102 protein-coding genes and 8 tRNA genes (1 of these 110 cut by a window edge) are annotated in these 98962 nt (G+C 68.7%); 54 read left to right on the top strand and 56 right to left on the bottom strand.

Annotation, left to right across the window (positions count from 1 at the left end; genetic code table 11):
- Positions 1-197: 197 nt before the first annotated feature.
- Together DL991_RS03295 and DL991_RS03290 are read right to left on the bottom strand one after the other, a co-directional pair.
- The gene (locus DL991_RS03295; RefSeq protein WP_125780758.1) at positions 198-1415 is read right to left on the bottom strand and encodes an esterase family protein; all 1218 of its coding nucleotides are present in this window, start codon (positions 1413-1415) and stop codon (positions 198-200) included.
- Between the two features lie 123 nt (positions 1416-1538).
- Positions 1539-2486 (bottom strand): alpha/beta hydrolase, encoded by a 948-nt coding sequence (locus DL991_RS03290; protein ID WP_125780756.1) that lies wholly within the window; start codon positions 2484-2486, stop codon positions 1539-1541.
- Between the two features lie 142 nt (positions 2487-2628).
- Between DL991_RS03290 and DL991_RS03285 the strand changes: the two genes are divergently transcribed.
- From DL991_RS03285 to DL991_RS03265, 5 genes are all read left to right on the top strand, one after another.
- Positions 2629-3096: a MarR family winged helix-turn-helix transcriptional regulator gene (locus DL991_RS03285; protein ID WP_125780754.1), complete on the top strand. Its 468-nt coding sequence runs from the start codon at positions 2629-2631 to the stop codon at positions 3094-3096.
- Between the two features lie 27 nt (positions 3097-3123).
- Positions 3124-3972 carry an SAM-dependent methyltransferase gene (locus tag DL991_RS03280; protein ID WP_199746222.1) on the top strand — a complete coding sequence of 283 codons (849 nt, stop codon included), beginning with the start codon at positions 3124-3126 and terminating at the stop codon, positions 3970-3972.
- Positions 3973-4093: 121 nt separating this feature from the next.
- Positions 4094-4630 carry a PadR family transcriptional regulator gene (locus tag DL991_RS03275; RefSeq protein WP_125780752.1) on the top strand — a complete coding sequence of 179 codons (537 nt, stop codon included), beginning with the start codon at positions 4094-4096 and terminating at the stop codon, positions 4628-4630.
- Positions 4631-4639: 9 nt separating this feature from the next.
- Positions 4640-6658, top strand: a complete 2019-nt coding sequence (locus DL991_RS03270; protein ID WP_125780750.1) for an NADPH-dependent 2,4-dienoyl-CoA reductase — start codon at positions 4640-4642, stop codon at positions 6656-6658.
- Between the two features lie 15 nt (positions 6659-6673).
- Complete coding sequence (locus DL991_RS03265) at positions 6674-7660, top strand: prephenate dehydrogenase (RefSeq protein ID WP_255431309.1); 987 nt, start codon at positions 6674-6676, stop codon at positions 7658-7660.
- A gap of 69 nt (positions 7661-7729) precedes the next feature.
- Here DL991_RS03265 and DL991_RS03260 read toward each other — a convergent pair whose 3' ends face one another.
- The 3 genes from DL991_RS03260 to DL991_RS03250 form a co-directional block, all read right to left on the bottom strand.
- The gene (locus DL991_RS03260) at positions 7730-7966 is read right to left on the bottom strand and encodes an antitoxin (protein ID WP_125780748.1); all 237 of its coding nucleotides are present in this window, start codon (positions 7964-7966) and stop codon (positions 7730-7732) included.
- A 61-nt stretch (positions 7967-8027) separates the two neighbouring features.
- Positions 8028-8960 (bottom strand): TauD/TfdA family dioxygenase, encoded by a 933-nt coding sequence (locus tag DL991_RS03255; protein WP_125780746.1) that lies wholly within the window; start codon positions 8958-8960, stop codon positions 8028-8030.
- 202 nt (positions 8961-9162) lie between these two features.
- Positions 9163-9501 (bottom strand): hypothetical protein, encoded by a 339-nt coding sequence (locus DL991_RS03250; protein WP_125780744.1) that lies wholly within the window; start codon positions 9499-9501, stop codon positions 9163-9165.
- An 89-nt stretch (positions 9502-9590) separates the two neighbouring features.
- Between DL991_RS03250 and DL991_RS03245 the strand changes: the two genes are divergently transcribed.
- A complete protein-coding gene (locus DL991_RS03245; RefSeq protein ID WP_125780742.1) occupies positions 9591-10214 on the top strand; it encodes an AAA family ATPase in 624 nt (207 codons plus the stop codon).
- A gap of 3 nt (positions 10215-10217) precedes the next feature.
- Here DL991_RS03245 and DL991_RS03240 read toward each other — a convergent pair whose 3' ends face one another.
- Positions 10218-12182: an FUSC family protein gene (locus tag DL991_RS03240; RefSeq protein ID WP_125780740.1), complete on the bottom strand. Its 1965-nt coding sequence runs from the start codon at positions 12180-12182 to the stop codon at positions 10218-10220.
- A 49-nt stretch (positions 12183-12231) separates the two neighbouring features.
- Here DL991_RS03240 and DL991_RS03235 point away from each other — a divergent pair, with 49 nt between their 5' ends.
- Positions 12232-12672: an SRPBCC family protein gene (locus DL991_RS03235; RefSeq protein ID WP_125780738.1), complete on the top strand. Its 441-nt coding sequence runs from the start codon at positions 12232-12234 to the stop codon at positions 12670-12672.
- A 190-nt stretch (positions 12673-12862) separates the two neighbouring features.
- Here DL991_RS03235 and DL991_RS03230 read toward each other — a convergent pair whose 3' ends face one another.
- The 6 genes from DL991_RS03230 to DL991_RS03210 form a co-directional block, all read right to left on the bottom strand.
- Positions 12863-15466: a CHAT domain-containing protein gene (locus tag DL991_RS03230; protein ID WP_125780737.1), complete on the bottom strand. Its 2604-nt coding sequence runs from the start codon at positions 15464-15466 to the stop codon at positions 12863-12865.
- 42 nt (positions 15467-15508) lie between these two features.
- Positions 15509-15988, bottom strand: a complete 480-nt coding sequence (locus DL991_RS03225; protein WP_125780735.1) for a carboxypeptidase regulatory-like domain-containing protein — start codon at positions 15986-15988, stop codon at positions 15509-15511.
- Positions 15985-16590, bottom strand: coding sequence for an RNA polymerase sigma factor (locus tag DL991_RS03220; protein ID WP_101611873.1), 606 nt, complete (start codon positions 16588-16590; stop codon positions 15985-15987). The genes DL991_RS03225 and DL991_RS03220 overlap by 4 nt, the downstream gene beginning before the upstream one ends.
- 329 nt (positions 16591-16919) lie before the next feature.
- Positions 16920-17087: a hypothetical protein gene (locus tag DL991_RS42860; RefSeq protein WP_199746221.1), complete on the bottom strand. Its 168-nt coding sequence runs from the start codon at positions 17085-17087 to the stop codon at positions 16920-16922.
- Positions 17088-17212: 125 nt separating this feature from the next.
- Entirely contained in the window at positions 17213-17929 is a 717-nt protein-coding gene (locus DL991_RS03215; protein ID WP_125780733.1) for an SGNH/GDSL hydrolase family protein, read from the bottom strand.
- 84 nt (positions 17930-18013) lie between these two features.
- Positions 18014-18646 (bottom strand): NAD(P)-dependent oxidoreductase, encoded by a 633-nt coding sequence (locus tag DL991_RS03210; RefSeq protein WP_125780731.1) that lies wholly within the window; start codon positions 18644-18646, stop codon positions 18014-18016.
- Between the two features lie 96 nt (positions 18647-18742).
- Here DL991_RS03210 and DL991_RS03205 point away from each other — a divergent pair, with 96 nt between their 5' ends.
- Entirely contained in the window at positions 18743-19342 is a 600-nt protein-coding gene (locus DL991_RS03205; RefSeq protein WP_125780729.1) for a TetR/AcrR family transcriptional regulator, read from the top strand.
- 203 nt (positions 19343-19545) lie between these two features.
- On the opposite strand, the gene DL991_RS03200 is transcribed toward DL991_RS03205, so the two are convergent.
- Entirely contained in the window at positions 19546-20046 is a 501-nt protein-coding gene (locus tag DL991_RS03200) for a GbsR/MarR family transcriptional regulator (protein WP_125780727.1), read from the bottom strand.
- 94 nt (positions 20047-20140) lie between these two features.
- Here DL991_RS03200 and DL991_RS03195 point away from each other — a divergent pair, with 94 nt between their 5' ends.
- Both DL991_RS03195 and DL991_RS03190 read left to right on the top strand, forming a co-directional pair.
- Complete coding sequence (locus tag DL991_RS03195) at positions 20141-21037, top strand: ABC transporter ATP-binding protein (protein WP_125780725.1); 897 nt, start codon at positions 20141-20143, stop codon at positions 21035-21037.
- On the top strand, positions 21034-22668 hold the full coding sequence (locus DL991_RS03190; RefSeq protein WP_125780723.1) for an ABC transporter permease: 1635 nt from the start codon (positions 21034-21036) through the stop codon (positions 22666-22668). Before DL991_RS03195 ends, DL991_RS03190 begins: the two co-directional genes overlap by 4 nt.
- Before the next feature lie 42 nt (positions 22669-22710).
- Here the strand turns inward: DL991_RS03190 and DL991_RS03185 are convergent, their stop codons facing one another.
- Entirely contained in the window at positions 22711-23103 is a 393-nt protein-coding gene (locus DL991_RS03185; RefSeq protein WP_125780721.1) for a hypothetical protein, read from the bottom strand.
- 32 nt (positions 23104-23135) lie between these two features.
- Here DL991_RS03185 and DL991_RS42545 point away from each other — a divergent pair, with 32 nt between their 5' ends.
- A complete protein-coding gene (locus tag DL991_RS42545; protein ID WP_158632583.1) occupies positions 23136-23468 on the top strand; it encodes a hypothetical protein in 333 nt (110 codons plus the stop codon).
- Between the two features lie 61 nt (positions 23469-23529).
- Here the strand turns inward: DL991_RS42545 and DL991_RS03175 are convergent, their stop codons facing one another.
- From DL991_RS03175 to DL991_RS03160, 4 genes are all read right to left on the bottom strand, one after another.
- On the bottom strand, positions 23530-24105 hold the full coding sequence (locus DL991_RS03175; RefSeq protein ID WP_125780799.1) for a TetR/AcrR family transcriptional regulator: 576 nt from the start codon (positions 24103-24105) through the stop codon (positions 23530-23532).
- Between the two features lie 174 nt (positions 24106-24279).
- Positions 24280-25065, bottom strand: a complete 786-nt coding sequence (locus tag DL991_RS03170; protein ID WP_125780797.1) for a metal-dependent hydrolase — start codon at positions 25063-25065, stop codon at positions 24280-24282.
- Between the two features lie 54 nt (positions 25066-25119).
- The gene (locus DL991_RS03165; protein ID WP_125780717.1) at positions 25120-25473 is read right to left on the bottom strand and encodes an STAS domain-containing protein; all 354 of its coding nucleotides are present in this window, start codon (positions 25471-25473) and stop codon (positions 25120-25122) included.
- 214 nt (positions 25474-25687) lie between these two features.
- Complete coding sequence (locus DL991_RS03160; RefSeq protein WP_125780715.1) at positions 25688-25996, bottom strand: WhiB family transcriptional regulator; 309 nt, start codon at positions 25994-25996, stop codon at positions 25688-25690.
- A gap of 143 nt (positions 25997-26139) precedes the next feature.
- On the opposite strand from DL991_RS03160, the gene DL991_RS03155 reads away from it, so the two are divergent.
- The 3 genes from DL991_RS03155 (at position 26140) to DL991_RS03145 (ending at position 27829) form a co-directional block, all read left to right on the top strand.
- Positions 26140-26556, top strand: a complete 417-nt coding sequence (locus DL991_RS03155) for an anti-sigma factor (RefSeq protein ID WP_125780713.1) — start codon at positions 26140-26142, stop codon at positions 26554-26556.
- A complete protein-coding gene (locus DL991_RS03150; protein WP_125780711.1) occupies positions 26553-27326 on the top strand; it encodes a SigB/SigF/SigG family RNA polymerase sigma factor in 774 nt (257 codons plus the stop codon). Before DL991_RS03155 ends, DL991_RS03150 begins: the two co-directional genes overlap by 4 nt.
- A 77-nt stretch (positions 27327-27403) precedes the next feature.
- Positions 27404-27829 (top strand): ATP-binding protein, encoded by a 426-nt coding sequence (locus tag DL991_RS03145; RefSeq protein ID WP_125780709.1) that lies wholly within the window; start codon positions 27404-27406, stop codon positions 27827-27829.
- Here the strand turns inward: DL991_RS03145 and DL991_RS03140 are convergent.
- Positions 27798-28274, bottom strand: coding sequence for a MarR family transcriptional regulator (locus DL991_RS03140; protein ID WP_125780795.1), 477 nt, complete (start codon positions 28272-28274; stop codon positions 27798-27800). The two genes, DL991_RS03145 and DL991_RS03140, sit on opposite strands and share 32 nt — an antisense overlap.
- 55 nt (positions 28275-28329) lie before the next feature.
- Between DL991_RS03140 and DL991_RS03135 the strand changes: the two genes are divergently transcribed.
- A complete protein-coding gene (locus DL991_RS03135; RefSeq protein ID WP_125780707.1) occupies positions 28330-28965 on the top strand; it encodes a nitroreductase family protein in 636 nt (211 codons plus the stop codon).
- On the opposite strand, the gene DL991_RS03130 is transcribed toward DL991_RS03135, so the two are convergent.
- Positions 28943-29599 (bottom strand): alpha/beta fold hydrolase, encoded by a 657-nt coding sequence (locus tag DL991_RS03130; RefSeq protein WP_125780705.1) that lies wholly within the window; start codon positions 29597-29599, stop codon positions 28943-28945. The two genes, DL991_RS03135 and DL991_RS03130, sit on opposite strands and share 23 nt — an antisense overlap.
- 28 nt (positions 29600-29627) lie before the next feature.
- Positions 29628-30296 (bottom strand): HNH endonuclease family protein, encoded by a 669-nt coding sequence (locus DL991_RS03125; protein WP_125780703.1) that lies wholly within the window; start codon positions 30294-30296, stop codon positions 29628-29630.
- Between the two features lie 156 nt (positions 30297-30452).
- On the opposite strand from DL991_RS03125, the gene DL991_RS03120 reads away from it, so the two are divergent.
- Positions 30453-31445, top strand: coding sequence for a tetratricopeptide repeat protein (locus DL991_RS03120; RefSeq protein WP_125780701.1), 993 nt, complete (start codon positions 30453-30455; stop codon positions 31443-31445).
- Here DL991_RS03120 and DL991_RS03115 read toward each other — a convergent pair.
- Complete coding sequence (locus DL991_RS03115; RefSeq protein ID WP_125780700.1) at positions 31442-32335, bottom strand: SWIM zinc finger domain-containing protein; 894 nt, start codon at positions 32333-32335, stop codon at positions 31442-31444. The two genes, DL991_RS03120 and DL991_RS03115, sit on opposite strands and share 4 nt — an antisense overlap.
- Before the next feature lie 4 nt (positions 32336-32339).
- A complete protein-coding gene (locus DL991_RS03110) occupies positions 32340-33008 on the bottom strand; it encodes an SDR family oxidoreductase (protein ID WP_125780698.1) in 669 nt (222 codons plus the stop codon).
- A gap of 47 nt (positions 33009-33055) precedes the next feature.
- On the opposite strand from DL991_RS03110, the gene DL991_RS03105 reads away from it, so the two are divergent.
- From DL991_RS03105 to DL991_RS03085, 5 genes are all read left to right on the top strand, one after another.
- The gene (locus DL991_RS03105; protein WP_125780697.1) at positions 33056-33616 is read left to right on the top strand and encodes a TetR/AcrR family transcriptional regulator; all 561 of its coding nucleotides are present in this window, start codon (positions 33056-33058) and stop codon (positions 33614-33616) included.
- An 84-nt stretch (positions 33617-33700) separates the two neighbouring features.
- Positions 33701-34144 (top strand): very short patch repair endonuclease, encoded by a 444-nt coding sequence (locus DL991_RS03100; RefSeq protein ID WP_370305422.1) that lies wholly within the window; start codon positions 33701-33703, stop codon positions 34142-34144.
- A gap of 89 nt (positions 34145-34233) precedes the next feature.
- Positions 34234-36330 (top strand): helix-turn-helix domain-containing protein, encoded by a 2097-nt coding sequence (locus DL991_RS03095; RefSeq protein WP_125780693.1) that lies wholly within the window; start codon positions 34234-34236, stop codon positions 36328-36330.
- Positions 36327-37289, top strand: a complete 963-nt coding sequence (locus DL991_RS03090; protein WP_125780691.1) for a hypothetical protein — start codon at positions 36327-36329, stop codon at positions 37287-37289. Before DL991_RS03095 ends, DL991_RS03090 begins: the two co-directional genes overlap by 4 nt.
- Positions 37286-38191: a DUF6339 family protein gene (locus DL991_RS03085; protein ID WP_125780689.1), complete on the top strand. Its 906-nt coding sequence runs from the start codon at positions 37286-37288 to the stop codon at positions 38189-38191. Before DL991_RS03090 ends, DL991_RS03085 begins: the two co-directional genes overlap by 4 nt.
- Here the strand turns inward: DL991_RS03085 and DL991_RS03080 are convergent.
- Positions 38178-39374, bottom strand: coding sequence for a DNA cytosine methyltransferase (locus DL991_RS03080; protein WP_125780687.1), 1197 nt, complete (start codon positions 39372-39374; stop codon positions 38178-38180). The two genes, DL991_RS03085 and DL991_RS03080, sit on opposite strands and share 14 nt — an antisense overlap.
- A gap of 38 nt (positions 39375-39412) precedes the next feature.
- A complete protein-coding gene (locus DL991_RS03075; RefSeq protein WP_125780685.1) occupies positions 39413-40423 on the bottom strand; it encodes a DNA cytosine methyltransferase in 1011 nt (336 codons plus the stop codon).
- 618 nt (positions 40424-41041) lie between these two features.
- On the opposite strand from DL991_RS03075, the gene DL991_RS03070 reads away from it, so the two are divergent.
- From DL991_RS03070 to DL991_RS42535, 5 genes are all read left to right on the top strand, one after another.
- Positions 41042-41115 (top strand) — tRNA-Arg (locus DL991_RS03070).
- 35 nt (positions 41116-41150) lie between these two features.
- Positions 41151-41226: transfer RNA gene (locus tag DL991_RS42540), tRNA-Pro, on the top strand.
- A gap of 13 nt (positions 41227-41239) precedes the next feature.
- Positions 41240-41328, top strand: a tRNA-Ser gene (locus DL991_RS03065).
- Between the two features lie 3 nt (positions 41329-41331).
- Positions 41332-41403: transfer RNA gene (locus DL991_RS03060), tRNA-Arg, on the top strand.
- Positions 41404-41418: 15 nt separating this feature from the next.
- Positions 41419-41490 (top strand) — tRNA-Cys (locus tag DL991_RS42535).
- Positions 41491-41563: 73 nt separating this feature from the next.
- Here DL991_RS42535 and DL991_RS03055 read toward each other — a convergent pair.
- The 8 genes from DL991_RS03055 to DL991_RS03020 form a co-directional block, all read right to left on the bottom strand.
- Positions 41564-41637 (bottom strand) — tRNA-Arg (locus DL991_RS03055).
- Positions 41638-41679: 42 nt separating this feature from the next.
- A tRNA-Ser gene (locus DL991_RS03050) sits at positions 41680-41769 on the bottom strand.
- A 65-nt stretch (positions 41770-41834) separates the two neighbouring features.
- A complete protein-coding gene (locus tag DL991_RS03045; protein ID WP_125780793.1) occupies positions 41835-43484 on the bottom strand; it encodes a phosphatidylglycerol lysyltransferase domain-containing protein in 1650 nt (549 codons plus the stop codon).
- A gap of 30 nt (positions 43485-43514) precedes the next feature.
- Positions 43515-45491, bottom strand: a complete 1977-nt coding sequence (locus DL991_RS03040) for an acetoacetate--CoA ligase (RefSeq protein ID WP_125780683.1) — start codon at positions 45489-45491, stop codon at positions 43515-43517.
- Positions 45492-45510: 19 nt separating this feature from the next.
- Positions 45511-46272 (bottom strand): ESX secretion-associated protein EspG, encoded by a 762-nt coding sequence (locus DL991_RS03035; RefSeq protein ID WP_125780681.1) that lies wholly within the window; start codon positions 46270-46272, stop codon positions 45511-45513.
- On the bottom strand, positions 46272-47420 hold the full coding sequence (locus DL991_RS03030; RefSeq protein ID WP_125780679.1) for a PPE domain-containing protein: 1149 nt from the start codon (positions 47418-47420) through the stop codon (positions 46272-46274). The genes DL991_RS03035 and DL991_RS03030 overlap by 1 nt, the downstream gene beginning before the upstream one ends.
- On the bottom strand, positions 47420-47899 hold the full coding sequence (locus DL991_RS03025; protein ID WP_233598650.1) for a hypothetical protein: 480 nt from the start codon (positions 47897-47899) through the stop codon (positions 47420-47422). The genes DL991_RS03030 and DL991_RS03025 overlap by 1 nt, the downstream gene beginning before the upstream one ends.
- Before the next feature lie 47 nt (positions 47900-47946).
- Positions 47947-48570 (bottom strand): dienelactone hydrolase family protein, encoded by a 624-nt coding sequence (locus tag DL991_RS03020; RefSeq protein ID WP_125780677.1) that lies wholly within the window; start codon positions 48568-48570, stop codon positions 47947-47949.
- A gap of 97 nt (positions 48571-48667) precedes the next feature.
- On the opposite strand from DL991_RS03020, the gene hisC reads away from it, so the two are divergent.
- On the top strand, positions 48668-49723 hold the full coding sequence (hisC, locus tag DL991_RS03015; RefSeq protein ID WP_125780675.1) for a histidinol-phosphate transaminase: 1056 nt from the start codon (positions 48668-48670) through the stop codon (positions 49721-49723).
- A 450-nt stretch (positions 49724-50173) separates the two neighbouring features.
- Here the strand turns inward: hisC and DL991_RS03010 are convergent, their stop codons facing one another.
- Together DL991_RS03010 and DL991_RS03000 are read right to left on the bottom strand one after the other, a co-directional pair.
- The gene (locus tag DL991_RS03010) at positions 50174-50935 is read right to left on the bottom strand and encodes a sulfite exporter TauE/SafE family protein (RefSeq protein WP_125780673.1); all 762 of its coding nucleotides are present in this window, start codon (positions 50933-50935) and stop codon (positions 50174-50176) included.
- A 230-nt stretch (positions 50936-51165) separates the two neighbouring features.
- A complete protein-coding gene (locus tag DL991_RS03000) occupies positions 51166-51831 on the bottom strand; it encodes a GNAT family N-acetyltransferase (protein WP_125780789.1) in 666 nt (221 codons plus the stop codon).
- Positions 51832-51905: 74 nt separating this feature from the next.
- On the opposite strand from DL991_RS03000, the gene DL991_RS02995 reads away from it, so the two are divergent.
- Both DL991_RS02995 and DL991_RS02990 read left to right on the top strand, forming a co-directional pair.
- On the top strand, positions 51906-52598 hold the full coding sequence (locus DL991_RS02995; protein WP_125780671.1) for a FadR/GntR family transcriptional regulator: 693 nt from the start codon (positions 51906-51908) through the stop codon (positions 52596-52598).
- A gap of 77 nt (positions 52599-52675) precedes the next feature.
- Positions 52676-53491: a class I SAM-dependent methyltransferase gene (locus tag DL991_RS02990; protein WP_125780669.1), complete on the top strand. Its 816-nt coding sequence runs from the start codon at positions 52676-52678 to the stop codon at positions 53489-53491.
- Positions 53492-53963: 472 nt separating this feature from the next.
- Here the strand turns inward: DL991_RS02990 and DL991_RS02985 are convergent, their stop codons facing one another.
- Complete coding sequence (locus DL991_RS02985) at positions 53964-54464, bottom strand: FBP domain-containing protein (protein WP_125780667.1); 501 nt, start codon at positions 54462-54464, stop codon at positions 53964-53966.
- An 84-nt stretch (positions 54465-54548) separates the two neighbouring features.
- On the opposite strand from DL991_RS02985, the gene DL991_RS02980 reads away from it, so the two are divergent.
- The gene (locus DL991_RS02980) at positions 54549-56033 is read left to right on the top strand and encodes an adenylate/guanylate cyclase domain-containing protein (RefSeq protein ID WP_125780787.1); all 1485 of its coding nucleotides are present in this window, start codon (positions 54549-54551) and stop codon (positions 56031-56033) included.
- Here DL991_RS02980 and DL991_RS02975 read toward each other — a convergent pair.
- Positions 56020-57018, bottom strand: a complete 999-nt coding sequence (locus DL991_RS02975; protein ID WP_125780665.1) for a beta-ketoacyl-ACP synthase III — start codon at positions 57016-57018, stop codon at positions 56020-56022. The genes DL991_RS02980 and DL991_RS02975 overlap by 14 nt on opposite strands.
- A gap of 358 nt (positions 57019-57376) precedes the next feature.
- Here DL991_RS02975 and DL991_RS02970 point away from each other — a divergent pair, with 358 nt between their 5' ends.
- Both DL991_RS02970 and DL991_RS02965 read left to right on the top strand, forming a co-directional pair.
- A complete protein-coding gene (locus tag DL991_RS02970; RefSeq protein WP_125780663.1) occupies positions 57377-57850 on the top strand; it encodes an Lrp/AsnC family transcriptional regulator in 474 nt (157 codons plus the stop codon).
- A gap of 211 nt (positions 57851-58061) precedes the next feature.
- Positions 58062-58466, top strand: coding sequence for an SsgA family sporulation/cell division regulator (locus DL991_RS02965; RefSeq protein WP_125780661.1), 405 nt, complete (start codon positions 58062-58064; stop codon positions 58464-58466).
- A gap of 102 nt (positions 58467-58568) precedes the next feature.
- On the opposite strand, the gene DL991_RS02960 is transcribed toward DL991_RS02965, so the two are convergent.
- The gene (locus DL991_RS02960; RefSeq protein ID WP_125780659.1) at positions 58569-59672 is read right to left on the bottom strand and encodes a S1 family peptidase; all 1104 of its coding nucleotides are present in this window, start codon (positions 59670-59672) and stop codon (positions 58569-58571) included.
- Positions 59673-60144: 472 nt separating this feature from the next.
- Here DL991_RS02960 and DL991_RS02955 point away from each other — a divergent pair, with 472 nt between their 5' ends.
- The 6 genes from DL991_RS02955 to DL991_RS02930 all read left to right on the top strand — a co-directional run bounded on the left by DL991_RS02955 (position 60145) and on the right by DL991_RS02930 (position 67423).
- Positions 60145-63108 (top strand): LuxR family transcriptional regulator, encoded by a 2964-nt coding sequence (locus DL991_RS02955; protein WP_125780785.1) that lies wholly within the window; start codon positions 60145-60147, stop codon positions 63106-63108.
- A 171-nt stretch (positions 63109-63279) separates the two neighbouring features.
- A complete protein-coding gene (locus tag DL991_RS02950; RefSeq protein WP_125780657.1) occupies positions 63280-64131 on the top strand; it encodes an ESX secretion-associated protein EspG in 852 nt (283 codons plus the stop codon).
- A gap of 30 nt (positions 64132-64161) precedes the next feature.
- Positions 64162-64569, top strand: coding sequence for a hypothetical protein (locus DL991_RS02945; RefSeq protein WP_125780655.1), 408 nt, complete (start codon positions 64162-64164; stop codon positions 64567-64569).
- Positions 64570-64581: 12 nt separating this feature from the next.
- Complete coding sequence (locus tag DL991_RS02940; RefSeq protein ID WP_125780652.1) at positions 64582-66576, top strand: hypothetical protein; 1995 nt, start codon at positions 64582-64584, stop codon at positions 66574-66576.
- The gene (locus tag DL991_RS02935; RefSeq protein ID WP_125780650.1) at positions 66573-66902 is read left to right on the top strand and encodes a type VII secretion target; all 330 of its coding nucleotides are present in this window, start codon (positions 66573-66575) and stop codon (positions 66900-66902) included. Before DL991_RS02940 ends, DL991_RS02935 begins: the two co-directional genes overlap by 4 nt.
- On the top strand, positions 66899-67423 hold the full coding sequence (locus DL991_RS02930; protein WP_125780648.1) for a YbaB/EbfC family nucleoid-associated protein: 525 nt from the start codon (positions 66899-66901) through the stop codon (positions 67421-67423). The genes DL991_RS02935 and DL991_RS02930 overlap by 4 nt, the downstream gene beginning before the upstream one ends.
- A gap of 113 nt (positions 67424-67536) precedes the next feature.
- Here the strand turns inward: DL991_RS02930 and DL991_RS02925 are convergent, their stop codons facing one another.
- The 3 genes from DL991_RS02925 to DL991_RS02915 all read right to left on the bottom strand — a co-directional run bounded on the left by DL991_RS02925 (position 67537) and on the right by DL991_RS02915 (position 71018).
- On the bottom strand, positions 67537-68712 hold the full coding sequence (locus tag DL991_RS02925; RefSeq protein ID WP_125780647.1) for a diguanylate cyclase: 1176 nt from the start codon (positions 68710-68712) through the stop codon (positions 67537-67539).
- A gap of 254 nt (positions 68713-68966) precedes the next feature.
- The gene (locus DL991_RS02920; RefSeq protein WP_125780645.1) at positions 68967-70229 is read right to left on the bottom strand and encodes an MFS transporter; all 1263 of its coding nucleotides are present in this window, start codon (positions 70227-70229) and stop codon (positions 68967-68969) included.
- Positions 70230-70301: 72 nt separating this feature from the next.
- Positions 70302-71018, bottom strand: coding sequence for a hypothetical protein (locus tag DL991_RS02915; RefSeq protein WP_125780643.1), 717 nt, complete (start codon positions 71016-71018; stop codon positions 70302-70304).
- A 70-nt stretch (positions 71019-71088) separates the two neighbouring features.
- Between DL991_RS02915 and DL991_RS02910 the strand changes: the two genes are divergently transcribed.
- Complete coding sequence (locus DL991_RS02910) at positions 71089-71943, top strand: LysR family transcriptional regulator (protein ID WP_125780641.1); 855 nt, start codon at positions 71089-71091, stop codon at positions 71941-71943.
- Here DL991_RS02910 and DL991_RS02905 read toward each other — a convergent pair.
- Both DL991_RS02905 and DL991_RS02900 read right to left on the bottom strand, forming a co-directional pair.
- A complete protein-coding gene (locus DL991_RS02905; RefSeq protein ID WP_370305411.1) occupies positions 71931-72587 on the bottom strand; it encodes a hypothetical protein in 657 nt (218 codons plus the stop codon). The genes DL991_RS02910 and DL991_RS02905 overlap by 13 nt on opposite strands.
- Positions 72588-72701: 114 nt before the next feature.
- Positions 72702-73526 carry an SDR family oxidoreductase gene (locus DL991_RS02900; RefSeq protein WP_125780637.1) on the bottom strand — a complete coding sequence of 275 codons (825 nt, stop codon included), beginning with the start codon at positions 73524-73526 and terminating at the stop codon, positions 72702-72704.
- Positions 73527-73672: 146 nt separating this feature from the next.
- Here DL991_RS02900 and DL991_RS02895 point away from each other — a divergent pair, with 146 nt between their 5' ends.
- Together DL991_RS02895 and DL991_RS02890 are read left to right on the top strand one after the other, a co-directional pair.
- Positions 73673-74431, top strand: coding sequence for a serine protease (locus DL991_RS02895; protein ID WP_125780635.1), 759 nt, complete (start codon positions 73673-73675; stop codon positions 74429-74431).
- A 7-nt stretch (positions 74432-74438) separates the two neighbouring features.
- The gene (locus tag DL991_RS02890; RefSeq protein ID WP_061980312.1) at positions 74439-74657 is read left to right on the top strand and encodes an RNA-binding S4 domain-containing protein; all 219 of its coding nucleotides are present in this window, start codon (positions 74439-74441) and stop codon (positions 74655-74657) included.
- Positions 74658-74984: 327 nt separating this feature from the next.
- Here the strand turns inward: DL991_RS02890 and DL991_RS02885 are convergent, their stop codons facing one another.
- Entirely contained in the window at positions 74985-75929 is a 945-nt protein-coding gene (locus tag DL991_RS02885) for an Ldh family oxidoreductase (protein WP_233598649.1), read from the bottom strand.
- 113 nt (positions 75930-76042) lie between these two features.
- On the opposite strand from DL991_RS02885, the gene DL991_RS02880 reads away from it, so the two are divergent.
- From DL991_RS02880 to DL991_RS02870, 3 genes are all read left to right on the top strand, one after another.
- Positions 76043-76330 carry a DUF2277 domain-containing protein gene (locus tag DL991_RS02880; protein WP_125780632.1) on the top strand — a complete coding sequence of 96 codons (288 nt, stop codon included), beginning with the start codon at positions 76043-76045 and terminating at the stop codon, positions 76328-76330.
- 28 nt (positions 76331-76358) lie between these two features.
- The gene (locus tag DL991_RS02875) at positions 76359-76721 is read left to right on the top strand and encodes a DUF4190 domain-containing protein (RefSeq protein WP_125780630.1); all 363 of its coding nucleotides are present in this window, start codon (positions 76359-76361) and stop codon (positions 76719-76721) included.
- Positions 76722-76765: 44 nt separating this feature from the next.
- A tRNA-Ser gene (locus tag DL991_RS02870) sits at positions 76766-76854 on the top strand.
- A 50-nt stretch (positions 76855-76904) separates the two neighbouring features.
- On the opposite strand, the gene DL991_RS02865 is transcribed toward DL991_RS02870, so the two are convergent.
- Positions 76905-78677: an RICIN domain-containing protein gene (locus tag DL991_RS02865; protein WP_125780628.1), complete on the bottom strand. Its 1773-nt coding sequence runs from the start codon at positions 78675-78677 to the stop codon at positions 76905-76907.
- A 264-nt stretch (positions 78678-78941) separates the two neighbouring features.
- Between DL991_RS02865 and DL991_RS02860 the strand changes: the two genes are divergently transcribed.
- Both DL991_RS02860 and DL991_RS02855 read left to right on the top strand, forming a co-directional pair.
- On the top strand, positions 78942-79349 hold the full coding sequence (locus DL991_RS02860; RefSeq protein WP_125780626.1) for a YciI family protein: 408 nt from the start codon (positions 78942-78944) through the stop codon (positions 79347-79349).
- 8 nt (positions 79350-79357) lie between these two features.
- On the top strand, positions 79358-80500 hold the full coding sequence (locus tag DL991_RS02855; protein WP_125780783.1) for an RNA polymerase sigma factor: 1143 nt from the start codon (positions 79358-79360) through the stop codon (positions 80498-80500).
- Here the strand turns inward: DL991_RS02855 and DL991_RS02850 are convergent.
- Positions 80490-80993: a MarR family winged helix-turn-helix transcriptional regulator gene (locus tag DL991_RS02850; RefSeq protein ID WP_199746220.1), complete on the bottom strand. Its 504-nt coding sequence runs from the start codon at positions 80991-80993 to the stop codon at positions 80490-80492. The two genes, DL991_RS02855 and DL991_RS02850, sit on opposite strands and share 11 nt — an antisense overlap.
- A 540-nt stretch (positions 80994-81533) precedes the next feature.
- Between DL991_RS02850 and DL991_RS02845 the strand changes: the two genes are divergently transcribed.
- Positions 81534-82460, top strand: coding sequence for a neutral zinc metallopeptidase (locus DL991_RS02845; protein ID WP_125780624.1), 927 nt, complete (start codon positions 81534-81536; stop codon positions 82458-82460).
- A 183-nt stretch (positions 82461-82643) separates the two neighbouring features.
- On the opposite strand, the gene DL991_RS02840 is transcribed toward DL991_RS02845, so the two are convergent.
- Positions 82644-84191, bottom strand: a complete 1548-nt coding sequence (locus tag DL991_RS02840) for a M28 family metallopeptidase (RefSeq protein ID WP_199753798.1) — start codon at positions 84189-84191, stop codon at positions 82644-82646.
- Between the two features lie 80 nt (positions 84192-84271).
- On the opposite strand from DL991_RS02840, the gene DL991_RS02835 reads away from it, so the two are divergent.
- Positions 84272-85249: an NAD(P)H-quinone oxidoreductase gene (locus DL991_RS02835; RefSeq protein ID WP_125780622.1), complete on the top strand. Its 978-nt coding sequence runs from the start codon at positions 84272-84274 to the stop codon at positions 85247-85249.
- On the opposite strand, the gene DL991_RS02830 is transcribed toward DL991_RS02835, so the two are convergent.
- Entirely contained in the window at positions 85246-86445 is a 1200-nt protein-coding gene (locus tag DL991_RS02830) for a cysteine desulfurase-like protein (RefSeq protein WP_034309809.1), read from the bottom strand. The genes DL991_RS02835 and DL991_RS02830 overlap by 4 nt on opposite strands.
- 134 nt (positions 86446-86579) lie before the next feature.
- On the opposite strand from DL991_RS02830, the gene DL991_RS02825 reads away from it, so the two are divergent.
- Positions 86580-87182 carry a bacterial proteasome activator family protein gene (locus DL991_RS02825; protein ID WP_125780620.1) on the top strand — a complete coding sequence of 201 codons (603 nt, stop codon included), beginning with the start codon at positions 86580-86582 and terminating at the stop codon, positions 87180-87182.
- 82 nt (positions 87183-87264) lie between these two features.
- Here the strand turns inward: DL991_RS02825 and DL991_RS02820 are convergent, their stop codons facing one another.
- The 4 genes from DL991_RS02820 to DL991_RS02805 are packed head-to-tail and all read right to left on the bottom strand — an operon-like array spanning position 87265 to position 91747.
- Positions 87265-88419 carry an epoxide hydrolase family protein gene (locus tag DL991_RS02820; RefSeq protein ID WP_125780618.1) on the bottom strand — a complete coding sequence of 385 codons (1155 nt, stop codon included), beginning with the start codon at positions 88417-88419 and terminating at the stop codon, positions 87265-87267.
- A 39-nt stretch (positions 88420-88458) separates the two neighbouring features.
- Positions 88459-90036 (bottom strand): hypothetical protein, encoded by a 1578-nt coding sequence (locus DL991_RS02815; RefSeq protein WP_125780616.1) that lies wholly within the window; start codon positions 90034-90036, stop codon positions 88459-88461.
- Positions 90033-91004, bottom strand: coding sequence for a spore coat protein (locus DL991_RS02810; protein ID WP_125780614.1), 972 nt, complete (start codon positions 91002-91004; stop codon positions 90033-90035). Before DL991_RS02810 ends, DL991_RS02815 begins: the two co-directional genes overlap by 4 nt.
- Positions 91001-91747: a cytidylyltransferase domain-containing protein gene (locus DL991_RS02805; RefSeq protein WP_125780612.1), complete on the bottom strand. Its 747-nt coding sequence runs from the start codon at positions 91745-91747 to the stop codon at positions 91001-91003. The genes DL991_RS02810 and DL991_RS02805 overlap by 4 nt, the downstream gene beginning before the upstream one ends.
- A gap of 49 nt (positions 91748-91796) precedes the next feature.
- Between DL991_RS02805 and pseB the strand changes: the two genes are divergently transcribed.
- Both pseB and DL991_RS02795 read left to right on the top strand, forming a co-directional pair.
- Positions 91797-92780, top strand: coding sequence for a UDP-N-acetylglucosamine 4,6-dehydratase (inverting) (pseB, locus tag DL991_RS02800; RefSeq protein ID WP_038507572.1), 984 nt, complete (start codon positions 91797-91799; stop codon positions 92778-92780).
- Positions 92773-93906: a DegT/DnrJ/EryC1/StrS aminotransferase family protein gene (locus DL991_RS02795; protein WP_125780610.1), complete on the top strand. Its 1134-nt coding sequence runs from the start codon at positions 92773-92775 to the stop codon at positions 93904-93906. Before pseB ends, DL991_RS02795 begins: the two co-directional genes overlap by 8 nt.
- A gap of 165 nt (positions 93907-94071) precedes the next feature.
- Here the strand turns inward: DL991_RS02795 and pseI are convergent, their stop codons facing one another.
- The 4 genes from pseI to DL991_RS02775 are packed head-to-tail and all read right to left on the bottom strand — an operon-like array spanning position 94072 to position 96720.
- On the bottom strand, positions 94072-95127 hold the full coding sequence (gene pseI / locus DL991_RS02790; RefSeq protein WP_125780609.1) for a pseudaminic acid synthase: 1056 nt from the start codon (positions 95125-95127) through the stop codon (positions 94072-94074).
- Positions 95128-95157: 30 nt separating this feature from the next.
- Complete coding sequence (locus DL991_RS02785) at positions 95158-95610, bottom strand: GNAT family N-acetyltransferase (protein ID WP_125780608.1); 453 nt, start codon at positions 95608-95610, stop codon at positions 95158-95160.
- 3 nt (positions 95611-95613) lie between these two features.
- Positions 95614-96054 carry a hypothetical protein gene (locus DL991_RS02780; RefSeq protein WP_125780607.1) on the bottom strand — a complete coding sequence of 147 codons (441 nt, stop codon included), beginning with the start codon at positions 96052-96054 and terminating at the stop codon, positions 95614-95616.
- Between the two features lie 36 nt (positions 96055-96090).
- Positions 96091-96720: a hypothetical protein gene (locus DL991_RS02775; protein WP_125780778.1), complete on the bottom strand. Its 630-nt coding sequence runs from the start codon at positions 96718-96720 to the stop codon at positions 96091-96093.
- Between the two features lie 144 nt (positions 96721-96864).
- Between DL991_RS02775 and DL991_RS02770 the strand changes: the two genes are divergently transcribed.
- The 3 genes in view from DL991_RS02770 to DL991_RS02760 are tightly spaced (at most 3 nt apart) and all read left to right on the top strand, a layout consistent with a single transcriptional unit that may run on beyond the window.
- Complete coding sequence (locus tag DL991_RS02770) at positions 96865-97809, top strand: ABC transporter permease (protein WP_199746218.1); 945 nt, start codon at positions 96865-96867, stop codon at positions 97807-97809.
- Positions 97810-97812: 3 nt separating this feature from the next.
- Entirely contained in the window at positions 97813-98643 is an 831-nt protein-coding gene (locus tag DL991_RS02765) for an ABC transporter ATP-binding protein (protein WP_125780606.1), read from the top strand.
- Positions 98640-98962, top strand: partial view of a glycosyltransferase gene (locus DL991_RS02760; RefSeq protein ID WP_125780605.1) — the 5' end (the start) only. Its footprint extends 586 nt past the window's final position; 323 of the gene's 909 nt are visible here — the first part of the coding sequence; the start codon lies at positions 98640-98642; the stop codon falls past the right edge of the window. Before DL991_RS02765 ends, DL991_RS02760 begins: the two co-directional genes overlap by 4 nt.

The following is a 98962-nucleotide window of genomic DNA, read 5'->3' as shown; positions in this document are numbered from 1 at the left end:
CTCACCCAAACCCACTGCGACGCCATCGCCCTACGCCTCAACACCCGACCACGCCCTACCCTCGACCTCCTCACACCAGCACAAGCACTCGACAAAGCACTACTTGCAACAACCAGTTGAAACCGCCCCACTTTCGCAACGTTGAAGGTTGCGAAAGTGGCTTTCGCAACCTGCCACCTTTGCTTACCCCTCAACAACTACTCGACGACGTCGACCAGCGCGCCCTTGGCGCCGGTGTCGGGCAGCGGCCACGGGGTGACCCCGCCGTTGGTGATGATCTTCTTGTCCTGCGGCGCGCACGGCGGCACGGTCCGCGCGCCGATCCACGCCAGCACGTCGGGCACCTGCGCCTTGAAGGTGTTCATGTTGTGCCCGGCGTCCGGGATCCGCCACGACGACAGCGTCGCGGGCGCGCGGACGGCCGCCTGGATCTGGTCGATCGAGAAGCTCTCGAAGCTTTCCTTGTCCCCCGCGATCGCGAGGATGTCGACCGGCGACGGATGCTTCTGCAGGTTCACCGTGACGGTGTTCGCGTCGGCGATTTCCTGCCTGCCCTTGAACAGGTTCTCCGTCTCCGCGTCCACCGAAGCCTTGTAGTAGCCGCTGACGCTCGCCGCCTGGCCGTACCACTGCGGATGCCGGGTCACGAGGTTCATCGCGCAGTATCCGCCCGAGGACCAGCCCGCCATCGTCCACGCCTTCCGCTGCGGGTTGGCGCCGAGTTTCTCGATCGCCCAGTCGCGGATGTCGGCGGTCAGGTAGGTGTCGTTGGCGGTGCCGTCGACCTCGTCGATGCATTCGGTGTCGTGGCCGACCTTCGGTTTCCCGGTCGGGTCCGGGATGATCACCAATGTCGGCGGGAGCACGTGCTTCGCGATGGCCGCGTCCAGTTTGGCGGGCAGTTCGTACGGGCCGGTGACCACTTCCGGGCCGGACGGGTAGTTCGGGATCCATTCGATGACCGGGAATTTGAGCGCCCGGTACGCGGGATCGTAGTACTGGGGCGGGAAGTACACCGAGACATCACGCGTGAGGCCGGTGCGTTTGCCGGTCACCGTCATGTGCACGACGGATCCCTTGCCCTCCTTGGCCCGCATCGCCCCGGCGTCCCGCAGTTTGTCGAGGTCCGAACCGTTCTGGCCGGCGACGGCGTCGACGCTCTCCCCCGAGTAGGCGCCGGTGCCGAACAGGGCGCCGACCGTCGGGAAGAATCCGCCGATCATGTTCCCGCCCATCGCGGTGCTGACCACGACGAGCACCACCGCGGCGAGGATCGTGGTGCTGCGGCCGAGGACCTTGCGGCGCCAGCGTTCCCAGAGGAACGGCACGGCGACGATCGCGAGCAGCGTCAGCACCACGACGATGACGAGGTTCAGTGTGGAATCGAGCCGGATGGCACTCAGTCCCAGTCCCATGGCGATCGTGTCCCTCTCCGGCGGCGGCACGCCCCCGCACCGCACTTCCCACATCTGGATCAAGAGACGTGCGGCCACCGGAAAGTGTTGTCCGGGGTGACGCGTGTCACCCTGGACAACCGATCAGTCTTCGAGTGCGGTGCGCAGCACCCCGATCGCCTGCGTGATCGCGGCTTCCGCGGCGTGCGTTCCACGCAGCGTGTTGAGCATGACGAAGTCGTGGACGATGCCCTGGTATCGCACGGCCGTCACCGGAACTCCGGCCTGACGCAGCTTCGCGGCGTACGCCTCGCCTTCGTCGCGCAGGACGTCGGCCTCGCCGGTGATCACCAGCGCGGGCGGCAGGCCCGCCAGCTCGTCGAGGCTCGCGCGCAGCGGCGACGCGGTGATTTCCGCGCGCTGCGCCGGGTCGGTCGTGTACTGGTCCCAGAACCACTTCATGCCTTCGAGGGCGAGGAAGTAGCCGTCGGCGAACTGCTTGTACGACTCGGTATCGAAGTTCGCGTCGGTGACCGGGTAGAAGAGCACCTGCTGGCGGAAGGTGACGTCGCCGCGCTGCTTCGCCATGAGGGTGAGCGCGGCGGTCATGTTCCCGCCGACGGAGTCACCGGCGATCGCGATCCGCGTGCTGTCGAGGCCGTTCTCGGCGCCGTGCTCGGCGACCCACTTGGCCACGGCGTAGTTCTGCTCGATGGCGACCGGGTAACGCGCCTCCGGCGAGCGGTCGTACTCGGGGAAGACGACGGCCGCGCCCGCGCCGACGGCGAGCTCGCGGACCAGGCGCTCGTGGGTGTGGAAATTGCCGAATACCCAGCCGGCGCCGTGGATGTAGACGATCACGGGCAGCGGACCGGTGACGCCCCGCGGGCGGACGATGCGGACCTCGACGCCGTCGACGTGCGTGGTCTCGACGTCCGCGGCGGGCAGTTCGACGTCACCGCCTTGCACCTCGTCGACGGCCTTGCGGCCCTCTTCCGGTGGCAACTGGAAGAGGAAGGGCGGGTTGGCGGTGGCCTCGACGAAGGCCTGCGCGGCGGGTTCGAGGGCCACGTTGTGCGGGTTGGCGGTCATTTCTGCCTCCTGGGAGCGAAGTCGACAAGTTGAAGGTAGCCCCCAACTCAGTTGTGCACAACTTAAATGTGCCCAATGAGATTTAGGCCACTCAAGTGGCGGGCTGAGGCATGATCGACGCACCATGAGACGAGGAGGACCGATGCCAACGGACAACACAGGCTCGCTGTGCCTGGACGATCAGCTGTGCTTCGGGCTCTACGCGGCATCGCGGGCAGTGACCGCGCTTTACCGCGTGGTGCTCGAAGACCTTGGCTTGACCTACCCGCAATACCTCGTGATGCTCGCGCTCTGGGAGGAGGACGAGCGGCTGGTCAAGGAACTCGGCACCGTGCTGAACCTCGACTCCGGCACGCTGTCGCCCCTGCTCAAACGGCTGGAGAAGACCGGACTGGTCCGACGTGACCGCCAGGCCGACGACGAACGGTCCGTTCGCGTCAGCCTGACCGACGACGGCGCCCGGCTCCGGGAGCGCGCGACCGGCATCCCGAAGATCATCGGCGACGCGATGGGCCTCGACGCGGCCGGTCTCGCCCGCACCCGCGCGGAACTCGATCGCTTGACAGAATCGGTGAACGCCTACCGCGAGGCCTACGTCCCGGCCGGTTAGCATGGAATTTCCGGCGCGGACAAAGGGATGACGATGATCGATCACGACGCGGCGCTCAAGGCCGTCGAGAACAGCTTGGACCGGCCGTCCGCGGCCCGCGTCTACGACTACTTCATCGGCGGCGACACGCACTACGCCATCGACCGCAATTTCGCCGAGAAGGTGCGCGAGCGCTTGCCGCTCATGGGCGACTACTGCAAGACCAGCAGGCAGTTCCTCGGCCGGGCCGTGCGGCACTGCGCCGAACTGGGCATCCGTCAGTTCGTCGACATCGGCTCCGGCCTCCCGACGGTGGGCAACGTGCACGAGGTCGCCGACGTGGCGCGGCCGCAGGAGGACACGCACGTCCTCTACATCGACAACGAGCCGATCGCCCTCGCGCATTCGACGCTGCTGCTCGCCGACACCGCCGACCCGGACCGGCACCACGCGATCGCCGCGGACCTGTTCGACCCCGAGGACCTGTGGGAACGGGTGATGGACTCCGGGATCATCGACGTCCGGGAGCCCGTCGCGCTGGTGATCAACGCGGTCATGCACTTCATCAAGGACGAGCAGGATCCGGACGCGCTGCTGGACTTCTACCGCGACCGGCTCGCGCCGGGTTCGCTGCTGGTGCTCTCGCAGATGACCAACGAGAACCCGGCCAACGACGAGGAACGGCAGGCGCTGCTCGACATCCTCGAGTACTACGAGACCACGACGAACCCCGGTTTCCTGCGCACCATGGACGAGTTCCGGCGGTTCTTCGGCGGCTGGCCGCTGCTGGAGCCGGGACTGGTCTACGCGCCGGCGTGGCATCCGGACGAGAAGACGATCTTCGCCGCGACGCCTTCGGAGTCGCGCGTCATCGGCGGTATCGCCCGCAAGCCGTAGCGGTACAGGTGGTCGTGAGTGGCGATTCGGGTTCTAACCCGAATCGCCACTCACGACCCCTTCACGCGCTTGTGACCCACATCGCCTTGCAGTGCAACTAGGTGCATATGAAACTAGGTGCATGGCATTGGAGCACGCGATCCTCGTTTCGCTGTCCGAGCGGTCCGGCTCGGGCTACGAGCTGACGCGTCGCTTCGAGAAGTCCATCGGACTGTGGTGGAACGCCACCCACCAGCAGATCTACCGCGTCCTCAAGCGGATGGAGGAGGCGGGCTGGGTCGCCGTCGACCAGGTCGCGCAATCCGGGAAACCCGACAAGAAGGTCTACACCGTCGGTGACGCGGGGCGAGCCGAACTGGCCCGCTGGCTCGCCGAACCCGATCCGTCGGCCACCGCCAGGGAACTCGCCGTGAAGATCCGCGGCGCGACACTCGGCGATCCGGCCGCCGTCGCCGCCGAGGTCACCCGGCATCGCGACGCGCACGCGGCACAGCTCGACGCGTACCTGCTGATCGAGAAGCACGACTTCCCCGACCCCAGCATCCTCAGTGGACAGTCGTTGCACCAGTTCCTCGTGCTGCGCGGAGGAATCCGAACCGAACAGGGCCATGTCGAATGGCTCGAAGAAGTCCTCCGGGCATTCCACCACGATGCGTAAGGACCAGCGATGAGCCAGTACCCGAACCTGCTGTCCCCCCTCGATCTCGGCTTCACCACCCTGCGCAACAGGGTGATCATGGGTTCGATGCACACCGGCCTCGAGGACAAGGAAGCGCATTTCCCGCAACTGGCCGAGTACTACGCCGAACGCGCCCGCGGTGGCGTCGGGCTGATCGTCACCGGCGGGTTCGCACCGAACCGGACCGGCTGGCTCCTGCCGCTGGCGTCGAAGCTCTCGACGCGCGCGGAAGCCAAGGCGCACAGGCGACTCACCGATCCGGTGCACGAGGCGGGCGGCAAGATCGCGCTGCAGATCCTGCACGCGGGCCGGTATTCCTACCATCCGCTGAGCGTCTCCGCGTCGGGCATCAAGGCGCCGATCAACCCCTTCAAACCGCGGGCCCTTTCCGGGTACGGCGTACTGCGCCAGATCCGCGCGTTCGCCGATTGTGCCTTTCTGGCCAAGGAAGCGGGCTACGACGGCGTCGAGATCATGGGGTCCGAGGGCTACTTCATCAACCAGTTCCTCGCCGAACGCACCAACAAGCGCACCGACAAGTGGGGCGGCAGCGCGGAAAACCGCCGTCGGATCGCCGTCGAGATCGTGCGCCGCACGCGTGAGGCGGTCGGCGAGGACTTCATCATCATCTACCGGCTGTCCATGCTGGACCTCGTCGAAGGCGGCCAAAGCTGGGAAGACGTCGTCGCACTGGCCAAGGAGGTCGAAGAAGCGGGCGCGACGATCATCAACACCGGCATCGGCTGGCACGAGGCGAGGGTGCCGACGATCGTGACGTCCGTGCCGCGCGCGGCGTTCACCTGGGTGACCGGGAAGCTCAAACCGCACGTCGGGATCCCGGTGGTCACGTCGAACCGGATCAACATGCCCGAGGTCGCCGAGGAGGCGCTGGCGAGCGGTGACGCGGACCTGGTGTCGATGGCGCGGCCGTTCCTCGCCGACCCGGAGTGGATCCGCAAGGCGGAGACCGGACGCGAGGACGAGATCAACACCTGCATCGCCTGCAACCAGGCCTGCCTCGACCACGCGTTCAAGCGGAAACTCGTGTCGTGCATGGTGAATCCGCGTGCGGGCCACGAGACCACGCTGACGCTTTCGCCCACCCGGAAGACCAAACGCGTCGCCGTCGTCGGCGCCGGTCCCGCCGGGCTCGCGGCCGCGACCGGCCTCGCCGAGCGCGGGCACGCCGTCGAACTGTTCGAGGCGGACGACGAGATCGGCGGCCAGTTCGGGATCGCGCGGAAGATCCCCGGCAAGGAGGAGTTCGCGGAAACCATCCGGTACTACACGCGACGACTGGAGGTCACCGGCGTCAAGGTCCATCTCGGCACCCGTGCGACCGCCGCCGATCTCGCCGGCGCCGGCTTCGACGAGGTCGTGCTGGCCACCGGCGTGACCCCGCGGGTGCCGTCGCTCCCGGGTATCGACCACCCCAAGGTCCTGTCCTATGTGGACGTCGTCCGGCACGGGAAACCGGTGGGCGGCAAGGTCGCCGTGATCGGCGCGGGCGGGATCGGCGTGGACGTCAGCGAGTTCCTGACGCACACCACCTCCCCCGCGCTCGATCTGGACGCGTGGATGGCCGAATGGGGGGTCACCGATCCCGAGCACGCCGTTGGCGGGCTGACCGAGCGGAAGGTCGAGCCGTCGCCGCGGCAGGTCTTCCTGCTACAGCGCAAGAAGTCCGGTATCGGCGCGGGGCTGGGCAAGACCACCGGCTGGGTGCACCGGGCCGCGCTGAAGGCGAAACGCGTCGAACAGCTCACCGGGGTCACCTACGACCGGATCGACGACGACGGCCTGCACATCACCGTCGGTGACAAGCCGCGTCTGCTCGACGTGGACACCGTCGTCGTCTGCGCGGGCCAGGAGCCGGTGCGCGATCTCGCCGACGACCTGCGGGCGGCCGGATTGCCGGTGCATCTGATCGGCGGCGCCGACGTCGCGGCCGAACTGGACGCCAAACGGGCCATCGATCAGGGAACCCGCCTCGCCGCCGTTCTCTGACGAGTGGCCTCGTAGATGGCAGGATGGACCCTTGTGCGGGACGTATGCGTGATCGGGCTCGGGTTGATCGGTGGGTCGCTGCTGCGCGCGGCGCATTCGATCGGCCGCACCACGTTCGGGGCGACGACCTCCGAAGCTGACGCGGACGCCGCCAGCAGAGCGGGTTTCGACGTGACGACGCAGGTCGAGGCGGCGCTGAGCAAGGCGGCGGAGCGGGACGCGATGATCGTGCTCGCGGTGCCGCTGCCCGCGGTCGAAGAGGTGCTCCGGACCGTTTCGCGGGTCGCCGGGCACTGCGTGCTCACCGACGTGACCAGCGTGAAGGGCCCGGTGCTCGACTCGGTCCGCCGCCGCGCGCCGTACGCGAAGTTCGTCGGCGGGCATCCGATGGCCGGGACGGCGAACTCCGGCTGGAAGGCGAGCGACCCGGCGCTGTTCGATGGTGCCGCGTGGGTGCTGGGCGTCGAGCACGACACCGATCTGACGGCGTGGGCCGAGGTCGCCCGGCTGGTGCTGGACCTCGGCGCGCACGTGGTGCCGCTGCCCGCGGACTCGCACGACGAGACGGTGGCGCGGATCTCGCATCTGCCGCATATCTTCGCGGCCATCCTGGCCACGATCGGCGCGCAGGGCGGTCCGCTGGCGATGGCGCTGGCCGCCGGGTCCTACACGGACGGCACGCGCGTGGCCGGTTCGAGTCCGGCGCTGGTGCGGGCGATGACCGAGGGCAACCGGGACGCGCTGCTGCCGATCGTCGACGAGGCGCTCGGACGGCTCGGTGCCGCGCGGGGTTCGCTGGCTTCGACGGGTGGCCTCGCGGTGACGGTCAACGCGGGCAACGAAGGGGCGCAAGCGTTCGCGTCCGCCAAGGACGCGGAACGCGCGGGAGTGCGCGTCAGCCTGACCGCTCCGGACGCGCGCGACGGCCTGATCGCGCTCGGCGAGCGCGGCGGCCGGATCACCGCGATCGACGGCGACACCGCGATCGGCGACGTCTCCTGACGCAATTCGGCACCTAATTGCGGTCCTTGCACGCGCAACGATCGCAATTAGGTGCCGAATCGCGAAGGACTACTGGCCCTGCGGCGGCTGCGGCTGGCCCTGCTGGGGCGGGTTGTCCGGGGTGTCGTCGAACTTGTTGATGAAGCCCTTCGCCTTGTCCACACCGGAGTCGATCTGCGAGTCGTGGCCGGAGAACTTCGACTTGGCGAAGTCCGCCGCCTTGTCCAGGCCGCCCTCGATCTTGTCGTTGTGCTCACGGAGAGCGTCGGTGGCCTTGTTCTTCAATTCATCGAAGTTGATGCCCATGGCCTCATCGTCACACAGGTACCGGCGAACCCGCCCCGGCGATCACCCGTCACGGGGACGCTCAGAACGGCCGGTCGCCCACGATGGCGACGCGTTCGACCACCCGCGCGTGCGGGTGGTAGTCGTTGACGGCGTAGTGCTGTGTGGCGCGGTTGTCCCAGAAGGCCACCGAACCGGGCCGCCAGGCGAAGCGCACCTGGAACTCCGGGACGTGCGCGCGGCTGAACAGGTACCGCAGGAGCCGGTCGCTCTCGTCGCGGTCGATGCCGACGATGTGGGTCGTGAAGGCCTGGTTGACGAAGAGGGTGCGCCGCCCGGTCTCCGGATGGGTGCGGACGACCGGATGCTCGACCGGCGGGAAGGCGTCTTGGTGACGCAGCAACACTTCCGGGTCGGAAAAGCGGTCGAAGCCGGGGATGTAGTCGTGCACCGCGGTCAGCCCGTCGACGCGTTCACGGATCTCTTCCGGCAGGTTGTCGTAGGCGGCGGCCATGTCGGCCCACATCGTGTCGCCGCCGACCGGCGGGACCTCGATCAGCCGCAGGACCGAACCGAGCGCCGGCGCCGGCCGGAACGTGACGTCCACATGCCAGATGTTCTCGAACGCGGGCATGCTCGCCGACCGGGCGAACCGGGTGGTGTCCTCGGTCTCGCCCTTCGGGATGAACGGGTTCGTCTCCAGTTCACCCCAGTTGGCGGCGAACGCGCGCTGATGCGCCGAAGTGATGTCCTGATCGCGGAAGAACAGCACCTTCCACTCCAGCAGCGCGCGATTCAGCTCCGCGTGGAGAGCGGGCGTGAGTGGCCGGGCGAGGTCGACGCCGCCGATCTCGGCACCGATCAGCCGTCCCAGCGGTCGCAGTGCGAAGAGTTCGTACGGGCGTTCTTCGACGCCCTCCGGCAGGCGCCGCAGCAGGCGCGGCCCTTCGAGGATCCCGCCGTCGGGGACGGTCGCGGGGCGGAGACGGACACGGTCGGGCAGTGCGATGGACATACTTGCTCCCTGGATTCACCGTCGGATGACTTGGCGAGATGAGGAGCTAGGCGGGCGGAGAACCCAACCGTCCACGGCGCAGGAGCAATGCGGCAACGCCTTCGCCGGCCGAACGTGTCGGCGCGGACTCCCAATGGACGGACACGGGGTCATCGTGGGCGCTTTTTGGCGTGCGGTCAACACCGTCCACGGAACGGGAAGATCATCGTCTCCGCTCGGAGGGGTAGCTACCCGACCAAGTGTTCCGTTCCTCGCGCGGCCGCAGCGCCTCGGCCAGCACCCATTGCGAATGCGTCGTACCGCCCCGGCCGACCGGCCCCAGCTGGAAGGTGACCCAGCCGACCCAGTGCGCCGTCGTCGTCGCCCGCCACATCCCCAGCAGCCCGGGGACCGTGGCGGTCAGGTCCAGGCCGTCGGACAGACGGGTCTTCGCCGCACCGACCGGGTACACCAGCTTGAGATCGACCCAAACGGGCTGGTTGGGCCGGACCATGTGCAGGTGACGCGGCCCCGGCGGCAGCGTGTCACCAGTGTCGAGCATGCGTCGATTATGCGTGAAAACTCGAACATTAGTTCGAGACGATGCTCACCCTCCCCCACCCGGGTGGGTGCGTCGCTAGGGTCGGCGCCATGCTCGTCTGGATCAACGGCCCGTTCGGCGGTGGCAAGACGCAGACCGCGCACGAACTGCACCGGCGCTTGCCCGGCAGTGTCCTGTCCGATCCCGAGGTCGCGGGTTTCGGCCTGCACCGGATGATGCCGCCGCGGCTGCGTACCGACTTCCAGGACCTGTCCGCGTGGCGCCAGGGCGTTTTCGAGGTACTCGACCTGGTACTCCGCAAGCAGGAAGGGCCGGTGGTCGTGCCGATGACGCTGGTGGAGCCGCGGTACTTCGAGGAGATCGTCGGCGGGTTGCGGGAGCGCGGGCACGACGTCCGGCACTTCGCGCTGCTGGCCCGGCGCGAGACCGTGCTGCGACGGCTGAGCGAACGCGGCATCGTCCACTCCGTGCGGCGGAAGGGCGTCCCGCCGAAACGCGAGAGCTTCGCGGTGTCGAAGCTCGACCTCTGCTTGGACCGGCTGAGCGGCGTCGAGTTCGGCGAACACATCCATACGGACACGCTCACCGTCGCGCAGGTCGCCGATCGGGTCGCCGCGTCGGCCGGGCTGACGCTCGCGCCGAACACGGACACCGCGCTGCGGGGCTTCGTCCGTCGCAAGTGGACGAGCGTCAAGCACATCCGGTTCGGCTGACGCTCAGGCGCGGCGGTGGTACGGCAGGAACCGCCGGACCAGCCGCAGCGGCGCGCGTTCGACGAGGTCGGGGCCGCGCACGGCGTCGAAGGCCGCGCCGATCTGGTCGACGACGCCGGATAGCTGCTCGCTTTCGGGCATCGGCATCTCAGCCGGGTCCCGTTCCTCGCGGACGGCGGCCGCGAGTTCGGTGAGGGCGGCCGTGAGGAGGGCGATGTCGGCGTCGGCCGGGGCGGGGGCGCCGCGGCCGAGGGTGACGCCGACCTCGGTGACGGCGTCCGCGACGCGTTCGAGTCCGGCGATCACCGGCCACCAGGCGACGGCCTGCCGTCCGGCGGCGGAGGGTTCGACGACGACCTGCTGGAACGCGGTCCGCAGGTCGGCCAGCGCGCGGTAGGCGCGGCGACGGGCGCGTGAGCGTTCCAATCGCGCTTCGCCCGACGGCGCGAGCACGAGGCCCTTGTCGACGTACTTCACCAGGCTGTCGAGGCTGTCGGCGAGCCGTCCGCCGACCTGCGGCCGTCGGCTGCCCGGCCAGAGCAGGTAGCCGAAGAGCAGGACGATCGCGCAGCCGAGCACGGTGTCGACGAGCCTCGCGAGCACGACGTCCCAGCTTCCGGTGCTGGCGAGGTCCATCTGCAGGATGATCAGCGGCGTCACGAAGGCGCTGAGGATGCCGTAGTTGCGGACCTTGCCGACCGCGATGCCACCCGCGAACACGGCGATCAGCAGGACCAGCAGCCGGCCTTCGCCGCCCGCGGCGAGCACGGCGGCGCCGATGCCGACGCCGATCACCGTGCCGATGCCGCGCAGCACGGCGCGACCGAAGACCGAGCCGAAGTCCGGTTTGAGGACGATGCCGACGGTGAGCGTGATCCAGTAGGAGCGTTCGAACGGGACGAGCAGCGCGACGACTTCGGCGATCGCGACGCACAGCGTGAGGCGCAGCGCGGCGAACCAGGTGAGCGGACCGGAGACGAGCGAACCCGCCCAGCCGCGGAGCCGCTTGTGCCACGGCTGGACCTCGCGCCGTTTCCGGTTGTCGCCCTTGCCTATCCGGGCGAGTCCGGCGTAGAGCGCGGCGAGGACCGGGTCGGCGTCTTCGGGCGCTTGGGGAGGCTCCGGCAGTTCCTGGTTCGCGAGCACGGCGGCCGAGGTCGCGATGAAGTGGTCGATCACGTCTTCCGGGGCGCGGCGGCCGGCGTTGACCATCGCGACCGACGCCTCGACGGCCGGGGTGCTGGCCGAGAGCAGGTTGAGCAGCTGGCGGTAGGTGGCGTCGCGGCCGGAGAGCCAGGATCGCGCGGTGAGCAGCCGGTCGTACGCGGTGTTCATCGCGGTCGTGAGCTGGTGGCGCGCGACGCGGGAGGTGGCTTCGTCGGTCGCGGACAGCATCGCGGCGAGTTCGACGTAGACGTGCGCGACGGCGCCGCGTTCGGGGCTGGTGGCGCGGAAGGTCCAGGTGGCGAGCGCGATCAGCAGGCTCCAGGCGGCGCCGACACAGAAGTAGCCGAGGAGGATTTCGACGCGCAGGCCGGTGACGTGCTGGCCGGTGCCGAGTACGCAGAAGACGAACATCTGCAGCCCGGCGACCGACGCGTTGCTGCCCGCCGCGCTGATCAGCGCGGACACCGCCGCGACCCCGACGACGACCGGGATGGACGCGGCCGGGACGCCGCCGGTGATCAGCCCGGCGAAGTAGCCGAGGGCGGCGGCCGCGGTGGCGCCGCCGAGCCGGCGGGCGCGGTAGCGGTACGGGCCGGCGGATTCGGAAAGGACGGTGGGCAGGGCGCCGGTGGAGATGAGCGCGCCGACACCGATGTCGCCGAGCGCGTAGCCGACGGCGAGCGGTACGGCGAGGGCGAGGACGGCGCGGGCGACCATGTTCCACGGAATGGGAACCGGCGTGCTGCGGAGCAGCTGCACCAGCCAATGCGGTGCGGCGATCTCGCGGCGCGACGTGCTCACGCCCCTATCTTGACTTATCCGTGGCGGCCGGAGCGGTTATCGTCGCCACATGGGCAAGACGTACTCCTTCGAGATCAACCGGACGAGCAGCGCCTCGCCCGCTTCCCTGTTCGCGCTGGAGGCCGACGGTTCCCGGTGGTCGGAATGGGCGAAGCCGGTGGTGTTCCACTCGCGCTGGGCGCGGGAACCGGACGCGGACGGGGTGGGCGCCGTCCGGGCCGTCGGCCTGTGGCCGGTGTATCTCCACGAGGAGACGCTGGAGTACGAACAGGACCGAAAGCACGTCTACGGCTTCGCGGGCCTCGCGCCACTGAAGGATTACCGCGCCGAAGTCTCGTTCACGCCGAACGCTTCCGGCGGCACGGATCTGCGGTGGACGGGCCGATTCACCGAACCGCTGCCCGGCACCGGCGTCGCCGTCCGCACCGCTTTGCGCACGGTGATCTCGATCCTGGCCACCCGCCTGGTGAAACACGCCGAACGCGCCTGACCCCACCCCCCGCCCTTCCCAAGGGGGGCGACCCCGAGTCCAGTCTACCGGCGATGGGCGCTGGGAAGGGCTGGTCGGCGGGGTTGTCCACAGGTGGTGATGGTTGTGGACAAGTCCTGTGGGGAACTGAAGGACGCCATAGCCGCATCGGACGCGAAGGGAGCCTTCGCCACATCCCATGCGGCGAAAGTCAGCCCGCGCCGAGGCAAAGGAAGGGCCGCCGCAGCGGGTCGGCGGCGGTCGCTTCGGCGAGTGCCAGTGCGGGCGCGGTCCCCGAGGCCAGCCGCCGGTGCAGATCGGCCATCGCTTCGGCGGCGGCCTTGTCCCCGACCCGCGCGATCGCGCCGATGACCGTCCGCGATCCGCTGGCGAGCAGCGTCCCGGCGAAACCGAGCGCCTCCTCGCCGGGCCGGATGTGACTCATCGCGAGTTCGCACGCGGCGAGCACCACTCGTTCCGGCGGCTTCGCGAGCCGCGCGGTTTCGTGCGCGTACAACGGTCCGTCGACGAGTTCCAGCCGCGAGAACAACGCGTTCGCCGGTTCGTGCGCGCCGTGCGCGACCAGGTGCGCCATCCCGGAACCGTCCAAAGCGGACAGTACGGCGTCGCTGGTCGCGTCCTTCCCGTCGACGAGCCTGGCGTCCGGGTACACCGTCCGCAGGTTGCGCACCTCACCGACCGAACCCGGCACACCGGGCCCGCCGGCGAGCAGGACCGGACCGGAGTTCCGCCGTCCCGACGCGCTCACCCATGCGGTCGCCGACGGCGCGATCGACACCGGATGTCCGTGCAGTGACGGCAAAGCACCCCACGGCAACGCGTACAGCGAGCCGATCGGCACGATGATCAGCTCACGGTTCTGCAGCGTTTTCGCCAGCGACGCCGAGATCAACGTGTCCAGTTTGTCCGCCCGGCGCCGCGCGGAACCGGTGACGACCTCGACCAGCGGCGCGGGCAGGTTGTCCGGGGCCAGCGCGTCGAGGTCCGCGTGCAACTGCCGTGCGGTCTCGACGATCTCCGCGAGCGGCCCCAGCTTCAGCAGCCGGAACCGGCCGCGGTCGACGACCACCGCGTACAGGGTGTCGCGATACCCCATGAGGCTGACCAGCACGCGATCACCGAGCCGCTCCACCACCTCTTCGGGTGTCGAGACCGGCCGCGGACGACCCCATTGGCTGGTGTACCACCCGAGCCGGGTCGCCTCCTGCTGCAACCGGTCGTAGCGTTCTTCGAGCTTCCCGACCGGTTCGCCGGACAGCCGCCGCGCCTGGATCGTCCCCTGCACGTGCCGCATTTCGTTGATGTGCCGGGCGAGCGCCGGATCTTCGATGACCGGGAGCGGTTCGTAGCGGTACACCTGCGCGCGCGTGCGTTCCAGCCACGCGAACAGGCTCTTCGCCCCGGCGCCGCTGCGCCTCGCCTTCTTGAGCACCAGTGTCAGCGCGAGTTTGCCCAGTTCTTCGCCGTGGGCCGCCGTCCCGCAGACGAGGTCGAGCCCGCCCATGCGGTCGCGGATCTGCCCGAGTTCCGCCAGCCCGGCCCGCGCCTGCGCGAGCGCCGAACGCGGCCGATCCGACGCCACCGCGAGTTCGGCCCGGCACAACCGCAGCTGCATCCGGTGGTCGATCGGCGTCGTCTGCCGCGGTTTCGGTACCTGCGCCAGGAGTTCCTGCGCGGCGACCGTCTCTTCGCGACGGATCAGCAACCGCACCGCGAACATCCTGGCGGCGCCCGCTTCGTCGCGCAGACCGAGTCCGGCCAGCCGGATGGCGAGATCGGCCAGCCGCCCCGGCAGTTTCGCGGACGGCTTCTTCTCCCGGTCCGCCAGCACCTTCACCGCGTCCGCGCGGAGCCGGGTCAACGCGGCGATCTCCGCCCAGCGGCCCTTGCCACGCCGCAGGAAGCTCCGCCGTGCCGACGCCGCGAGCTTCTTCGCCAGCGGGTAGTCGCGTTCCAGGATGGCGGCACCGGCCCTGGCGACCTCCGCCTCCGCGACGAGGTGCACCGCGCCGTTGTGCCGCAGTTCCGGGATGGCGTCGTCGAGATGTCGCGCGGCCTCTTCGGCGAGGCCCGCGGTGAGCAGCGCCTTCGCCTGGTCTAGCCGGACGAGCGGCAGTGAGCCGGGGCCGTCGGTCACGAAGATCGCGGCCGCCTGCTCGTAGTGCCGGAGCGCTTCCGGGATGTCCCCGAGCAGCTGTGCGTGATCACCGAGGTTGTGCCGGATCTTCCCTTCCAGCAACCGATGTCCGTGCTCGACAGCGAGATCCGACGCCTCGACGAGGTCGCGGTACGCCGCGTCCGGGTTGCTCATTTCCAGATGCAGCCACGCACGGTTCACCAGTGACCTGGTGAGCACCGCGCTGTACTTGCCCGCCTCGGCGGCGAGCCCGGGGAGGAAGGCGTTGTTGAGCGCGAGCGACTCCTCCAGCCGTCCGGCTCGCATCAGGACGACGGCACGCTGAAGCCCGACGACGAATCGCAGCTCGTGGCGGACATCGCCACCCGGCAGCAGGAGCCGGATGCGTTCCGCCTCGTCCAGCCGGGCGAAACCGTCCTCTTGGGACACGAACTCCGCCTCGGCCGCCGCCAGGCTGATCAGGATCCGGACCCGGATCTCCAGCCGGGGCACCAGATCCGCGTCCACCGGACCGAGTAGCGCGAGCGCGCGCCGAAGCAGCCGTATCGGTCTGCTGAGCCCGTGATCCGAGGCGGCGGCCCTCGCTCGGCGATGGAGTTCGGCCGCTTCCTCGGCTACGGGATCGAGGGCAGGAGGAGACGACGCGGGCACACGCACTATGGGAGCACACCCACGCCGCATAACGGAACAGCCGTCCGGTTAGAGCACCACTGTGGGGGTCACGACGGTCCTGCGACAGGTCACGTCGCCGAGGTGGATCACGATCTGGGTGGTGCCCTGGGGGACGTTGTCCAGCACGAATCGGCCTCCCTCGTCGGCGGTGGTGGAACTCGTGCCGTGCTCGGCCACGCGAACCTCCACTCCGTACTCGCCGGCGGGCACGAGCCAGCCGTCGATCCGGTGTTTCTTGCCGATCTTGGTGAGGTTGATCATCACGGTCAGGTCGCTGACGGTGAAGGTGATCGTGCCGGTGTCGCTGCCACGGACGCCTGCCGTGGCGTCCATCCGTTCCCAGCGGGCGACCTCGACGTCGAGGTTTTCGAGCGCGAGCGCGAACTGAACCCGCTGCACCAGATCTCCCGGCGGCGGGTCCAATTCATCCATGAAGCGCCCGATATCGGCGAGCAGGTCCTCATCGCCCGGGGAGGTCATCTCCCCCGGCGTCCCGAGGTCGTTCATCGGCTTCCCCCTTCGTGGGCCAGCAGGTCGCGCATCGATTCGAGGCAACGGCCCCTGGTCGGGCCGACACTTCCGCGCGGCATACGGAGTGCTTCGGCGACCAGTTGGTATTCGGCCCGCCCGGCGAGCACGGTCAGCCGAAGGAGCTGCTGACAACGGTGCGGCAGGCGGAGGAAGGCGCGCCAGACCCGGCGATCCCGGTCGGCGCGGACGGCTTCCTCCTCGGGAGCCGGATGGGTGCTCTCCATGCTTTCGGCCAGCTCGTCGGTCAGCGGGACGGGCTGGGCGCGGCGGCCGAAAGGATGCTGTGCTTCACGTCTGGTGGTGGTGATCAACCAGGCGGCGAGCGCCTTGGGGTCACGAAGTTTGTCGAGCTGGCTGAAGAGGGCGAGCCACACCGTCTGGACCACGTCCTCGGCGGTCAGGCGATCGAGCCCGTTCGCACGCGCGACATGCCACACGAGCGGGGTCAGCTCGTGCACAAGTCTGTCCATCGCCTGGCGGTCACCGGCCCGGGCCGCGCGCATACAGGCGGCGTGCAGGTCGGCACCGGTCAGTCCTTCCCATGGCGGGTCTACCTCGGTCGTTTGCACGTCGGTCACCGTATCTGCCCCACTTCGGACGTGTCTTCGTGTCGGCGCTGGCAGTATCGCGGGCCCTTCGGGGAGAAGGAGCGTGCAAGAGGCTCTGGGATACATCAAGTCACTAACTTTTTTGTCGGGTTTCCGGTCATCCCGTCGATAGGGGGCGAGGACAAAGGCACCGGCCGGCGCGAGTAGGTGTGGACTGCGCACCGGCCGGCCCTTTTTTCCCTCCCCCGGGCCCGCTCCCCAACGGGCCCGCGTCCGGGCGTCCCCCTCCCCCGAAGGAGCACCCGGAGGTGATGCCCGGAGGCCCCCTCGGCCTCCGGACATCACCTGTCTGTGTTAGTTCAGTTCACCGGCGGTTCGGTGCCGTGCGGGTCCCAGTTGCCGTCCGGGCTCGTGCCGGGACGGGGCGGGACCGGCGCCGTGATCGGGCCCGGCTTCGGGGTCTCTTCGAGGTCTTCGGTGGCCGTGGCCTCGTCGTCGACGGGCGCGGTGTTGGTCTCGGTCGTCATCGGGTGTCCCTCATTTCCTCGACTGCTCCATAGGACGCAACGAGGCTGCCACCAGATACACGCAGAGCCAGCTTTTTCGCGGAAATTTCTCGATCTGTGGCAGGAGAGTGACCTGATCAGCGGTTTTACCGGTGAAATGTGCCGCTGAGTAGCCGACGGCTCACGTCCGCGAGTTGTCCGGCCCAGCGCCGGTACCCCTCGGGGCCGGGGTGGAAGCGGTCCTCGGCGAAGGTCGCCGGATCCAGCATCGCGGCGGGCATCGGGACGTGGACGACGCCGGGCAGCGACGCCAGCCGCGCGGCCGCGGCGTCGAGGGCGGCCGACCGCGCGCCGAGGACGTCCCGCAGCGGACGCGGCAGCGCGGGGAACCGGCCCATCGGCGGCACGCCTGCCAGCACCACCGGGACCCGCCCGGCGCGGCGCCGCAGGGAGACGACGAGGTCGAGCAGGTCACGCCGGTAGCGCGCGGCCGAATGCAGTTCGATCGTGTCGTTGACGCCCAATGCGATCACCACGAGGTCGGCGGGTTCGAGCAGCGGCAGCAGCTCCTCGCGCGCCACCCGGGCGTTGGCTCCGGTCTTGCCGAGTGCCTGCCAGGCGACCGCGTGGCCGTCCCGCGCGAGTTCGTCCGCGAGCCGTCCGGTCAGCCCTTCGGCGTGCGTCGCCGCGCCGACGCCGTCCACAGTGGACTCGCCGAGCACGGCGAGCCGCACCGGACGGCCGTCGCCCGGCACGAGGCCGGTGACCGGGCCCGCGGCGCCGGGCAGCCTTGGCGTCGTACGGCGCACCCGGACGGCTTGCGCGAGCAGGATCGGGGCGAGCACCACCGCACGGCTGATCACCCCGCGACTCTACTTCCGCGTTTCGTCACCTACTTGCGGAAAGTCGCGCACGCAACAAGCGCAAGTAGGTGACTGGTTGCGGGATCAGCCGTGGGCGATCGAGACGGTCTGGTGGACGAGAGAGTCGTCCGCGGCCGCGCGGAGCAGGTAATCGGCGACGTCGGCGCGGTTGATGCTGTAGCTGCCACGGACGTTGCCGTCGGTGCGGGCGGCGATGGCGCCGGTGTGCGGCCCGTTCAGCAGCCGCGGCGGGCGCACGATCGTCCAGTCGAGATCGCTCGCGCGCACGATCCGTTCGGCGGCGATCATGTCCGCGAAGGCGTGCCGGAGGACCCTGCCCAGGATCGGCTTGACGACGTTCCTGGTGAAGAAGGCGTCGCCGTCGACGAACGGGCCGCTGGCGCTCACCAGGAGCAGCCGCCGGGTCCCCGCCGATCCGAGCGCGGCGACGGCGGCGTGCGCCCCGTCGGTGACGACGGTCGTCGGGGTCCGGTCACGGGCGCCGAGCGCCGAGATCACCACGTCACGTCCGGACACTGCTTCGGTCAGCGCGCCGTGCTCGGACAGCCCGGCGACGACCACCTCCAGCAGTTCGCCCTCGACCTCGAGCCGGGACGGGTCGCGGACGATCGCCGTGACGTGGTGCCCGGCGGCCAGCGCCTGCTTGACGACTTCGGAACCGACCCCGCCCGTGGCACCGAGAACAGTGAGCTTCATGGTCACGCCTTTCTGGGTTAGTGAACACTCACCCACTATGGTGAGTGTTCACCCACCACTTGTCGAGCGAACGCTGAGAAGCCCTCAGGAGCGAATATGGGAAGCCGCGAGGAGATCGTCGCCGCGGCGGCGAAGGTGATGCGCGAGCAGGGCTACGCGCACGCCACGACCAAGGCCATCGCGCGGGCTGCGGGTTACTCGGAGGCGTTGCTGTACAAGCACTTCAAGGACAAGACCGAGATCTTCATGAGCGTGCTCACCGAGCGGCTGCCCGCGCTCGGGACGACCTTGGACGAGCTCATGAAGACCGCTGGGACGTCATCGGACACCCCGCTCGGGGCGAACCTCGCGCGGCTGGCGCGGATCACGCTGTCGTTCTATCTGGAGAGCTTCCCGATCGCGGTGTCGCTGTTCTCCTCGCGGGAACTGCTGGCGACCCATCGGGAACGGGTCATGAGCAGGGACGGCGGGCCGGACGTCCCGCTCGGACGCGTCATCGGGTACCTGGGGGAAGAGGCCCGGCTCGGCAGGATTCGCGAGGACGCGGATCTGGAGGCGTCGGCGTCCCTGCTGCTCGGCGCCTGTTTCCAGTACGCGTTCCTGGCGTCCTTCGAGGACCGCGAGCCGCCCGCGGAAGAGCTGGACCGGTGGGCGGAGAGGCTGGCGGCGACGTTGGTGGTCGCGTTGGCCTCGTGAGGGGTGATTCGGGTTAGAACCCGAAGGTGGCTTAGGTACCTACGTGGTTCCGGCTGCGGTTGATGGCAGGCCCGGGTCCGTGGGGATGTCGTGAAGGGTCCCTTTGAGACGGTGAAGGTCTCAAAGGGACCCTTCACGACATGAGAGTTCGACGCCGGGCCGTCGGAAGCACTGAAGCAGCTACGGCTGGGCGAGCCTCTGGCCTACTTGCCCTTTTCGGCCCGCATCTCGTGCCACTTCGCGTACATGTCGTTGAGCTCCTTGATCATGAAGCTCAGGAAGTCCCGCATCTCGGCGACCCGCTCGCCGGCCGGCGTGCCCTCGCCCAGCGCCGAAACGCCCTCGTCGGCCGCGTCGCGCCACAGGGTGATCATGCGGTCGCGTTTCATGAAGGTGGCGTACCAGAGGTCGTCGAAGAGCCGGTAGTGGTCGCGGCGCGAGCCGGGCTCGCGTTCCTTGGCGACCAGGCCGATCTGTTCCAGCCAGCGCACGGCCCCCGAGATCGCGGCCGGGCTCACCGAGAGCTGGTCGGCCAGTTCGGCCGCGGTGAGGCGGCCGGCGTCGGTGGTCATCAACGCGGCGAACACCCTGGCGGGCATCCGCTGCATCCCGATCTGGGAAAGCGTGAGGCCCAGGTGCTCCACGTAACGGCGGACGGCGTCCTCGTCTCTCTGGGTGCTCGAAGCACTCTCAGGCGTCGTCATGGGCACATCCTCTCGTACATCCCCCAGAGTGATCACACCATCCATACGTTTTCTTAACTTCACAACTTCATGAAATCACTGTACCTTCAGATCCATGGAAAACGCCATCTCCATCTCCGGCCTCCACAAATCCTTCGGCCGGACCAAGGCTTTGGACGGCCTTGACCTGCGGGTACCCGTTGGGGAGGTGCACGGTTTCCTCGGCCCGAACGGCGCGGGGAAGTCGACCACCGTCCGGGTCCTGCTCGGTCTGCTCCACGCGGACTCGGGCGACGTCCGCCTGCTCGGCGGCGACCCATGGAAGGACGCGGCGAGCCTGCACCGGCGCCTCGCCTATGTCCCCGGCGACGTGAACCTCTGGCCCAACCTCTCCGGCGGCGAGGTGATCGACCTGCTGGGGCGGTTGCGGGGCGGGCTCGATCAGCGCCGCCGCAAGGATCTGATCGAACGGTTCGACCTCGACCCCAAGAAGAAGGGGCGCACCTACTCCAAGGGCAACCGGCAGAAGGTCGCGATCGTGGCCGCGCTGGCCTCGCACGTGGACCTGCTGATCCTCGACGAGCCGACCTCCGGTCTCGACCCGCTGATGGAGGCCACCTTCCAGTACGCGATCCAGGAGGAGCGCGAGCAGGGCCGCACGGTGCTGCTGTCGAGCCACATCCTGGCCGAGGTCGAGGCGCTCTGCGACAAGGTCAGCATCATCCGCAACGGGCACACCGTGGAGACCGGCACGCTGGCCGAGCTTCGGCATCTCACCAGGACGTCGATCTCCGCCGAACTCGCCGGCCCGCCGAACGGGCTGACGAAACTGGAGAACATCCACGACCTCAAGGTCGAGGGCAACCGGGTCCGCTTCGACGTCGAAACCCGTTCCCTCGACGACGCGCTGCGTCAGCTCACCCAGGTCGGCGTCCGCAGCCTGACCAGCCAGCCCCCGACTCTGGAGGAGCTCTTCCTCCGCCACTACACCACCGAAGCGAGCGCGAAATGACCGCGACGCTGGACCGTCCACTGGTCGCCGGACCGGCGCACGGACTGGTCGGCACCTGGCACCTGACCAGGCTGGCGCTGCGGCGGGACCGGATCGTCCTGCCGATCTGGATCGTCCTGCTCGGGATCATGCCCTCGACGTCGTCGGGGACGTTCGAAACGCTGTACCCGACGGCCGCCGAACGGGCCGGGCTCACCGCGAGCATGGGCGCGAACCCGTCGCTTTCGCTGATCTACGGCCCGGCCTTCGACCTTTCGACCGCGGGCGGGTTCACCGCGTGGCGGCTCGGCGGCTTCCTCGCGCTGGTCGTCGCGCTGATGGCGGTCTTCACCGTCACCCGGCACACCAGGGCCGAGGAGGACACCGGCCGCGCGGAACTGCTGGCCTCCGCGGTGGTCGGCCGGTACGCCCTGCTGACCGCGGGTGTGCTGGTGTCCGCCGGGGCGAGTGTCCTCATCGGAGGAGTCGAGACCGGGCTGATGATCGGCGCGAAGCTGCCCGTCGAAGGTTCGTTCGCGCTCGGCGCCGCCACCGCGGTGACCGGGCTGGTCTTCACGGCGGTCGCCGCGGTCGCCGTCCAGGTGGCCGAATACTCGCGGACGGCCAACGGGATCGGCGCCACCGCCGTCGGGGTCGCGTTCTTGCTGCGCGCGGTCGGCGACTCGACCTCGGACGCGACCTGGGTCTCCTGGCTGTCCCCGATCGGGTGGGCGCAGCGGATCCGGCCGTTCGCCGACGAGCGCTGGTGGGTCTTCCTGCTGCCGCTGGCCGCGACCGTGGTCGTCGGCGCCATCGGCTACGCGCTGCTCCCGCGGCGCGACGTCGGCACCGGCATCATCCCGCCGCGGCCGGGCCCCGCCGCGGCGGCGGCGTCGCTGCGCAGCCCGTTCGCGCTGGCGTGGCGGCTGCACCGGGGCCCGTTGATCGGCTGGCTGATCGGCACCGCGGTGTGCGCCGCGGTGTTCGGCTCGGTCGCGAGCGGCATCGGCGACGTCGTCGGGGAAAGCCGGCAGGCGAAGGAGATCTTCCAGCGTCTCGGCGGCACGGACGGGCTGATCGACGCCTTCATGGCGGCGATGACCGGTCTGTTCGCCATGGTCGTCGCGCTGTACGGGGTGCAGGCGGCGTTGCGGATCCGCGCCGAGGAGACCGCGATCCGGGTCGAGCCGCTGCTCGCGACCGGCGTGGGCAGGCTGCGGGTGCTGGGGAGCCATCTCGTGTTCGCGTTCGGCGGCACGGCGCTGATGATGGTGGTCAGCGGTGTCCTCTTGGGACTGTCGAACGGCATGCGCGCGGGCGGTGTCTCCGGCTCGGTCGGGGACATGGTGGTCGCTTCGCTGGCGCAGCTTCCGGCGGTGTGGGTGGTCATCGGCCTCGCCGTGACGCTCTTCGGCCTGGCGCCGAAGCTCTCGACGGCGGCGTGGGCGATCGCCGGGCTGGCCTTGCTGCTCAGCCTGTTCGGCCCGGTGCTGAACCTGCCGCAGGCGGTCGTGGACGTCTCACCGTTCTCGCACGTTCCGAAGCTGCCCGCCGCGGAGTTCACCGCGACACCGCTGGTCTGGCTGACCGGGGTCGCCGTGGTCGCGCTCGTGGCCGGGCTCATGGGCTGGCGGCGTCGCGACGTCGGCTAGCCACAGGGGATGACCGTGGAGGCCGTTCATCGGGGGCGGCCTTCACGGTCCTTGCCGTACTTCACCGCCGGACGTCACGACCAGTTTCGCGCCCGGCACACCGCCTCCGCAGTCTTCGCCCGCGGGGTAGGTGATCACCGGGGTCACGTCGAGGACTTGGGGTTTCCCGTCGTCGAAGGTCACCGTGGTCCGGACCGGCGCGGTCGGCAGGCCCCGGGTCGGGATGAAAACGTGCTCGCCGCCGGGCGCGGACTCGGTCACACAGTCGCCGGCCCAGCACAACTCCAGCGACACCCGGGTGACATCGGCGGCCACTTCCGGCGGGATGTCGAGGGAGATCCCCTCCGACAGGCCGATGGCCGGACAGGCCTTCTCGCCGGAATGGCACGCGGTCGAGGTCGCGAGCAGGAGCAAGAAAACGGGTAGCCGCCGCATACCCGGACAGACGGCGCGAGGGACCGTCCGGGTTGCCTCAGTCTCTCCGGTATCCCGTCCCGGTCGTGCTGGGCGGGAGCGCCGTCGAGGTGGACGGTGACTCGGGCGGCGTCACGGTCCTGGTCACCGTGCGCGGCGCCGGCGTGCTGGTGCGGGTGATGACGAGCGGTTCCGGCGCGCTTCCCGGCACGGTCACCGTGACCGGCCCGACCGAACGGGAGGTCGTCGTCGGGGAGGGTGTCGTGCCGACTTCGTGGACGCGGGGCTGTGGCTCGCGGCCTGCCACCAAAAGGGCGGCGACGAGCAGTCCGGTGGCGAGACCCGCGATGGCCGCGACCGTGACGGAACCGGTGGTGGGACCCTGACTCGACATCCGGCACCCCCTCGCCATGCGAAGCGCAGGTACGAGGACTTCTCGCGTTGATCTTACGTTCTGTTACTCAGCGTGCAAGTTGAGTGGCTTGTGCGCAACCCGTCGATCACGACCCGCACGAGGTGGCGTTCCTCGAGCGAATACCGTTCCGCGGCGAGGCAACCGGCGATCAGGGCGCGCAGGTCGTCGCCGTCGATGTCCTCGCGCACCGCGCCCGCGGCCTGTGCCCGCGTCAGCAGCGCCTGCGTCGCCGACCGGAAATCGTCGCCCGCGTTCGCTTTGAAACCCAGCCCGGTCGTCTCGGCGAGGGCGTCGCACAGCGCCCGGTTGCGGGACGCCTGCTGGACGACGCGTTTGAAGAAGTCGAAGAACGCTTCACCGGGGTCTTCGGCGGTCAGCAGGTCGCGTGCTTCCCGCGCGAACTGTTCGAGCCGGTCGAGGACGACGGCCTGGAAGAGCGCTTCCTTGCTGGGGAAATGCCGGTACACCGTGCCCGCGCCGACACCGGCGATGCGGGCGATCTCGTCCAGGGGGACGGCGAGGCCGTTGACGGCGAAAGCCTCTTCGGCGGCTGCGAGCACCTTCGCTCGGTTGCGGCGCGCGTCGGCGCGCAGCACTGGCTTGTCCACTGTTCCCCTCCTCAACCGGGTCCGGCGTTCCGATTCAACGCCGCCGCCGGCGAGGGCATTCCTCAGGAGGGACTGAAGGGGTTGCGAAAGCCACTTTCGCAACCTTCAACGTTGCGAAAGTGGCTTTCGCAACGTCAGCGGCCGTGAAGGCGAGCGGTCCGCCGAGGGCACAGCTCAGTGCACCGCGGTCTGCGTGCCCTCCGGCGTGAACAACCCCTGGACCGTGGTGAACAGGTACTCCCAGACGCCCGGGATCAGCAGCACCGCGGCGACCGCGAACACCGGGAAGATCAGCCGGTTCTCCACGTTCTTGCCGGTGCGGAACCGCAGCGGCTTCGGCGGCCGGATCTCGTACCAGGTCTCACCCGCGATGGGGATGGGGAACAGGAACGGGCAGCCGGACTCGGTCAGCGCGTCGCCGAGGCAGTGCACGAAACACCCGGCCGCGACGGCGATGCCGAGCCAGCCGGAGATCTCCGCGAGTTGCGCGGCCTTGTCCGGCGGGGCGGTCCACACCCACCACGCGACCGCGGCGCCGCTGACCGGCAGCAGCCAGTCGCCGAGCGCGCCTTCCGCGAGCAGCAGGCCGAGGACGACGACGCCGAACACCGCCCACGGTCCGCCTTCGGTGGTACCCCAGGAGGTCAGGAAGCCGAGGCCGACGGCGAACAGCACGGTGTGCGAGAGATGACGGTGCTTACCGGTGACCTTCTCGTCCCGAGGTCCCTTGGTCAGCGCGTAGAGAGCCGCGGAGACCCGGCGAAGCAGCCAGGAGATCGCGCCGGTGAACCATCCGAGCAGCTTCGACGCGCGAGCGCCCGGGTGGTCGAGGTCGGGCAGGAGGGCGAAGCCTGCCGTGGTCGCGGCGAACACGACCGCTTGGTGCACCGTGCCCGCGCCGACCACGGGTGCGAGCGCGAGCCCCGCGCACCAGCCGGTCAGGGCATGCGTCCGCCCCATCATCGTGCAGCCCCCAGGTGTCGCGGATCACGAGCCCACGACCGTAGCGGGGGATCAGGCGGGGGGCTCCTCCGACACGCTGAGGTGCTCGGCGACGCCGGTGAGCTCGATCACGCGGCTCACCTGCGGGCTGGGCACCACTTCGAGCTCGACCGCCTTCTCGGCGGCCTGGCGCTGCGCCTGGAGCACCACGTTCAGCGCCGAGGAATCGAAAAAGGTCACACCGGTCAGGTCGGCGACCACCCGGCCCGACGGTTTGTCCGTGATCAGGGCCCCGAGGGTCTCCTGAAGCTGCGGGCTCGTCAGCAGGTCTAGCTCACCGGTGACCACCACACGCGGTTCAGTCGCGTCGGCGTCCAGCGTGATGCTGAAACCGGGCGGCGTGGTGTTCTGGTCCGCTGCGGGCATGCACATTCTCCTCATCAGGTGAGAACCGACGCTCAGCGCCGGAACGCGCCTGTGGTCTCAAGCGACGGCCGCGCCCAGTCCGGACACGGACGCACGCTCTTCTTCGGCGGGTAGGCGTGGCTGTCCCCGCAACGACAGTCCCAACCCTAACCCAGTACGGACGGGGCGCCGCGATCGCCGTCGCGCGCGTCGCCGACCGGTGCCCGGGACGCGCTCAATGCGCGGTCAACGTCTTGCGCCCGGCGCGGCGTTCACGGAGGAACAGCTCGCGGCGCTCGATCTCGCCGAGACCACCCCAGATGCCGTAAGGCTCCTGCACCGCGAGCGCGTGCTTACGGCACTGCGCCAGCACGGGGCAGGTCTGGCAGATGGCCTTGGCCCGCGATTCGCGCCGCTCACGGGCCGAACCACGCTCGTTGTCCGTGTGGAAGAACAAGCTGCTGTCGGCGCCTCGGCACGACCCACGGAGCTGCCAATCCCACTCTTCCGCCACCACGTTCGGCAGCCGGCTCACGTCAGCCATGTCGGTCCCCGCCTTCCCAGGAGATCGTTTGTCGCCGGTTACATGCCCGCCCCCTGCGCGCGTCAAACGTGGGTTTGGTTTGCTCACACCCAGGGAAGTGATCCAGCACCGGACCGGCAGCGCTGCTCGAGAGAGGAACACACGTGGTGGACAACACCCCGCCCGGCGGGGAGGGCGCTCAACTCATCGAGGTACGCACGGCCGCGGTACCGCATGTGGTGCCGACTCTCCGGACGATCGTCGCGGATATCGCGATGCGGCAGGACTTCGATCTGGACGCTGTCGAAGATCTCAGAATGGCGGTGGACGAAGCCTGCTCCATGCTGCTTCCCTCCGCCACCGACGGCCATCTGACCTGTGTTTTCTCGTGGAAGGACGGGCGGATCGAAGTGACCGTCTCCGTCCTTTCGGACTCTCCGGAACCCGATGACGAGACCGGGCTGTCCTGGCAGTTGCTCACCGCTCTGGCGACGTCCGCGCGGCGGAGTGTCGTCCCGGCCGACGGCGGCTACCTGTCGAGGGTGGAACTCATCCGGGAGAGCGAGGCGGCCCGGCCGTGACGGAACCCGTCGGGCAAGACGGCGCGGATGTTCCGGCCCTGTTCGAGCGTATGTGCGCGTTGCCACTAAACGCGCCCGAGCGTGAAGGGCTCCGAGACGAGCTCGTGCGCGCTCATCTGGAGCTCGCGCGCAATCTGGCGCGCAAGTTCCGCAACCGGGACGAGTCGATGGAGGATCTGGTCCAGATCGCGACGATCGGGCTGATCCACGCCGTCGACCGGTTCGATCCCGGCCAGGGCAGCGATTTCCTGGCGTTCGCGGTCCCGACCATCTCCGGCGAACTACGGCATCACTTCCGCGACAACAGCTGGTCGGTCCGGGTGCCGCGGCGGCTCAAGGAGCTGAACGCCAACATCTCGGCCGTGCGCGAGGAGCTGACGGTCCGGCTTTCCCGCGCGCCGAAGCCCAGTGAGATCGCCGCCCATCTCGGCGTCCCGATCGACGAGGTCTACGAGGGCCTTCGCGCCGGTCAAGGCCGGTACGGGGCCTCGCTGGACAACCTCCTGGAGAACTCGGCGCACACCCGCTTCGGCGAGGCGGACGCCAACTTGAGCCAGGCGGAGCTGCGCGAGGCGTTGCGGCCGATGCTGGAACGGCTGCCCGACCGGGAGCGCAAGATCGTCGCGCTGCGGTTCGGGTCCGGGATGAGCCAGTCGGATATCGCGCGCCGGGTCGGGGTGTCCCAGATGCAGGTGTCACGTTTGCTGGCCTCCACGCTGAAGAAACTGCGTGAAGGATTGGCCGAGACGGAACTCACGGACGGGACCTGATTCGACCTCGGCTCTTGTGGGTATCAGGGAGGCGAACAGCGGATCTGAGAGTCTCTCGTGAGGGGAGGTGCGGAACCATGACGATGTCCAAGACGCGATCGGAGGGCTCGTTGCCGGTGGCCTCCCTCCCCTTGCCGGTGGATGTGACGGCGCCCGCCGTCGCGCGGCAGGCGGTGCGGGCGACTCTGATCGGCCTCGGCCTTGACGGCCCGGCTGTCGACGACGTCCTCTTGGCGACGTCCGAATTGGTCACGAACGCTTTCGAGCACGGCGAGAAGCCGGACAGGCTCGAGGTCGAGTACGCCGAGGGAAGGCTCACCCTGCGGGTCTTCGACTCCGGAACGAAACGGCCGAAGCTGAAGGAACCGTCGCCGATGGCGGCGCGCAGCCGCGGTCTCCAGCTGGTGCACGCGTTGTCCGAGGACTGGGGACACGAGCTCTGCTCCGGCGGCAAGTACGTCTGGGCCGTGTTCAACCTGGACCGGGCCGACGCCCCAGCTTGAGCGCGGCGTCCGTTTCGGCGATGCGCTCCCGGAGCGACTTCCGCTCCAACGCCGCCACGGCGGCGACCAGCACTTCCCTGAGCGGGTACGGCAGTTCGGCTTCCAGCTGCTCGGCCGCGGCGCTGGTCGCGGCCCACTCGGCTTCGAGTGTCGGCATCAGGCGCCGCGTCTTCTCGGTCAGCGAAACGATCCTCTGCCGGGCGTCCGTCCCCGGCCGGAGCGACACGAGGTCCTGGCGCGCCATCTGCGCGATGGTCTGGCTGGCCGCGGAATGCGTCACGCCGACTTCGATGGCGAGATCGCGGATGGGCAGCGGCCCGTGCGTGACGATGGCGCGAACGAACGGCGTGAACCGCGGACGGTAGTCCCCCAGCCCGATGTCTTCGAAGAACGCGGAGACGTCCGCCTCGGTCAATTCGAGGACATGGCGCAACAAGGTGCCCATCCCTCGTTCGCGCGGCGGCCTCCCCACCAGCGGATCATAACGACATAATCTCCGGATGACGCCCGAAGAGCTGCTGACGACCACCCGAACCGTCCGCAAACGACTGGACCTGTCCCGGCCGGTCCCCCTCGAACTGGTGAAACACGCCCTGCAGACCGCGTTGCAGGCGCCGAGCGGATCGAACACCCAGCGCTGGCACTGGCTCGTGATCACCGATCCCGGGCAGCGGGCCGAACTCGGGAAGCTCTATCAGCGGGCGTGCCGCGAGTACCTGGACTCCCCGAACGCGGCCGGGAAACTGTTCGCGGACGACCCCGAACGGTCGAAGGTGCAGAAGCGCGTCGGCTCCAGCGTCGAGTACCTGGCCGACAAGATGGGCGAGGTGCCCGTGCACGTCATCCCGTGCCTGGAGACGAACAGCGCCGAACTGCCCGCCGGCAACCAGGCCCCGCTGTGGGGGAACCTGCTGCCCGCGGTGTGGAGCTACATGCTCGCGGCGCGGGCGGTCACGCTCGGCACGGCGTGGACGACCCTGCACCTCGCGTACGAGAAGGAGGCCGCGGAGATCCTCGGCCTGCCGGAGAACGTGCACCAGGCCGCGCTCATCCCGACGGCGTTCTACACCGGCGACACCTTCAAGCCCGCCGCGCGTCAGCCGCTCGAAGAGGTCATGCGGCTGGATCGCTGGTGAGATAGGACTCCAGCCGGTCCGCCAGTTCCTTCGGGTGGCTCAAGGGCACGGAGTGGGAGCCGTCGATCTCGTCGGGCGCGAACCCGAGCCTGTCCTGGACGACCCGGCGTTGGAAGTCGGGCGTGAAGAAGCGGTCTTCGCGCGCGATGAGGACCTTCGTCGGGACGTCCGGCCACTTTTCCAGCGGCCACGGCTGTCCCCATTCGGCGCTGACCTGGTTCCGGCCGTGCGAGCCCGCGTCCGCGACGATGGCGGCGGGGACGCCGTTGTAGAACTTCTCCTCGTCGCTGAGGTCCTTGGCGTCCTCGAAACCCGTGTTGCCCCACCACTCCCCTGGTGTCTCGCCCGGTTTCGGGATCATCGGGGTCAGCATCACGAGAAGCCGCGCCGAAAGCTTCCCGGCGGCGATCGGCGCGGTGAAGCCGCCGTAGGAATGGCCCAGCACCACCAGGTCTTCACGGTCGCCGACCGCGTTCACGACCGCGTCGACGTGCTCCGGGAAACCCGCCTTCTCGTCCTCGATCGGCAGGTTCACCGCGACGACGTCGTGGCCGCGGCCCGCCAGTTCCGCCTCGAGGAGGTGGAAGTCCCAGGCGCTGCCGCCACCGCCGTGGATCAGTACGAAGGTCGTCATGGGCCCAGCCAACCCGAAGCCGGGCTGATCAGCAACGACCGAGCATGTCGCCCAGCGCGCTCTTCTCCGCGGTGGTGACCGTGAGGCCGTAGTAGTGCTTCACGGTGATCCAGTCGGTGGCGTAGGTGCACCAGAACGAGACGAGCGGCGGCTTCCACTGGTCCGGCGCCTTGTCGCTCTTCTCCTGGTTGACGTTGTCGGTGACGGCGAACAGCTGCGGCCGCGTCAGGTCGTTCGCGAACTGGCGCCGCTTCTCCTCCGTCCACGACTTCGCGCCGCTGACCCAGCTCTGCGCGAGCGGGACCATGTGGTCGATGTCGACGTCGGTCGGCTTGGTCCAGGTCTCGCCGTCGTAGATGCTCGTCCAGCTGCCGGAGGTCGGGGCGCAGTCGGAACCGGCCTTGACGTCCTTGCCGTCGCGTTTGAGCACGAACTCGCGCGTGTTGCAGTTGTTGCCCTGGTTGTCCCAATGCGGGTACTTCTTGCGGTCGTAGCCGTCCATCGAACCGCGCGGCGCGACGGTGAGCTCGTCCAGTTGCTTGCGCGCGTCAGCGGCGCTGGCCGTGTTCGCCGGGGTGGGTTGCAGCGCGTCGCCCTTGCCGCTCACGAACCAGAAGACCGCGAGCACGACGGCGGCGAGGGTGATCAACAGGAGCAGCCGCTGGGCCGTGGTCATCTGGCGGGTACGCGTGGCCACCGCGCGATTCCTCTCGACGGGGGATGGGGAGCGCCAAGTATCGCCGCGACGGATGCGGAAACCGGGTGCGACACGACGATGACACCCGGTAGTTGTTGTCACATCCGGGTCCTGCGCGGCGACTACCCCAGGGACGCTGCCGGAAGGAGCGGGCTTGTGGGCGACGGAAAACGTAAGTGGAACACCCGGGTCGACGACTATCTGAACCGGAAGGCCGCGGAGCGCGGACACGTGATCGCCATGGCACGTATGGGATCCACCGCGTTGGAGCGCGGCGATCTCGACGAGGCCGAGGTGTGGTTCCGGAAGGCCGCCGAGGGCGGGGACAGGGTCGCGATGGGCAACCTGGCACACCTCCTCGCCGAACGCGGCGTACCGGAGAAGGCCGAACGTTGGTACCGCGAAGCCGCGACCGCCGGTGATTCGCATGCCATGTCGCATCTGGGAAATCTCTGCGCGCGGCGGGGTGACGTCGCCGCCGCCGAGGACTGGTGGCGGCGCGCGGCCACCGAGGGCCGGGTCGAGGCGATGGCGGAACTGGCGCGGGCACTGCATCGTCGCGGCGAGCTCGAGGAAACCGAGTACTGGGCGGGCGAGGCTGCCGAGGCCGGCAACGTCGAAGGGATGATCACGCTCGGCGCCGTGCTCTGCGACACCGGCCGGACGGCCGAAGCGGAACCCTGGTGGCGCAAGGCGGGGGAAGAGGCCGACGCTTCCGCGCTGTGCAAGCTCGGCCACCAAGCCCAGCAACGGAACGACCTCGCGCGCGCCGAAAGCTGCTACCACGCGGCCGCGGCCGCCGGCGCCCCCGAAGCCGCCGTCCGGCTGGGCCTGGTGCTGCACCGCCGCGGCGAACTCGATGCCGCCGAACGCTGGTATCTCAAGGCCGCCAAACGGGGCGACGCCGCCGCGATGACGAACCTGGGTGTGCTGGCCAACGACCGGAACGACCCCGGCGAGGCCACCGCCTGGTACCGGAAGGCCGCGGAACTCGGCAGCGTCCCCGCGTACACCAACCTCGGCAGGCTGGCCGCCGACCACGGGAATTTCCAAGAGGCCGAGCACTGGTTCCGCGCGGCCGCCGACACCGGCGACCAGGCCGGGCTACGGGATCTGGAGGAGCTGTACCGCAACCGGCAGCGGTTCTAGGCGCGCCAGTTCCGCATCGCCGCGAACCCCTCGCGCAGCCGCTGGAGTTTGCGGCTGCGGTACGGGTCCTCGCCGTCGTCGAGCCGCCACCGCTCCTCGACGCCGGCCCGGAACACCGCGAGCCCCTCGAACCCGAGGCCCGCGGTGAAGTCCGCGATGTTCACGTCGACGCGGCCCGACCCGTCGAGATCCAGCCGTAGCAACCACTCCGCGAGTTCCTTGGGCTCCGGCGGTGAATCGGCGCAGGCCTCCGCGTACAACGCGAGCGCGCCCGCCACCTCGGAGCCGAGCGCGCCGAAGGAGTCCTCGACGAAGTCCAGCGCCTCCACCACCAACTCGATGACGCGGCACAACAGCGGCCCGTCCATGAGTTCCCTGGCGGTGGCGAGCACCTCGCGCACCTTCTCGGTGTACGCGACCGTGCCCTGGAAACCGACGAAACCGCGCAACCGCAACGTTCCCTCGACATGCCGCCGCAACGCCTCGAGGTCCTCGCGGCCCGCCTTGAGCGAAAGTTTCCGGAACAGGGCCGGGTCCTCGTTCGCGTGCCCGACGAGCAACTCGACCAGCTCGGCGTGGGCGAGGGTTTCGACGTACCCGCGGATGTCGGCCGCGCCGCCGTCCGCCACCCCCTCCAGGACCAGCAACCCGACGGCCACGCAGTGCTTGCAGAAGAAGCCGTCCGCCGCGTGCGGGCAGGAGCACTCGCCGACCAGCTCGCCGTCGACGTTGCGCAACCGGACCGTGTACCGGTCGGTGCCGCTGACCACCGCCGCGACCCCGCCCGCGACGTCGTCCAGCGTCTCGACCGACTCCAGGTACTTGGCCCCGCGCGCGAAGGAGACGTCACCGGCCTGCCTGCGGAGCTCGTCTTCGCTGAACCACGTCACCGGCCTATTCTGCGCCTTGGCCCGGCGGCCCGAGGAACAACCCGCCGCTCGCGTCGAGGACCTGCCCCGTCACCCACCGGGCGTCGTCGGAGGCGAGGAAGGCGACGACGTCCGCTATGTCCTCCGCGGTGCCGAGCCTCCGGTGCGCCGTGAGGGTTTTGATGGCGGCCTCGAGCTCCGGGGTGAAGATCTCGCCGTTGTCCGCGGTCCTGGTGGCGCCCGGCGCCACGACGTTGACCGTGATTCCGCGCGGTCCGAGCTGATGGGCGAGGGTGCGGCTCATCGTCTCGAGCGCGCCCTTCGTCATCGCGAAGGAGGTCTGCGCCGGGTTGGCCATCCTGGTCGCGACCGACGAGACGTTGATGATGCGGCCGCCGTCGTTCAGCGGTGCTCGCTGGATGAGGAAGTACGGCGCCTTCACGTTCACCGCCATCAGGCGATCGAAGCTCTCGGGTGTGTCCGTCTCGATCGGCCCTGCCGGCTGGGCGGCCGCGTTATTGACCAGGATGTCCAGGCTGTCGATGCCTTCGAGGGCTTTGTCGACACCTTCCATGGTCGACAAGTCGGCCTGCTCACTGTCTTGCCGCAGGACGGTTACGCCGTCCTGCTCGAGCCTCCGCGCGATCGCCGCCCCGATCCCCCGCGACGCCCCCGTCACCAATGCCGTCTTCATGCGCACCCCAGATGTTAGTGACTAACACTTTTGGTAGTGTCTACCACGTGAGCCTTCGAGACCGCCAGCGCGCCGAAACCCGGCTTCTTGTGCAGACGCACGCCATCCGCCTCTTCACCGAGGTCGGCTACGACGCGACCACCGTCGCCGACGTCGCCGCGGCTGCCGGCGTCTCGGCGATGACGGTCTACCGGCACTTCCCGACGAAGGAGGACCTGGTCCTCTACGACGAATACGACCCCGTGACCGCTTCTGCCGTTCTTGGGCAGCCTCCTGGCCCCTTGCCCCTGCGGATCGGGCGCGCGCTGGAGACGACCGCCACCCTGGGGTCTTCGCAGGAGAAGGCGTTCCTGCTGGCGCGGCTGCGGCTGATGATCTCGGTTCCGGCGCTGCGGGCGCGGCATCTGGACAGCCAGTACGCGACTGCTGATGCGATCGTGGCCGCTCTCGGTGGTTCTTCGCCTGAGGAGGAGTTCCGGGCGCGGGCCACGGCAATGGCGTGCCTTGGGGCGGCGCATGTGGCGCTTGTGCGGTGGGCGGAGACGGACGGGGAGGCGGATCTGGCGGGGTTGATCCGGGAGGCGCTGACCAGCGTCTTTGGCGACTAGCCTGGTGCGACCCACAGCTTGACCTCGACATCACCACCACGCCCACCCGCAGTCCGCGATCGACGAGTTGCCAGACTGGCAAGAGTGAAGCGACTCACGACATCCCCCGAGACGAGCACTCGGATGAGCAAGCAGAGGTCGCGCAACACGCAGATCGAAGTCGAGCTTCGTCGCGCCCTGCACGCGGCCGGTTTGCGATTCCGTATCCACCGACGCCCGCTCAAGGGAGTGCGGCGCGAAGCGGACATCGTATTCGGCCCCACTCGGGTCGCGGTCTTCGTCGACGGATGTTTCTGGCATGGCTGCCCCGAACACGCGACATGGCCCAAAACCAATGCCGACTTCTGGCGAACCAAGATCGAGACGAACCGCAGGCGCGACCTCGACACGGACCGGAAGTTCGCCGAAGCCGGATGGCTGGTTGTCCGCATCTGGGAACACGAGACGGTGACCGCCGCAGCAACCAAGATCGGCGAGACGGTCCGAAAACGTCGCCTGGCACCCTTCCTGAACAGCCGAAATAGCTAACGTCAAGCCATATTTGACACTCTCGCAATTGTCAAATACAGTTGTCACCCTCAAGTGTTACGGATCAACGTCGAGGGGTGGCGGCAGGGATGTCCTCCGAAGAAGTCGAGAAGTTCGGCACGTGGCTGGCCCGCCAACTTCGACGCACGGGAGTGACCCAGGCAGATTTCGCGGCACGGCTGGACGTCACACGGGCCGCCGTATCGGCATGGGTCAACCACCGTGCCGAACCCCGCGAGGAAATGAAGCGCAAGATCGCCACCCAGCTCGGCACGGACCCGTCCGCGCTGTTCAACCTGTCGGCCGACGTGGCGGTCGAACTACCACGTGGTTGGCAACACCGCCCCGGCCACAACGACGGCGGACGTGAGTACGGAAACGCCGCGGCTTTCGCCTTCGACGCCGATCTCGCCGGACTCGCACGCGAAGCAACGCAGAACTCCCTTGACGAACGCTATGACGACAATGAACCAGTCCGTGTGCATTTCACCCTTCACGAACTCACCGGCGAGCATCTGGATGCCTTTCAGCAAGCCATCCAGTGGAATTCGCTCCAGGCGCACTTCACCGAAGCGGCCAAGGCCGACCAAAAGGTTTCGCGGAGCCTGCGAGTCTCCCTGTCCAACTTGGCTGAGACCAGATCGCTGGTCCTCCTTCGGGTCGACGATTACAACGCGTCCGGCCTCACCGGCTCCGAATACGACGACGGGCGATATGCCGCAGTCGTCCGTCGTCAGCTCGACAGCCACAAGCACACCGGCGGGCAGGCAGGCGGCTCGTACGGGCTGGGCAAAGCCACGCTATGGGCAGCGAGCCGATTCGGCATGGTGTTCATGAACAGCACGTTGTCGCGACCGTGGGAGGGACGTACCGAACGACGAGTCGTCGGCCGTCTCGACCTGCCATGGCGCGAGGTGGAAGGACGCCCCTATGCGGGCCCAGCCTGGTTCGGGGAGCCCGAGACCGAAACACGGTACGCCGGCGTCTCTCGCTCCTGGTGGGCCGACGAGCGGACTCTCGCCGACCTGCACCTTACTCGCGCCAGCTCTGAACCGGGGACTTCCTTCCTCGTCGTCGGCGCGCACGACGCATCGGGGTTCGCCGAGACGCTGGAAGAGATGCGCAACAAACTCGTCCGCTCCCTTGAGGACAATTTCTGGGCGGCAATGGTGGGCGGTCGTACCGCGGGCCCTCTGCTTGAAGCCCAAGTGACGACACTGCGTAACGGCCATGTGGACAAGCCGGATCACCGCGTCGACCCACGCCAACGCCATCCTGCTCTCACTCGCGCATTGAAGTCCTATCTGGACGAGGAGACAGTTTCAGAACTGACCACTTCGGATCAGGTGGTCAAGGCCGAAGTCCCCCTGACCGTTCCCCCGCTGAAGGGCAAGGGTTTCAGGGGAAAGGGGATCACTCACGACGCGGTCTTGCTGCTCACCCACACCGACGAAGAAGACGAGCCTCTCAACCACGTGGTCCTGATGCGGGGCAATCGAATGACGATCACGGACCACAGGCCACGTGAACTGCCGTTGGGAGCATCGCCGTTCCGTGCCGTGTTGCTCGCGGGCGCTGCCACCCGCGGAAAAGGCGAAGACATACAGCTCGCCGAGGAGTTCCTCCGCGCGTCCGAACCACCCGAGCACAACAAGTGGGACCGCACCGAAGAACTCACTTCGCTGTACGAACGCGGCGCGCAAACCCGGCTCCGGGAGTTCCGCACAGGCATCGACGAGACAGTCCGGCGCCTGGTCGGACGCCGCGAGTCCAACACCGACGAGGGGCCGTCGTCGCTGCTCGAACTCTTGCAACTGGACGGTTCGGGGTCTCCCGGCAATCGTCGCGCGCCGGGCACAGCCGCGATCGACAAGGCCGAAGCACGGGTCGACAGCACCGGTGCCTGGAACGTTCGAGTGACGCTCAAGCTCCCTGATGCCCAGGACGTGTGGCAGCTCGCCCCGGTCGCCAAGTTCGCCGTGCGTTCCGGCGGCCGTCCGAGCGTCGAGTGGATGTCCCTGAGTCCGGTCGACAGTTGCCGGATCGAGGATGGCCATGTCCTGGTCGAACCTGGCGTGCGAGCAGCCACCTTCGAAGGCGTCACCGACCCCGCCACTCATCCCGTGAAGGGCAATCTGGCCCGTCTCGTCGTCGATCTCCAGAAGCCGCGCGGAGGTGTCGCGTGAAGCAGGTATTTCCCTACAAGACACTGTTCGGCGATGTCGAACTCGAAGTAACATCTGTCGCCGTCGACGGCGACGAGCTGCCTTATACAAGGATCTCGACAACCGATCGGGTCGTGGCCCTGCACAGCATCGGCCGCGACCGCTGGGAAATTGCGACGCTCGGCCTGCGTGCGACGACACCGCAGGAGCAAGGGCCGTGGGAAGACGTCCGCTGCGTGGCCGTCCTCACCGAGTCCGCAACGAACGCACGCCGGGCAGTACCCCTGACCAAGATAGGCGAGGGTTCCTGGACCGGATCTATCGACTTCGTGCGGAGCAAGCATGTTCATCGCGCGACGCTGTCCCTCGCCATCGTCGCCACGGTCGACGGGGTACCTGGCCGGATCATCGGGTCGACGGAGAAAAATTGGTACGCAGACCTGCATGCCGCCACGCCCCGACGTCGGCAGCAGGTCGAAATCGAGAAGATCGACTTCCAGAATGGTCCGCAGGAGTGGCTTCGCCAGTACCAAGATGCACCGTGGATCATCGACACGACCGGTACGACACCGAAGGTCTACCTCAACACCTCCGCAATTCCCGAGCTGATCGAAGTTCTCTATGCGAAGGGCGCCACGCCAGAAGAGCGGGCCCTCCGCGACACGACGTCCGCCCACATCGCCCACGATGCCTGGGTGGCTATGTTCGAGAGCGCGATCAGCAGCCTCGAAGTGGACGAGGGGACGCCGTTGTTGCCCGACGACTGGCGCAAGAATGTCATCCAGTCGATGCTGCCGAACGTCCTCCCCGGCAGGACGTTCTCGGACGCGCTCTACGAAGTCCACAAACGACAGCAAGACGGCTACGGCTGGTCCGAACTTCAGACCGGGATCCATTACGCGGCCGCGAAACGCAGCCGAGTCACCCGACGCCTGACCGATGCGGTCCGCACCGTCAAGGCTGAAAGGGGTACCCGATGAAGACCTCCGAAGTAGGTGTCGAAATCCCGGAGGTTCTGGGATCTCTTCCGAACGCCGTCGTGGCCAGGCACCTCACCATCGGTATCCTGTCCGGTCACGAGACACCGCCGCGACTGGCACTGCGGAAGGCAGCAAGCCCGATGCCCGAGGGCGAAATGCGATGGCGGACGGCGCCGATCCGGGCGCTGGTCGAAGAAGCGATGCGTCGTTTCCAGGACCTCCGCACCCCGAAGGCCAGAGCAGTGGCCGACGCATGGCTGGCTCCTCGGCTGCACGCGAGTATGCGGATGACTCGCGCGGAGGCAGCCGATAGCGGATTGTGGAACTTCCTCGCCCTGGTCGTGGCACCGGACTACGTCATCTGGCGCCACTTGGGCAAAAAGGGTACCAATGCAGTTCGGTTCAGCGGTCGTCACGACCTCCAGGCCTTCTCGCGCTTGTGGTGGGCCGCTGAGCTCTTTCGCAACGGGAGTGACTACAGGACAGTCGAGCTGGCATGTCGTTCCCAAGACGTACTGGGATCCCCCATGCGGCTCGATGTGATCGACCACCGTCCGACGGCGTTAGCGTTTCTTCGTGTCCTGCAGGATCCGCTGACCGAACGCCGTCCTCGGCACGGTGACCTCGTGAATTCCTTGTCATCCGCGGTGAATACCGCCGGAAGCACGTTGTTCTATGACGTACTCGCGCCGGAGGAGCCCACCGACGACGACGCTCTCCGCCTTTGGATCGAGGATGCAGCCGAGATGCCGGCAGTCCCGTGGGACCGGCTCCCTGTCGGCCCCGATGACGGGGCGGTCAGCGACGCTACGATCGCGCGCTTGACCCCCCTTTTCGAACGCCTGCTCAAAGAAGCTCCGGCCAGGGATCGAAGCAAGAAATCCAAGCCTATAGACGAGTGATGTCGAGTTGCTCGGCTTCGGCTGTCAGCGGGACGGTCTTGACCGGACATGAGTCCTTCGTGGCCGTCCAGCTGCCCTTGACGGCCGAGTCGAGGCTTTCCTCCACCGGCTTTCGTCCGAGCGCCGCAGCCAAGACGTGAACGGCAAGACGCGGTGGGATGGCGTTGCCGATCTGCTGACCTACCGCCTTGCCGGACCACGGGTAGTCCTTGGGAAAGGTTTGCAGACGACCTGCCAGAGGGGGAGTGAATCGATCTTCGGTCCCGTCTGACATGACCACTCGGTTTCTCGTCACTTTCCCGGTCACGGTCGCGGCCGGTTCGACAGACTTTCGCTCACCGCGAGCCTTGGGATCCCCTCCGGTGCCATAGTTCGAGACGACCTTGAACGATCGCGGGATTTCCGTGGCCTCGGCCATGGTCACCCATTCCCGCAGCTCGGGATCACCTTCTGCTCTCTTCACACCCTTGCGATACCGGCGATGCGTCGGCTCAGGAAGCCTGGGAACCTCTTCATTCGTCAGCCGCGCAATCAGAATCGCACGCTTCCGAGTCTGCGGTACCCCGAATTCCTCGGTATGCAGGATCCCGCACACCACTCGGTACTTCGAATCCTTCCGGGCAGTCGCCGTTTTTCCCGACTCTCCGGATCGCACCGATTCTTTGAGCGATTCTTCACCCAAGCCTTCGAGAGCATCTTTATAAGCGAGCCAGACAGGGAGCACAGCGGGTACCTGCTCCAGCACGATGGCTTCGTACGGGCGACCGGCCTGCCACGCCTCGATCGCCCAGCGGAGGGGTTCCAACACCAACCCGGTGCGCTCGTCGTCCAGCGTTTTCAGCTCAGGTCGGACGTCGTGGCCCGCGCCCATGCGTTTGACGTAACCGAGGACCGTCTCCAGGGCTCGCCGACCTTCGCCTCGCCCGGCGACCGTATAGGTCTGGCAAGGCGGGCCGCCGGCGAGCACGGTGGCTTCCGGGAAGTCTCGAGGACCAAAGTCTCTGACGTCGGCATGGAGCGTACGAAGACCCGCCGCCTCGCGGGTCGCACACGCGTCGTCATCCCATTCGACGCCGTCCACCGTCACGCCGAGCCAGTGTGCAGCTACGTCGAGTCCGCCTGGTCCGGCGAACAGGTCGACCATGTGGACCTGTTCGACTGTGTTGGGTGGTTCCGCGGTCATGGTCCCGGATCCTATCCGGGACCATGCGAACGCAGGAATCAACACACGGCGAGCGCTTCTCTCACCGCTTCGCCCAACGCCCGTCCGACCGGAGGCGGGCACGCCTGCCCGACCTGGCGGTACGACGAGGTCTTGCGTCCGACGAACTGCCAGCCGTGAGGGAACCCTTGAAGGAGGGCCGTCTGCGCGACCGTCAGGCGAACCATACCTCGTGGGCCGACCGCCGGATCCCATTGGAAGTCCGGGCCCGGCAGCTCATCGGCCAGCGAGCCACCGTTGACCCCCATCCTCTCCCACGCCCGTTTCGACCCGCGAGGGCCGAGATCGGCACCACCGCGTTTTTCCGAACCGCCCACCAGCGTCGGCGCGACGTGAGAGGCCATCGCCGCCCACTCTTCGGCCTGCGGCCAGCCTTGAGAGGCCATCGACTCGAACAACGCGCCACCAACGGTGCCTGCGGGTTCACCACTCACGACCGGCGGCTTGAACGCGTCGATTCCGTCACCTTTGAGCGCCACCAGGACACCCTGCTTCCGGTCCTGAGGCACACCGAACTCGTTCGCGTTGACCACGAACCACTCACACCGATAGTCCAGGTCACGAAGCCACTCCTCCACATAGTCCCGGATCCCTTGGTACTTCTCCTTCGTCACCAGATCCGGCACATTCTCGATGACAAACGCCTTCGGCTGGACACTGGTGACGAGCAAGGCGGCCGCCTTCACGAGCGCGAGTTCGGGTTCCCCTCCGTCGGGACGCGCGACAGCCGCCGTGGCCTTGACTCGCGGCAATCCCGCGACCAGCAAGTCCACGTCGTACACCTGGTCGTGCTCCGCCGGATCGAGATCGGTGAAGTCGGCGCGCAGGACCGGCCAATCAGGCATATTCGCGGAAAGAGTTCCACATGCGTCGGGGTTGTCGTCCACCAGCAGCACCGGATCGAAGCCTGCTTGGTGCATTCCGAGAGTAAGTCCACCCCCACCAGCGCACACTTCGAATGATGTGAGCCGCTTACCTGATTCTGTATACACCGTAGAACTTTCCGTCATCTTTGCCATTCCCTCGGTCCCTCCATCGCCTCACCTCAGGAGAACCGAGTGTACTCTTCATCGCGCCGGCAACAGCTCATTAATCGACGACGATCGGGTGCGCCCCGCGATCTGTCCCGGCAGGAAGCCTTCCGAAATAGGATTGCCGTCCTGCTACCTATAGGTCATGATGAGTGAACTCAACAGCCGAGGAGCAGCCATGACGAACATGCACGAGCGAAAGACGCAGGGCAGGCATTCGACTGTCGCGTCCATAGCCGTACGTCCGTCGCGTCGCTTCTGGCGACCTTCATGCAAGCCTGGCCAGAGGATTCTGGCCTGCGAGGGCTCCCCATCATAACGCCGTAGCGCACATGGTGCCAGGGAGCCGCCTATCGGGAAACCGATTCGGGCGGCTTCTCTTTTTGGTATGCCCAAGCAATTCTTTATCGCCGAGCTTGGGAAGCGGAACGGCCTCCCAACCGTGTCCAGGGGGTTCGATTCCTCCCGCCGGTGCTCGACGCTGCCCATTTCAGCGCAAAACTTGGTAATTGAAGACTTTTCCCAAAAGCTCGTCCCCGTCGCCGATCGAGGCGGCCAGGTCGAGCGCCGGTGGAGGCGTGCACTCGTCTCCACCTCACCCCTGTAGCTCAGGTGGACAGAGCGCCGCACTACGAATGCGGAGGTCCCAGGTTCGAGTCCTGGCAGGGGTACTGGTCGGCGTATCGGAGGGAGATACGCCGGTCGACGGATGCGAGGGGCACTGGCGACCCGCCTGATTTGGGATCAGGAGTCACCGCGTTCGACTCGCGGGCGTCCGACCAGGCAGCACAGCAAGGAGGATTGGCCGAGTCGGGTAAGGCAACCGTCCCGAAAACGGTGGTCGGCGCGCGAGCGCCGCGCAGGTTCGAATCCTGCATCCTCCGCAAGCCCTCGTGGTCCAACGGATACGACGCCGGCGTCCGAAGCCGGGAACGCAGGTTCGACTCCTGCCGAGGGCACGATGACCTGAACCTGCCCACTTTCACGACGGTCGTGCGGCGGCCTGCAAAGCCGTTGGACTCCGGGTTCGACTCCCGGGTGGGTCTCAATCGTCCACACAGGACAGACAAAAAGGCCCTCCCGCGAACGGGAGGGCCTTAGTGCTGTCTCAACCAGACGTGCGCCCGAAGGGATTCGAACCCCTGACCTTCTGATCCGTAGTCAGATGCTCTATCCAGCTGAGCTACGGGCGCTTGTTCAGTTATCAATCTAGCACCTGCCGGAACAGGCACCAGCGGAGGCTCCGGGATTTGAACCCGGGAGGGGGGGTTACCCCCAACCGCATTAGCAGTGCGGCGCCATAGACCAGACTAGGCGAAGCCTCCCAGGCCCAACGACCACTGCTCAAATAGGTTACACACCCCGTGGACCCCCTTGGAAGGGGGCCCCCTTAGACGCGTTGCAGGGCCCTGAGCAGGCCGGATGGGCGGCCTCCGAGGCCTTCGGCTTCGAAGACGGCGACGCCGACTCGGGGTAGGTCGCGGGCCGCGGGGTAGGCCAGGTAGCGCGGGACCCAGCGGGGCTGGAACTTCGCGTTGAAGCGGTAGAGGGTCTCGATCTGGATCCAGCGTGAGAAGAATCGCAATGTCCGGGCGGACAGGCGGGCGACGGGGCCGGCGCCGATGCGTTGGCCTTGCTCCAACACCGCGCGGAAGGCGGCGAAGTTCAGGGAGACGTGCTGTGCGGGGGTCGTGAGGAGGAGTTCGGAGATCATCAGTTCGTTGACGCCGTTGTCGGCGGTCCGGTCGCGGCGCATGACGTCCAGCGAGAGGCCCTTCTCGCCCCACGGAACGAACTGGAGGAGGCCGCGCACCCGGCCGTCGTGCTCGGCGGTCACCAGGACCGAGCCCGGGTCGCCCATGCGGCCGAGCGCCATCGAGAAGCCGCGTTCCGTGTCCGTGCCGCGCCAGGTGGCGGCGAGGGTGCGGAGTTCGTTCAATTCGGCGAGAGACAGGTCTTCGGCCTTGCGGACGCGGACGGTGTAGCCGGCGCGCTTCGTGCGTGAGACGGCTTGGCGGACTCCGCGCATGACGCGGCCTTCGAGGGTGAAGGTCTCCGTATCCACGACGGCCTCGTCGCCGATCTCCAGCACCTCCAGCCCGAAGCGGACCCAGACGGTCGCGCCCAGTTCCGAGCAGCCCATGGCCGCCGGGGTCCAGGCGTATCGGCGGCAGACGTCCAGGTACTCCTCGATCGCGCCGGGCCACGCTTCCGGGTCGCCGAGGGGGTCCGCCGAGCACAGCGCGACACCGGCGATCACGCGATAGGTCACCGCGGCCTTCCCCGACTTCGAGAAGACCACGAACTTGTCCCGGCGCAGCGCGAAGTAGCCCAGCGAGTCCCGCTCACCCAGCAGCGCCCTGAGCCGCTCGACCTCGTCGTCGGTCAGCTCCGGCGCGGGTTCGGCCGAGCGGAGCAGGAAGTACGCCGCCAGCAGGACCGCGCCGATGCCGAACAGGAGGCCGACGGCGGCCGACAGGTCCTCCAGCCACAGCGCGGGAAACACCACCGGACCGCTCACGCCGATCAGGGCCAGCATCGACTGCGCCAGGCGGTCGACGGCACTCGCGGCGACGGGCGCGGCCGAAAGCAGCACGAAGTTGATCGCGACACCGGCCGCCGTCAGCTGTAGGAAGACCCGGATCGCGCGCCATCGGCCGGTCACCGGATCGGGGAGCGCGATGAAATACCTGCGCGTCGCGATCAGGGCGAAAAGCAGCGCGAGCGACACGAGCCCGGCGCCGAGGGCGTGCCGCAGCCCGAGGTGCGACACGGTCAACAACGCGGCGGTGGCGACCGCCAGCTGCCAGGCCCGGCGCTTGCGCCGCTTGAGACCGGTGGCGAGCAGCATCAGCAGCACCCCGGTCACCAGCGCGACCGTCGCCGCGCCGACCGTGGCCTCGTGCGGCAGTTCCAGCCATTCGGCGACGCGTCCGCGCAGGGTGCGCCGCCCGGCCGGGACCAGCACCGAGACCAGGGCCAGCAGTCCGGCCAGCCGCGTCACCCAGGTGATCACCGCCACCGAGGTGGCACCCGCCACCCGCCAAGCGCCCGCCAAATCCCGCTCCCGTTAACTCCTTGCCAGCTCCACGAACGGTACAAGGGCGTCGGGGTTCAGCAGGGCATCCCGGCTGACGGCGCGGTCAGGCGAAACCCCCGAAAGGATCTTCTTGACCGGAACCTCGCATTTCTTGCCGTTGAGCGTCCGGGGCACTTCGCTCACCTGGACGAACCGGTCGGGTACGTGCCGCGGCGACAGAGCCCCGCGCAGTTCCTTGCGCAGGGCGGGCTCGACCTCGTCGAGTGACGCGCCCTCGGCCAGCACGAGGAAGCACAGCAGCTGCCCGTCCTCGTTTCCCGCCGCCGACGTGTCGATCACCAGCGAATCCGCGACCTGGTCGAACGACTCGACGACGCGGTAGAACTCGGCCGTGCCCATCCGGACGCCGCCGCGGTTGAGCGTCGAATCGCTGCGCCCGTAGATGACCGCGGAGCCGCGGCCGGTGATCCGGATCCAGTCGCCGTGCCGCCAGATCCCGGGGTACATCTCGAAGTACGCCTCGCGCAGCTTTGAGCCGTCCGGGTCGTTCCAGAAGAACACCGGCATCGACGGCATCGGCTCGGTGATCACCAGTTCGCCGACCGTCTCCACGGCGGGCTTCCCGTTCTCGTCGAACGCGGCGACGGCGGCGCCGAGCGCGCGGACGGAAAGCTCGCCGAGCCAGACCGGGACGTCCGGGGCGGCGGCGACGAACGCCGCGCACAGGTCCGTGCCGCCGGAGACCGAGCAGATCTGGACGCGTTTGCCGACCTCGTCGACGATCCACCGGAAGCCCTCGACGCTCAGCGGCGCGCCGGTGGATCCCAAGGCGCGCAACGCGGTGAGGTCGTACCGTTCGGCCGGTTTGATGCCGGCCTTCAGGCAGCTCTGGATGTACGGCGCCGACGTGCCGAAGTACGTGACGCGGTGCTGTTCGGCCAAGTGCCACAACACGTTCAGGTCCGGATGTCCCGGGCTGCCGTCGAAGAGCACGATCGTGGTCCCGGTCAGCAGGCCGGAGATGAGGAAGTTCCACATCATCCAGCCGGTGGTGGTGAACCAGAAGAACCGATCACCCGGACCGAGATCGCTTTGCAGGGCAAGGGCTTTGAGGTGTTCGAGGGTGATGCCGCCGTGGCCGTGGACGATGCCCTTCGGCAGGCCGGTGGTGCCCGAGGAGTACAGGACCCACAGCGGGTGACCGAATTCGACGGGCTCGAAGGCCAGCTCCGCGCCGGCGTTGTCGGCGAGCAGCGTGTCCCAGTCGAGCGTGCCGTCGAGGCGGCCGCCCGCGTAGTCGATGAGCACCGTGGCTTCGAGCGTGGAGATCTCGTCGCGCAGGGAGTTCACCGTCGACCGGCTGTCGAACCACCGTCCATTGTAGACGTAACCGTTGACGGCGATCAGCACCTTCGGCTCGATCTGCGCGAACCGGTCGGTGATGGCGCGGACGCCGAAGTCCGGCGAGCACGACGACCAGATCGCGCCGAGGCTCGCGGTGGCGAGGAAGGCGATCAGCGTCTGCGGGCAGTTCGGCGCCAGCGCGACGACCCTGTCCCCTTTGGACACTCCCAGCTTCCGCAGCCCTTCCCGCGCGGAGGCGACGGCGGATCGGAGGGCGCCGAAGGTCAGTTGCGACGAGAGGCCGTCTTCGCGATGGAAGATCACGGCGACCTCGTCGTCGGCCTTCGCGGCACCCGCGACACCGGACATGAGCGAGTGCTCGGCGTAGTTCAGCGTGCCGCCTTCGAACCATCGCGCGTTCGGCATCTCGCCGGTGAGCACCGCACCGGGCTCGTTGTGCCAGCGCAGGCCGAGGAAGTCGGCGACGGCGGACCAGAACTCCGGTCCGCGCTGGACGGAGAACTCCCACAGCGCGTTGTAGTCGTCGACTTCCACGCCGCGTTCGGTGCGCAGCCACTGGCGGAACGCGTCGATCTTGGTGTCGGACAGGCGGCTCGGCTCAGGGCGCCAGAGCACTTCTGGGGCGTCGGCGGTGTGCGTCACCCCGCGATGTTAACCCTCGTTAACCGAACTGGCGAGCCCCCGTGAACAGCTCGTACGCCATCGTCTTGAGCCGAGCCGCGTCGAGCGGGGTGATGGTCAGCCAGCCCCGGTCGCGACGAAGCCCGTAGCGGCCGTCGGGGGTGTCCACCCAGGTCAGCGTGCCCTCGCCGCGCACCCAGCGGCCCTCCCACGACTTCCTGGTCGCGCCGAGCCGCCCGCTGCCGATCCGCTGTGTCGCGATCCGCACCATCACGATGACCTCGGGTTCACGCAATCCGGCGTCACGAAGAACGTCGGAGAACGCCGGCTGCCCGCCGCGCTCCCCCGCCTCGCACGCGGCCGTGTAGTCGTCGACGCGCAGGTTGACCGAGAGGCCCCGCCCCTGCTCGCACGGCGGCAACGCCTGCAGCAAGGTCGCGGCGACGAGTGGTTCCCGCAGAGCCGACAGCTCGACGTCGGTGCCCGAGACGCCGATCGCGACCGCGCCGCGATCGGACACGCAGCCGACGGCCCGGTACGCCGGATCGCCGTCGAGCCGCAGGTCGAGTGTCAGTTCGCTGTTCGCGACGGTGTGCAGCAGCCGGACCAGCTCGGGCGAGGGCGCCTCCACCGTGCCGAGGCCGCGGTCCGAGAGCGTCCCGTTCGCCGTGGCCACCAGTTCCGCGCGGAACTCCGGGGTCCGCCCGACGTGCGGAATCTCCAGTACCGCGGGCAGTTCGTCGCGTCCGTGCGCCGACCAGAGCAGGAACAGTTCGCCGATGTGCAACCGGATCCAGTCCATCAGCGACCGCTCCTCGGGTCTTCGCCGATGACCGGCGGGGTCACGTGCCCGCTGAGGCCCCAGATGTCGGAATCCTCGACGAGGTAGTCCGGCGCCTTGTGGTCCTCTTCGCCCTGCCGTCCTTGCGAGGGCGCCATCCCCATCGGCATCCCGCCGAAGCCGCCCATGCCCGCGGCCGCGGCGCGTGTCCCGGCGGGTTGACCGGGCTGCTGTCCCGACGGCCCGAAGCCGCCGGCACCGGATCGGCCGCCCTGTCCTAGCTGTTCGTGGGTTCCCCCGGAGGACCCGGGCGACGGCGGCGGCACGTAGGCCCCGCTGCTCGCGCCGGGTGCGCGCGGCGTCTCGACCGGCTCCCGGACCTGGATCGGGGCGGCGTCGTCGGCGCCGCTGCTGCGCGTGGAGTCGTCCGGCGGCGGCACCGGTTCCGGCGTCGGTTCGGGTTTCGGTTTCGGCTCCGGCTCTTCGGGCGTCTTGAGGAGGTTCGGCTGTTTGCCGTACGAGGTGAAGGTCGGAACGTTCTCGTAGACCTCGCCGGAGCTCCGCTGCATCCGCGTCATCACGTCGGCCGCCTGCCGGTGCAGATCCTGCGAACTCTCGTCGGTGGGTTCGGCGATGATGCGCCCCGCCTCGGCGAAGCCGGATCCGGACGGCGCCGACGGTGTCGAGGCTGACATCGCCTGCGTCGCATCATCGGAGACCGGGATCGGGCGGCGTCTCGGCGGCTCCGGCATCTTGGGCCGCGGCGCGTGACCCGGCGGCTCGGGCATCGTGCGCCGCGCGGTGTCGGCGATGTCCGCCTGGCGGCGCACGCAGTTCGCGACGTTCTCCGCGCGCCAGCCCGTGTCGCCCGCCCAGTCGACGAGCTTGATCGCGGCGTCACGGGCCCTGTCCGCGCCCTCACCCGTCCAGCCGTCGGCGGTGGCGACGAGCGCCGCCCTGAGTTCGGAACCGACCCTGTCGAGGAACGCGCTGATCTTCGTCCACTGCGCGGCGACGGCTTCCGCGCTCGCGAGGTCCAGCTCGTTGTGGACCATCTCGTAGAGCTCTCGATGCGAGTAGCTCATCCAGTCGATGTCGGCGTTGAGGTGCTCGGGGCCGGGCCGCGGTTCGGGCTCCCGCGGCGGCCACGGCATGGGAAGGATGCGCATCAGTGCTCGTCCTTCCGCTCCTGCTCGACGATGTCCTCCATGTCGAACCGGCGGGCGACCCGTTCGAGCTGCTCCTGGCCTTCTTCGTCCGCGGCGACGTACATCTTCCGCGCCGCCATCACGGTGAGCTGGAAGTCCTTGAGCACCACGGCGAAGTCCTTGAGAACGGGCACGGCCGCTTCGGTCCCCTTGTTCGCGGCGCCCTGGAAGCGTTCGCTCATGGTGTGACCGACGAAGTTGTCGCCGAGCTTCAACGGCGCGTTGAACTCCGTCGAGTCCTTGATCAGCGCGTTGAGCTCATGGCGTGCTTTAAGCAGCGCGTCGACGAGCTTCTTGGCGGCGTCCTCGGAGACCTTGACGGTCCCCTTCTTGGCATCGGTCTTGGCATCCCGGATCTGACCCGCCACCGGAGCCAGCGCCGGAGCCGAAGCTCCGAAAGCGGCTTGTGGCGTCGCAGGTACCTTGGGTGACTGTGCCATTCGACCCTCCCCTGTCACATCTCAGGGGAATGCTAGCGCGAATGGCGTCAGCGCAGGTGGGCGTCGAACCAATTCAACGTGCGCTGCCAGGCCTCCGCGGCCGCGTCCGGGTCGGCGTCGAAGCGATGGTTGGCGCCCGGGTAGTGGACGACGTTCGTCGCGACGTCCGCCGTCGCCGCCGCGTCACGCAGCTGTTCGACCTCGGCGCCTCCGGCCTCGTCACCGGCGTCGCCGTACATGCCGAGCCACGGGCTGGTGAGCCGTCCGGCGATCTCGACGAGCACCGGCAGCCCGGTGACGCCCTGCCCGCCGACGCTCACCGCCGCGCCCAGCCTGCGGTTCGACGCCACGACCAGCGCGGCGGTCCCGCCGAGGTCGAAACCGACGACACCGACGAGATCCGCCTGGATCCCGCGCTCGCCGAGCCACGAAAGCGTCGCGTCGGTGGCTTCGAGCAGATCCTGCTGCGTGAGGTCGTCCCGGTCGAGATGCGGGGTGACGGTGAGCCAGCCTTCGCCGGCGAGCCCGGCCAGCAGCAGGTCCAGACCCTCTTCGACCTCCCCATGCAGCACTACGAGCCCGCCGCGGACGACACCGTCCGGTTCGGCGAAGGTCAGGCGCAGCGTGTGGCCGTCGGCGTGCTGGTGTTCCACGGTGGTCGTGAGGGTCATTCCTCCATCAGACCACTCTTAGGTAAATATTCGGAGCTTGCCTTCGCGCGGGAGGATACGGTGTCGGAGCCGTCCCCCAGACGTAGGAGCGCCGAAGATGTCACCTGTTTCGCCGCGTGCGGATCTCGAATCGTTGCCGAAGTACGTCCCTGGCCGGACAATCCAGGGCGCGATCAAGCTGGCGAGCAATGAGGTGCCCGGCGGGCCGCTGCCGAGTGTGGCGCAGGCCATAGCCGAAACGGCGCAGGGCATCAACCGGTACCCGGACATCACGGCTTCCGGGCTCGTCGAGCGGCTGGCCCGCGAACTGGACGAGCCGGTCGAGCGGATCGCCGTCGGCTGCGGTTCGGTTTCCCTTTGCCAGCAGATGATCCAGGCCCTGTGCGGCCCGGGCGACGAGGTCGTCTTCCCGTGGCGTTCGTTCGAGGCGTACCCGATCGTCACGCAGGTGGCGAACGCCGTCAGCGTGAAGGTGCCGCTGACAGTCGGACATGGGTTGGATCTGGAGGCGATGCTCGCCGCGATCACGCCCAAGACGCGGCTGGTCTTCGTGTGCAACCCCAACAACCCGACCGGGACCGTCGTGCGGCGCGCGGAACTGGAGCGCTTCCTCGACGCCGTGCCGTCGGGCGTGCTCGTCGTGCTCGACGAGGCGTACAAGGAGTTCGTGACCGACGCCGAGGTGCCGGACGGCGTCGAACTGGCGCGTGGCAGGGACAACGTCGCGGTGCTTCGGACGTTCTCGAAGGCGTACGGCCTCGCCGGCCTTCGCGTGGGTTACGCGGTGGCGCCGGAAGCGATCACCGTCGCGCTGAAGCAGGTCTACGTCGCGTTCTCGGTGAACATGATCGCCCAGGCTGCGGCCATCGCTTCCCTCGACGCGGCCGATGAACTGCTGGAACGCTGCAAGGAGATCGTCTCGGAACGCACTCGCGTCCGGGATGCCTTGGTGGCCAAGGGTTACGAGGTCCCGGAGACGCAGGCGAACTTCGTCTGGCTGCCGCTCGGCGAGCGGACGACCGAGTTCGCGGAGCACGCACTCGAGCGCAAGCTGATCGTGCGTCCCTTCGCGGGTGAAGGCGCGCGAGTGACCATCGGGACGCCCGAGGAGAACGACCTCTTCCTCGAAGCGGCCGGGGATTTCCCGCGCTGACAGGTTCAGCGTGTCGCGAAAGCCACTTTCGGGACGCCTGGCGTCGCGAAGGAGGCCTTCATTTGTGTGCCTACGTCTGACCTGCGGGTTGGCGGGTGGGTCGTGAGGTGATGTCACCACCAGGCCGATGGACGTCGCGCGTGATTGAAGGCGGAACTCGCGTGTTTAAACGCGGAACTCGCGTGATTGGAGGCCGATCTCGCCCGTGACCGGGTCCGCCGTGAGTTCCGCTTCCAATCACGCGAGTTCCGCTTCCAATCACGCGTGTCACGCCTAAGGCCACACGACGACCAAGGGGGGATCTCAGAGCGCGAGCCCCGAGTAGTGGGTAAGCAAATGCGGTGCCCCAAAAGGGGCTTTCGCGACGCCTGCCGAGGCTGCTGGCTGGTTCGGTGCGCGTGATTCGCGTGCGTCCAGGCGGAACACGCCGGAGGCCTGGAGCGGGCTTTCCTATTTGAAGAGCAGCTGCACCATCGCGGCGAGACCGATCACGACGATCACGCCGCGCAGCACCTTCGGCGAAAGCTTGCGACCGATCTTCGCGCCGATCTGGCCGCCGATCGTGGACCCGACCGCGAGCAGCGCGACCACGGGCCAGCTGACCGGCGCGATGAAGGCGTAGATCGCGCCGGCGACGATGTTCACGACCGCGGAGAGCGCGTTCTTGACGCCGTTGAGCCGTTGCAGCGACTCCGACATCAGCATCCCCATCACGGCCATCATCATCACGCCCTGCGCGGCCGTGAAGTATCCGCCGTAGATGCCGATCAGGAAGATCAGGAACAGCAGGAGCGGCCCGATCTTGTGGACCGTCCCGTTCTCCTCGCGGCGCTTCGCCACCCAGGCTCCCACGCGCGGCTGGACGATCACCAGCACCACCGCGAGCCCGACCAGCGCGGGCACGACGGTTTCGAAAGCGTCCTTCGGCAACGAGAGCAGCAGGATCGTCCCGCAGATCGCGCCGAAGAACGACGCCACGGCGAGCTTGGCGACCTGGGGCCAGTAGCCCTTGAGCTCCTCGCGGTAGCCGATCGCCCCGCTGACCGTGCCGGGGGCGAGGCCGATCGCGTTGGACGTCGTCGCCGTCAGCGGCGAGTAGCCGAGCGCGACCAGAACCGGGAAGGTCACCAGCGTGCCCGAACCGACGACCGTGTTGATGGTGCCCGCCCAGAGCCCCGCGACGAAGATCACGACCGCGTGCCACCACGTCATAAAGCACTCACGTCCGCACCCTAAGCACCGTTACCTCCTTTCGCGCTGCGGATGTGTCTAGTCGAACATTCAACGAGCCCGTTATGTCTCGTTCGGGGTGAAGACGCAGAACTCGTTGCCGTCGCGGACGAGTTTCGCCCCGGCGGCGACCAGCTCGGGCGTCGAGCCGAAGACGTCGATGTGCATGCGGTTCTTCACGGTCTTGACCTCGGGCGCCGGGTTGACCCGGATCAGCGGGCCGCGCCCGGCCGGATCCTCGATCGCGACCGGCCGTTCTCCTCCGGCAGATGAGCCGCGGTGATCTCCGTGGCGACCGCCCAGCCGAGCGCGAGGTACAGCGCCCGTCCTTCTTCCGTCGCGACCAGGACAGCACGTTCCGCCCCGGCCGCGACCGCCACCTCGTCGAGCCGGCGCATGACGAATCTGCCCAGCCCTCGCCGCTGATGCTCGGGCTCCGTCACGACCTGGTCGATCACCGCCGTGCCGCCGGCGATCGCGACCCGGCCGGTGGCCGCGCGCGAGCCGTCGGGCGCGCGCACCACCACGTCGGTGACCACGCCGTCGCCGACCAGCTCCGCCCAGTACGGCTCGGGCGCGGCCATGACCGGCCGCAGCGCGAGCGGGGCGCTCATCAGGTACTCCGGCGGGCCGACCTCCCACTCCGGCGGCACCGTCTTCGCCACCTCGTCCCGCGAACCGCTCACCTTGAGCCACGTGCCCGGCTCGGTCAGCGAGCGGGCCCGGCGCGCGACCGACCCGGCGTCCGCCAGCACGTATCTCACGCGATGCCCGGGACGCCCGACGTCGAGCCGGTAGCCGTCCGGTTCGGCCACCGGGATCCCGACGCCGCGGGAGAGCGCCCAGCCGTGCACCCATGCCTTGATCAGACCTGCCACCCCAGTCATCGTTCGATGATGGCATCGGCCACCGACAGTCCCGGGCGAACGGGCGAACCTGCGAGGATGGCGCCGTGGCCGACGACGAGCGCGAACAGGTGTGGAGTGCGACCGTCGATCATCTGCGCACGATGATCGATTCGGGCAGGCTCCCCGCCGGGTCGAGGCTGCCCGCCGAACGGACGCTCTGCGAACAGCTCGGGATCAGCCGCGGTTCACTGCGGCAGGCGTTGCGGGTGCTGGATTCCATCGGCTACGTGCAGGTGCGGCCGGGTTCGGGCACGTATGTCCGCGAGAAGATCGACGAGCAACCGCTGCGCGGCTGGTTCTCCGAGCACGAGCAACTGGTCGAGAAGCTGTTCGACCTGCGCACCACCGTCGAGCCGACGCTGGCCGAGCGGCTCGCGCTCGACCACACGCCGCGGGTGCTCGCCCGGCTGGAAAGCACCGTCGACGAGATGGACCAGGCCGCGGCCGACGGCGACATGCTGCGCGTGATCGCGGCCGACGCCGAATTCCACCGGGTGATCGCGGGCAACGCCGGCAACGACGACGTCACCGATCTCCTGCGTTCGGTGCTCTCGCTGGTCGGCGAGGAGCGGCGTGCGGCGCTCCGGCTTCCGGGGCAGATCCGGAAGGCCGTCGACGAGCATCGCGCGATCCTCGAAGCGATCCGCCGGTCGGACGCGGCGGCCGCGCGGGAGATCACCCTGCGGCATCTGCTCGACGCCAAGACCTACGTCCACGACTACACGGCCAGGGATTGACGTTTCCTTGATGGCGTGACCGGCTCCTCGCGAGTAGAGTTTTCAGAAGTTTGTGAAACTTCTGACGGGGGTGTGCGATGGAGAAGGTCCGGTTCACCGAAGAGAAGGCGACGATGCTGGCCACGCTGTACGGCCGGGCGCTCGACGCCCGCAGCGACCGGCCGATCCTCGGCGACAAGGCCGCAGACGAGGCCGTCAAGCAGATCGACTACGACTTCGGCTCGTTGGGCGTCACCGCCGACATGGGCTTGACCGTCGCGCTGCGGGCCAAGCCGATGGACGACTGGACCTCGGAATTCCTGGAGGAACACCCGGACGCGACCGTCGTCCAGCTCGGCTGCGGCATGGACAGCCGCGTGTACCGCGTCGACCCGCCGCCCTCGGTGCGCTGGTTCGACGTCGACTATCCCGAGGTCGTCGACCTGCGCGCCCGCATCTACCCCGAGCGGGACGGGTACCGGACCATCGGCTCGTCCGTGACGGACTTCGCCTGGATCGACGAGATCCCATCGGACAAACCCGGTCTGGTGATCGCGGAGGGGCTGACGATGTACCTGCGGCCGTCCGAAGGCGAGGAATTGCTGCGGCGGCTGATCGCGCATTTCCCCCAGGGCGGCGAAATGGTCTTCGACACGTTCAGCAGGCTGGGCATCAAACTGCAGAAACTGAATCCCGTGGTCCGCAAGGCCAAGGCGACGCTGTACTGGGGCATCGACGAGATCTCGGAACTGGAGCGGCTCGGTCTGACGCTGGTCTCGGGACTCGACTCGACGGATTACGCGACGCCCGAGGTGAAGGAGCGGATTTCGACGTCGATGCGGGCGCAGTTGTGGGTCGCGGGACTGTTCCCGCCGTTCAAGAAGATGGGGCGGATCCTGCGGTTCCGGTTCTGAGGACGGGTCGGCCCAAGTACGTGACTAGCTTCCTCTTACTGGGGAAGGGGCCTTCACGCACTGCCCGTGGTCGGTGCCGTGGGTCGTGAGTGGCGATTCGGGTTCTGGCGAGCCTCTCTTTGGTACCTACTGCGTGACCTGCGGCGCCTCTTGCGTGCTGCTGAAGTACATGAAGGTCTCCTTCCTGTACGTAGTCGCAAGGATGAGGGCTTCACGTGCTGTCGCTGTAGCGCTGAGGTCCGCGGTGGCGTTTCTGCCCGCCCGTGGCAGCGGGGCCGCCTCGGCCCGGGCTCCGAGGTGGCCCGGCGTCGAACTCTCATGTCGTGAAGGGCCCCTTTGAGACCTTCACCGTCTCAAAGGGACCCTTCACGACATCCCCACGAACCGGGCCTGCCATCAACCGCAGCCGGAACCACGTAGGTACCTAAGCCACCCTTCAGGTTCTAACCCGAATCACCCCTCACGAGGTCGGTCAGCGTGACTCGAGCACCCGCTCGACGAACCGGTGCAGCTTGTCCTCCAGCCGGGACACCCGTTCCTCCAGCGTCAGGGACTCGAACGGTTGCGGCACGTCCGACTTCAACTCGCCGCGGATGTACTGGCTGCACGCGAGATTCGCGCACGCGTAGATGCCGAGCGTGTTCCCTTCGCGCCCCAACTTCCCGGCGCGGCGGCCGGAGAACAGCGCGATGTCGGACAGCGGATGTGTCGTCGTGCACAGGCCGCACATGTTGCTCAGCAGGACACGACCCTTCGGCCGGGGCGCGGTGCGAAGGGACAGTCCGACGGTTTCCCCGCCGTACGGCAGCACGAGATACGCACGGGAGACGGCCTTCGGATCACGCCAGCCGAGGAATTCCCTGTTCTCCCAAGGGATTTCCTCGGCTCGGGCGGGCAGCGTGACCCCCTTGGCCTCGCCACGCGTGCAGTTCACGAAGGACGCCCTGATCTCGTCCTGGCCCAGCGGTTCCATACCGGCACGGTAGCCAGCGCACGCGAGAACTGGCGAACCGTTTTCCGCCGGAGGTCATACGATCACCGGGTGCACGGGAAGACGATGTCGAGCCGGTTCCGGCTGGTGCTCAGGACCAGTCTGGGGTTCGCCGCGCTCGGCGTCGGGTCCAGTGTGTGCGGTGCCGGTGTCGTGGCGTTGCTGCTGCTGTTGCAGGGCCTGCCGAGCGAGGTCGGCGACCGCGGCTGGATCCTCGGGGTCACCGCGGCCGGCATCGTCGCGCTGTCGCTGGTGGTCGGCACCGCGTGGACGGCGTGGCTCCAGCGGCGCACGGCGGTCTGGTTCGTCTTCGGCCGCCCGCCGACGAGGGCCGAGGCCGAGCGGGCGCTGCGGCTTCCGGTCGACATGGGGATCGTGAGCGGGACGCTCTGGCTGATCGGCACGATCGTGCTCGGCGCGCTCGCGCGGGTGCTCGGGTCCTGGCTGGACGCGCTCGGGATGGCGCTGGTCATCGGGCTCGGCGGGCTGACCACGGTCGGCCTCACCTATCTCGCCGCGGAATGGGTCGCCCGTCCGGTGATGACGATCGCGCTCAAGGTGACCCCGCCGAAGGGGACGCTCCGGGTCACCGTGCGGACCAGGGTGGTCGTCACCTGGGCGCTGGCGAGCGGGGTGCCGTTCCTCGGCGTGCTGCTGGTGGCCGCCCCGCCTGACCTCGGCCAGGGCGACCACGTCGCGAGCCTGATCATGCTTTCGGCGATCGGGCTCGGCGTCGGCGCGATCGGGACGGTGCTGCTCGCGAAGGCCGTCGCGACCCCGTTGCACCGGCTGCGGGTGGCGCTCGACGAGATCGCGCGCGGCAACAAGGAGATCGTGGTCGACGTCGACGACTCCAGCGAGATCGGCCTGCTGCAGTCCTCGGTCAACGACCTGGCCGCCGGGCTCCGCGAGCAGGAGCGGATGCGGGATCTGTTCGGCAGGCATGTCGGGGACGAGGTCGCGCGGCACGCGCTCGAGTACGGCGCCTCCCTCTCGGGTGACGTGCGCGAGGTGACGGCCTTGTTCGTCGACGTCGTCGATTCGACGGCCTTGGCTGGCCGGACCCCGCCGGAAGACCTGGTCAAGATGCTCAACCGGTTCTTCACCAGCGTGGTGAACGCGGTCGGCGCGCGGGGCGGGCTGGTCAACAAGTTCCAGGGTGACGCCGCGCTCTGCGTCTTCGGCGCCCCGACACGGCTCGCGGACGCGCCGACGGCGGCGCTTTCGGCCGCACGGGTGATCCGGGACGCCGTCCAGAAGACCGGCGAGCTCGACCTCGGCATCGGCGTCGCGAGCGGGCGGGTCTTCGCCGGGCAGCTCGGGACCAGCAGCCGGTTCGAGTACACCGTCATCGGCGACGCCGTGAACGAGGCCGCGCGCCTGACCGAGTACGCGAAATCCGCCGACGGCCGGATCCTGGCGAGCGAGGCGGTGCTCAAGGCCGCGCTGGAAAGCGAGCGCTCGCACTGGGAGCCGTACGCGGAACTCGAACTGCGCGGGCGCCGGGAACCGACGCACGCGTGGGAAGCGAGCGCGCTCAGCCCGGAATGACGTCCGGCCAGCGCAGCAGCGTCGAACCCCAGGTGAGCCCGGCGCCGAAGGCCCCCATCACGACGCGGTTCCCCGGCTGGAGCGCGCCTTCCTTGGCCGCGTCGGCCAGCGCGATCGGGATCGACGCCGCGCTCGTGTTGCCCACCTTCTCGATGTTCGAGTACATCACGTCCTCCGCGAGCCCGAGCTGCTTCGCGCAGGTCTGCAGGATGCGGATGTTCGCCTGGTGCCCGATGAACCGGTCGATGTCGCCGACCCCCCAGCCCGCGGACGCCAGCACGGCGCGCGCCGATTCGGCCATCCGGGCACAGGCGTGCCGGAAGACGGTCTGGCCCCGCATCACCAGATAGTGGTCGCTCGGATCGTCGGAGCGGCGGTTCTTCGCGCCACCCGCTTCGACCCAGAGCAGCTCCGCGAGCTCGCCTTCGCTGTGCAGGTCGAACGGACCGAGGGCGCCGAGTTCGTCGGCGTCACCCGCGCGAAGCAGGACGGCGCCCGCGCCGTCACCGAAGATCGGCACCGTGCCGCGGTCTTGGGGGTCGACGAGCGAGGTGAAGACGTCGGCGCCGATCACCAGCACGCGCCGCGCGATGCCGGCGGCGATCAGCCCGGCGCCGGTGGCGAGCCCGTAGATGAACCCGCTGCACACGGCGTTGACGTCGAAGGCGGCGACGCCGTTCAGCCCGAGCTTGGTCGCGACCTGCGGCGCGCTGGCCGGGCACAGCTGATCGGCCGTGGACGTCGCGAGTACGACCGCGTCCGCGCCGCCCTCCCCCGCCGAGGCCAGCGCCCGGCGCCCCGCCTCGACCGCGAGGTCCACAGTGGACGTTCCGGGGTCGACGACCCGGCGTTCGGCGATGCCGGTCCGCGAGCGGATCCACTCATCGGAGGTGTCCAGCCGCTGGGCGATCTCCTCGTTGCCCACCACTCGCGGAGGCAGCCAAGAGCCGAGACCGGCGAGAACGGCCGCCTGAGATGAGGGCACCAAGGAATCCTTTCGCGGGGAATGAGAGGTCTGCCATTCACTTGTAAGCGCTACCATTCAGTAGACCCGTCAGTTGTGTTCCGGGTCACATTTCAAAGAATTCTCAGCTTTTCCCGCCGCGCCGTGCCCGACCTGGCTCGACTGCAACCGAGCAGGCAGGAAGGGTGACCGGACACACGAGCCGCCCGTGCCGCCTCGACACCCGACCGGGCGAATCCGGCGCCGCGAACGCCACGGGCCGTGGCCGCCGAACCCTTCCGATCCCTCGAACGCGGGCACTTGGCCGCGTGATCCACACCGCGCGCCGCCACGGCCGGAGATCGGGCGCCCGGAAGAGCCATCCGGTTAGCCTGACCTGGTGCACACACCCGACCTCGACAGCCTGGACGTCGCCATCCTCGCCTGCTTGCAGTCCGACGCCCGCACGATCGCCGAGACCATCGGCGCGAAGGTGGGCCTGTCGGCGGCCGCCGTGCAGCGGCGGATCAAACGGCTGCGCGAGGCGGGGGTGATCGAACGCGAGGTGGCGGTGCTGTCGCCGCGGGCGCTCGGGCTGTCGATGACGTTCGTGGTGATGGTCGAGATGGAACGGGAGAGCCTCGCGGTGCTCGACGGGTTCCGGCGGCAGGTGCTCTCGGACGACAACGTCCAGCAGTGTTACTACGTCACCGGCAACGCGGACTTCGTGCTCGTGGTGACCTGCCGGGACATGGCGGATTTCGAGGCGTTCACGCGGCGGATGTTCTTCGACAACCCGAACGTCCGGCACTTCACGACGTCGGTGGCGATGGACCGGGTCAAAACGGGACTGTCCTTGCCGCTGGAGCCGTGAGCCCCCCTCGTCCAATTAGGACTCCACGACCTCGTCACCACGGGTATCCGTCCGAACGCAAGGGGTCTGTGCCCGGCGTTACACCACTATGGACAGATGCAGCCGATAGCGTGAACGTCGTCGCAGTCGCGTCATCCGGCGTCCGCCCGGGCATCTCCTCCCCGAGACGAAAAGTTCGCGCCGCGCGAACCACGAGCACCGAGGAGTGGCCGTGCACACCGACGCAATTCACCAGAGCCAGTTCGTTCTGCTGAACAACAGCAGCACGCCCGTTCTCTCCCGCCTGTCCTTCCACGCCGACGAGCCGTTCGCGGTCACCGTGTCGTTCCGGACCGAGCGCGGCCGGTGGGTCGAGTGGACCTTCGCGCGGGAACTGCTCGTCACCGGCCTGACCGACCCGGCAGGGCTCGGCGACGTCCGCGTCCGCCCCGACCTCTCCGAGGACGAGGCGCTGCTGACGCTCGAAATCGAGTCACCGGACGGCTATGCGTCGTTCGAGCTGGAACGTGAGGACGTCGAGACGTTCCTCGAGTCCACTTACGAGCTGGTCCCGCTCGGCTCCGAGAGCGAGCACTTCGACGTCGAAGCGCTGATCGAGGAGATCAGCAACGTCTGAAACTTTCCCGCGGCACGAAAACGAAGGGCGGCCCGAGTGCGCTGGAGGCACTCGGTCCGCCCTTCGTCCTGTGCGCGGTCCTCGGACGACCGGGGCTGAAGGTCAGCCGAGGACCAGGGAGGTCCCGGTCGCGGACAACGCCGGCCGGACCGGGAAGAAGTACGTCACCGAGCTGTTACCGCCGGACAGCATGCCCTGGGCCTGGTTGCCCGCGATGAACGAGCCGCCGGAGTCGCCCGCCTGCGAGCGCACGTTCGTGGCGGTCATGCCGTAGACCGTGCCTTCGGCGTAGCGGACGGTCTGGTTCTTGGCGCCGACCGTGCCGCAGGTCCAGCCGGTGGTCGACCCCGATTTGCAGACCGAGGCACCGGTGGCCGCCACCGTCGAACCGCTCACGCGGGTGCCGTTGTTGATGACGCCGCGCGGCACCCAGTTGCTGTTGACCCGGACGTGGCCGTAGTCGTTGGTCGGGAAGCTGACGCGGGCGAACGACCCCATCGCGACCCGGTTGTAGCCGGCCACCGTGCCCGGGCCGCAGTGCCCGGCGGTGAGGAAGCCGCCGTTGACCGAGAAGCCGATCGAACAGCGCGACGAGCTGTTGATGTAGTAGGCGTCACCGCCGCGGACGTCGTACTTCAGGGTCGGCACCGCCGCGGTCTCGACCACCGCGACGGCGGCCTTGTCCACCTTGGTCTTCTCCAGATACGAGCCGACGACGCCGCTCTTGCCCGGCAGGACGTTCACCGTCACGCGGTTGGTCTTGGTGTCGACGCCCCAGCCGGTGATCGCGCCGTCCGCCGCGCGCTCACCCGCGTTCAGTTTGTCCACAGTGGAATCCAGCTGGGCGGCCGAGAAGCGCACGAGTTCCGCTTCCGCGCCACTGGCGAGGACCTGGCCCAGCTTCGCCGCGTCCGTGACGCCGACGCGGAGCTTGCCGGTGGCCTCGTTGTAGCTGGCGCCGCCGAAGCTGCCGGCGAGCGCCGAAGCGAGCGACTGTTCGAGCGTGCCGGCGGCGGTCTCGCTCTGGATCCTGGCGAGTGCCTGGCCGGCGGTCAGGCCGAGGTCCCGTTGCAGGGCGGGAACCATCTCGGCGTTGAGCAGGGTGTCCGAAGATGTTGAGGACGCTGCCGCGGGGGTACCCGTGACGAGCACGCCGGTGGCCAGTGCTGCCGTGGCGGCCACACCGAGGAGCTTCGTGATCTTCATGCTTCTCCCTCGTCATCACGCACGGCTCCGGTTCGCCATGCGATAGCCCTCCCCCGTTGGGTGAGAGTTCTGGACTCCGGCGAAGGCCGCAATCCGGGTCGGCGCGGGATAGGTATACCCATTCTTCGGAACCCGAATCCCCTGCTCCACGGGCGGCCACCTAGAGCGGGCACCCGGACGGACACGTCCGTAAGTAGGGTTTCGAGCGAATACCTTGTGTAGTCGTCGCCACCCCCGGAACGTGGGATGACTCGCCGAATCGGGTTTCTCGCCGATGTTTCGGGTGCCTGGTGATTTTCCAACCGACGATCCGTCAGCCAACCGGTGACGGTGTGTCCGCGAATGGCCCCACAGGGTGCCCTTGGTGTCCGTGTTGGGTGGTTTACGACCAGGTAGGCAGTGCTTAGGCTCCGCAGGACAACGCACAAGATCGTGTCGGGCTCAGCGGGAACTCCCCACCGAGGAGCGCATGATGTGGCTTGCCACCCCTCGCCCGACCTCGGTTTCGGTCCGCGCCGGATCGACGGCACTCGTGGGCCGGGACGTCGAGGTCTCGGCGATAGTGAAGATCTTGCTGCGCCGTCCCGCCGCCGTGCTGATCGAAGGCGAACCCGGGATGGGCCGCAGCAGGCTGCTCGAAGAGCTGGCCGGACGCCGCGAGTTCACGTCCGGCCGGGTGCTTTCGGGCGCCTGCCAGCCGATGCGCGAGCCGTTCCCCTTCGGGCCGCTGCTCGAAGCGCTGCGTTCGGTCGGCGATCGGCCGCTCGGCCCGCTCAGCCCGGTCGCCGGGGTGCTGAGACCCTTGCTGCCCGAACTCGCGGAAAGTCTTCCTCCCCGGCCGGAACCACTCGCCGACCCCTGCGCCGAACGGCACCGCCAGTTCCGCGCGGTCCGGGAACTCCTGATCGCCTGCGGGCCCGCGCTCGTCCTGATCGACGACCTCCAGTGGGCCGATGAGGACACCCGTGACCTCATGCGGTTCCTCACCGCGGCCATGCCCGCCGAACTGGCCGTCGTCGCGGCGTACCGGACCGGTTCCCCCTCCGGACACGGTGCCGGCATCCCGTTCCGTACGAGGGCGAACGTCCAGACCGCCCGCGTGACGCTGGGCCCGCTCGACGTCGAGGCGGTCGGGAAACTGGCGGAAGAACTGCTGGACCTGCCCAGGGTTTCGGCGCCGTTCACCGCGAAACTCCACGAAAGCACCGCCGGGATCCCGTTCGTGGTCGAGGAGACCCTCCGGGCGCTGCGGGACGCCGCCGGACGGCTGCCGATCGGCGAGGTGCTCTCGGACCGATTGCTGGAAAGCCTCGAAGTCCCGATTTCCCTGCGCGAAGCCATCACCGAACGGCTCGACGCGCTCCCCGAACCCGCTGTCCGGCTGGCCTGCGCGGCGGCGGTGCTCGCCGTCCCGTCCGAACCGGCGGTGATCGGCGAACTCGCCTGCCTCGACGGCGACGGGCTCCGCTCGGCACTGCTGTCCACTTTGGATGGTGGCGTGCTCGGCGAACTCGGCGGCGACCGCTACGGCTTCCGGCATCCGTTGGCCCGCAAGGCCGTCTACGACACGATAAGCGGTCCGGAGCGGACGCTGCTGCACTCACGCGCGATCCAGGTGCTCGCCGGTCAGCCGGTCCCGCCGCTGACCCTGCTGGCGAACCACTCGCGCGCGGCGGGGCGGACCGAACAATGGCGCCACTACGCCGAAGCCGCCGCCGACGAGGCCATCGCCCGCGGTGACACGTCACGCGCGATCGACCTGCTCCAGTCCGTGCTGGCAGAGGCGAGCCTCGGCGAGGACGACATCGCCCGGCTGGCCACGAAACTCAGCCAGGTCGCGCTGCGCGGCTTCCGCCCGGACGTCATCGAGACACTGGAACGGATCCTCGAAGACCTCACCGACCTGCGGCCCAGCGTGCGCGGGACGATCCGGCTCAGCCTCGGGATGTTGCTCGTCCGCACGATCGGACGGCTCGGCCGGGGCCGGGTCGAGGTGGAGAAGGCGATCACCGAACTGGTCGACGAGCCGGAACTGGCCGCCCGCGGCATCAACCTGCTCGCCCAGCCGATCGACGGGCTGACCCCGTTGTCCTGGCACGAGGTCTGGATGAACCGCGCCCGCGAGGTCTTCGACCGGATCGAAGACCCGGAACTGCGGCTCGCGCTCCTCGGCGACCGGATCTCCACCCAGGCGCATATCGGTGACGGGTCGGCCTGGACCGAGTTCACCGAACTACCGGACCACGGCGGTGTGGTCGACGGGGTCGCCGAACGGGTCCAGCTGGCGCGGCTGTGGTGCAACCTCGCCGACGCGCAGTCCTGGGCCGGACATCTGGCCAGGGCGGAAAAGCTGGTCACGGAAGGGATCCGGCGCGCGACCGACGCCGGCGCGCTCTACGCCGCCGGGCTCGCGCAGGGCACCAGGGTCCGGCTCGACTGGGTGCGCGGCGACTGGTCCGGGCTCGCCGAGACCACCGAACAGCTCCGCGACACCTATCCCGACCTCGGCCCGATCGTCATGGAGTGCTCGCTCGTCCTCGGCGGGCTGGCCGCCGTCCGCGGGGAATTCGCCGCCGCGCAACGACATCTGACCGCGGCGAGTGTGCACGCCCCGGAACACGGGCCGATCCCCGTCGTCCTTTCGGCGGCCGGGGTCCTCATCCGCGTGCTCCTCGCGACGGACGACGTCGACGGCGCCTGCGCGGCGGCCGACAACGCCGTCACCGCGGCCCGGCGCAAGGGGGTCTGGGTGTGGGCGGCGGCGCTGGTGCCCGCCTCGGCCGAGGCCTACACGCGGGCCGGACGCTGGTCCGAGGCGGACGCCGTCGTCGAGGAGTTCGCCCGCGGCATCGACGGCAAGGACTCGCCGGTCTCCCGGGTCGCGCTGCTCGCGGGCCAGGCGATCCTGCTCGACGCGCGCGGCAAACATCCCGCCGCGGCAACGGTTTTCGACGAAGCGGCGACAGGCTACGAGGCGCTGCCGATGCCGTACCAGGCCATCTGCGCCCGGGAGCGGGCGGCGCTGTGTCGTCTCAACGCCGGCCGCCTCACCGCGGGCAGGCTCACCGCCGGTCAACCGACCGCGGGCGACCGCAAGGCGATCGAGGAGCTCACCGCGGCCGCGGAGGCCTACGAGCGGCTCGGCGCGACCAGGGACGCCGGCCGCTGCCGTCACCAGCTGCGGGAACACGGCGCGTGGGCACCCTCGCAGCGCGGGCGGCGTGGCTACGGCCAGGAACTCTCGCCCCGCGAACTCGAGGTCGCGCGCATGCTTTCCGACGGGCGCACGAACCGGGAAATAGCGGACGGTTTGTTCCTTTCGCCGCGTACTGTGGAACAGCACGTCGCCAAGGTGCTGCGGAAACTCGGCGCCCGTTCCCGGACGGATGTGGCCCGCCGGATGACGACCTACGCACCCGCGACGGCCGACCGCTGACTTCGGCCGTTATTCCTTTAGGGGCAAGAAAAGTGCCCGATCGGGCACTGTGATCCATTCCATCGGGTCCACCGGTGTTCGTATGGTTCCGTACAGTCATGCGCTGTGCTAGTTTGTTTTCGCCATTAACAAAGTCGGGGCCCGGCGCCCGTGAGGGAGTAGCGCAAAAGCATGGCTGAACGAGCCGATTTCGCGCTGGGGACGGTAGAGGCGACCGTGGTCGGACAGGCGCTCGGCGTCGATGTCCGCTTGTTTCCGTTGCGCGTCCGCAACACTTCGATCGACCCGGAGCGATACGCCGCCGTCATCCGGAAGGTCTACGCCGACCTCGAACAGCGCCGCCTGTCGATCAGCGGCGAGCTGAACCAGGCCATCCGCACCGCGTTCGCGCTGCTCTCGAACCACCGGATCACCGTCTCGGTCAACGGCATCGACGGCATCGGCCAGGACATCGCCGTCCTCACCCTCACCGACGGCAGGCAGGCGCTCGGCATCACCCAGGCCCACGGGGAAGACCTCCTGCAGTTCGCACTGTTCGCGGACGAAGAGCTGGTCGAGGTCCTCGCCGGGGTCCTGCCGCGGATGCGGCCCGCGTCGACCGGCCGCCGCACCCTCGTGCAGCAGGAAGAGCGCGCCGTCTCCGCGATGACCGCGCGCCGTCAGGCGGAGGCGGAATTCGACGAGGAGGAGACCGACGCGTTCGGCAACCTCCAGTTCACCGGCGTCGTCCGCGCCCGGCCGGAGTCGCCTTCCCCGCGCAACGACGAGAGCGACGTCGCCGTCCTGGAGCAGGTGCTGTCCGGAACCCGCCTCGGCGGCGGGCACATCATCGTGAGCGGGATCGGCCGCCGCGGCGAGCGGCTCCGCTCGACGCCGCTGAGCTGGCTCGACACCGAGGACGGCCGGTACCTGGTCTGGACGGAGACCGACGAAGCCTCCGGCGCCGTGATCGGTCACTACGACCCGGCGAGTCAGTCGGGCGTGGCGAACGCCATCCGCGCGGCCATCGCTGACATCTACTGACCCTCCTGAACCCGGCGAGAGGATCCTCCGTTGACCGAGGAAGCACAACAACTGCAGCCGATGATGGCGGTCCGGGCCAAGCTCGCGGGCACGGAGCTGAAGGCCCTGGCGAAGCAAGGCCGTTTCGCCGTCGACGAGAGCACCGGTGAAGAGATGATCCGATCACTCCAGGGAGTGATCGACAGTCTCGAAGAGCGCTGGAGCGCGCTGACCAAGCTGCGGAACACGCCGCCGATGAGCTCCACCGCGACCGCGCGCTGGGTGTCCGAGCACATGCATGGCACCGCGACGGACGCGCAAGGCCTGCTCACCCAGCTCGAAGCCGCCCGCGCCGAATTCCCGACCTACGTCGAGGCGATCGAACTCGCCAAGCGGAACTACCGGGAACGCGACGACGAGAACCAGCGCACCCTGACGCGGATCGACACCGAGATCTAAGAGGAGAGACCCGTGACCGAAGCCGCGGAGAAGACCACGAAGGTCTCCGACCCCCAGTCCGAGGACTACAACCCGGACGACCCGTTCTACGACATCACGGCCGACTCGTCGTCCCCGTACTACGTCGGGCCGCTGGCCGACAAGGCCGCCTCCGGTGACGAGATCCGGGCCGGGGCCACCGCCGGGACCGACATCCTGTTCAACATCCTCGGCTGGGGTGACACGGCGCTCAACGGCTTCAAAGACGTCTTCACGCAGAAGATGTACGAGGGGCAGCTGGACAAGGCGCGCGAGGGTCTCGACAAGAACCTGGACCTCCGCAAACCCGGCAGCCCGCCGTCCACGGTCTGGGCCAACGCCACCCACGAGCAGATGCAGTCCGCGATCGCGGACAACGCGGATCCGGCCGCGGTGGGCGAGACCTCCGAAGAGTGGGTCCGGGCGGGCAACGACCTGGCCACGCACCAGCGCAACCTGGCGAAAGCGATCAACGCGAGCACGGCCAACTGGGAGGGCGAAGGCGGCGACGCGGCCCGCGAGCACCTCGCCGGTGTCGGCAAGTGGCTCGGCGCGACCGCGAACGGCGCGACACTGGCCGGGCGGCAGCAGCAGATCCACTCGCAGACCCTCAACGAGACGCAGAAGCTGATGGCGGCGAACCCTCCGGTCGCGTTCAGCGTGCAGGAGGCCAACGCCAACCTGCAGACGATCACCGACCCGCACCTGTACATGGCGCAGCTCGGGAAGGACCTCTCGACCTTCAAGAAGCAGCAGGACGCGCGGGATCAGGCCGCGAAGGTGATGACCGACTTCGACGGCACGGTCGGTTCGGCGATCGCCACCCCGGCGTTCCCCGCCCCGCCGAAGCTGCCGACCATGCGGGCGGCCAAGCAGCTCCAGGGCAGCCCCGCGGGCGGTGGAGCGGGCTCGCCCGCCCAGACGCTTCGCGACCGGATGGCAGCCGAAGGCGCCGATGGCACCCCGTTCACCGCGAGTTCCGACGGGACCATCGCCGCTTCGGTGGACGGGACCACCCAGAGTGGACCCGGTGGACCCGGCAGTGTGTCGCCGTTCAACGCGCCGAACGGCGGATCCGGCGGCAGTGGTCCTGGCGGCAGTGGTCCCGGCGGCAGCGGTCCGGGCGGTGGCTTCCCCGGCGGCGGCGGTCCTGGTGGTGGCTTCCCCGGTGGTGGCGGTCCCGGTTCCAACCCGTCGATGCCCAACATCAACATCCCGAACGGGCCGACCGGCGGCGAGACCTACAAACCCGCGGCGTCGGCGGGCCCCAACCTCCCGAACCTGCCCAAGATCGACGACAGCACGCGCACCACGGGCTACACACCGCCGTCCGTCACGCCGCCGTCGTTCACCCCGCCGAACATCCCCATCCCTGAAAGCGGCGGCGGGCCCCGTCCCGGTGGCGGTCTCCCGTTCACCCCGCCGAACATCCCGATCCCGAACGGGCCCAACAGCGGCGGGCCGAAGCCGGTCATGCCGAACATCCCGCCGATCCCGCGGCCCGGTGGCATCGGCGAGCGGCTCGGCGGCCCCACGTTCCCGGACGGCAACTCGTACAAGGGCACGCCGTACAACCCGCCCAAGCTCGGCATGCCGAACATCCCGGGCGGTGGCACCAGCGGTCTCGGCGGCAGCACCAGCGGCTTCGGCGGCGGGACCGGTGCGGGCGGCGCGGGTGCCGGTGGCGGCGGCCTCGGCGGTGCCGGAAGGGCGACGGGTTCGCTCGGTATGGGCGGCGCCGTCGGCGCGGGTGCGATGGACGCCGACGGGGCCGCGGCCCGCGCGGGGAGTTCCGGCGGCAAGCCGGGTACGCCCGGCGGTATGCCGATGGGTGGCATGGCACCCGCGGCTGGCAAGGGACAGGGCCAGGACGACAAGGAGCACAAGGTCGCCGACTACGTCGAATCCGACGACCCGTCCTTCTTCGCCGCCGACGAGATCGTGGCCCCGCCGGTGATCGGCGACTGGAAGAACAAGGACTGGAAGTGACGGCTTCGTTCGAGGTCGACCCGGACGACCTGACCGCGCACGCGAGCCATCTCGAAGGGCTCGTGGACCGGCTGAACACCGCGCACGGCGCGACCGGTTCGGCGATGTCGTCGGACGCGTACGGCCTGCTGTGCGCGTTCCTGCCGCCGATCGTCAACCCGGCAGGCGAACGCGCGGCGGAGACGATCAAGGCTGCGGCGGAAGGCATCCAGTCGACCGCGGACAACGTCCGCACCGCCGCGAAGTCCTATGTAGACGGTGACAGGACCAACGCGGAACCGTTCAAGGCGGACTTCAAGGCCTTGGACATCGGAGGGAAGAAGTGACCGGAGGGAACGAGCTCGGCGAGCTCATGCTGGACCCCGACGAGGCCCAGCGCAAAATGGACCGTTGGGCGGCGGGGCTGGAAGAAAAGGCCCAGCGCTACGCGGCCGCACAGGAGCGCACGGAGCAGCTGCGGCTGACCGCGGCCAGCTCCGACGGCGCCGTCAAGATCACCGTCGGCGCGGACGGTGGCGTGACGGAAATCGAATTCGGGAACAAGGCGAGGACGTACCCGCTGGAGGAACTGTCGCGGCAGATCCTGCAGACGATGCACCAGGCGCAGGCCGGCATCGCGGGCCAGGTCGCCGAGGTCATGCAGGAATCGCTCGGCGACGAGGACCAGGAGACCAGGGCGCTGATGATCGGCACCCTGCGCAGCCGCTTCCCCGAGATCGAAGAGGAAGAGCCTCCCGCGCCGCCCACTCCTGCCGCGTCGTCGGCCGCCGACGCTCCGCCTCCGCCGCAGGCGCCTCGCGATAAACGCCACGAAGCACCGGAAGACGAAGAAAACTCACCCTGGTAGAACTCCGCTCACGCGTGTCTCCAGCCGTATCACGCGTGATTGGGGGCGTAAGACACGTGATTGGGGGCGTATCACGTGAGTTACGCCTCCAATCACGCGAGTTCGGCGTTGCGTCAGGCGGCGGCGAGCGAGACGACGCGGTTCCGGCCGCTGTTCTTCGCCTGATAGAGCGCGGAGTCGGCGACGTGCAGCAGCCGCTCCAGCACGGTCCCGCCCGCCGGGTAGACCGCGACGCCGATCGACACCGAAAGGCCCCGCACGACCCGCGGCCCCGAAGCGGTCGCGACCTCGACCTCGATTGCCATCACCGCCTGCCGGACCCGCTCGGCCACGGGGATCACCTCGGTCTCCGTCGCGCCAGGAAGCAGTACGACGAACTCTTCGCCGCCGAAGCGCCCGACGGAGTCGTAGTCGCGCACGTGCTCGGAGATCGTCTCCGCGACGACCTTGAGCACGACATCGCCCGCGAGGTGCCCGTAGACGTCGTTGACCTGCTTGAAGTGGTCGAGGTCGAGCATCAGCACCCCGAGCTTGCTCTTCGCCCTTGCCGCCGACGAAAGCTCCCGTTCGCTGAGCAGATGCCACGCGTGCGCGTTCAGCACGCCGGTCTTGCCGTCGATGTTCGCCGCGATCTCCAGTTGCCGCACCAGCACACTGCGGTGCAGCACCAGCACGGGCAGCAGGATGAACGGGACGAGCGCGGGCGCGTGCACGATGCCCAGCGCGGTCGAGGTCCCGAGCACCAGGGTGGTGACCTCCAGCAGGTTGTCGTCGCCCGAGCCGAACAGCGAACGCGGCGACCGGCCCCCGGTGTGCAGATACACCGAAAGCGCCACGACGAACGCGTTGGCCACGGTGAACACGGCCGCCGCCTCGACGATCTTCAGCGAACCGGCGAACCCGACGGGCAGACCGTTCCAGCCGGAGACGATGGCGCCCGAAGCCAGGCAGGACAGCACGATCGCCGCCGCGCAGTACACGACGCGGTAGGCGGGGCGGTGGCTCATCCCCCGCCAAACCCGGAGCCAAAGGTGCAGGTAGATGAGCAGGCCGAGGGCGAGCGCGAGCCCGGACGGCAGGACGAGCACCCCCGCGAACGTCCACACCGAAGTCATGTTGATATGCGGCCGGTCACAAAGCGTGCGCCGCAACCGTTCCACCGAACGCGAAAGCTCGGCCTGCAGGAAAGCAAGGCCGAGCAGTGATCCAAATCGGACGAATTCCGTAGTCTCGTAGTTCGATCGGAGCAGGGCGACTACGGCGACTGCCGCCGCAAGTCCTTCCACCACAAGAAAAACCGCCGGCACCCCCCGCGGTCCGGACCATAAGTCCCAGTTTCGGACCCAGGTTCTCAGACGCGTACCGGCCCCTTCTCCGACGAGTTCCGCATCCCCCATAATCATCGTCACCGGTCCCCCTTCCGTACGCGATTCAATGTATCCGAGGTAGTACTGAGGGTGGCTCGAGTCAATTCCGGAACACACAGATGGAGCAGTGGGAGGGAGGACCATCATGAACGGTCGCGAGGACTGATCCCACCGATTCAGCCGGTTCGGCTCCCTGCCGGGAGCCATACATCGGGCCCGGTGGCGATGGTGCGTTTCCACGCCATCGCCATCGGGCCCGCCGAGGCGACGGCGACCGTCGCGGCCACCCCGACGGCCACGAACGGGCCGGTCAGCTGGGCGAGACCGCCCGCGAGCATGATCCCGATTCCTTGTACGGTCACCAAACTCGTCGAGGTCAGGCCCATCACCTGCGCCCGGACACCGTCCGGCACCGCACGCGCCATCAGCGCCACGGCCTGCAGGTGGTACGGCGCCGCGAACGCGCCGCTGAGCCCGATCAACGCGAGACAGACCGGCAGTGACGGATGAAAGAAGACAAAGACCAAGGGAACGACGGATGCGATGGCGAGAATGCCGACCATTCGCGTTTTCCGTCGCGCCGGAACCCATTTCGTGAAGATCCACGATCCTATTACCGAACCCACCGGATCCGCCGCGAGAATAAGACCGACCGCGAAATTCCCCGCCCCGAGCCCGACGGCGAGCGGCGCCGCGAGCCCTTCCGGCGCGATGGCGAATCCGGCGAGCATCTTCAGCCCGAAGAGCACCCGGATTCCCTTGCCCTGCCACAGTTCTCTGACGCCTTCACCACTGAAAGCCCGCGCTACCCGGCTTTTCACCGAAGATTCCGTGGCGGCGGGCCCCCGGCGACGGACCCCTGTGGACACGAGCAGCGCCGAGACCACAAAGGTCGCCGCGTCGATCACCAGTCCCCAGTGGGGCGTCACGAGCCCGATCACCAGTCCGCCACCGCCGAATCCGGCCAGCTGTGCCGTTTGGATGGTGATCGTGCGGACCGCGAGCCCGGCGACGTACCGCTCGCCTTCGAGGACGTCCGGGAGCAACGCGAGCTGTGCCGCCCGGAACGGGCCACCCGCCATCGTCAGGATCACCAGCAGCCCGGCCAGCACCGGCAACGGCGTCCCCGGGACCGCCATCAGCGCCGCGATCGCGGCCCGCAGCAGGTCGCAGACGATCATCACCGTCCGCCGCGAATACCGGTCGGCCAGTCCGGCGAACAGGGTGCCGCCGATCAGCGTCGGCAGGTACGTCAGCCCGTAGGTGAGCCCGGTCAGCCCCGCCGACGCCGTTCTTTCCCACACCAGTACCGACAACGCGACCCTGGCCAGCTGGTCACCGGCCTGCGAAAACGCCTCGGCCGCCCACAACGCACGGAACTCGCCGACCGCGAAAGCGGCCTTGAACGGTGTGCTCCGAGTGGAATCCCCCTTTTCCATGAGCCCCTCCCCTTGGCTCACGGTAGTCGATCACTTTCGCTGTGTCAGCAGCCATCCGGCGCACGACCCCCGTCAGCGTCCACTATGGACAGACCGATTCACGTGCTCCACGGCGGCACTGGCGAAGGCGTGAACGAGCGGATGGGGACGGGTGCCGTCGCCGGCGAGTTCCGGTTGGAACAGGGTCGCCAGGAAGAACGGGGGCTCCGACAGTTCCGCGATCCGCGCGTCGCCCTCGCCGTCGAATCCACTGAAGACGAGCCCGTTCGCCGCCAAGGTGTCCCGATGCCGGGCGTCGAGGCCGTACGAACAGTGGTACCGCTCAACGGAACGATCCGCGCCGAGGATCCGCGCGGCCAGCGTTCCGGGCGTGACGTGGACGGCGCTCTCGTGCCCGACGAGCGAACACGCCAGCGGGACGATCAACCGCTCGGCCGACTCCGGCGCGTTCTCCCCGTGCCCGATTCCGCCGAGGCCGCAGACGTTCCGTGCGAATTCCAGCAGCGCGTGCTGGAAACCGGCGCAGGTGCCGAGGAACGGGATGCCGTTCTCGCGAGCGGCGCGCACGGTGTCCACCGCGCCGGCTTCGGATCGATAGGGACTGCCGGGCACCAGCCAGACGGCGTCGAAACCGGTGACGTCGCCGACGGCGTCGGTCGGGATCCAGTAGGCGTCGAGTTCGAGGCCGTCACGTTCGGCGAGACGGTCGAAGAGCATCGGGATCCGGACGTGGGAGCGGACGCCGTCCGAACGGTCGCCGACCAGGGCGACCCGCGCTGTCTGTGTCATGCGGCCATCCTGACCCGGGGGCCGAGTTCAGCGCCAACGATGATCCTTGCTGAAGTCATAAGCGATACTGATGACCATGGAGACCCATCTGCTCCGCACCTTCGTGGCGGTGGCCCGCGGCGGCTCGTTCTCCCGGGCCGCACGCGAACTCGGTTACACGCAGTCCGCGATCTCCCAGCACATCGCCACGCTCGAACACGACCTCGGCACCACGTTGCTGACCCGGCGGCCCGTCGCCCCGACGCGGGCCGGGGAACGTCTGCTCGAACACGCCGGCCCGCTGCTGACCCGGCTCGACGCCGCCCGCGCGGACCTCGCCCGGCTCACCGCGGCCCCCACCGGCCGGGTCGTGCTCGGACTGACGCCGCTTTCACTCACCGCCGAAGTCGCCGCCGCCGCACAGCGCGGCACCGAATTGCGCGTGCTGCGCCGTGAAGACGTCCTGATGGAGGTCGCGACGGGCTCGCTCGACCTCGGTCTCATCGACGGTATGACCGCGCCGAGTGATCCGCTCCCGCTGCCGGACTTCGGCCCGCTCACCACCACCGTCGTCGGCGAACGCCCGCTCGCGGTCGCGGTGCCCGCCGGCCATCCGCTGACCGGACGGACCGCCAGGCTGGCCGAACTCGCCGGCGCGCACTGGATCGACGCGCCGGACACCGCGATTCCCTTGGAACGGTTGAGAAAGTCCGCTTCGACCGACGGATTCCGCGGTCGGCTGCGGTACACCGGGACCGACGTCCACGGCCTGCTTCGCCTGGTCTCGGCCGGTCAAGGGCTGGCGCTGCTCCCTGCCGACGTCATCACCGGCGTGGGCGTGCTTTCCCTGTCCTCGCCGCGCGTGGTCCACCGCACCGAACTCGTGCACGGCGACCCCGGCGAGGGCTCCGCGCTGGCCGCCGCGCTGACGGGTCAGCGGCCGTAACTCATCATTCCCTGCGCCATCTGCATCGCCAGCGAACTCGCCACGGCGGGGTCCATCATGCTCCGGAGGTCCTCCGTGGCCTTGTCGCGCGCTCCGAGGTCCGAACGCGGCTGCTCCGGCGGCTTGGTCTCGGCGGGCGGCAGGGCCACGACGCGTTCCCTGACGGGCTTCTTCTTCGTCGCGGGCGCCTGCTGCTTCACGGTGACCGGGACGTAGACGGTCACCGGGGCCGCCTGCGGCGCGGGCTGCGCGACGGGCGGCTGCTGGGTCACCACGGCGGGCAGCGGCGACCCTGGCAAGGCGGTGTCCTCCACCGGCTCGAGGGTGAACGTGCCGGCGAACCAGCCGATCGCGAGCAGCGCCACCCCCGCTCCGCCTGCCAGCCAGGACCGGGCGCGACGGTGGATGACGACGGCCTTGGGCCGGAGATCCTTGTCCACGACCGGTTCGCAGACCGGGGGCCGCAACGGCATCGGCTTGGGCTCCGGCTCGTTTTCGGGGCTGCGCCGCCTCTTCGGCAGGCTCGCCGCGATGATCCCCGTCCGGTCCAGTAGTTCGACGGTCTCGACAGGCGCGGAGAAAGCGTCGGTCGACGGACGGCGCTGGGCGGCGCGCGGCATGGGGACCTCCGGAAGGGGAATCACGAACTTGAGCATTGTGGTGCATTTCCGACGCCGCCGTAAGTAACGCACCCCGATCGAGTTATGCCGAGCCGTCCGGACCACAGAGGGTTACTCCGTTCAGTGGCTTCCCCTTTCTCAGAGATTCCGCATTCCCCAGCGCCCGAGCAGGGCGAGTGGCCGCTGGTAAAAAGAGCCGAGCACGCGGGGAATCGCGTCGATGGCATACGCGTCCGGACCGATCAGGATGCGCGCCGTCCCCCGTTCGATACCACGCACGATGGTCTGCGCGGCCTTCTCCGGCGTGGTCCTCGCGATCTTTTCGAACCCCTCGGCGGCTTTGTCGATGTCCCGCTCGACGCCGCCCCGCGCGTCGCGGGCGATATTCGTCTTGATGCCGCCGGGATGCACGCAGCTGACCTTGACCGGATGACGGGCGATCAGCATTTCCTGGCGCAGCGCCTCGGTGAACCCCCGCACCGCGAATTTCGCCGCGTTGTACGCACTCTGCGTGGGCACGCCGATGAAGCCGAACACACTCGAAAGGTTGACGATGTGCCCGTCACCCGAAGCGATCACCTGGGGCAGAAAGGCTTTCGTGCCGTTGACCACGCCGCCGAGATTGATCCCCATCAGCCAGTCGTAGTCGTCCCAGGTCATTTCCTCGACCGTGGCGCCGAGTGCGACCCCGGCGTTGTTCACCACGACGTTGGCGCCCCCGAAATCGACGGCGACCTCCTCGGCGTGCGCGAGGACGGCGTCACGGTCGGCGACGTCGAGCGCGTACGCCTTCGCGGTCGCGCCAGCCGTCTCGCACTCCGCGACGGTGCCCGCCGCGCGGACGGCGTCGACGTCGGAAAGCGCCAGCCTGGCACCCCGCCCCGCCAGCTCGATCGCGAGTGCCTTGCCGATTCCCGAGCCCGCGCCCGTGATCACCACGACCTTGTCCGTGAACGACCTCATACCCGCTCCCAACCCGCTCGACTGTTACCGGAGGTAACACATACTACGACTGTGAGCTTGCTGTGCGTTGATCGATTCGGGCTGTGTTCGTGCCCCACTTATGGTGATCTGTGACCGGACAGCCGTGGAAGAGCGAAAGGAACGCGATGCGCCGCGCCCTGTTGCTCGTGCTCTGTGTCGTTCTGTCCGGTTGCTCCGCCGCTTCGGATCCTGCCGCGACCGACGCCGGCGACACCGCCGCGACGGTGGCCGCCACTCCCGCGCCGCGGACCAACCCGGCGATCGGCGCGCTCTTCATCGACGGGACGCATTTCTGCACGGCCAGCGTCGTCCACAGTGCCCCCGGCGACCTCCTGCTCACGGCGGCGCATTGCCTTCACGACGGCGAAGGCGGCGAGTACGCGACGGGGATCTCGTTCGCGCCCGGCTATCACGACGGCGTCGCGCCGTACGGCTTCTGGGACGTCTCCGATCCGCAGGTCCCCGAAGGTTGGGCCGATTCGTCCGATCCGGACCTGGATGTCGGCTTCGCGACCGCGCATCAGGCCGGGACCACGAAGACCCTCGAAAGTGTCACCGGCGCCAACGCCCTCGTGACCGGCGGCGGATTCGCCCACTCGATCACCTTGACCGGGTATCCCGACGAACGGGAGGCGCCGGTCGTCTGCCACGGCACCAGCAGCCAGGCCGACACCTACCAGATGCGTGTCGGCTGCCCCGGCTTCACGACCGGCACCAGCGGCGGCCCCTGGGTGGTCGACCCCGACCCGGCGACCGAACTAGGCACCGTCGTCGGCGTGATCGGCGGCTACCTGTACGGCGGGGACGATCCGGACACGTCCTACAGCAGCTACTTCGACACCGACGTCGCCACCCTGTACCGGAAAATGGACGCACGGGGATGATCTCCCCATGAGCATCCACGACGTCCCGATCACCGGCGAGCCGATCCGCCTCGGCCAGTTCCTCAAACTGGCCAACCTGGCCGAAGACGGTTCGCACGCCAAAGACCTCCTCGACGCCGAAGAGGTCACGGTCAACGGCGAGGTGGAAGTCCGGCGCGGCCGTCAGCTGACGAACGGCGACGTCGTGGAGGTCGGCGGCGAAGGCGGCCGCGTCGTCCTGTCCTGAGCTGAAGGGGACTTTCCCCGCATGCGATGCCAGGGTCCCGGCGAAGTCGAGACCTTGCAGGTCGGGCGACTATTCCTGCACTGTCGGCAGGCCTGATTCCGGGCGCCGTCGGGGCGGGGGGTCGTGAGTGGCAATGAGGGTTAGAACAACAAAAATCACTCACGACCCCGCGCAAAACCGGGCAAGTCACCCAAATCGGGCAACTTTGTCTCGTAAAGTGTCCCTTGTGGACAGTCAAGGGCCCGGTGAGGCTCCTTTGCCGGGACCCCGCATGCGATGCGAGGAAAGCGCCTTTCACCGCGTCAGATGAGGGGAAAGTCTCCTGTCCTAGCGCCCCTGCAGCGGCGCCAGGCGCAACGCCCGTGCGAGGTCTTCGAGCTCGCGGTGCACCGGCTCGTTCAGCGGGACGCCCAGCGCCTGGCACTGTTCGAGGTACTGCGCCTCACGCCAGCCCGGATACCGGACCGGGGCGCCGCCCTCCCAGCCGAGCAGGCTGCCGAACAACGCGCTCGCGGCCTTGTAGAACCCGTCGGCGCTGCGCAGCGTCGTCGGCGCGATGGCCATCACCATGAGGCCGGTGTCGTGATCGTGGTCGCCGACGCCCGAAAGCACCCCGGCGAAGATCTCCACCAGCAGGGCGAAGCCGGCGACGGCGGCACTATCGACGTCCGCGAGGGTGTCCAGATCCAGCACGAACTCCGGATACGCGCCCGCGGGGGCGGCCATCCCGAGCGGGTTCGCGGCCTTCCCGAGCTCACCGCCCGCCGCCATGACGAGCCCGATCATGGTGTGCGGCAACGCCCTCGCGGCATGGTGCCCGGCGCGGCCGAACGGCCCGACGCCGCGGACCGACATGAGCCCGACGCCGTACCGGCCCGCCCGGGACACCGCGCGGTCCATCGCGTCGCCGACGGCCCACAGCCCCGGCGCGCGGCGGTAATCGATCAGGGCGGCGGCGCCGCGGTCGGCGATCATCAGCGGTTCGGCCCTCGGCCGCACCGTGCCGTCGACCAGCATCGGCAGATGCAGCCGGGTCAGTTCGGCGACACCGGATTCCGGCGTTCCGGTGAGGTCGCCGTGGCACACCGCCTCGGCGGCCATCCTCGCCCGTGACCACGGTAGATCGTGGGCGGTGAAGATCTCGGTGACCAGGTCGATCAGGGCGTCGATCGGGACGCGCTGCCAGACCTGTTCCGGTATCGGGGAAGGCTCGGCCGGTTCGGGGATCGGCTCGACGGGCGCGCGGCGAAGAGAGCGGGGTCTGAGGGGCACTCCGCCGAGAGTGCCCAAACGCGTTTTTCGGCGTCAACGAACCGAGGCAGCTTCTAACCGACTGTGTGATCGGAGCACCCGGAAACGTCGGTGGGCGGACGTACGATCGAGTCATGTGCCGGAACATCACCACGCTTCGAGGCCTCGAGCCGGCGGCGACGCCGGACGAGATCGAGGCCGCCGCCCGCCAATACGTCCGCAAGGTGTCCGGGGTGCAGAGCCTGTCCGACGCCACCCGTGAGCCGTTCGAGGCCGCCGTCGCCGAGATCACCGAGATCACCAGGCGGCTGCTGACCGAACTGCCCGCCCGCCGTCAGCCGCCGGCGACGGTGCCGCCGTTGCGCCGTCCCGAGGTCCAGGCGCGGATCGCGGCGAAGGCCGAGAAGAGTCAAGCGTCCTGAACCGATCTCCGGCGGTTACGGTGAGCCGGTGACATATCCGCAGGATCCCTACGGTCAGCAGCAGCCGTACGGTCAGCAACCTCCGTACGGGCAGCCGTACCAGCAGCCGGGCTACGGCTACGGCCCGCCGCAACCGCCGCAGGAACAGGGTCTGGCGATCGCGGCGCTGGTCGTGTCGATCGCCAGCCTCGTCGCGTGCAGCGGGCTGCCGTCGATCGCGGGCGTCATCATGGGGCATATCGCGCATTCCAAGGCCAAACGCGGGGAAGCGGGCGGCCAGGGCATGGCGCTGGCGGCGATCATCATCGGCTACATCGGCGTCGCGATCATCGTGCTCCTCCTGGCGTTCTTCCTCTTCATCGGGATACTGACGGACTGGGACTTCGACTAGATCCGAAGCATCCCGGCAAAGCACCGTCGGATATCCTCGACAGCGGTAGCGTGTCCGAGCGGCCGAAGGAACATGTCTTGAAAACATGCGAGGGCTCTGTCCTCCGTGGGTTCGAATCCCACCGCTACCGCCAGTCTTGAAGACCAAGCTCCCCAGGTCCGCAGACCTGGGGAGCTTCGCGTTTCACGCGGGCACGAGAGCCCAGACGGTCTCGTCGCTGCGACCGCCCACGAAGGGCCGCTGCTCAAGGATCGAAGCCTGCCGCACCGCCAGCCGGCTCGCCCGGTTCACCAGCCCGTAGCGCATGTCGGCGCTACGCAGCAGCTTCCACTGCTGATTGGTCGACGAGCCGCAGTGCGTCTGTTCGAGGAGCGCGCCGTCCGCGGTACTGCCCGAGACCGGCCGCAAGCACAGGCCGCTCCGCTCGTTCGAGATCCTCCAGTACCCGCCGCCCACGTCGGTGAGCTTCCACTTCTGGCCGTTGTCGTTCTGCCTGGCCACGTGGGTGATCTTCGCGCCGGAAGACGACGAGCCGTCGACCACTGCGGCACTGTTGCCGTTGGTCGCGACAGTGAGGTAGTACTTCGTGCTCGCCTTCGGGCCGGGGTCGGCGACGGGGTTCAGGGTCCACTGTTGATTGGCCGCCCCGGTGTAGGGCTGCTGGACGAGCGAGGCCGGATACGCGCCGCCCTCGGTGATCGCGTAACCCGTCAGATAGTTGAAGATCGCCACCTTGCCGTTGCCGAGCGGCTGGAACGCCCACCGCATGCCGTTCTGGCCGTTGCAGTTGTACTGGAGGATGTGCGTGCCGGGCGCCGTCCCGCTCTGGGCGCTGTCGGCGCACAGCTGGCTGTTGGCGTTCACGAGTTGAAGACCGGTGTTGTAGCCCAGGATCCACTTCTGGCTCTGGGAATCCGTGCGGGCCCGGTGACTGAGTTCGACGAGGCCGCCGGTCGACGAACCCACGACGTCGATGGCGTTGCCATTGGCGCCGGTGATGACGTACGTCTTCCCGCCGCGTGCGTGGCCGTCGTCGTTGTCCGGGGTGTCCTTCTTGATCAGGAAGGCGCTGTTGGCGACGTTCCAATGGGTGGCGAGCCAGCTGCCCGGCGTGGGATTCGTGCTGAAGTAGTCGTCGTTGCCGCAGTCCAGCAGCCGATCGAAATCGCGCTCCGTGCAGTCGAAGGACTGGGTGTCGCCGTAACACATCAGGTCCCATTCCTGGGAGCAGTGCCCGCCGCCCTGGTAGTGCGGGGCGCCGGGCAGGACGGCGCCGAGCATGTGGCCGAGTTCGTGGGCGGCGGCGTTCACGCCCCAGCAGGGGACGGCGATCTCCGTGTAGTGCCTGCCGTTGTTGAAGGCGTTGGCGGGACCGGGCTGGTCGTCGCTGTCGCCCCACGTGCCGGCACAGGTGTGGGGGTTGTCGGAGAACAGCATGTAGTCGCGGTCGGCGTGGTGGAAACCGGCGTTGATGGCGGCGTCGCGGATCGCACCCGAGGTGTACGTGCCGTTGGGCACCACGAGGTTGCCGACGGCGACCTGGCAACCCGCGCCCGCCGTCGTCACGTACCGGAGATGCCTGCTGGCGCCCGTGGCCGCGGCACTGTCGTTGAACGAGTCGTCGATCCCGGACGCGTAGGCGCGCAGGGAGGGCACGACGGTCGCGTACCGGTCGGGCTGGCCGGCTTCACGGACGTAGACCAGCTCGACGCGTTTGCCGGAGACGCCGTCACCCTCGCAGATCACCGGATTGGCGGCGATCTGCGCCTGAGCGACGGAAGCGGCGAGCGGGGCCACCGGGGTCGCGCCGGGCGGCAGCGGTCGGCTGTGGTCCTTGACGGCGGGTGCCGCCGGGATGTCGGAGGCCACGGCCCCCGCGGTCTCACCCACGAACAGGCCGCAGATGAGACCGGCGGTCACCAGCAGGCCGGCGGATCGCCGTTTTGCCTTGGACAAGGGGTTCTTCCTTTCGCGAAGGGAAAACTGCCGCGATAAAGAAGGCTAGAGATCGGATGTATGGACCACCAGACGCCATTGAGGGCCGGTTTTCCGCGATTAATCCGTTCTGAGGTCCGATGAAATCGGTCGCCTCCGCTATGTTCCCGGTCATCGGGCAGCATTACTGTTCCCGACGATGTCGAGAACCCGCACCCGGCTCCGTCCCTGGCGATGAAAGCGGCCGAACCCCGGCCGCGTCACCCTCATCGAGGAGAACAAGTCATGGCGAAGTACCTGCTGCTCAAGCACTACCGCGGCGCTCCGGCGGCGGTCAACGACGTGCCGATGGCCCACTGGGCGCCGGACGAGATCACCGCGCACATCGAGTACATGAGGGAGTTCGCGGACCGGCTCCGGGAGACCGGCGAGTTCGTCGGGGAACAGGCCCTGGCCCCCGAAGGCACCTTCGTCCGGTACGACGGCGAAGGCAAGCCGCCGGTCACCGACGGCCCCTTCGCCGAGACCAAGGACCTCATCGCGGGTTGGATGATGATCGACGTCGACAGCTACGAGCGCGCGCTCGAACTGGCGGGCGAGCTGTCGGCCGCTCCGGGCGCGGGCGGGAAGCCGATCCACGAGTGGCTCGAACTGCGGCCGCTGTGGGGCGAGCCCCTGGTCATCACGGAGTGAACACCGAGCTGGACGAGGCTCTCCTTCGCAGCCTTACACCGAACGTCCTCGGAATCCTCGTCCGCCGCGGAGCCGACTTCGCGGCGGCCGAGGACGCCGTGCAGGAAGCGCTGATCGAGGCCGTCCGCGTCTGGCCAGGTGACCGGCCGAAGGATCCGAAAGGCTGGCTCGTCACCGTCGCCTGGCGCAAATTCCTCGACATGGCCCGATCGGACGCCGCCCGTCGCCGTCGCGAGGACCTCGTCGAAGAGGAACCGGAGGCCGGGCCCGCCCCCGCGGTGGACGACACGCTGCAGCTCTACTTCCTGTGCGCCCACCCGTCACTGACGCCGTCGTCGGCGGTCGCGCTCACCCTGCGCGCCGTCGGCGGGCTGACCACCCGGCAGATCGCCCAGGCGTACCTGGTGCCCGAAGCGACCATGGCGCAGCGCATCAGCCGGGCCAAACGCACCGTCTCCGAGGTGCGTTTCGACCAGGCGGGTGACGTCGCCACCGTGCTCCGCGTGCTCTACCTGGTGTTCAACGAGGGCTACTCCGGCGACGTCGACCTCGCCGCCGAAGCCATCCGGCTCACCCGGCGGCTCTCGGCCTCGATCGACCATCCCGAGGTGCGCGGGCTGCTCGCCCTCATGCTGCTCCACCACGCCCGGCGCGCCGCCAGGACGACTCCAGGCGGCGACCTGGTGCCGCTCGCCGAACAGGACCGCGGCGAATGGGACACGCGCCTGATCGCCGAGGGCGTCGAAATCCTGCAAGCGGCGCTGGCGCGCGACAGGCTGGGCGAATTCCAGGCACAGGCCGCCATCGCGGCGCTCCACGCCGACGCCCCCACCGCCGAGGAGACCGACTGGGTGCAGATCGTCGAGTGGTACGACGAACTCGCGCGGCTGACCGGCAGCCCGGTCGTCCGGCTCAACCGCGCGGTGGCCGTCGGCGAGGCGGACGGACCGCGCGCGGGCCTGGCGGCGCTGGCGAAACTGGACGGCTCGCTGCCGCGGTACACGGCGGTGGCGGCGTACCTCCACGAGCGCGACGGCGACCTGGCGACGGCGGCGCGGCTGTACAGCGAGGCCGCGGGAAAGGCGGCCGACCTGGCCGAGCACGCCCACCTGACGCGTCAGGCCGCGCGGCTCAACGCCCTCAAGAAGTGACCGGCGGCAGCCGCGGGAGACCGTCGATCGCCGACAGGTGCTCCAGCACGCGGCCGAAAGCCCGCCCCAGCACCTGCTGCTCTTCGGGGCTCAGCAGGTCGATCAAATGCTCCCGGACGCCCTCGACGTGCGTCGGCGCGGCACCCGCCAGCAGTTCCGCGCCACGTCCGGTCATCTCCGCGACGACGCCGCGTTTGTCCGCCGGGTCACGGGTGCGGCGGATCAGCCCCTCGGCCTCCAGCCGGACCATCTGGTGCGAAAGCCTGCTCTTGGTCGAGCCGAGCATGCTCGCCAGCTCCGTCATCCGCATCCGGTTGTCGGACTGGAGCGAAAGGCAGACCAGGACCTCGTAGTCGGCGAGCGTGACGTCGTGCCGCTCGGAAAGTTCGCGATGCAGGCGCTGCCGCAGCCGCATGGTGGCGACGATGTACGAGCGCCAAGCGACCATCTCCGACTCGGACAGCCAGCGCACTTCCTTCTGCTCCACCGCCATCCACGCAGCGTAGAGCGTTGATCGCACAAGGCGCATACCCGCCGGTCACTTTTCGGCCGGTGAAAAACCGGACGGGACATTCGCCCGAAGGAGGGTTACGAAAAGGTTGAGACTCGGCGCGAAAAGGCGCATTCTTCTTGTCAGCGGATGGTCGGGCAAGTAACGGGCGATCTCCACGGACGATCGCCGGACTCGCTCCCCAGCCGGGAAGGGTCAAGGTGGTGGTATGGCGGGTGATTCTCGCGGTTGACCGCCTGCTGTGTCCCCGCGACCGGAACGGAAAGGACCGGGTCGGTCGCGACTGCGAACAGCGACGAGCGCGGGCATCTCAGATGCGCACGACAATTCTCGCGCATTCGGCGTCACTCCGGCCTGTTTCGGGTTCGCGGCCTCTTCGACCGCCTCGGCAGCGCCCGGCGCCGGCCCGGTGATCGCGGCCAACCGGCGATCTGTACAAGACAACCTCGGTAGTTCTGGGTGCGGCCGCGCTGCGTGGCCGCACCCAGGCATATCCGGGCTCTTCCGGCTACGCTTCCCCCCGTGCGATTCGACGAAGGCGCGGGCCTGGACACCTCCGAGGTCGAGGACCTGCGCGGCGGTGGCGGTGGTGGCGGCGGCGGTATCGGCGGCCGGGTGGCACTCGGCGGCGGCGGGCTCAGCGTGGTCGGCCTCGTCATCTACTTCCTGATGTCCCAGTTCGGCGGCGTGAGCCTGAACCCGTCCTCGGTCGGCAGCCTCGGCGGCCTTGGCTCCGGACAGCAGATGGACAACACGTCGCTGTCGCAGGAATGCAAGACCGGCGCGGACGCGAACCGCAACCACGACTGCGCGATCGTCGCCACCATCAACTCGATCCAGGACTACTGGGGGCAGGAGTTCCAGCGGTCCGGCTCGACGTATCGCAAGGCCGTCACCAACTTCTTCAGCGGCGGCGTGAACACGGCCTGCGGCAACGCGACTTCGGACGTCGGGCCGTTCTACTGCCCCGGCGACTCCGAGGTCTACATCGATCTCGCGTTCTTCAACGAACTCCGCACCCGGTTCGGCGCGCAGGGCGGACCGTTCGCGGAGGCGTACGTGCTGGCCCACGAATACGGCCATCACGTGCAGAACCTCACCGGAGTGTCCAAAAAGGGCACCGGGAGCGGGCCGACGTCGGGTTCGGTGCGGCTCGAACTCCAGGCCGACTGCTACGCCGGCGTCTGGGCGAACCACGCCACGACCACGCCGACCGAGACGGGACGGCCACTGCTCACCGAGCTCACCCAGGAGGACATCAACTCCGCCCTGGACACCGCTTCGCGGATCGGCGACGACTACATCCAGTCCAAACTCGGCGGCGGCCGGGTCGACGAGTCGCAGTTCAGCCACGGCACTTCGGCGCAGCGGAAGAAGTGGTTCACCACCGGCTTCCAGACCGGCCAGCCGGCGCGGTGCGACACCTTCGCGACCAACAGCCTGGGCTGAGTTCCCCTCGCTCGGTGCTCCCGATGTGGCATTGGGGACGCTGAGCGCCACCAATGCCACATCGGGAGCATCGGTCTCCAGGGGTCTGAGTCCCTGAGCAGCGCATCTCCAGAGACGCAATGAAGGGGCCTTTCATCGCAAATTTTGCGATGAAAGGCCCCTTCATTGCGCTTGAGAGAGCTACTACGCGGCGACGTGGCCGTGGTGGTCGTCAGCGTGGACGGAAGCCGTCATGCTCCGCTGCTGAGACCGCTCCGCGGCGCGAAGGGCCTTCGCCTTCGCAGCCGAGGCACCCGAGACACCGTTGATGTTCGCGGTGCTGGTCGCGTACACACCCAGCGCCCAGGCGACGGCGTCCGAGTTGCGCTCGAGCGCGACGCGGTCGACGTTGCCGAGGTTGTCGCAGGCCTGGTGGTAGCACTTGTCGTAAGGAACGTCGGCGCTACCACCCCACTTCGCGGCCTGTGCGGCGGTCTTCACGCCTTCGGCACCGGTGAACAGGCCACCGGCCGGGATGCCGACCGCGATGAACTGGCCGTAGTCGGAACGACCGGTGAAGTCCGTGCCTTCGACCGGGACACCCTTGCCCAGCTGGAGGTAGTCCACAAGCGTCTGCTCGAGCTGCGCGGAACCGTACGGGCCCGCGCCCGCGCCGACACCGTCGGAGTTGTCACCGTCGTAGGCGAAGTACGCCGCGTTCGGCGAGCCGATCATGTCGTAGTTGTAGTACAGCGCGATGTTGAGCTGCTCTTCGAAGCTCAGCGAGTTGACGTAGTGGGTCGAGCCGACGAGCCCGAACTCCTCCGCGCTCCACCAGCCGAAGCGGACGGCGTTGTTGGCCTTGGGCTTGCTGCCCAGCTGCAGCGCGGTCTCCAGCAGCGCGGCGGAACCGGTGCCGTTGTCGTTGATGCCGGGCCCCTCGGTGACGCTGTCGAGGTGGGCGCCGAGCATCACGACGTTGTCCTTGCGACCGGTCTTGGTCTCGGCGAGGACGTTGTAGCTGGTCCGCTCCTCCTGGAAGGCGCGCAGGTCGAGGGTGACCGAGGAACCGGCCTTGGTGGCGAGCACCTGGCCGTCGGCCTGGGTGATGCCGCCGGTCGGGATCTTGCCGGCGGCCGGGTCGCCGAGGGTGCCGTTGACCGGGCCGGGGACGTTGTTGTAGACGATCGCGCCGACGGCGCCCGCCTCGGCGGCGGTCGCCTGCTTCTGCGCGAAGGAGCAGCCACCGCGCTGGATCAGCGCGATCTTGCCGGCGACCCCGCCGGCGTAGTCCGCGGCTTCACAGCCGCTCGTGTCGTCGACCGGGACCACGGCGAGCGGGGCGGTGATTCCACCCGTCGGCGTCGACGGGCTGTAGGACATGATGATGACCGGGACGTCGGCGCCCGCGACCGTCAGCTTCTCCGCGAGGGTCTCCGCGTAGGTGAACGGGAACTCCTGCCGCGTGACCGAGTACCCGGCCTGCTCCAGCTTGGTGGCGATGTATTCCGCGGACTTCTTGTGCCCTTCGGTGCTGGCGGCGCGGCGGCCGCCGTTTGCGTCCGAGATCCGCTGCATGGCGATCAGGTGCCGGTTGACGTTGTTCACGTCGACCTTCTTGACGAGCTGTTTGGCCAGCGCGGGGCCCTCGGGCCCGGTCGTGGCCGTCGCAGCGGGAGCCATTCCGACCGTGAGCGCGGCGGTGGCCATCACCACGATCGAGGGAACAATGCTTCTTCGCGAATATGACATGAGCGTCACCTTTATGTGGTTTGCGCCACAGGTCAACCGACGTTCGGCGGACTTTACGACACCGGGATAGGGTCGCTTGTATGTACGCGATCACCATCCGTGAGCCCGGCGATCCCGATGTTCTCGAATGGACCGAGGTCCCCGATCCGGTAGCGGATTCGGGCGAAGTCGTCATCGAGGTCGCCGCGAGCGCCGTCAACCGTGCTGACCTGCTGCAACGCCAGGGCAACTACCCGCCCCCGCCGGGGGCGAGCGAAATTCTCGGGCTCGAATGTTCGGGCACGATCGCCGAAATCGGCGAAGGCGTCGAGGGATGGCGAATCGGCGACGAAGTTTGTGCTTTGCTCGCCGGTGGCGGCTATGGGGAAAAGGTCGCCGTCCCGGCAGGACAACTGCTTCCGCTTCCCGCCGAAGTCGAATTGCTCGCGGCCGCCGGACTGCCCGAAGTCGCGTGCACGGTCTGGGCGAACGTGGTGATGCACGCCAAGCTGTCCGAAGGCGAGGTCCTGCTCGTCCACGGCGGGGCGGGCGGCATCGGCACGCACGCGATCCAGGTCGCCAAGGCGCTCGGCGCGACGGTCGCGGTGACGGCGGGTTCGGAAGACCGGCTGGAGAGCTGCCGCCAGCTCGGCGCCGACATCGCGATCAACTACAAGGAACAGGATTTCGTCGAGGTCCTGCGCGCCGAGACCGGCGGCGCGAACGTCATCCTCGACAACATGGGCGCCAAGTACCTCGACCGCAACATCGACGCACTGGCCATGGACGGCAGGCTCGTCGTCATCGGCATGATGGGCGGGGTCAAGGGCGAACTCAACATCGGCAAGCTGATGACCAAACGCGCGAGCATGTTCGGCGCGGGCCTGCGTTCGCGGCCGCTGGAGCAGAAGGCGGCGATCGTCGCCGACGTCCGCGAACGGCTGTGGCCGTTGGTGGAGCAGGGTTCGGTGCAGCCGATCGTCGGCCAGGTCGTCCCGATGGCCGAGGCCGCCTCCGCGCACCGCGCTTTGGAGGACGGCACGGTTTTCGGCAAGGTTCTGCTCGCCGCGAAGTCCTAGCGGATCTCTTCCAGCACCCGGACGAGCTGATTGACCTCGAAGACGTTCGAGTAGTGCGCGAGGCCGATGCGGACGGCGCCGCCGACTTCGGCGGCGCCGAGCGACCCGAAGACGCCGCTCGTACCGTCGTCGGCGAAGGCGCAGAGCCCCTGGGACGCCAGGTATTCGGCGACCTCGGGCGCTTTCTTGCCCGCGACGGCGAACGCGAGCGCGGGGATCCGGCGCATGGCGTCGCCGATGACCATGACATGCCGCAGCGACCGCAGTTCGGTGGACAGCTGCGCCAGAAGTCCCGCGTGGTACGACTTCGCCGAGCCCAGCGACGTCACCAGCTTCTCGCGCCGCGAGCCCATGGCCGCGTCGTCCAATCCGGCCAGATAGTCGATCGACGCGATCAAGCCGGCCAGCAACGGATACGCGTGCGGTCCGAGCTCCATCCGGGCCGGACCGCGTGCGGCCGGGTCGAGCGAGACCGACGGCAGGCGTTCGAGCAGTTCGGGGTCGCGGAACACCAGCGCCCCCACCGAGGGCCCGCCCCAGGCCTGCGCCGAAACCACCATCACGTCGGCGCCGAGCGCGTTGAGGTCCAGCGGCACGAACGGCGCCGCATACGTCGCGTCGACGACGACCAGCGCGCCGACGCGTTTGGCGAACTCGATCACCGTCGGGACGTCGGGGCGCGTGCCGACCGAACCGGACGCCAGCGTGACCGCGACGGCCTTGGTGCGCGCGGACACGAGGTTCTCGTACTGCCACGCGGGCAGCTCGCAGGTCTCGATGTCGATCTCGCCCCAGCGAACGACCGCGCCGACCCGCTTCGCGGCGCGGCGCCACGGCGCGAGGTTGGCCTCTTCGTCGAGCCGGGACACGACGACCTCGTCGCCGATCGTCCAGCGATCGGCCATCGCGTCGACGAGACGGCGGATGAGGTCGGGCGCGTTGGGCCCGAGCACGACTCCGGCCGGGTCGGCGCCGACCAGGTCGGCGACCGCCCGGCGAGCGGCCGTGACAATGCTTTCCGCGCGCTGGGAGGCCGGAAACGCTCCACCCGGTCCGGACACCGGAGCGCGCATGGCCGTGGATACGGCCGAAGCGACCTGTTCAGGTACGAGCATTCCGGCGGCGCCGTCGAAGTGAATCCAGCCGTCACCCAGCGCGGGAAACAACCCACGGATACGAGCGACGTCGAACGCCATGGGGACACCGTACGGACGTGCGGTTTGGCGCTTTACCCGGGGTTGGCTGCCCGAACACGGGGTGCGACGATTCCCGCTACGCTCGGAGACGGCGCCGAAAACCACACTGCGCTTCGCGCCCGACGTAGGCCAGGATGGAGCACATGACCGACCCAGTTTCCCGCGAATCGAACACCCCCGGTGACGGCGGCGGAGACTCCTCGCCCCACGTGGTGGTCGTCGGGCCCGACGGCACTCCGGTCGGCACCGCGCGCCTCGCCTCCCCCGGCTCCGGCGAGGAGGCGGCCCAGGAGGAGTCGCTCGGCGACCTCGTCGAAGAACCCGCCAAGGTGATGCGCATCGGCACGATGATCAAACAGCTGCTCGAGGAGGTCCGCGCCGCACCGCTGGACGACGCGAGCCGCACCCGCGTGCGCGAGATCCACCAGACCTCGATCCGCGAGCTGGAACAGGCGCTGGCGCCGGAGCTGCAGGACGAGCTGGAGCGGCTGGTGCGCCCGTTCACCGAGGACTCGACGCCGTCCGATGCCGAGCTGCGGATCGCCCAGGCCCAGCTGGTCGGCTGGCTGGAAGGGCTCTTCAGCGGTATCCAGACCGCGCTGTTCGCGCAGCAGATGGCCGCGCGGGTGCAGCTGGAGCAGATGCGGCGTGGGCTCCCCGCCGGTCCTTCCGCGGGCGGTGCCCTTGGCGGGCACGCTGCGGGCGGCGAGACGCACGGGCCCGGCCAGTACCTCTGACACGCGCCATGAGCGTGCAATGAAGGGGCCTTTCATTGCAAATTTTGCTATGAAAGGCCCCTTCATTGCAGCCGGCGGGGCATCAACGCAGCCGCCGGAAGAACGTCCGCAGGTCGCCGATGAGCAGATCCGGCACCTCCAGCCCCGGGAAGTGACCCCCGCGGTCCGGAGTGGACCAGTGCACGATGTTGTCGGTGCGCTCGGCGAGATGCCGGATCGGGAGGCCGGTGTCCTTCGGGAACACGGCCACCCCGGTGGGCACTGTGGACTCCGGCGGCTTCGCGCCCCAAGCCGGTCCCAGCGCGGCGTAGATCCGCGAAGACGAGTTCGCGGTCCCGGTGAGCCAGTAGAGCATCACGCTGGTGAGCAGGTCGTCGCGGTCGATGGCGTCTTCCGGGACATCACGGGAGTCCGAATAGGACTTGAACTTCTCCACCAGCCACCCGAGCTGTCCTGCCGGTGAGTCGGTGAGCCCGTAGGCAAGCGTTTGCGGTTTGGTCGCCTGGATCATCGCGTACCCCAGCTCGCCGGTCCGGAACTCCCGCCCGCGCGCCAGCGCCGCCTCGCCCCGCGCGAGTTCCTCACCGGTGAGGCCCGCGAGATCAGCCTCACCGCGAGGCACCGCGTGCGGCAGCATCGTCAGATGCGCGCCGATCACCCGCTCCGGGCACCGGACGCCCACCTCGCGCGACACGATCGCGCCCCAGTCGCCGCCGTGCAGCCCGAAGCGCTCGTACCCGAGTCGCGACATCAGCACCTGCCAGGCATCGGCGGTCCGGCCGGCGCCCCAGTTCGCGTCGGTCGTCGGCCCCGAGAAGCCGAACCCCGGCAGCGACGGCACGACGACGTGGAACGCGTCCCCGGGGTCGCCGCCGTACGCACGCGGGTCCGCAAGGGGGCCGGCGACGTCGAGGAATTCCACAATGGACCCCGGCCAGCCGTGCGTGAGCACCAGCGGGATCGCGTCCGGCTCCGGTGACCGCGCGTGCAGGAAGTGGACGTTCGCGCCGTCGATGTCCGTCAGGAAACCGGGGAATCCGTTGAGGCGTTCCTCGTGGGCACGCCAGTCGTAACGCAGGCGCCAGTATTCGGCGAGCTCCTGCAGGTATCCGAGCGGCGTCCCGAGCCCCCAGCCGACGCCGTCGAGCTCGTCCGGCCAGCGCGTGTTCGCCAGGCGGGCGGCGAGGTCGTCGAGGTCACGCTGGGGGACATCGATCCTGAACGGCGAGATGGTCATGCGGACGACGGTAGGAGCGATCGAGGACGGCTACGGTCCTCAGCCGCCCGGCAGTTGGGCACGCAGGCGATCGAGCCAGCGATCGATGGTGTCCTCGTACCGGCCGGGGTCGTTCCGGCGCTGCGCCTCGTCGACGGACGCGGCCACCGCCGCCCGGATCGACGCCGCGTGTTCGGGCAGCGCGAGGACCTCCTGGTAGTAGCCGTCGCGCATCTGGACGTCCGCCACCAGCTGGTAGTCCCTGGCCGCGTCGGGGACGATGAGACCGTACGCCCAGCCGGGGGTCTGTCCCTGGCCGCGGGCGGTGACCACGATGACCGTGGGACGCGCGGCCTTGACGACGTCGGTCACCGGTGCGCCGTGGGCGATGGCCTCGTCGTTCAGTCCGATGTAGTCGATCGACTTCCAGCCGCTGTAGTACGGGATCGCCCCGGCGTCGGAGACCGCGAGACTGCGCGCCGACTCGGGCACCTTGGCGTTCGCGAGACCCTTCCCGATGGCGACGTGGGCGCGTTGCAGATCGGGACCGTAGTTGGCGATCACCGGCAGATCCGCCGATTCCGCGCCGGCGACGGCGACCCAGCCGACCGCGACCGCGCCGGTCACGGCGGCGATCCACCGGCGGCCGAGCTGTGCCATGGCCAGCCCCGCGCCGAGACACAGCACCGGGAACGCGTGGAAGGCGAACCGGTGCAGGTAGTCCATGGTCGGTCCGGACACCGCGTAGGTCATCCCGGTCAGGAGGACGACCGAGCACAGCACCAGGCCCGCTCCCCGGCTCGCCTTCCGGAACAGCAGGAAAGCGGTCAGCACGAGCAGCGGGGCGACCAGCCAGGCGGTCGTCTCCAGCCACACCGAACCGGAGTCGAGGTTGCCGAACTTGACGTAGAAGGTGTTCGGGAACGGGTGCCCGAAGTAGCTCCACCGCCAGCCGAAGTACGCGCCGCCGACGACGGCCACTCCGGCCACCAGCGCCCAGGTCCGGCGGCTCCCGCGGCCGAGCCAGCACCAGACGAGGAAGGCCGGGACGGTCGCGAGCACACCCTCCGGCCGGATCATGCCGGCGAGGAGCAGCAGCACCGGCGGCTCCCACACCCGCACCGGGCGGCCTTGGACCAGGTTCACCCCGACGATCGCGGCCCGCAGTACGACGGCGGCGAACGCGATGGTCTCCAGGCCGGCGGTGACATGGAAGTAGGACGGCACGAAGAGCACCAGCGCGCCGCCCGCCACGAGCGCGCCGAGCAGGCCCGCGCCGCGGTGGCCCGCCCGGACCAGCAGCACGAGGATGCCGATTCCCAGTACGAGCGACGTCACCTTCGCGACGGTCTCCAGCGGCACTCCGATGAGCGCGAAGGGCACGTGCCAAAGCATCCAGAGGAAGTTGGTGAAGCCTTCGATCGGGTCTTCGCCGACGTTCCACACCGGGCCGTGGCCGTCGGCCATGTTCGCCGAGTACCGGAAGGTGATGAAGGCGTCGTCGATGGTGAGGAACCACGCCGCCCAGCAGCCGACGAGGAAAAGCGCCCCGAATCCGAGCAGGACGACGAGGGGGCCTCGGCGTCGCTTCGGTTCCGGGACGGCGTCAGCCTCGGTTCGCTCCGCCGTGGTCGTCATCCCGTCACCCTCGTCTTCTCCAGCCGGTCCAGCACCCGGTCCACACCTCGCCCGTCCACAAGAGCCATCGAAGTCGCGGAAAGACCGTTACGCGCCGACGGGTCCGACATCAGTCCCCTGAGCGTCTCGGTGGCGTGGCCGTCGAGCGCGTCCGCGCTGCCCAGCCCGGCCGCCAGCCCGAGACCGAGCGCCGCCCGGTAACCCGCGTCCTGGTTCGGGACCAGGCGGACGACCGCGGTGGGCACGCCGAGGCAGCACAGTTCGAGGAGGGTCACCCCGGCCGCGCTGATCGCCAGATCCGTTTCCACCAGCAGGCCGAGCAGCCCCGGCCCGGGCGGCGCGACCCGGAACTCCTGCCCGGACAACGGTTCGGGCACGGCCGGTTCACCGCGTACGAGCACGTCGGCTTCGAAAGGCAGCCGAGTGTCGCGAAGGGCTCGCAAGAGGGCGCTGACCGTTTCGGCCCATTCCGCGCCGCCGCCGAGCACCACGGTGACCCGCGGTCGTTCGCCGTCGGATCGTCGCTCGGAACGCTTTTCCCTCGCCTGCACGACGGCTTCGCGCAGCGGCGCGTATCGCACACCACGCAGCAACTCCCCCGATCCGTCATCCGGCCTCGGCCCTGGTTCGAAGGCGCAGTCGACGACAAGGTCCGCCGCGCGCCTGCCGAACACGTCGTCCTCGATGGAGACCAGCAGCGCGCCCGCGGCGTTGACCTCTTCGCGCACTTCGCCGAGACCGTAGTGATCGACGACCACCGCGTCGAAACCCTCGAAGGGCACCGACGGCACCACCGGAACCGACAGCTCACCGAACCGGGCGGCCAGCCACTCGGCGTTGTCCACCCGGCCCGAGAAAACGACCTCCCAGCCTCGCGCGACGGCGCGTTCGGCATAGGCGACCATGCGCGAGACGTGGCCGGCGCCGATCGACGGCGAGGCGTCGGCCCGGAGCAGCAGCCGGGTCATCGGGCGACCTTCTTCTGCTCGACGTGCGCGTTGAGCTCCGCCAGCTCGGGCCGTGCGCGCAGGACGGAGACCACCTCGCGCCAGTCGCCGACTCGGTCGCCCAGTTCGGCCACGATCCCTTCGATGACCGCCCAGTCCTCGGGGGTGTCCAAGGTCACGCGCAGGTCGTCGGCGGGCGGGCTCACGACGATCCCGGCGCAGGAATACCGCTCCGGCTTCGCGTAGATGCCCGAAGTCACATGCTCGCGATCGGCGCCGCGGGCGGTTTCGACCTGTTCGACGAGCACCCCGGTGCGCACGAGTTCGGCGTCGAAACCACGCGGCAGGGTGCGCACCAGCACGGTGCTCAGATAGTCCAGCGACGGCTGCGCGCGCCACTGCGCCACGAGCTGGCCGATGAGCCCGGGGTCCAGCAGCGGGCAGTCGGCGGTGAGCCGCACCACGGCGTCGGCCGGGTACGACTCGACAGCGACCGCGAAGCGCGCGAGGACGTCGTCGAGGGGCCCTCTGGCGACCAGGGCACCGTGCCGGGCGGCCTCCTCGGCCACCGCGTCGTCGTCGGCCTCGGCCGACGTCGCGACCACGACGTTGTCGATCCCCGGCGAAGCCGCCGCCGCGCGGACGACCCAGCCGAGCACACTCCGGCCCGCCAGCGGACGGAGGACTTTGCCAGGTAGCCGGGTGGACGACGCGCGTGCCTGGATGACGGCGTTGACCACGTGGGCCCCGGGGTCTGCATCCATGGGTGACATGATGTCGTGCGGCAGTAGCACCGAAACGCGGAGGTCAACGATGTCCGAGCTGGATGGCTCCAGCATCCTGCTCACCGGCGGGACCGGTTCGTTCGGCAAGGCGTTCATCACCTACGCCCTGGCCGAGCTGAACCCGCGACGGCTGGTCGTGCTCTCCCGCGATGAGCTCAAGCAGTACGAAGCCCGGCAGCAGTTCGACAACGACCCGAGGCTGCGCTGGTTCATCGGCGACATCCGGGACCGCCGCCGCCTCGAGCGCGCGATGCACGGCGTCGACTACGTGGTGCACGCCGCGGCGCTCAAGCAGGTCGACACGGGCGAGTACAACCCGTTCGAATTCGTGCAGACCAACGTCGTCGGCTCGCAGCATGTCATCGAGGCCGCGATCGACACGGGCGTCAAGAAGGTCGTCGCGCTGTCTACGGACAAGGCGTCCAGCCCGATCAACCTCTACGGCGCCACGAAACTGTGCGCCGACCGGATGTTCATCAGCGCGAACCACTACGCCGCGACGCATCCGACCAGGTTCTCCGTGGTCCGCTACGGCAACGTGATGGGCTCGCGCGGCAGCGTGATCCCGTTCTTCCGCGCGCTCGCGGCCAAGGGCGAGTCGCTGCCGATCACGCACAAGGAGATGACCCGCTTCTGGATCACGCTCCCGCAGGCCGTGCAGTTCGTGATCGATTCGTTCGACCAGATGAACGGCGGCGAGCTGTACGTGCCGCGTATCCCGAGCATGCGGCTGGTCGATCTCGCGCAGGCGATCGCGCCCGGTTCGCCGATGCACGAGGTCGGCATCCGGCCCGGCGAGAAGCTGCACGAAGAGATGATCGCCCCCGACGACGCCCGCCGGACCGTGCGGCTGAGCGACCGGTACGTGGTGCAGCCGCATATCGCGGGCTGGGGCTACGAGCCGCCGACGGGCGGCGAGGCCGTGCCGGAGAACTTCGCCTACCGCTCGGACACCAACGACCTGTGGCTCGACGCGGACGAGCTGCGCGACCTGGTCGAGCAGTATGGGTGACTTCCTTCCCTACGGCCGTCAATCCGTTTCGGACGAGGACATCGCCGCCGTCACCGAGGTGCTGCGCGGCGATTGGCTGACCACCGGCCCCGCCGTCACGCGCTTCGAAGAAGACCTCGCCGAGCACACCGGTGGCACGCCCGCGGTGGCCGTGACATCGGGCACGGCCGCGTTGCACGTCGCCTACGCGGCGGCCGGGATCGGCCCTGGCGACGAGGTCGTCACCTCGCCGATGACGTTCGTCGCCACCGCCGCGACCGCGGTGCTGCTGGGTGGCAAGGTCGTGTTCGCCGATGTCGAGGCGGACACCGGCAACCTCGATCCGGCCGCGGCTTCCGCGGCCGTGACCGCGCGGACCAAGGTCGTCGCCGCCGTGGACTACGCCGGCCACCCCGCCGAGCTGGACGAGCTCGGCCGGATCGCGCACGACAACGGCGCGCTGCTGCTGGAGGACGCCGCGCATTCCGTCGGCGGAAGCTGGCAGGGCAGGCCGGTCGGCTCGCTCGCCGACCTCACGACGTTCTCCTTCTTCCCCACCAAGAACCTCACCACTGCCGAGGGTGGCGCGGTCGTCGCCGCTTCGGACGAGCTGCTGGCGCGGGCCCGCGGTTTCCGCAATCACGGTCTGGTGCGGGACAAGGCGGCGCAGCGTTATCCGGACGAGGGCGCGTGGCATCAGGAGGTGCACGAGTTCGGCCTCAACTACCGGCTGCCGGACGTGTTGTGCGCCTTGGGAAGCAGTCAGCTGCGCCGGCTCGCCGAGTTCAAGAAACGCCGCGCGGAGATCCACGCGCGCTATACCGCCGCACTGTCCTCTTTGGACGGCGTCCTGACGCCCGCGGTGCGTGAAGGCGCGGACCCGGTGTGGCACCTGTACCCGCTGCGAGTCCTCGAAGGACGCCGTCGCGCGATGTTCGATCACTTGCGCGGCAAGGGAATCGGCGTGCAGGTCAACTACATCCCGGCGTACTGGCACCCGGTGTTCGAGGACCTCGGTCACCGGCGCGGGATGTGCCCGAACGCGGAGCTGTACTACAGCCAGGAGCTTTCGCTGCCGCTGTTCCCGGCGCTGACCGACGCCGACGTGGACCGCGTCATCGACGAGGTCCACGCCTTCTTCGGCTAGAGCTGAAGGGGACCCTGGCCGCATGGCTTCTCGACTGTCCACAGGGGACGGTCCGAGGTGGCAGTGCCCGATTCGGGCCCTGTCAGAAGTCCGTGAAGGCCTCCTTGAGGGACCCAGAGTCCCTCAAGGAGGCCTTCACGGACCAAAGCGCCCTTCAGCCACTCCCTAGATCAGGCCCCAGGTGAGCGCGGTGCCCTTCGGGACGTCGGAGGCGAAGGTGCGGCCGAGCACGTTCACGATCTCGGCGGGCGCCAGCCCACCGGCGGGCCGGATCGAGCGCACGTTCTCCCGCGTCACCGTGTCCCCGGCGCGCACGTCCTCGACGACGTAAAGGGAACGCCGCAACCGCAGGCCTTCCTTCTCGCTCTCACGCGGCCCGATCACCGCCGCGCCCAGCGCTTCCCAGGCGCGGTGCGATTCGGTGACCAGCGCGGCCAGTTCGGCGGGCTCCAGGGAGAACTCCGAGTCGACGCCGCCGTCGCTCCTGGCCAGCGTCACATGCTTTTCGATGGCGACGGCGCCGAGCGCGACGGCCGCCAGCGGGGCGCCGATCCCTGGGGTGTGGTCGGACAGGCCGACGAGCGTCCCGGTCACGCCTGCCAGGACCGGCAGGCCACGCAGGTTGCTCTCGCTGGGCGACGCCGGGTAGCTGGCGGTGCAGCCGAGCACGATCAGCTGGTCGTTGCCCGCCTCACGCGCGGTCCGGACCGCCGCGTCGATCTCGGCGACGCTGGCCATCCCGGTCGAGATGATCAGCGGTTTGCCGGTTTTCGCGCACAGTTCGATCAGCGGCAGGTCGACGATCTCCGACGACGCGATCTTGTACGCGGGCGCGTCCAGCGACTCCAGCAGGTCGACGGCGGTGGGGTCGAAGGGGCTGGAGAAGATTTCGAGGCCATGGGCGCGGGCGCGCTCGAACAGCGGCTCGTGCCACTCCCACGGCGTGTGGGCGCGCTCGTAGAGCTTGTAGAGGTTCTCGCCGCCCCACAGCGAATGCGAGTCGCTGACGCGGAAAGCGGGGGCGTCGACGTCGATGGTGATCGTGTCCGGCCGGTAGGTCTGGAGTTTGACCGCCTGCGCGCCGGTTTCGGCGATCGCGTCGACGATTTCGAGCGCCCGCTCCAGCTCACCGTTGTGGTTACCGGACATTTCGGCGATGACGAACGGCGGATGCCCGGCCCCGATGCGGTGCGCGCCGATCCGGACTTCCTGTGCTGACATGGACGAAACGCCTCCCTGACGACGGTCTGGTCAGGACACAGTCTTACGCAGCTTCCGGAAACCGTCGACGGCAGGCGCGGTCTCGGCGTACCCCGCCCGGTCGAAGAGCGCGGCCGACGCCGCGTTGTCCCGGTGCACCGCGGCCACGACGACCCGCACGGGATGGCTCGCGGTCACGGCTCGTTCGCCTTCCGCCAGCACCGCGCCCGACAGACCGTGTCCCCGGCTTTCCGGCGCGAGGGTGATGCTGACCTCCCAGACACCCTCGTCCTCGCGGTCGAACCGGACGGTGCCGACCGGGACGTCGTCGAATTCGACGACGTACAGCTCCCTGTCCGGTGACGCCAGCACCCCGCGCAGCCAGGCGGAATGTTCTTCGAGCGTGATCACGCCGGTCGAACGGGACGCCTGACGGGTGCGAGGGTCGTTCCGCCAGGCGAGCAGCAGCCCCGCGTCGGCTTCCGTGGCCTTTCGGGCAGGCACGGGCTACTGAGCCTGCTCGATGGTGTCGCGCTGGCGGTCTTCGATCCGGCGCAGCCGGTCCTCGTACCGGGCGATCCCGGCGAGCCGGACGCGGATCTGGGCGTGCTGACGCTGGATCTCCTGGATCAGGCTGCGCGCCTCGGCCAGTTCGGGCTTGTCGGCGTGCGCCGGCAGCGACAGCGACTCGCGCAGATCCTCCAGCTGGGCCTCCTGGGCCGCGACGCTCGGGATGAGGCGGTCGAGCTCGGCGCGGGTCCAGCGCAGGTCGCCGCGCGCGCCCTCGATGCCGCTCTCGGCGCCGTCGAGCCGGCGCCGGTGGTCCGCGGTGGCGTGTTCGAGGTCGTTGACGCGCCCGTTGAGGTCGCGAAGCCGCTCGTCGATCCGGAAGTCGATGAGCCGGGCGATCCGGCCGATCACGCCGCTGCGGAGTTTCTGCACTGCCATGGGGTGGTTCCTTCTCGGAGTGGGCTGGCTGGGAGTTCAGCGCAGGAGTTCGGTGTCGCCGGTCTTCGTCCAGGAGTCCAGCAGCCTGCCCTCGGCGGCGATCTGGTGTTCGGGGCCGACGATGCAGGAGTCGCCCGCGGCGTGCTCCCAGTGTGTCTGGTCGGGGTCGTCGATGAACGAGAACCCGGACAGGACCAGATTGGCGTGCGGGAAAGACGTCCGCGCGATCCAGGCGGCCAGCGTGCCGGTGGTCGACCACAGGCCCTGTTCGCGGCTCGGCAGGCCGAGCGCGTCCGAAAGCGGCAGGACGACCTCGCGGTTCGGCACCGGCACGTAACCGAGGTCCGCGGGCCACCAGCCCGGGATGTCTTCGGGCTCCCAGTGCATCCGGCCCGGCTCGACCAGCAGGTAGAGCCGCTTGCGGTAGTCACGTAAGACGTGCTTGGTGGCGCGGACGGCGCGGTTGAACACGACGACGTGCACCCGGCTGCCGACGGCTTCGGGGCCGCCCGGCTCGTCCACGACGAAGCCGTTGACGCGGATCACGAGGTCGCAGGCGTCGATGGCCTTCGCCCGCCGGGGGTCCGGCGGCAGCGGCTGATTCCCGACCACGGCCACCGAACGAGGCTCCGGCCGGTCGGCGTACGCGGCGAGCAGATTGACCATCAGGCTCGCCTCGCCGAGTGCAGCAGTCATGAGGGCAGAAAGTACCAGCACACGCACCGCGTTCGGGTGCGAATCCGACGGTAGCTTTCCGTGGTCGGGCGGGGCGGCCCAGGCAGCACCGGCCCCATCGGTACCCTCGTTCCCGTGCATGCCACCAGCACGGTTCACGCCGCCGACGGTGCTGCGCCGACCTCGGTTCCGCCGATTTCGGACAGCAAGACCTTTTCGCGCGCGTTCGCCGACATCAAGACCGGTTTCGCCGCCAAAGAGCTGTGGGGACACCTCGGCTGGCAGGACATCAAGCAGCGCTATCGCCGCTCGGTGATCGGCCCGTTCTGGATCACCATCAGCCAGGGCATCATCGCGCTGGGCCTCGGACTCCTGTACTCACAGTTGTTCAACCTGCCGACGGCGACGTTCCTGCCCTACATCAGCACCGGTTTCATCATCTGGGGCTTCATCAGCGGTTGCCTGTCCGAGGGAATGGAGACCTTCATCTCCAACGAGGGGCTGATCAAACAGCTCCCGGCACCGCTTTCGGTGTACGTGCTGCGGACGGTCTGGCGCCAGACGCTGATGCTGGCGCACAACCTGATCGTCTACGTGATCGTGGTCGCGATCTTCTTCACCAGCCTGGACCAGCCGTACGCGATGAGCGGCGCGTGCGTCAACGGCGCGCTGTGCCACCCCGGGCTCGGCTGGTACTCGCTGAGCGCGATCCCCGGCATCCTGGTGCTCGCGCTGAACGCCGGCTGGGTCACCCTGCTGCTGGGCATCATCTCGACCCGCTACCGCGACATCCCGCAGGTGATCAACTCGCTGATCCAGCTGCTCTTCTACATGACGCCGATCGTCTGGCCGATCGACCAGCTGATGGCGGGCGGCGCCCGTGACGGCGTTTCGTGGGCTTTGCCGTACGTCTACGGCAACCCGCTCTTCCACTTCATCCAGATCGTGCGCGCGCCACTGATCGGCCAGGCCGTCAGCATCAACAGCTGGTACGTGGTGCTCGGCATCACGGTCGTCGGCTGGGGCCTCGCGCTGGTCGCGATGCGCAATTACCGTTCCCGCGTCTCTTATTGGGTGTGACAGATGGTCAGCATTGATGTGCACAACGCCTACGTCGACTTCCCCATTTTCGACGCGAAGACCCGCTCCATGAAGAAAAAGGTGCTGGGCAAGGTCGGCGGCAAGATCGGCACCGAAAGCAAGGTGCCGATCATCGAAGCCCTGCACGACGTGAGCCTCCAGCTCAACGAAGGCGACCGGGTCGGCCTCGTCGGCCACAACGGCGCCGGGAAGTCGACGCTGCTGCGGCTGCTGTCCGGCATCTACGAGCCCACCCGCGGCTCGGCGAGGATCACGGGCAAGATCGCACCGGTCTTCGACCTCGGCATCGGCATGGACCCGGAGATCTCCGGGATGGAGAACATCATCATCCGCGGCCTGTTCCTCGGGATGACCGCGAAGCAGATGGAAGCCCGCGTCGACGACATCGCCGAGTTCACCGAACTCGGCGACTACCTCCAGATGCCGCTGCGGACCTACTCGACCGGTATGCGGGTGCGCCTGGCGCTGGGCGTGGTCACCTCGATCGACCCGGAGATCCTGATCCTCGACGAGGGCATCGGCGCGGTCGACGCGGCGTTCCTCAACAAGGCGAAGGACCGGCTCAAGGATCTCGTGAAGCGGTCGGGCATCCTGGTGTTCGCCAGCCACTCGGACGAGTTCCTCTTCGAGCTCTGCGACTCCGCCATCTGGATGGACGAGGGGCACGTCAAGCAGCGCGGTTCGCTGCGCGAGGTGCTCACCGGCTACAAGGGGCGCGACCCGTTCGAGAACATGAGCAAGGAGACACTGGAGCGGTTCGGCGTCGCGGCCGACCCGGAGCCCGTGTCGCTGACGAACGGTGGCCAAGGATGACCAGCGAGACCCGGCAGTTGCCCGAAGGCGCCGTCGTCGGCGTCGTCGTCACGCGCCATCGCCGGGAACTGCTCGCGGACTCGCTCAAGGTGATCGCCGCGCAGACGCGACCGGTCGACCACCTCGTCGTGGTCGACAACGGACCGGACAAGTCGGCGCGGGACATCGTCGAGAACTTCCCGCTTCCGTTCACGTACCTGCCTTCGCACCGCAATCTCGGTGGCGCCGGCGGGTTCGCGCTCGGCATGCTGCACGCGCTCTCCCTCGGCGCGGACTGGATCTGGCTTGCCGACGACGACGGCCGCCCCGCCGACGAGAA

It is taken from the genome of Amycolatopsis sp. WAC 01375 (genome assembly GCF_003947325.1).
GTDB lineage: Bacteria > Actinomycetota > Actinomycetes > Mycobacteriales > Pseudonocardiaceae > Amycolatopsis.
Note: the sequence above shows the minus strand (reverse complement) of the source record. Positions and strands in the feature narration are given on the sequence as shown.

Bases quoted from the DNA above. Each gene is read 5' to 3' on its own strand.
- DL991_RS03295 (WP_125780758.1), bottom strand. From the start codon at position 1,415: ATGGGACTGGGACTGAGTGCCATCCGGCTCGATTCCACACTGAACCTC.
- DL991_RS03290 (WP_125780756.1), bottom strand. From the start codon at position 2,486: ATGACCGCCAACCCGCACAACGTGGCCCTCGAACCCGCCGCGCAGGCC.
- DL991_RS03285 (WP_125780754.1), top strand. From the start codon at position 2,629: ATGCCAACGGACAACACAGGCTCGCTGTGCCTGGACGATCAGCTGTGC.
- DL991_RS03280 (WP_199746222.1), top strand. From the start codon at position 3,124: ATGACGATGATCGATCACGACGCGGCGCTCAAGGCCGTCGAGAACAGC.
- DL991_RS03275 (WP_125780752.1), top strand. From the start codon at position 4,094: ATGGCATTGGAGCACGCGATCCTCGTTTCGCTGTCCGAGCGGTCCGGC.
- DL991_RS03270 (WP_125780750.1), top strand. From the start codon at position 4,640: ATGAGCCAGTACCCGAACCTGCTGTCCCCCCTCGATCTCGGCTTCACC.
- DL991_RS03265 (WP_255431309.1), top strand. From the start codon at position 6,674: ATGGCAGGATGGACCCTTGTGCGGGACGTATGCGTGATCGGGCTCGGG.
- DL991_RS03260 (WP_125780748.1), bottom strand. From the start codon at position 7,966: ATGGGCATCAACTTCGATGAATTGAAGAACAAGGCCACCGACGCTCTC.
- DL991_RS03255 (WP_125780746.1), bottom strand. From the start codon at position 8,960: ATGTCCATCGCACTGCCCGACCGTGTCCGTCTCCGCCCCGCGACCGTC.
- DL991_RS03250 (WP_125780744.1), bottom strand. From the start codon at position 9,501: ATGCTCGACACTGGTGACACGCTGCCGCCGGGGCCGCGTCACCTGCAC.
- DL991_RS03245 (WP_125780742.1), top strand. From the start codon at position 9,591: ATGCTCGTCTGGATCAACGGCCCGTTCGGCGGTGGCAAGACGCAGACC.
- DL991_RS03235 (WP_125780738.1), top strand. From the start codon at position 12,232: ATGGGCAAGACGTACTCCTTCGAGATCAACCGGACGAGCAGCGCCTCG.
- DL991_RS03225 (WP_125780735.1), bottom strand. From the start codon at position 15,988: ATGAACGACCTCGGGACGCCGGGGGAGATGACCTCCCCGGGCGATGAG.
- DL991_RS42860 (WP_199746221.1), bottom strand. From the start codon at position 17,087: ATGACGACCGAGACCAACACCGCGCCCGTCGACGACGAGGCCACGGCC.
- DL991_RS03210 (WP_125780731.1), bottom strand. From the start codon at position 18,646: ATGAAGCTCACTGTTCTCGGTGCCACGGGCGGGGTCGGTTCCGAAGTC.
- DL991_RS03205 (WP_125780729.1), top strand. From the start codon at position 18,743: ATGGGAAGCCGCGAGGAGATCGTCGCCGCGGCGGCGAAGGTGATGCGC.
- DL991_RS03200 (WP_125780727.1), bottom strand. From the start codon at position 20,046: ATGACGACGCCTGAGAGTGCTTCGAGCACCCAGAGAGACGAGGACGCC.
- DL991_RS03195 (WP_125780725.1), top strand. From the start codon at position 20,141: ATGGAAAACGCCATCTCCATCTCCGGCCTCCACAAATCCTTCGGCCGG.
- DL991_RS03190 (WP_125780723.1), top strand. From the start codon at position 21,034: ATGACCGCGACGCTGGACCGTCCACTGGTCGCCGGACCGGCGCACGGA.
- DL991_RS03185 (WP_125780721.1), bottom strand. From the start codon at position 23,103: ATGCGGCGGCTACCCGTTTTCTTGCTCCTGCTCGCGACCTCGACCGCG.
- DL991_RS03170 (WP_125780797.1), bottom strand. From the start codon at position 25,065: ATGGGGCGGACGCATGCCCTGACCGGCTGGTGCGCGGGGCTCGCGCTC.
- DL991_RS03165 (WP_125780717.1), bottom strand. From the start codon at position 25,473: ATGCCCGCAGCGGACCAGAACACCACGCCGCCCGGTTTCAGCATCACG.
- DL991_RS03160 (WP_125780715.1), bottom strand. From the start codon at position 25,996: ATGGCTGACGTGAGCCGGCTGCCGAACGTGGTGGCGGAAGAGTGGGAT.
- DL991_RS03145 (WP_125780709.1), top strand. From the start codon at position 27,404: ATGACGATGTCCAAGACGCGATCGGAGGGCTCGTTGCCGGTGGCCTCC.
- DL991_RS03140 (WP_125780795.1), bottom strand. From the start codon at position 28,274: ATGGGCACCTTGTTGCGCCATGTCCTCGAATTGACCGAGGCGGACGTC.
- DL991_RS03135 (WP_125780707.1), top strand. From the start codon at position 28,330: ATGACGCCCGAAGAGCTGCTGACGACCACCCGAACCGTCCGCAAACGA.
- DL991_RS03130 (WP_125780705.1), bottom strand. From the start codon at position 29,599: ATGACGACCTTCGTACTGATCCACGGCGGTGGCGGCAGCGCCTGGGAC.
- DL991_RS03110 (WP_125780698.1), bottom strand. From the start codon at position 33,008: ATGAAGACGGCATTGGTGACGGGGGCGTCGCGGGGGATCGGGGCGGCG.
- DL991_RS03095 (WP_125780693.1), top strand. From the start codon at position 34,234: ATGTCCTCCGAAGAAGTCGAGAAGTTCGGCACGTGGCTGGCCCGCCAA.
- DL991_RS03085 (WP_125780689.1), top strand. From the start codon at position 37,286: ATGAAGACCTCCGAAGTAGGTGTCGAAATCCCGGAGGTTCTGGGATCT.
- DL991_RS03080 (WP_125780687.1), bottom strand. From the start codon at position 39,374: ATGACCGCGGAACCACCCAACACAGTCGAACAGGTCCACATGGTCGAC.
- DL991_RS03075 (WP_125780685.1), bottom strand. From the start codon at position 40,423: ATGACGGAAAGTTCTACGGTGTATACAGAATCAGGTAAGCGGCTCACA.
- DL991_RS03035 (WP_125780681.1), bottom strand. From the start codon at position 46,272: ATGGACTGGATCCGGTTGCACATCGGCGAACTGTTCCTGCTCTGGTCG.
- DL991_RS03030 (WP_125780679.1), bottom strand. From the start codon at position 47,420: ATGCGCATCCTTCCCATGCCGTGGCCGCCGCGGGAGCCCGAACCGCGG.
- DL991_RS03025 (WP_233598650.1), bottom strand. From the start codon at position 47,899: ATGGCACAGTCACCCAAGGTACCTGCGACGCCACAAGCCGCTTTCGGA.
- DL991_RS03020 (WP_125780677.1), bottom strand. From the start codon at position 48,570: ATGACCCTCACGACCACCGTGGAACACCAGCACGCCGACGGCCACACG.
- hisC (WP_125780675.1), top strand. From the start codon at position 48,668: ATGTCACCTGTTTCGCCGCGTGCGGATCTCGAATCGTTGCCGAAGTAC.
- DL991_RS03010 (WP_125780673.1), bottom strand. From the start codon at position 50,935: ATGACGTGGTGGCACGCGGTCGTGATCTTCGTCGCGGGGCTCTGGGCG.
- DL991_RS02990 (WP_125780669.1), top strand. From the start codon at position 52,676: ATGGAGAAGGTCCGGTTCACCGAAGAGAAGGCGACGATGCTGGCCACG.
- DL991_RS02985 (WP_125780667.1), bottom strand. From the start codon at position 54,464: ATGGAACCGCTGGGCCAGGACGAGATCAGGGCGTCCTTCGTGAACTGC.
- DL991_RS02980 (WP_125780787.1), top strand. From the start codon at position 54,549: ATGTCGAGCCGGTTCCGGCTGGTGCTCAGGACCAGTCTGGGGTTCGCC.
- DL991_RS02960 (WP_125780659.1), bottom strand. From the start codon at position 59,672: ATGAAGATCACGAAGCTCCTCGGTGTGGCCGCCACGGCAGCACTGGCC.
- DL991_RS02955 (WP_125780785.1), top strand. From the start codon at position 60,145: ATGTGGCTTGCCACCCCTCGCCCGACCTCGGTTTCGGTCCGCGCCGGA.
- DL991_RS02950 (WP_125780657.1), top strand. From the start codon at position 63,280: ATGGCTGAACGAGCCGATTTCGCGCTGGGGACGGTAGAGGCGACCGTG.
- DL991_RS02920 (WP_125780645.1), bottom strand. From the start codon at position 70,229: ATGGAAAAGGGGGATTCCACTCGGAGCACACCGTTCAAGGCCGCTTTC.
- DL991_RS02915 (WP_125780643.1), bottom strand. From the start codon at position 71,018: ATGACACAGACAGCGCGGGTCGCCCTGGTCGGCGACCGTTCGGACGGC.
- DL991_RS02910 (WP_125780641.1), top strand. From the start codon at position 71,089: ATGACCATGGAGACCCATCTGCTCCGCACCTTCGTGGCGGTGGCCCGC.
- DL991_RS02900 (WP_125780637.1), bottom strand. From the start codon at position 73,526: ATGAGGTCGTTCACGGACAAGGTCGTGGTGATCACGGGCGCGGGCTCG.
- DL991_RS02895 (WP_125780635.1), top strand. From the start codon at position 73,673: ATGCGCCGCGCCCTGTTGCTCGTGCTCTGTGTCGTTCTGTCCGGTTGC.
- DL991_RS02890 (WP_061980312.1), top strand. From the start codon at position 74,439: ATGAGCATCCACGACGTCCCGATCACCGGCGAGCCGATCCGCCTCGGC.
- DL991_RS02880 (WP_125780632.1), top strand. From the start codon at position 76,043: ATGTGCCGGAACATCACCACGCTTCGAGGCCTCGAGCCGGCGGCGACG.
- DL991_RS02860 (WP_125780626.1), top strand. From the start codon at position 78,942: ATGGCGAAGTACCTGCTGCTCAAGCACTACCGCGGCGCTCCGGCGGCG.
- DL991_RS02850 (WP_199746220.1), bottom strand. From the start codon at position 80,993: ATGGCGGTGGAGCAGAAGGAAGTGCGCTGGCTGTCCGAGTCGGAGATG.
- DL991_RS02840 (WP_199753798.1), bottom strand. From the start codon at position 84,191: ATGTCATATTCGCGAAGAAGCATTGTTCCCTCGATCGTGGTGATGGCC.
- DL991_RS02835 (WP_125780622.1), top strand. From the start codon at position 84,272: ATGTACGCGATCACCATCCGTGAGCCCGGCGATCCCGATGTTCTCGAA.
- DL991_RS02830 (WP_034309809.1), bottom strand. From the start codon at position 86,445: ATGGCGTTCGACGTCGCTCGTATCCGTGGGTTGTTTCCCGCGCTGGGT.
- DL991_RS02825 (WP_125780620.1), top strand. From the start codon at position 86,580: ATGGAGCACATGACCGACCCAGTTTCCCGCGAATCGAACACCCCCGGT.
- DL991_RS02820 (WP_125780618.1), bottom strand. From the start codon at position 88,419: ATGACCATCTCGCCGTTCAGGATCGATGTCCCCCAGCGTGACCTCGAC.
- DL991_RS02815 (WP_125780616.1), bottom strand. From the start codon at position 90,036: ATGACGACCACGGCGGAGCGAACCGAGGCTGACGCCGTCCCGGAACCG.
- DL991_RS02810 (WP_125780614.1), bottom strand. From the start codon at position 91,004: ATGACCCGGCTGCTGCTCCGGGCCGACGCCTCGCCGTCGATCGGCGCC.
- DL991_RS02805 (WP_125780612.1), bottom strand. From the start codon at position 91,747: ATGGATGCAGACCCCGGGGCCCACGTGGTCAACGCCGTCATCCAGGCA.
- pseB (WP_038507572.1), top strand. From the start codon at position 91,797: ATGTCCGAGCTGGATGGCTCCAGCATCCTGCTCACCGGCGGGACCGGT.
- DL991_RS02795 (WP_125780610.1), top strand. From the start codon at position 92,773: ATGGGTGACTTCCTTCCCTACGGCCGTCAATCCGTTTCGGACGAGGAC.
- pseI (WP_125780609.1), bottom strand. From the start codon at position 95,127: ATGTCAGCACAGGAAGTCCGGATCGGCGCGCACCGCATCGGGGCCGGG.
- DL991_RS02780 (WP_125780607.1), bottom strand. From the start codon at position 96,054: ATGGCAGTGCAGAAACTCCGCAGCGGCGTGATCGGCCGGATCGCCCGG.
- DL991_RS02775 (WP_125780778.1), bottom strand. From the start codon at position 96,720: ATGGTCAATCTGCTCGCCGCGTACGCCGACCGGCCGGAGCCTCGTTCG.
- DL991_RS02765 (WP_125780606.1), top strand. From the start codon at position 97,813: ATGGTCAGCATTGATGTGCACAACGCCTACGTCGACTTCCCCATTTTC.